The organism is Halorhabdus tiamatea SARL4B, assembly GCF_000470655.1.
GTDB lineage: Archaea > Halobacteriota > Halobacteria > Halobacteriales > Haloarculaceae > Halorhabdus > Halorhabdus tiamatea.
Genome location: NC_021921.1, coordinates 1,119,565 through 1,232,907 on the forward strand (window position 1 = coordinate 1,119,565; position 113,343 = coordinate 1,232,907).

Sequence of the window (113,343 nt, forward strand, 5' to 3'; positions counted from 1 at the left end):
AGGCGACGACAGCAGTGGTACGGCGATCCTGCTGGCCCGCGGGACTGGCCTCGACGACGGGTGGCTCCTCGCCCGGAGTACGGTCGATGTCGTCCTGGCGGACGCCGAGTGTAACGTGTTCGTCGAGAACATCGGCTCGCCCGGCGGGGACAACGCCCTGTACGTGCCGGACGTCTCGGAGCACGTCGTCGCGTCGCTCTCGGAGTCGGACGCGGAGCCGATCGATTCGATCCTCCTGGCGGTCAACGACGGACCACACGCGGCCCTCGCAACAGAAGCGGCACGGGCCGTAGCCAGCGCGGCCGACGCCTCGATCACCGTTCTGCACGTCGTCTCTGACGAGGACGGTCCCCAGGCGACATCCGATGGGTATGACCTGCTGAAGTTCACCGAGAGCATCATCGGCGAGGATGTGCCGGTCGAGACGGAACTCAGAGAAGCGGCCGACGAGACCGAGGAGATCCTCGCGGAAGCGACGGCCCACGACGTCGTCACGATCGGCGCCCCCGAGGAGCAGTCCCGGCTGGAGGGGCTCGTGTTCAACTCCATCCAGCAAACGCTTTCGACACAGAGTGAGGCCACTGTCCTCATGGCCCGAGACACCGATCGAACGATGCGCTCGCTCTATTACCGATGGAAGAACGGTATCGAGTCGGCCGACGAGGAAAGCGAGTCGACTAACTGACTCAAACCGCGGACGGCAGTTCGGTATCTCCAGATCGGCGATCGTCGACTCGACGAGGAGCAGGCCAATCGGGAATTCACCGAGGCGGCGGTGGTCACCATCCTCTGGATTTCGTTTCTCGCGATCGGCGTCGCCGTCCACTTCGCGTGTTGTCCCCCGACCATCCCCTCGAATACGTCATCTTCGACGTGATGAGCGCCCAGAGCAACGTCGGGCTCGACTCCGGGACCACCGGACCGACCATGCCCGCCACCGCCAACAGAATGTTGATCGTCAACATGTGGGTCGGTCGCCTGGAGATCATCCCCATCGCGGTGTTGCTCGGGGCGATCTTCCAGCGCTTGGATCTGTTTCGATAACGAACACGTGGACGACGACTGACCGATACGACTCGGTGAGATAACCGCAATTGGGGCGTGAAAGCGTGCTGTGTGGCCGGGACCGGTGTCGTCGGCAACTTCGTCATCTATTAACCGATCCATCCAGTGCATCCGTCCATGAACGGAGTCGTCGCGACGAACGGACGTTCCGAACGCCTCGAACGCGCGAGGCAGGGGGCTTGATCGCGCATGTACATCGTCATCGTGGGCGCGGGCGACATCGGCACGCCACTCATCGAGATTGCGACGCGATCCGGCAACGAGGTCGTCGTCATCGAGCGCGACACCGAGCGGGCCAATCGGGCCGCGGACCGTTTCGACTGTCTCGTCCTCGAAGCCGACGCCACCACCAACGCGACGCTCGAAGACGCAGGCATCGAGCGGGCCGACGCCGTCGTCTCGACGACCGACCGGGACGCGACCAACGTCATGGTGTGTCTGCTCGCCAAGGAGTACGGCGTGCCGTCGATCCTCTCGGTCGTCCACGATCCCGAGCACATGAACCTCTTCGAGCAGATCGGCGTCAACACGATGGAGAATCCCCAGCAACTCATCGCCGAGTACCTCTATCGGGCGGTCGCACGTCCTGCGATCGTCGACTACATGCGCATCGGCGACCAGGCGGAAGTCTTCGAGATCAGCGTCACGGAGAACGCACCTGTCGCGGGGAAGACCCTCCAGGAGACTGCCGACGAGGATTTACTTTCGGACGACATACTCATCGTCGCGATCGAACGTGACGGTGCGAACGCGCCGATCACACCGCGTGGGAACACGACCATCCATGCGGGCGATGTCCTGACCGTCTACTCGGCCGTGGGAGCCGAACCGGAGATCACGGACATCTTCGGCCATTACGAAGATCGGGTCGACGAGTGAGACAGGATGAGTACAGGATCGAAGCCTAACCGGCGCAATCGGACACTGGCGGCGAACGCCACCGCGGGCACCGCGGGGACACAACCATGAACCGGACGACGGCGACCATCGGACGCGACGTCGGACGGATCCTCGAAGCACTCGGCGGGCTGATGGCCGTCTCGGTGGTCGTCCCGCTCGTCTGGGGCGAGTGGTTCGGGGTACTGGCCTTCGGAGTGGCTGGGATCGTCCCGTTCGCCGTCGGTTACGGACTCCACCATCGGTTCAGGGACGCCGACTCGCCCTCGCGGCTGCACGGCATGATCGTCGCCGCGACGGGGTGGCTGTTCGTGGGCGTCTTCGGGTCGGTTCCCTTCTTGCTGGTCGCCTGGGGCGTCCACCTCGGCCTCCCGACGGGGCTGGAAGGGACGCCGACACTCGCGGCCTTCCGGGACCCGCTGAACGCCATCTTCGAGAGCATGAGCGGCTTCACCGGGACCGGCCTGACGATGACCGACAACGAGGAAGTCCTCCCGCGGACGCTGCAGTGGTGGCGGACGTTCAGTGAGTGGATCGGCGGCGTGGGCGTGATCGTCCTCACGACGGCGATCCTGTCCCGACCCGGATCTGGGTCGCTCACCCTCTACAAAAGTGAGGCGCGATCCGAGAAGATCCACCCGAGCATCGTCTCGACGGTCCGGACGATCTGGTGGATTTTCATCCTCTTTACGTTCGTCTCGATCCTCGCGCTATTCGCGGCCGGCATGCCGCTCTGGGACGCGATCAACCACGCGATGACCGGGCTGGCGACGGGCGGGTTCTCGATCACCGACAACTCGATTGCGACCTACGACAGCGCCGTGATCGACGGCGTGTTGATCCCGATCATGCTGCTCGGCTCGATTGCCTTCCCGGTCCACTACCTCATCCTGCAGGGCGACATCCGGAACCTCTACGAGGATCTCCAGACCCGGTGGGTGTTCATCTACATGAGTCTGGGGTCGGCGTTGCTGGGGGCGTTCCTCTACGTCGGTCCCTACGACACCCCCCTGTCCGCGCTGCGCTACAGCGGCTTTCAGTTCGTCTCGGCGGCGACCTGTACGGGCTTTCAGACCGCCGTCGACACGACGAACGTCGCCCTGGGTTCGTGGCCGGCCCAGGCCCAGCTGCTGGTGGCCTTCGGCATGTTCGTCGGCGGGGCAGCGGGGTCGACCGTCGGCGGGATCAAACTCATCCGTGGATTGACCCTGATCAAGGGGATTCGCTACAAGATCGGTGACGTGTTCTACCCCGACAGCGCCGTCCGTCGGCTCGACATCGACGGGCGTCGGCTCACCGAAGAAGAAGTCAACCGGGAGTTCGTCGAGGCGGCGATCATCGCCGTCCTCTGGACGACGTTTCTCGTCGTCGGCACGTTTCTCTTGCTGGTCGTCTTGCCCGCAGAGGAGTTCTCGCTTTCGAACGCGTTCTTCGAGGTCGCCAGCGCCCAGGGCAACGTCGGCCTCTCCTCGGGTATCACCGGGCCTGAATCGCTCCCGACCCTCGGCAAAATATCCTTCCTCGGACACATGTGGATCGGTCGCCTGGAGATCATCCCCGTCCTGGTCGCGCTTCGGACGCTGTTGCGTCGCGGGGGGATGTATCAATGAAGTTCTCGAAGATGCCGTTCGTCTCGGCCGTCCTCGAGTCCGGGGCCGACGACCACGTCTACGACGGACTGTTGCTGATTGGTCCCGTCGTGATTCTCCTGATCGCGGTCCTCGAACCCATACTCGCCCTCTCCGGGGTCGCCCAAGCGCTCGCGATCGCGTACGTGACGGCGTTCGTCGTCTACGTGCTCTATCGCGGTGTACGTGCGAACTGAGGGCGTCGATCTCGTATGGCCGCCGTTCACCCGAACTGGAACGAATCCGATCGACCCTGAAGGGGACCAGTCAATCGGGCAGTGAATTGCCCTACTTGGTATGTGAACTGAAAGTATGCCAAAGCCTTAAGTGTGATTACACTGCTACTATATAAGTGCGATGACACGGTCTACCCGCCAGCGGGAGCGCGAGCGCGAATCCGAGACCGAAACCGACGAACAAGAGGGGGTGGAGGAGTGTCCGGAGTGCGGATCCGATAGCCTGGTGAAGGACGCGGACCGGGGTGAGTTGATCTGTGAGGACTGTGGGCTGGTCGTCGAGGAGGGCAACATCGACCCCGGCCCCGAGTGGCGGGCGTTCAACCACCAGGAACGCCAGGAGAAGTCCCGCGTGGGTGCGCCGACGACCCAGACGATGCACGACAAGGGGCTGACGACCACTATCGACTGGAAGGACAAGGACGCCTACGGCCGGTCGATCTCGAGCAAGAAGCGCAGCCAGATGCACCGCCTGCGAAAGTGGCAGGAACGCATCCGGACGAAGGACGCCGGCGAGCGCAACCTCCAGTTCGCCCTGAGCGAGATCGACCGGATGGCCTCGGCGCTGGGCGTCCCCCGTTCGGTTCGGGAGGTCGCCTCGGTCATCTATCGCCGGGCGCTGGACGACGACCTCATCCGTGGCCGATCGATCGAGGGCGTCGCCACCTCGGCGCTGTATGCCGCCTGTCGGAAAGAAGGCATCCCCCGCAGCTTAGAGGAGATCAGCGAAGTATCGCGGGTCGAACGCAAGGAGATCGGCCGCACCTATCGGTACATCTCCCAGGAACTCGGCCTCGAGATGGAGCCCGTCGACCCCAAGAAGTACGTCCCCCGGTTCTGTTCGGAACTCGAACTGAGCGAGGAAGTCCAGAGCAAAGCCAACGAGATCATCGAGACCACCGCCGAGAAGGGGCTGCTGTCGGGCAAATCCCCGACGGGCTACGCCGCCGCCGCGATCTACGCCGCCTCGCTCCTGTGCAACGAGAAGAAGACCCAGCGGGAGGTCGCCGACGTCGCCCAGGTGACGGAAGTCACGATCCGCAACCGGTATCAGGAGCAGATCGAGGCGATGGGCATCCACAGCTGAGTTTTCACGCTGCTCGATCGAACCCGTCCCGTCGACGGTTCTCGTCCATCACTCCCGGCCAGCGAACGACGAGCGCGAAAAGAGCAAGTGCCCCGCCCGCTCAGGGACGGCGATACAGCGAGTAGGTGATGAACGCGAGCCCGACGAACTGCGAGACCCGGGCGAGGAGGCGGATCGGGGTTTCGAAGTTCGACGGGAAAACGTCCCATCGAAGCAACAGCGTCCCGAAGGCCGCCACCGAGAACGACACCGCCGTCAACAGGATGAGCCCGATCGAGAGGTATCGCATCGACGTACTCTCGTGGCGGCGAAAACCCCGGTAGGCCTGGTAGCCGATCACCAACCCCAGGACAGCGGAGGCCAGCGGAATCGAGATAGTAGCGACCTCGACGGGGTCGACAGCGCCGACGAGCGGGGACGGAAACGCTGTCGCGGCGATCATAGGTCTTGCCACATCCTGGTGAAGCGATCGGCCGGGTCTTCCTCGGCCGGTTGGCGTCGTTCGAGTTCGACCCGGTACTCACCGTCGTCGAAGGTGACGGTCACCGACTCCAGGCGGGAGACGTAGACGCTGTAGTGGTGGCCGTCCGGATCGAACTGCGTCTGTTCGTCGATCAGATCGTGAGTTTTCAGCCGGTCGACGCGCCGGTAGATCGTCGAGTCCGAGGCGTCACAGTGCTGGCTGAGTCGTTCTGCTGACATGGGTTGGGCACTCGTGGCTGCGAGGATTTCGCGGGCGTAGTCGTCCTCGAGGAGGGCGAGCAATTCGGCGTCGTCGCTGTCGCCGCTCACGACCCAGACTCACTGCGCGGACGCTTAAAAACCCGCCCCCGACTGCCGAGGCTGGGACCGTGGCCCCCTCGATTGGCGACTTCGAGGCGGCATTCGACGCGAGGGCAAGGTTCCTTATCGGCCGGAACCAACGGACTGGCATGGTCAGACGACGCGCACCGCCGACGGTCGAAGGCTGGTACGCACTCCACGAGTTCAGAACGATCGACTGGGACGCCTGGCGCGAGGCCCCCGAGCGAGTTCGCGAGCGTGCGATCACCGAGGGCGAGACGTTCTTCGCGGACGCTATCGGTGTCACCGACGCTGCTGCGGGCGATTCGGCCGTCTACGCGATGCTCGGCCACGAGGCCGACCTCCTGGTGGTCCACCTCCGGCCGACGACGGCCGACGTCGAGCGCCTGACGCGGCGCTTCGAGCACACTGCTTTCGCCGGCTTCACCGAGCCGACCGACTCCTTCGTCTCCGTGACGGAAGCCTCGGGGTACTCAGAGAAGGGCCGGGAGTTCATCGAAGGCGAGGTCGAGGACGACTCCGGACTGGCGCGGTACATGCGCTCGCGCATCGAACCCGAGATCCCCGACGCCGAACACGTCAGCTTCTACCCGATGGACAAGCGCCGGGACCCCGAGTACAACTGGTACGATCTGCCCTTCGAAGAGCGCGCCGAGCACATGGACGCTCACGGCGATATCGGGCGGGAGTACGCCGGGAAGGTGACCCAGATGATCACCGGCGCGATCGGGATGGACGACTGGGAGTGGGGCGTGACGCTGTGGGCCGACGACCTCACCGACGTCAAGGAACTCCTCTACGAGATGCGATTCGACCCCTCCAGTTCGAAGTACGCCGAATTCGGCCCGTTCTGGATCGGCCGAAAGATGGCACCCACCGACCTCGCTGCCTACATGGCCGGCGAGCCGATCGCGGGCGACGGTGACCACTCCGCGGCGGACCACTCGACCGTCCCCGCGACGCCCGAGGACGCTGCCGAGAGTGACAGCGAACACCACGCTGGCGACGACACCCACGGTGACGACGGCCATCCCGCTGCCGACGGCGAGTCCTCCGACGACACAGACGACGGCCATCCCGGCAGCGGCGGGCGACCGTCGGTCGGCGACGTCTCGTATTCGACGGTCGAGGACCTGCCCGAGCGGCTCTTCCAGCTCGGGCTGCGGGCGGGCGACGATTACGAGGGCGGCGAGTACGGGCTGCTGTTCTATGCCGAGGCCGACGCCAAGGAACTCGCCGAGGAGGTCGCGGGGCTCAGGGAGAACTTCGATCACTACGACCGCCACGTCGCCACGCTCGTGCGAGCCTCCGGCGGACGGTCGGCCGTCGTCTCGGTCTGGACCGCCGAGGAGGCCGCCGAGACGGCGGCGGGTTTCCTGGGCGACCTCCCTGGAATCACCGAACAATACGGGGGCGTCCTCGAGGCCGAAAACGAGGCGGACGGCGGCGTCGAAGAAGACCACGGCGCGACCACCGAGGCAGGAACGGACGAGGCCACAGCCGCGTCTGTCCGGGACGAACTTTCCGAGGCCGGCGTCTACGCTGGCCAGCCTCACGGCGAGGACGTCTACGCGATGGTCGTCTACGCCGAAGCCGACGCCGACGAACTCGTCGAACCGGTCAGCGAACTCCGGGACCGTTTCGCCGAGACCGAGGGCCACGTCAGGACCGCGATCTACGAACCCGAAGTGGGGGAGGTGACCACGGTCGGCGACAGCGAAGCGACCGCGGTCGTCAGCCTCTGGGAGGGGGCGGCCGACGCCGAGTCCGCGGCCGACACCCTGGCGGAGTTGCCGGGCGTGCTTGCCCGCGCCGGCGAGGGCGACGGATTTGGCACGATGGGGATGTTCTACCGGGTCAAGCCCGACTACCGCGAGGAGTTCGTCGAGACCTTTGGCGTCGTCGGCGAGAAACTCGCCAAGATGGACGGCCACCGAGGGACGGCGTTGCTAGTCAACGACGACGACGCGACCGACATGTTCATCGCCTCGAACTGGGACGCCCGCGAGGACGCCATGGCCTTCTTCCGCTCGGATGACTTCCGGGAGACCGTCGAATGGGGCAGGGAGGTCCTGGCCGACCAGCCACGCCACGTCTTCCTGGCGTGATCGGCCTACCGACGCCAGCCCTCAAGTGTATCGCTCCCCAGGGCGAGGTATGCCCACCGACAACGACGAGGGGTCAGCAGTCCCTCCCGGTTCCGACGATGTCGACGACGTGCCGATGATCACCTGTGAGCGCTGCGGGCGCGAGTGGAACCTGACCTACGAACTCGACGAGCTGGCCGTCGGCAACCAGGCGCTCGAACAGTTCGCCCTGGATCATCAGCGCCATACCGGGCACTTCCCCGACGGCGTCTCGACCTGGCAGGCCGACTGTCGACAGTGTCCCGAGTCAGTCCAGCGTCTCGACGAGCGCGGGGCGCGACGGTGGGCACAGACCCACGCCAGACACACCGATCATGCGGTCGAGGTCACGCACGCCGACGAGGAGTCGGCGCTGATCGAGCGATCCGAGTGAACGAAAAGACGGCCAGCGTGACCCGGCGAAGCCGACCGATCAGCTACTCCTCGTGGACGTCGTCGTCTTCAGTACTCGTCGCGTCGAGGTCCTTCTCGCCGAAGTAGATCTCCGCGCCGTCCTGGGCGACCTTTTCGGCGAGGACGGCACACTTCACGCGCATCGGCGAGATGTCCACCCCGAGCATGTCGATGACGTCGTCGCGATCTAGTCCTTCCAGCTCCTCGATCGTCATGCCCTGAAGCCGTTCGGAGAGCATCGACGCCGAGGCCTGGGAGATCGCACACCCGTCGCCGCGGAAGGCCACGGCTTCGATAGTCTCCTCGTCGTCGTCGTCGAGGACGACGTCCATCTCGATAGTGTCGCCACACATCGGGTTCTCGCCGACGTGCGTGAACGTCGCGTCCTCGAGCTCCCCGTGATTCCGGGGGTTCTTGTAGTGATCGAGGATCTGCTGTCGGTACATGTCGCTGCCACCGATTCCCATAGTATCCCGCGGTAGGCGATACCGGCCGAAAAACGTTCCGCTGGCGGCGTTGTCACCTGACGTGACGCCGGCGCTGAAAGTGGCCGAAAAGCGTATTATTAATACACTACAACGAGATAACACACAAAAGGGAGTGGTCCCGGCGGGAGCGACACCAATGTTCGACAGAGTGAACGACCTATCCGACTCGTTGATTGGGGGTGGAGACGGCGACGTGGATCTCGACCCGACCGCGTTCGCCGAGTTGCTGGAAAACGGCGAACAGCCCCAGCACGTGCTGGCGAGCGACAGCGTCGAGCACGAAACGGACGGCCGGACGACGACCGTCGAGCCCGAGGGTGACCACGCCGCGTATCTCCTCGTGACCGACGAGCGGGTCGTGATCCTCCTCGGCGATCAACCCGACGAGGCCGAGATCGCCTTCGAGATGGACACGATCACGACCTGCGACGTCGACTCCGGGTTGTTAAACGAGACAGTGGTCGTCGGCCACGACGCGGAGTCAGTCACCTTCTCGCCGACCGCAGGCGACCTCGAAACCACGGCGACGTACGTCGAGACCGTCGCCGAGACCTACCGGACGGTCGAGGGGGCCATCGAGACCGCCATGGAGCGTCTCGAGGCCCTGGAAGAACGTATCCGCGAGGACGAACCGACGGAGAACCGCCTGGTTCGCACCCGCTCGAAACTCTCGGAAGCGCGCCACGAGGCAGCCAACGCCGAGTTGGCCCCGCGCGAGAAGTTGGGTGAGCGCGTGACTGAAGCCGAAGCGGAGTTCGAACGGCGATACGTCACGACCTGGCTCGACCGCGGTGAGGAAGCTCTCGAAACGGCGGAATCGGCGAGCGAGGGCGACTACGAAACCTTCTGTGAGGCCTACACGACCGCGGCCACTGCGGCCGACACGCTCGGGAACGTCGACGAACGCTTCGATCACGTGCCTGAGTCCCTGCTCGATCGCGTCGACGCTCTGGTGGAGGGTGTCAGCGGTCTCGACACCCGCTACGTCGAGGCGACCCGGAACGCAATTGACGCCGCGGAGGACGCCGACGATCCGGAGACGGCAGTGTCTCACTGGCTCGAGGCCTACCGGCGGTACGCAGCCGCTCACGAGGCAGACTGGGAGCGAACGGCCGACCTCCCGGAGCTATCAACCGAGTACGAACTCGAAGACGTCGCCGAACACACCGTCGAAGCGCTCGTCGAACACGCCGAGCAGTTGGAAGACGAGGGGGAGAACCGCGAGGACGAGGACGCCGAGGCGGCCCGCTCGCTGTACGAGGACGCAGCCGAGCGGCTCAAAAGCGCACAGGGAATCGCCGAGGAGTGGACGTCCGTCGACAGTGCGGACGCCTTCGAGACACAACTGGCGACCCTCGAAGAGAAAGTCGACCGCACCAAGTGGGAGTGGGGATCGCCCGGCGACACTGAGTAACGGAAGCCGTGACCGGCGAAACGCGGCCACAGGCCGCGTCTGCTTACCCGAACAGCTCTCGCGCGTCGTCGATCGCCACGCCACCTTTTTCCCGCTCGGGTCGCCTTCGGCGACCACTCGCGGCAAAAATCTGGACCAAAAACCCGGTCCCTCGAAACCGCCTCGGGACCGGCGAAACGCGGCCACAGGCCGCGTATGCTTACCCGAATAGCTCTCGCGCGTCATCGATCGCTTCGATCAGCACGTCGATCTCCTCGCGCGTGTTGTAGAGGTAAAACGACGCTCGGGCAGTCGCAGCCACGCCGAGTTTGTCGTGTAGGGGCTGCGTGCAGTGATCGCCGGCCCGGATTGCGACCGCGTAGTCGTTGAGAATCGAAGAGAGGTCGTGGGCATGGACGGATTCTAGGTTGAACGAGACCAGACCGCCGCGTTCCTCGCCGGCGGGCGGACCGTAGATCTCGATGTCGTCGAACTCGCCCAGCCGGTCGATGGCGTACTGGGCGAGTTCGTTCTCGTGGCGGGCGATTCGGTCCATCCCGATCTCCTCGAGGTAGTCGGCGGCCTCCGCCAGGGCGATTCCCTGGGCGATCTTCGGCGTGCCGGCCTCGAACTTCCAGGGGAGTTCGTTCCAGGTCGCGTCATCGAAAGTTACCTTCGTGATCATGTCGCCGCCGTAGTTGAACGGCTCCATGTCCTCTAAGATGGCCTGCTTGCCGTAGAGACACCCGATCCCGGTCGGGCCAGCCATCTTGTGACCCGAGAACGCGTAGAAGTCGGCGTCGATGGCCGCGACGTCGACCGGCCGGTTGGGCACCGCCTGGGCACCGTCGACGAAGATCAGGGCGTCCTCGGCGTGGGCCATCTCGGCGAGGTCGGCGACGGGGTTGATCGTCCCGAGCGTGTTCGAGACGTGGACCACCGAAACCATCGCCGTCTCGGGGCCGATCAATTCCTTGGCGTGGTCGATGTCGAGATGCCCGTCGTCTGTCACGCGGATGTACCGGACCGTCGCGCCGGTCCGCTTGGCGATCTGTTGCCAGGTCACCAGCGAGGCGTGGTGTTCCATCTCGGTGAGGACGACCTCGTCGCCCGGACCGAGTTCGTTCAGCCCCCAGGCGTAGGCCACCAGGTTCTCGGACTCTGTGGTGTTGCCGGTGAAGACGAGTTCCTCGCGACCGCTCGCGCCGACGAACTCGGCCATTCGGTCGTGGGCCGCCTCGTAGGCCACACTGGCTTCCTGACTGAGGTGGTGGAGTCCGCGGTGGACGTTGGCGTTGTAGTGCTCGTAGTACTCGGAGATGGCGTCGATGACCCGCTGGGGCGTCTGGGTCGTCGCGGCGTTGTCGAGGTAGACCAGCGGCGTCCCGTCGAACTCCCGCTCCAAGACGGGGAAGTCCGTCCGGATGGCCGAGACGTCGAGGTCCCCGGATTCGCGTACCGTCATTGGGGGGACTCGGGGACCGAGACTCAACTTTCCTTCGGTCGACCTAGAAACGGTGGACGGCCGCAAAATGGACCGGCGACGTGACCGTCTGCTTCACGGTGCGGTCGTCGAACGACCGGTCGACTCGCCAACGGCTCGTGTTCGTGTTCAGATACTACGCTGGCCCAGCAGTCCGCGGACGAGGACCACGTAGATGGCGTACAGCATCAGGATCACGCCACCAATGGTGATCAGCAGGGCGCGCCAGTACGGGTCGATCGTGACGCCTGCGGCGACCGATCCGTCGGCGATCGGGCTGTACGGTTTGCCGCTGAAGACCTCGATGAGACCGAGAATGACGACGCCGAGGATCATGAGACCCCCGCCGAGCGCCATCGCGATCTGATCGGCCAGCGTTTCGTCGGTGTTAGTTGTTGTTGACATTTTTTATCACCTCGTTAGCCTAGTAGGTACCGCATCCAGGGGTTATTCTGGACGAATACGGTTCGTTCGAGTATCGCGTCGATCCCCCAGATGCGACCAGCAGCCAGGACGATCATCGTGACGAACAACAACAGTCCCATCATGTCGCTGTTGACGAACCCGTGGCCCCAGCCGCGGTTGGTCGTCACGAAGAAGATCATCAGGAACGCGCCGAAAAAGGACGCGAGCCTGACGAGACACCCGACCAGCAGTCCGAGTCCGATCAGAGTCTCACCGACCGGGATCATGAACTGGACGATTCCGTAGGGAATCCCGGACTGGAAGAGGTTCATGATCGGCGAGAGGACGAGTCCCTTCTGTGCGACGAACCAGCTGGCATTGTAGGAGACGCCACTCTCAAGTATCTTCGTGAAGCCGGCGTGGAAGAACCACCAGCCGACCATCAATCGCAACAGGAACGTCCAGTAGGCCAACCACCGGCCTCCTATTTCGTACGATACGTCCGTCCCGAACAGTGTCGTATCCACCTCAGTGTTTACCATTACTACCTACCTCACACACACACCTTCAACACAATCACGTATTAATGGGAAACGCTATTTTCAGGATCTGGGAACTATCGTCAAATCAGTCCACTAACGAATCAAATATTCGGTAATCCGAATACTGCAATGGAGAAGGGGTTCACGATTCAAAGGGCCCGTTTCGGTTCCTGAATATGGGTTGCATAACAGATATAGGTAATACTTGGGATCGTTATATTATTATCTTTCCTGTGGATTCATGAGCCGCGAAAACACCGCCCTTCACACGGCGGTCCGAGCGTTTATCGCCGGGCCACGCGAATCCTCGGTATGGACGAGAGATTGGCCTGGGAAACGCTGGCGGCTGAGACCGCCTACACCTGCGAGGGCTTCGACGTCATTACCGAGACGGTCCGACTGCCCGACGGCACCGAAACCGAGTTCGACTATCTCTCGGAGGGCGAAAGCGTCGTCATCCTGCCACTGACACCGGACGGCGACGTCGTCGTCATCGAGGAGTGGCGGCAAGCGGTCAGGCGAGTCAACTACAGCCTGCCGGCCGGCAGCGTCGAGTCCGAAGACGACGATCTCCGGACCACAGTCGCGCGTGAACTCGAAGAAGAGACCGGCTACGAACCCGGCGACGTGACCCACCTGACGACCGTCGAGCCCGCAAACGGCTTCTCGGACGCCGTCTTTCAGTATTTCCTCGCCGAGGACTGCATGCCGACCGGCGAGCGTGACCTCGATTACAACGAGTCGATTCAGGTCACGACGACGACCGTTCAATCGCTCCGCGAAGCAGCCAGCAACGACGCGTTACGTGACGGCCGGACGATGCTCGGCGTGCTGTACTACGCGGCCGTCGAACGCTGAGAACGAGCGATGTCAGCCCGCCCAGAGCAGACGACCGGCGGCGCACTCAGAGTGCGTCCTGGACGAGTCCGAGGGCCTGTTCGCGGTCTTCCCAGGGGACGAAGACGGCGATCGACGTCGCGCTGGTGATGACGTCGAGTAAGTTGATGTGGGCCTCCGAGACCGGGTCGATGACCTGCTTGATCGCGCCCGGCTGGTCGGGCAGTTCCCCGCCCGTGACCCGGATGACGGCGACGTCCTGGATGACGGTGATGCTCGAGAGGACGTCGTCGTCGACGACTTCCTCGTGGAGAATCGTCTCGGCGGTCTCTGCCACCTCGGTGTCGAGGTAGAACGTGATCGAGTCCATCCCGCTGGAGACGGCCTCGACGTTGATGTCCTCGGCGGCGAGGGCGTTCGAGAGCTGTGCGAGGATGCCCGACTGGTTGCGGATCGCCCGGCCAGCGACGGTCAGACAGCACAGCCGGTTCTCCTGGAGGTCGATGAGCTTCTGGAACTCGCCCTCGATGGAGGTCCCGCCCTTCAGCAGGTCGTCGTGCTGGTAGTGGACGACGCGGACGTCCATGTTGGTGTCTTTATACGAGAGTGCGCTCGGCGCGATGACCTCAGCGCCGCGAAAGGAGAGGTTCCGGAGTTCGTCGACGGAGATCTCCCCGACGTTGCGGGCCCCCTCGACGACTCGCGGGTCACCGGTCATGACGCCCTCGACGTCGGTGACGATGACGACCTCGTCGGCGTCCATGTACTTGCCAAGCATCACGGCGCTCGTGTCACTGCCACCCCGACCCAGCGTAGTGACGTTCCCGCTGTGGTCTTCGGCCAGGAAGCCGGTCATGACGGGGACAACGTCCTGGAGTTGGCCGGCCAGCGCGTGGGCGCGCTTGGTGGTCTCCCCGACGTCGACCTCGCCGTACTCGTCGGTGATGATCGGCCACTCTTCGCTGCCGGGTTCGAGGAAGTCGGCACTGATGCCGCGGGCCGACAGCGCCCCCTTGAGCATCCGGACGGAGGTCCGCTCGCCCATGCTGACGATCTCGGCCTGATCGGCCTCGTCGGCCTCGAACTCGATCTCCTCGAGGAGATAGTCCGTCGTCGATCCCATCGCGCTGGCGATGACAGCGACCTCGTGACCCTGTTCGACGACGGCCGCGATCGAGTCGGCCGCCCGCTCGATGCGATCGCCGCTGCCCAGACTCGTCCCGCCGAACTTGACTACGACGCGCATACGATCACCGCCCCTGTGAGAGTGTGACTCATCGTGGCTCGTCATTAGCCCCCTGTCGAATAACTGCTTTCATTCGTCTCGACTGGAAGCGCCAGCGAGACCGGGTAACGCCGAATCGGGGATCACCCGAAAACAGCGCAAAAGCAACCCGGAGACACAACACCAAACCGCCGCAATTATGTGCGAAAACAGCGAACTGAACCCACTACCCCGCGCATGACAGCACCGGACTCGGTCCCTACCCTCTCCCGTCGCAAGTTGCTCGGCGGCGTCAGTGCTGGTCTGGCCGCCGGCAGCGCCGGCTGTCTTCAGTACGCTCGGAGCCTGGCCAACCGTGAGTCCCCCGAACAGGTGTCGGTGACGATCAAGACGGTCCCCGCGGACGACGACGAGGCCGCGGTCCAGATCGCGCGGACCCTCCAGAAGAACATGACTGCGGTCGGCATCGACGCCGATATCGAACTCGTAGAGATCACGAGACTGTTCCGGGACGTCCTCTTGAACCAGGCCTTCGACGTCTACGTCGGGCAGTTTCCGCCGTATCACGACCCCGACTTCCTGCGATCCGCGCTCCACTCGACGTTCGTCACCGAGCAGGGGTGGCAAAATCCCTTCGGGGTCTCGGATCTCGGGCTCGACGAGCAGTTGACCGCCCAGCGAACGACCGCCGGGGCCGACCGACAGCGCACCGTCGCCGACGTCGCCAACTCCGTCGCGGAGATACAGCCGTTCGCGACGGTGTGTTTCCCCGAGGAGATCACAGTCGCCCGGACTGACCGCTTCGGGAACTGGGATGGAGGCCGGTTCGCAAAGCCGATCAGTTACCTGACGCTCGACCAAGCCGAAAGCGGGCCCGACGACGCGACCACGCTGGGACTCGTGCTGACGGACGACCGGATCACGAAGAATCTCAACCCGATCGCCGTCGAGTACCGGCGGCCGAACCCGCTGACTGACCTGCTGTACGATCCACTCATGCGCCGCGAAGACGGCGATGTCCGTCCGTGGCTGGCGGGGGACGTGACGTGGCGACGGACCGAGGCGACTGGCGTGACGGCGACGGTCGAACTCCGTGAGGAGACGTCCTTCCACGACGGAGAAGCCCTGACGGCGGCAGACGTCGTCTTCACGTATCGATTTCTCGACGATACGAGCCTGGGGACGGGGGACATGCACGTCCCGTCACCCACGTTTCGGGGCCGGACATCGCTGGTCGAGTCGATCGAACGGCTCGACGATCGGACGGTCCAGATCGGATTCGGCGAGACCACCGAGGAGGTCGCCGTGCGTGCGTTGACGGTACCGATCTTGCCCGCCCACGTCTGGGAGGCGAAGACGGGCAGCGCCAACCTCGCCGGGATCGACATCTCGGAGGGTGTGACCCAGGCACTGGTGTGGGCCAACACCGACCCGGTCGGGAGTGGTCCGTTTCGCCTCGAGTCCAGGACGCCCGCGGAACGACTCGTCCTCTCGCGCTTCGACGATCACCCCCTGATCGGTACCGGTCCGGAACAGTTCGACGTGCCCTTCGAACGCATCGCCGTTCAGGTCGCCCCGTCGGACGGAGCGGCCGCCTCGCTCGTCACCGAGGGAACGGTGGACGCGACGGGCGACCCCGTCCATCCGAAGGTACTCGAAAACGTGACGGGCGAGGAACCGATCGAGCGGTTCGTCGCCGACTCGCGGGCGTTCTATCACGTCGGGTTCAACGCGCGACGCGAGCCCTTCGGGAACGTCCGCTTCCGGCAGGCCCTCGCCCGACTGCTCGATTCCGAACACGTCGCCGAGACGGTCTTCGACGGCTACGCCGCCCCCGCCGCGACGCCGCTTGCCGGCACCTCCTGGGAACCCCCGGAGTTCCGCTGGGACGGGACGGACCCGGTCGTCCCGTTCGCCGGCACGGACGGGGACCTCGACGCCCCGACAGCCAGAGCGACATTCCGTGAGGCGGGGTACGCCTACGACAGTGACGAGGGGCGATTGCTCAAATGACGGTGCCACTCGCCCTCCTGGCGATGATCGTGACCGTCACAGTCGTGCTGACGTGTGTCACCGCTGCGTTCGTCGTCGAATGGCGACTGATCGCGCGACTCCGAACGGAGTATCGCTCGACGATCCGGACGGCGATCCCGTCGCTGTCCGTCCTCGCGGGGGTACTCGCGATCAACAGCGTCGTCCGAGACGTCGGGGTCGAACTCTCCTGGCTCATCGGCTGGAACATCACGGGCGAGATCTACGCGGTCGAGGGCAACCTCGTCCCGGCGATCCAGTCGCTTGCCCATCCGTGGCTGACGACGTACTTCTCGCTCACCTACGTCTACGGCTACGTCTTCCTTTTGGTGTTCCCGCTCGTGGCCTATCTCGTCCTCGAGAACATGGAGTGGTTCCGGACGGCCGCGACGGCCTACGCGCTCAACTACGCCATCGGGCTGGGGCTGTACCTCGTCTTCATCGCCTACGGCCCGCGAAACCTGCTGCCGGACCTCACGGAGCCACTGCTGTACACGAACTGGCCGAGTTCGCAGTTCCTGGTCAGCGAGGTCAACGCCAACACGAACGTCTTCCCGTCGTTACACACGTCGCTGTCGGCGACGGTGATCGTCCTGGCCTATCGGACACGAGACGTCTACCCGCGGTGGCTCCCGATCGCAACACTCGTCGGCGGAAGCGTCATGCTCTCGACGATGTACCTGGCGATCCACTGGGGGACCGACGTCGTCGCGGGCGTCGCCCTCGGCGTCGGGAGCGTCTGGCTCGCGCGTCGACTCCTCGAGTCGGCGGCCGTCGAAACGCTCGCCGATTTCGGTCGCGGATCGCTTCGGACGCTCCGCCGCGAGATATCGAATCGGTGAGGAGAAGCTGTCGAGTCAGTGCCGACCGGACCGCAGCAGCCCCCAAAATCCGTCAAAACCGGATCTCACTCCACAGCGACCGAATCGGCTGACTCGACTTCGACGGCTGTCCCTTCGGGCAACGGCGTCCGTTCGACCACCGTCCCAGTCCCACCTTTTCCTCCTCGGGTAGCCGCGCTTCGCTTGGCTACCTCTCGTCGTAAAAGCTGGGCCAAAACTACCACGGATCTCACGCCGTTCGATCCGGGCGAACCGCCTCACTTCGCTCGGCGGAGACTTCCGGAAGTGGGGTCCGCTCGACCACCGTCCCGTCCACGGTGGGATACTGCTCGACGACTTCGCCCTCCTCGAGATCGCCCTCCTGGATCATCTCCTCTAAGAGCCACCACGCGAGTTCGACGTGCTTGGACTTCTCGACGTAGTACTCCTCGGGGACGCCCAACTCTTCGAGTCGCTCGGCGTCGACCCAGGTCTTGCCGTAGACCAGCGTTCCGTCGTCGGTCGTTTCGTCGAAGGGTCGGCGGACATTCCTGGCCATGCGCTTGAGGCGATTGCGGTGCTGGGCGGCGTCTTTGAACACCGACGTACAGAAGTAGACTTTCGGGTGTTTGGCCATCGAGTCGAGCACGTCGTGACTCCCCTCGACGGCGCTCATGTGGCCGTCCTTCAGGTCGAAGCCCTCCTGTTGCATCCGACGGTAGTTGCCGTCGCTCATCTCGAACTCGTTGACGTTGACGAACTCGGCGGCCCCTTCCTCGACGAACGTGATAAACTCGTCTTCCGGTCGGATGCCGGGGATCTCGAACGCCGGCGTGAGCCCCTCCTCGCGGGCGATGTAAAGGATGTCCTCCCACTCGGTGCCGTGGAGGTCACCCCACATGTCCAGGGGCGGGTGGAACCGAATTTCGTCGAGGCCGGCCTCGGCGAGCCGTCGCATGTTCTCGCGCCCGCCGGTGATGCCCGTGTACAGGTGGATGTGGTGGTCCTCGCCGAACTCGTCTTTGAGCAGGGAGATGTACCGCGTCGTGCGGTCCATGACCTCCTGGGGTTCGCCGCCAGTCAGCGACGACCCCATCGCGTCCATGCGTTTTGCTTCCTCGATGATGTCCTGGTCGTCCTCGACTTTCCGCTCGTTGGCGTAGACGTCGGTGACGTTCTTGCGGTTCTCGCCGAGCGGACAGTAAAAACAGTCACGCTGGTCGCAGTAGCCATACACGAAGATGACCATCTTCCCGCCCTTGGCGCACTGCTCGCAGCCCTCTGAAATCATTGCGTGGAGACGTATACCCGACTCACGACTAAAAGCCGTGCGGCTCACGCAAACCCGGCCGCTTGCCAACCAGAGACACGAGCCTCCCACGGTTCGTCGAGATGGGGACGCGTGAGCAGCACGAATCTAGCCGATGACTCCCTTTCCCCGTGTGATTATATGTCACTATATTCTCCGTACGATTAATACTTAACAATAGCGACCCCATGTACAGGAGTATGCCACACTCCCAGGACGTCGAGAACGACACCGCGAACGTGACCTCGAAGTTCGAATGTATGGGCTGTGGGCGGATCGTCGAGGCCGAGACCCACCCCGGCCAGTGCTCGGAGTGCGGTGGAGAGTTCCAAAACCGAGCGAAGTCCCTCGAGTAGATTCGAACGAGGACTTCGAGTTAGCGCCGACGATCGAGCACGTGGATGAATCGATCGAGCGAGCGGTGGACGCGGCGCTTGAACTGTGCCGAGACGGTCCAGCCAGCCTCGCGGGCGACCCCAGCCCAGGGGCGATCCCCCACGACGACCGCCCGCGGTGCCACCCGGCGGGCTTCCGCAAGCGCGTCTCGTAGGAGCGCGGCCAGCGAGTCCGCCGACACCTTCGTCTGTCGACCGTACGGTGCGTCGACGACGACGGCGTCGAACGCGTCGGCTTCGAGCGGAAGCCGTCTGGCGTCGCCCCGGCAGACATCGAAGGCATCAGCGCGAGCGGCAGCCAGATTCTCGCGCGTCCCCCGAACCATCTTCGCTAAGGCATCGACGCCGACGACTGCCGAGCCGACGCGACTTGCTTCTAACAGGAGACCACCAGTCCCACACATCGGATCGAGGACGCGTGCGTCGGGACGCGCTCCGGCAACGTTGACCAGCGCACGCGCGAGACTCGGGTCCATGCTCCCCGGCTGGAAGAACGGGCGATCGGTGGGCGCTCGATCGGTGAAGTCACGCTCGGGTTCGACCGCGAGCCAGCCGAGCGCGCAGATACCCTCCTCGCCGGCATCGGGCGCGAGTTCGATCCCGTCGCCGTCCCACTCAGTCGTGGATGGCGGGCCGGCGAAGACCGCACGGAGTTCGTGATCGGGATCGTCCAGGTCGACTGTGAACCCCCGATCGACGAGAACTGATCCGAGCGCGCGCTCGACGGCCTGCGTGCTCACGCCAGTCGCGCCGCGAATATCCCGCGCCCGCACGGCGACCGACCCCGAGCGGTCGAAGCTGGCAGCCTCGAGTAGTGCGCGGGCGCTGTCGAGATCCGGGGCGGCCGTGCCGAGCAGTTCACTCACTCGGTGAGTCAGCGCCAGCTGTGACACCCGGTCTGTGATACCCCGAGCGGTCGCGACACCCCCGCCGCGGACGGTGACCCGACTGGCCGCACTCGCGGCCTCGTAGGCGGCGAAGGCGTCGTCGGTGCCGGCGAGTTCCAGCAGGAACACGCCTCTGCAAAGCAAGGCTCGACGCTTGGTTCTGGCGATCGGACGGCGAAGACGAGTCGATCGCAGTGACCCAGGGACAGTTGCCGGGACGACTGTGCGTCCACGGTCGGACGGCTCACCGAACCCCCCGCGTTCACCCCTGAAACCGTCCATACCTCGAATACAGGGGTGCTTATAAACGTTAAATACCAACCTTTATAAACCTTAAATACGACTTATAGTTCGAGTCATGGTTGACCCCAAGGAAACAATCAACATCGAAAACGTCGTCGCCTCGACCGGCATCGGCCAGGAGCTCGATCTCCAGAGCGTGGCGATGGACCTCGAAGGGGCCGATTACGATCCCGAGCAGTTCCCCGGCCTCGTCTATCGGACCCAGGAACCCAAGTCGGCGGCACTGATCTTCCGGTCGGGCAAGATCGTCTGCACCGGCGCAAAGAGCACCGACGACGTCCACGAGAGTCTCCAGATTGTCTTCGGGAAGCTCCGGGACCTGAACATCCAGGTCGACGAGGACCCCGAGATCGTCGTCCAGAACATCGTGACCTCCGCGGACCTCGGTCGGAATCTCAACCTGAACGCGATCGCGATCGGACTGGGTCTGGAGAACATCGAGTACGAACCCGAGCAGTTCCCCGGCCTCGTCTACCGGCTGGACGATCCCGACGTCGTCGCGCTGCTGTTTGGCTCCGGAAAACTCGTCATCACCGGCGGCAAGGAACCCGACGACGCCAAGAAGGCCGTCGACAAGATCGTCTCCCGGCTCGAGGAACTCGGCCTGCTCGAATAACAACCCACAAACGACTGCGACCGGAATCGCGAGTATGTCGCCGCTATCTCCGTCTTTCTCTCTAGGGCTCGACGCGCCAGTGGCGTCACTCACGACGGTCCCACTTCAGCGTGGCTTACCCGGCGGGAGCCTCCTCGCGCTCGTCGTGACGTTTCTGGGCGTCTGGGTGTTCTACGCCGTGACGCTCCACCTCGCGGCGACTTTCTTCATCGGCGAGGTCCGCTCCCAGCGGGCCGCCTACGCCGGTGTCGTCCCGGCGATCGTCTCCTTGCTGCTCCAGCGCTACGGCGTGGCGAGCGTCGGGATCGTGTCCCCCGGGTTGGGCGTCGGAATCGTCGTCGTCGCGACAGTTCTGGCCGACGCCGCCGCGATCGCCCGGGTTTATGATCTCCCGCGCCGGGCGACCGTTGCGCTGACGCTTCTGCACCTCGCCTTCGCAACGGCCCTCGGGATCGCGCTGGCGAACCTCTTTGGCATGCTCTAAACCGAAACGCGTCGGGTACTGTCTTGCAATATTGTTCCAGAACTGTTTGCCGAGATCGACAGTCACAGCCCGCCCAAACATGACTATTCATGCAGAATTCAGCAGTTTCCCTGTCCCGAAGCGAGTCGTTTATACGCGACGGTATTGTACTATAGACACACAATGGCTGACGTAGCGATCATCGGCGGCGGACCGGCCGGGTTGGCCGCAGCCGTCTATACGGCACGCGCAGATCAGGAGACGCTCGTCTTCGATGCGGGCGGCGGCACGACCAGAGACGTCGACTGGATGGAGAACGTCTATGGGTTCCCGGAGGGCGCGAGCGGCCCCGAACTCGTCGACGTGGGCCAGGAACAGGCGACCAAATTCGGCGCGGAGATCGTCGAGGAAGAGGTCGTCCAAGTCGGCGAGGAGGGCAACGGCTACCGCATCGAGACCGAGGTCGACGAGTACGCTGTCAAGGGCGTTATCCTCGCGACCGGCGCGTCCTACGAGACGCCGGCGATCCCTCACGTCGACGACTACGAGGGCGGCGGCGTCTCCTACTGTGTCGAGTGTGACGCCTTCTTCTACCGCGACAAACCGGTCGCGGTCGTCGGCGCGGGCAACTACGCCGCAAAGGAGGCGATGATGCTGCTGGATTACACCGACGACGTCCGCGTGCTCACCAACGGCAACGACCTCGAGGTGGACGACGCGCTGCTCGACCAGCTCGAGGGCGAGGACATTCCGGTCATCGAGGAGCCGGTCGATCACATCGTCGGCGAGGAGGTCGTCGAGGGCGTCGAACTCGACTCCGGCGAACAACTCGACGTCGAAGGCGTCTTCATCGCGCTCGGCGCAGCGGGCGGGACCGACATCGCCGACATGCTGGGCATTCCACGGGACGGCTCGTACCTCGACGTCGACGAAGACCAGTACACGGGCGTCGACCGCGTCTACGCTGCCGGCGACCTGACCGGCGGGCAACGCCAGGTCAACGTCTCCGTCGGCGAGGGGACGACCGCGGCGATCAACCTCCTGGAGGACTTCCGCGGCGGCGAGTACATCGACTACAAGAAGATCGAAGCCTAGGGCGGACGATCAAGAGCGATCAGTCCGGGTGTGACTGCGATCTCAGGGCAGTGACTCCACAGCACTGAGAAGTTCGTCCTCAGTTCGCCAGCGGTACAGGCGTCCCTCACGTTCGAACAAGTCGAAGACGCCATCTTGCATCCAGCCGAACGGATGGTCTTCGTCTTCGTACTCGCGTTTGAGGACGTGACTCCTCGCGAAGTACTCTGTAGTGCCGACAAGCAGCCCCTGCTCGACGAGGAAATCACTGGGTTCCTTCTCGGCGACACCGACGAGATACGTCACGAGATCCGCGATCAGACAGAACTTCTGAATGCTGTTGTCCCACTCTCCCTGAACGTCGACCATCCGGAACGCGTAGGCATCGGTGCGTCGATTGAGGCGGTCGACGACCAGGTTGAGTCGCCGGATCTGCTCTCGATCGTAGTTCCCGAGGACGAAGTACGATCGGTCGTTCTCATAGACGGGCGTTAACTCGCTCAACGCGTGGAGAATCTCCTCGTTGTCGGAAAGCGAGAGTTCCTCCTCGTCAAGTTGCTCGCTCGCACTCCTGAGGACTTCCTCAGGGACAGGCGGCGCGTCCATGCGCCACATTTCAGACACGCTAAAATGTAGTTTACGAAATGGTTGACGAGCATCATTATAGTCCGCTTTACCCTAGGGTAGTTTACCAAAGAGTAAACTACTTGTCGCCGGAGCGCGAACAGTAACTCATGAGCACCGATCTGGAAACCATTGAGGGGACAGAAACACGCGAACTCGTCCACTTCGTCACCCAGCAGACGCGGTTCGCGCTCCTCAACAACATCCTTCAGCATCCCGAACAGCTCCCGTCGATGTACGAACTGGAGGAACTCAACCCCAGCGTGAGCGAGGCCACCGTCTACAAGCATGTCCAGAAGTTGATCGACGCCGGCATCGTCGAGGAAGTCGCCCTCGCGGACGACCGGCGACGGCAGGGCTACCCCTGGAAGTTCTACGGGCTGACCGAGGAGGGGCGGGCGTTCCTCGAATCCCACAATCTGCTCGCGGCCGAGGAGACGCTCCAGCGGATCTACGAGACGATCTCGGACAAACCCGAGAAGATGGTCAAATACGAGAACGCGCCGCGTCCTGAGTCATAGATGCCTGAGACGGCCGATCGAGGCTTCATTCTCCGAGCGGTCTCCAAAGCGTGCATCCCACGCCGGAGACAGCACACTAAAGGCCGTCCCCCTTCGCAGTACCCTCAATGACGAGTTTGGGCACGGCGAGCGCCGATCCCGGCGAGGTCGCCACCGGGCGACTGTACGTCGGCGAGACACGAGACGGGAGTCAGGTCGGCCTACCGGTGGCGGTCGTCAACGGAGCCATCGAGGGCAAGACGCTGTATCTGCAGGCCGCCAGTGACGGCGACGAACTCAACGGCGTCGGCGTGCTCCAGCGGCTGGTCCCGCGACTCGATCCGACTGAGATCAGTGGGACCATTCTGATCGTCGGGATCGTCAACTACCACGCCTTCCAGGTGGCCGAACACCGCAACCCGATCGACGACACGAAGATGAACCGGGCCTACCCCGGCGAGGAAGCGGGGACGACCAGCGAGCGCATCGCCGCAGCCACCTTCGAGGCCGCGATGCGGGCCGACCTCGTCGTCGACCTCCACCAGGGCTCGACCAGCCGGATGATCGACGAGACCCGGGTCCGGTGTGGCACCCGCCATCGCCTCCACGACGAGTGTCTCGAACTCGCGAAGGCCTTCGACTGCGGGACTGTCCTCGACAAAAAGGGACCCGACGGCCAGCTCGCCCGGGCCGCCCCCGACGAGGGCGTGCCGACGATCGACCCGGAACTCGGCGGTGCAGTCGGGTTCGACGAGGAGTCGATCACGATCGGCGTCACGGGCGTCCGGAACGTGCTCAGACACTACGACTTCCTCGAGGGCGAGGCCCCGATGGACCCCCAGACGCGGGCGAGTTCGTTCGACCAGTACGGCGCGCCGGCCGGCGGGCTCGTCGACTTCGAACCCGAGCTGGGCGAGCGGGTTGATCGGGGCGAGACGCTGTTCACTGTCACCGACGTCTTCGGGACGGTCAAAGAGCGGGTGACCGCCGACTCGACGGGCATCTTCTGGCGGACGCGCCGGCTCCCGCAGGTCGCGACCGGCGAATACGTCTGTTCTGTCGGTACCGACATCGACTCGTACTGACGTTCTTGGACGGTCTCAAATTGTGACGGTATCGTACCGGCAAAATGCCAAGGGTTATCTGTCATATACCAGTACGGTATGATGTGAACAGACGCGAATTGGTCCTCGCGAGTGCCGGAGCACTAACAACCTCGCTGGCCGGCTGTGGACAGCTTGACGGCGTCCTCGGCGGAGATTCCGTCGACGGACCGATGGTCGACAACTGGGGCACGTTCAGGGGCGATGTCGCTCGAACGGGCCGGATCGCTGCCGAGGACGGACCGGGCGAATCGGTGTCGGTCGCCTGGCAGGTGACGATCGAGGACGTTGTCGACGCATTCGAAGACGACAGTTCCTGGGACGAGGCGATACTCCAGAGTGATCACACGCAGCCGATCGTCGCCGACGACTACCTCATCCTGATGGTGCAGTACCAGCAATTGCGAGATCAAGACGTTGGAAGTCGACAGCTGCTCGCGATCGATCCGTCCGGCTCGATCGAGTGGACACGGGAGTTTCCGAGGGTAGCAGTCCTCGACGGACTCCGGTTTTTGATGCCGAAACTCGACGACGGGTTACTCTACCTGCCGAACCCGCCCGAAGACTACCTATCGAACGAAGGCGACGAAGACGGTGACTCGAACGGAACCCGGAAGACACTGGGCGTCACCGTGCTCGATCCGGAAACCGGTGACCTCGAGCGCGAACTCGATCTCGGATCGCCCTCGACGGGGAGTCTACTCGTCGAGGACGGAACGATCTTCGCGGCGACGTTCGATCCCGATCACTCCGGCGTGTCCGCGTTCGACGCCGAATCCGGCGCTGAGCAGTGGTCCGTCGATACGTATCCGTACCACGACTCGTCCGTGTTCGGTTCCCTCTTTGCGGACACCATCGTCTACGGCAGACGGACCGGAGACGAGGTCCCCACGGTGCTCGTCGCGCGGAATATCGAGGACGGGAGCCTCAGGTGGGAGACGACGCTCGATTTCTCGGATCCTTATTTCGAGTTCGCGGAGGCCCCACTCGATTTCGTGCCAGTGACGATCGTCGACGATATCTACACCACCGGCAGTGGGTTCTATAGTGGACGTCCGACGCCGCTCGTCGCGCTCGATACCGACGAGGGGACCGAACAGTATCGATATCGGCCACCGGGGATCGAGGGCGAGAACAACCCGCTGGCGGAGTCTTCCGAGATGAGCGGGCAAGACATAGACGAACTGCCGCCGGCCTCGGGCGTCTACGGAATGCCGCTCCCGATGGACGATCTCGTCGTCGCGACGGGATACGGCGCTATCGACGGCAACGACGACCCCGACGTCCGCTATTGCCTGGGGATCGAAGACGAATCGCTCGCCTGGTCGCTCGAAATTGAAGCAAATGATCTCGGTTCTCCCGTGGCCGCCGGTGACGTCATCTATCTCTCGACGGAAACAGGCGTGAAAGCCATCTCGACCGGCGGGGAACGCCTCGACTCGATCGAGTACGAAGACCACGAGAGCGTTACTGGGTCCGGAGGGACGTCAGTGCCGGCCATCGGGAACGGACTGCTGTACGTCCCGACCGAGACGGGTATCGCCGCGATCGAATAGCGACGACGGGCCAGGCACTCATCGGTACACAGTTGCGATCCGGAAGCGCCCCCACTTCGACAGGACTTTCATCGCGATGGGACGAACCACACGAGGAAGCCACATGATCGTACTCCACGCGTCGTTCCCGATCAAGCCCGAGAAACGCGAGCGAGCCATCGAACTCACCGACGACCTGGTCGCGGGTTCGAACCAGGAGGACGGTACCATCGAGTACCGCGCCACCGTCGACCTCCAGGAGGAGAACGTCATCCGGTTCATCGAGCGCTACGAGGACGCCGAAGCCCTGGAGACCCACGCCCAGACCGACCATTACCAGGCCTTCGGCGAGCACCTCCCGGACCTGCTGGACGGCGAGCCAGAAGTGCTTCGATTCGACGTCGAGTCGATGGAAGAACTCGAACTCTGAGAGCACCCACTCTGAATACCCAATGCAACGCGTCTGCACTGACTGCGGAGGGACCTACCCGAGCGACGGCCCCTGGCGGTGTGCGTGCGGGAGTCCCCTCGACCTGCAGGGACTCCCCGAATTGCCCGCGGAACCGCCGGCACTCGACCGGGACGCCGGACTCTGGGCTTGCGAGGACTTCCTCCCCGTCGAGCCCCATGTGACGCTCGGCGAAGGGTGGACGCCGCTGATCGATGCCAAGGAAGACGGCGTTACGTACAAACTCGAACACCTGTTTCCGACGGGGAGCTTCAAGGATCGCGGCGCGGCGGTCGTGATCTCTCACGCCCTCGAGCGCGGGGCCGACCGGGTGCTCGAAGATTCCTCGGGCAACGCGGGGCTGGCGATCGCGACCTACGCTGCCTGTACCGGCATCGACGCCGAGATCTTCGTCCCTGCCGACGCCAAGCCGGGGAAACTTCGGGCGATCGAACGGACGGGAGCCGCCCTGCGGCAGGTCGACGGTGACCGTGAAGCTGTGACCCAGGCCTGCACCGAGGTGGTCGAGGCCGGCGAGGGCTACTACGCCAGCCACGCCTGGGAGCCCCTGTTTCTGGCCGGGACGGCGACGTTCGCACTGGAGGTCGCGGCTCAGCGCGACTGGGAAGCCCCTGACGCCGTGGTGACGCCGCTCGGTCACGGGACGCTGTTCCTGGGGGCTGCCTGGGGATTCGACCGCCTCCAGCGTGCGGGATGGATCGACGACGTTCCCCGACTCTTCGGCGTCCAGGCGAGTGGCGTCGCACCGATCGCTGCCGCCCGCGGGAACGACCGCGACGCCGGCCGGAACGACCTCGCCGACGGCATTCAGATCGCCGAGCCGGTCCGGCGAGAGGGGATCCTCGACGCAATCGAGAGGAGTGACGGCGACGCGATCGCCGTCACGGCCGGAGAGACCGAGCAGGCCCACGATCGACTCGCCGCGCGTGGGCTGGCCGTCGAGCCCACCAGCGCGACGGCGGTCGCCGGGCTGAACCGGCTTCGCGAGCGGGGCGTGGTCGACGAGAGTGACGAGGTCGTCGTCCCACTCACCGGACAGAATTGAGCGCGGGCGGCGTCAGCGAAATCGAACGGCAGCCCGAGCACGGCCGACAAAAAGGCTTTACCGCCGTCATCGCCTATCAGTCCGTAAATGGTACTCGACGATCTGGGATCGTCTCTACGGGGGGCCCTCGACGGCCTCCGGGGGAAGTCCCGCATCAGTGAGGAGGACGTCCAGGCGGTCGTCAAGGAGATCCAGCGATCGCTGCTCCAGGCCGACGTCGACGTCGATCTGGTGATGGACCTCTCCGACAGCATCGAGACCCGGGCCTTAGAGGAGGAGCCGCCGGCCGGCACCTCCGCGCGGGACTGGGTGCTGCGCATCGTCTACGAGGAACTCGTCGAGCTGGTCGGCGAGTCGACCGAACTCCCCCTGGAACCCCAGACGATCGTGCTGGCGGGCCTCCAGGGATCGGGGAAGACCACCTCCGCGGCGAAGATCGCGTGGTGGTTCTCGAAGAAGGGGCTCCGGCCGGCGGTCATCCAGACCGACACCTGGCGACCCGGAGCGTACGAACAGGCCGAGGAGATGGCCGAGCGAGCGGAAGTCGACTTCTACGGCGATCCCGACGAGGACGACGCCGTCAAGATCGCCCGAGAGGGGCTCGAAGCGACCGCGGACGCCGACGTCCAGATCGTCGACACCGCCGGTCGACACGCCCTCGAGGACGGGCTGATCGACGAACTCGAAGACATCGAATCGGTCGCCGATCCCGACCACAACCTGCTGGTGCTCGACGCCGCGATCGGTCAGGAGGCCAAAGAGCAGGCCAGCCGCTTCGAGGGCGCGGTCGGCATCGACGGCGTCGTGATCACCAAACTCGACGGGACGGCGAAGGGTGGCGGCGCACTCGCGGCCGTCAACGAGACCGACTCCACCATCGCGTTCCTCGGCACCGGCGAGACGGTCAAGGACGTCGAGCGCTTCGAGCCCTCGGGGTTCATCTCCCGGCTGCTCGGGATGGGCGACCTCAAGCAACTCACTGAGCGCGTCGAGCGCGCCATGGAGGAGACCCAGGAGGAAGAAGGTGACTGGGGCCCGGAGGACATGCTCGATGGCGAGTTCACCCTCAAGGACATGCGCAAGCAGATGGAGGCGATGAACAAGATGGGCCCCCTCGACCAGGTCATGGACATGATCCCCGGCCTCGGCGGCGGGATGATGGATCAGCTCCCCGACGACGCCATGGACGTCACCCAGGAGCGCATGCGCGACTTCGAGGTCATCATGGACTCGATGACCGACGACGAACTCGAGAACCCCCGCCAGATCGGTCGCAGCCGAACCGAACGCATCGCCCGTGGCTCGGGCAAACCCGAGGAGCGGATCCGGGAACTCTTAGAACAGCACAAGATGATGGACCGCACCCTCAACCAGTTCCAGGGCATGGGCGACGCCGACATGGAGCGTATGATGAAGCAGATGGATCAAGGCGACATGGGGGACATGGGAGATATGGGCGGCATGGGCGGCGGCAACCCGTTCTGAGCGTCGCTGTTGACGGGTCGTTCCCCGCCCCTGATCGAAGCACGGAAGTAATTCATCACCATTTATTCGATGGTCTTTTCTCCGGGCAAGCCTTCGAGCCAGGCGAATGAGCATCGATCTCGACGACGACGAGGTGTTCGAGGACGTCCGCGACCGTGCGGATCGCCCGATGCGCCGGCTGTTTGCCGAATACGGGGGCCGATATTCGTTCCCGTTCGTAATCGGATTCGTCAGTAGCGTCGCCGCCCGGATCCTCGACCTCCTCCCGCCCCTCCTGCTGGCCGTTGCGATCGACGCCATCTTCGGCGAGCAGCAGTACACCCTCTGGCTGGTTCCCCAGTCACTGATCCCCGAGGCCCAGGGCGCACAACTCTGGCTGACTGTCGGTATCATCGCCGCCGCGTTCCTGATCGGGGCCGCCTTCCACTGGACGCGCAACTGGGGCTGGAACACCTTCGCCCAGAACATCCAGCACGACGTCCGGACGGACACCTACGACAAGATGCAGCGCCTGAACATGGACTTCTTCGCCGACAAGCAGACCGGCGAACTCATGTCGATTCTCTCGAACGACGTCAACCGATTGGAGCGGTTCCTCAACGAGGGGATGAACGCCTTCTTTCGGCTGTCGATCATGGTGCTCGGCATTTCGGTCATCCTCTTCACGATGAACTGGAAGCTCGCGCTGATCGCGCTGGTTCCCGTCCCCGTGATCGCCTTCTTCACGAAGAAGTTCATCGAGACCATCCAGCCGAAGTACGCCGACGTCCGCTCCTCGGTCGGTCAGCTCAACTCCCGGCTGGAGAACAACCTCGGCGGCATCCAGGTGATCAAGGCCGCAAACACCGAGACCTTCGAGTCCGACCGCGTCGACGACGTCTCCGAGGACTACTTCGACGCCAACTGGGACGCCATCGACACCCGGATCAAGTTCTTCCCCGGCCTCCGGCTGATCGCCGGGTTCGGGTTCGTCCTGACGTTCATCGTCGGTGGGCTGTGGGTGATCGGGGAACCACTTGGCCCGCTCTCGGGCTCGCTCCGTCCCGGCCAGTTCGTCGCGTTCATCCTCTACACCCAGCGGTTCATCTGGCCGATGGCCCAGTTCGGGCAGATCATCAACATGTACCAGCGGGCCCACGCCTCCAGCGAACGCATCTTCGGGCTGATGGACACGCCCAGCCGGATCGTCGAGGACCCCGACGCCGAGCCTCTCGAGGTCACCGAGGGCCACGTCGAATTCGACGACGTCTCCTTTGGCTACGACGACGAGGAAACCATCGTCGAGGACATCGCCTTCGACGTCGAGGGCGGCGACACCGTCGCCCTGGTCGGCCCGACGGGGGCCGGCAAGTCCACCGTGATGAAGCTCCTGCTGCGGATGTACGACGTCGACGAGGGGGCGATTACAATCGACGGGACGGACCTCCGGGACGCCACGATCCCGAGCCTCCGACAGACCCTGGGATACGTCAGCCAGGAGACGTTCCTGTTCTATGGGACCGTCCGTGAGAACATCGAGTACGGCACGTTCGACGCCCAGAAGGAACAAGTAGTCGAGGCGGCGAAGATGGCCGAAGCCCACCGCTTCATCCAGAACCTTCCCGACGGCTACGACACGAAAGTCGGCGAGCGCGGCGTGAAACTGTCGGGTGGCCAGCGCCAGCGCATCGCCCTCGCCCGGGCCATCCTCAAGGATCCCGAGATCCTCGTCCTTGACGAGGCGACCTCCGACGTCGACACCGAGACGGAGATGCTGATCCAGCGCTCGCTCGACAAACTGACCGAAGACCGGACGACCTTCGCGATCGCCCACCGACTCTCGACGATCAAGGACGCCGAGCACATCGTCGTCATCGAGGACGGCCGGATCGTCGAACGCGGCACCCACGAGGACCTGCTCGTCGAGGACGGGCTTTACGCCAAGCTCTGGGCCGTCCAGGCCGGCGAGATCGACGAGCTCCCCCAGGAGTTCATCGAGCGGGCCGCCGAACGCCGCGCTCAGACGGAGTCGGAAGCCGACGACTGAACAGATCGCAGCGAGAACACAACTCCCAACGATGACCGAACATGCTATCGACCACCTCCGACAGCTCGATCACTGGGCCTTCCTCGTCGCGCTCGCGCTGGCGGCGATCGACGCCGTCCGGACGCGCCGTCGCCGTCCTGCAGTCGTGACCGGTTTTCTCACCGTTGCGCTGGTCTACGACGCCTACGAGTTCATGCAAAAAGACGGCTGAAACGCCGACGAGGACAGCGTGGGAACTCGAATGCAAAGCCGCTACTCGACGACGTGGCGCGTATCGTAGGAGCCGAGTCGTTTGATCCAGCCATCGCTGGCCAGTGCCTCGATGTCGTCGAGGGCGTCCTGGAGGCGCTGTTCGTAGAGGCCGGCCTCGACGTCGATGTGGAAGACGTAATCCCCGAGTCGTTCACCGCTTGGCCGCGATTCCAGTCGCGAGAGGTTGACGTCCCGGTCGGCGAACGGTTCGAGGAGTTCGAGCAGGAGGCCGGGATAGTCGACGTTCGGGTAGACGATCAGTGACGTGTTCCCGCCCTCGATCGAGCGCTCCTCCGGGCCCGCGATGGCGAAGAAGCGCGTCGCGTTCGAGGACCGGTCCTGGATGTCCTCGGCGAGGACGGACAGTTCTTCGCCCGCGTTGTCCGGATGGGCGATAGCAGCGACCGTGGCGTCTTCACGAGCACGTTCGACGCCGCGGGCCGTGCTCGCGACGGCCTCTAACTCGGCGTCGGGATAGTGGTCTTCGAGGTAGCTCCGACACTGGGCCAGCGCCTGGGCGTGGCTCGCGACGAGGTCGAACGCCTCGTCCTGGGCGATGAGGCCGTGCCGGACCGGCGTGATGATCTCCGCGACGACGGCGACATCGGAATCCGCCAGCGCGTCCAGCGATTCGGTGACGCTGCCCTCGATGCTGTTCTCGATGGGGATGACCCCGCGCTCGTACTCGCCGTCGGCGACCGCCTCGACGATTGCCGTGACGGACTCGGTGAACTCAACAGATTCCGAGAGTGCTGAGGCGGCCCGGTGAGAGTAGGTGCCCGACGGGCCGAGCGTGATCGTTCGCATACAGGTCGATTCGGCGCAGTGGCTCAAAAACGCCCCGGTCACGCCAGGACCACCGAGGGGCGTGTGACGACCGTCTGACTGAGGTTCTTGGTGACTGGGACAGATAGCTTTCCCCAATGGGAACCGAGACCGGCAGCGGGGACGAGGCCACCCGTCGTGCGGCCGAGCCCGATCCGGCGGACGTCCTCTCGCTGGTCCTCCCGTCGGTACTCGACGGCCTGGCCGCCGAGGCCCGCCGGGCGCGCGTCAGCGCCGCCTGGACGGCCTGCCGGCTGGCCGACGAACGCCCCGACCTCGGGGCCGAACTCGCCACCCGTCTCGTTCGATCCGCCGGGGAGGCCAACCGGGAAGCCCTGGTCCGGACGCTCGCGAGCCTCCACGAGCGCCACCCCGAGCAGGTGGGGGACGCCCTCCGCGCGTTCGACGGCACGGTCGTCCGGGCCGTCCGGAAAGCCGGCAGCTGGGACTTCGACGCGGAGTTGCGTGCCGACGGCGGGGCGACGACGGCCTCCGGGAGCCAACAGATCGTCGAGACGTCCCAGCAGGGCGTCTCCGTCTACCAACGATCGCTGCCCGACGAGCCGGTCGAACCCGAACCACCGGACCGGATCGTCGACGATGACGTCGAATCGGAATCCGAACCGTCGCCGGACGTCGACGGGAGCGTCCCCGACGAACCGGGGACGCCGGAGCACGTCGAGGAGCGACGCCGGCGCATCCAGGCCGCCGAGAACTCGGAGGCTTTCGCCGCCGTCCAGCTGGTGAGCGCCTTCGACGAGATCAGCGTGATCGACCCACCCGAGCGCGGTCGCTACGGCCACATCCTGCCCTCACGGGCACGCATGGACCAGGCCGAGTACGGCGTCGACCTCCTGTTTTTCGACGAACCCGGCGAGGACGCTCGTGAGTTCGGGTCGGCCGTCCACGAGCGCCTCCACCAGTGGTACTGCGCCGACGAGGCGACGGGGATCGTCGCCGTCGCGGACTACGGCGACCACCCCCGGCCGTGGGTCGCGACGCCGCGGGCCGAACACACACTCGCCGATCGGCGACCCGCCGACCTCGACGTGGCGCTGCGGGACGCCCGGGACCTCGCCGCCGGCCTCGCGGCCGTCAACGAACGCGGGCTTGTCCACGGCGGGATCGACCCCCACGACGTGGTCTACCCCTCGGTCGGCTTCAAGGAAAATCCCGCGCCCAGCCTCGCCAACCTCGGCGTCATGACCGTCTTCCGGCGGCACTTCCAGCCCGCCGAGTACGTCGACCCCCGCTACGCCGCTCCGGAGTACTTCGACGACCGCTACGGCTCAGTCGACCACGCGACCGACGTGTATCACTTCGGGACCGTCCTGTTCCGGCTCCTCACCGGCGAGGCTCCGTACCGCGGCGACTACGACGACGTCCGGGCGGCCATCCTCGCCGAGGAGACACCCGTCCCCAGCGACGTCCGCCCGGATGTGCCCGAGCCCGTCGACGAGATCGTCGCCAAAGCGATGGCCCCCCGAAAGCTGACCCGTTTCGAGACGGCAGCCCAGCTGCATCGACAGCTCGATCAACTCGTTTGAGTGGGATTGGACGGTCGATGAGATCGTCGGGTAGGTGCGTCACGTTGTCAGCGGCCGGAAACGTTCTAATCGTCGCCTGGCTTGTAGGCCCCGCCACGCCGTTCGATCGTGTAGATGTCGAGAACCTGCTCGTCGTGGTCACACTCGGCACCGAGCCGAAATTGGCCGATCCGGAGCTTCGAATGTGGTGCCCCGGTCAGCGGTTCGAGGTAGTCGTCGGGCTCGCGCCACCGATCGGTGACGATGTCGTCGAGCTTGTCTGTGATCCGCGATCGTGCGTGTTCGTCGAGATCGTCGTACGTCCGCTTGGCTGGTGCTCGAAGCTGTCACGTCCACTCTTCACTCATCGTCGTTCAGCAACTCGTCGCGGGAGAACGTCTCGCTGTCGCCCGTGCGGCGTGCGTGCTCGACCGCCGCGATCTCCTTCCAGCTCTCGCGGGTAAGTCCCGGATGCCGGACGGCATCGCGAAGGGTTTCCCGAATGAACTCGCTTCGGCTATTGTACCCCTCCTCGCCCCACGTCGCGTCGATATCTTCGAGTAACGTCTCCGTGAGACGGACGTTGATATTCGTCTTCTCCGGCCCACCACCGCTATTTGTATCTGCATCAGATATACAAGCGTGTTACGTTCAGGGCCGAATAAGTGTTCGGGGTCAACGGCTGTCCTCTCGGGGAATGGACGAGTCCCTCGATATTTCGATCGAAACTCGCCTGAACGAGTCGGACGCCGGTGAGAGATCTGACAGGCGGTATTGCAGAAAATGAACGTATAGAAATAATCCCATCTGCGATATGAACGAATATTCCACTCAGTAAGTTTGTTCACCGACCGATTTACTGAGGTGCTTAGTTGCAAACAGGCTTCCAGCCGGACTTAGTCGCTACATAACGAGGCTTCTGGCTCTGGTTCCCAGTTCTCTACGTCAAGTTCAGCCGATGTTTGGACCAAGACGCGAACTCTCGTACAGTTCGGGTTCTCGACAGTATGTTGGTGGCTCCACTGGATGCCTGCCGTAGATGTGGTTTGGTCCGTCTCTGCTCCATCCAGTCGCGCGAGAACAGTGTACTCGACAGGTTTCGATGGGAGGGACAGGTCGAGCGTGCCATTCGTGTGTTCTGATTCCGGTTGTTCGGCGGAGGCTAGTTCAAGTGTCTCCCAATATTCAACTTCTCCTTGAATCGAAACGACAAGGTCGAGGGTATGTGGAGAGTTATCGAAATTCGCGTATCCGATCACACCCGGTTGAAGCAAACTCTTCTCTCTCGCCTCCTCGTTGTGACCGCTTATCGCTGAACACCCTCCTACGACCGAAGCTGTTGCGGCAGACACCAGACCAATTGTTTGGCGGCGGGTGGGGGCCATTGTGCCAACCTTTTCAGAATGCACCGATAATTCTTATGATTGGAGTGGTACGAAGTAGACATTCCCAGAACGTTACAGCTATATTCTGTATTGAAGAGTGTTATAAAAACGAAAAACTTCGTCGAATCTGGTAGTTCGCGTCCGCGAGCCAAGCGGACGGCAAGCGATGGCGTCAAGCAGTAGCCGTGGGGGCTGATGTGATGTTGACCGACTTCGCCTCGCGGGTCATGTTAAACGAGGCCTCGCTTCGCTCGGCCTCGCATTCCCCGCTCGGCATTTCGAGGGCCGTACTTCGTACGCCCCTCGCTTACATCGCGCCGCCCATGCCACCCATACCGCCCATGCCGCCCATGCCGCCGCCCATACCGCCAGGGCCGCCGGCGGGCGGGCCGCCGTCGTCGCCGTCGTCACTGCCGCCGCCCTTGAGGTCGCCGGCGGCGATCACGTCGTCAATCCGGAGGATCATCACGGCGGCCTCCGTCGCACTCTCGACAGCCTGAGTCTTGACGCGCAGCGGCTCGTAGACGCCGTCCTCGGTCATGTCGACGATGTCACCGGAGTAGGCGTCGAGCCCGACGCCGATGTCGCCGGCGTCGTGCTGACTGCGGAGGTCCACGAGGGAGTCGATCGGGTCGTGACCCGCGTTCTCGGCGAGGGTTCGCGGGACGACGTCGATCGCGTCGGCGAACGCCTCGACGGCGAGCTGCTCGCGGCCGCCGACGGAGTCGGCGTGGTCACGCAGTCCCAGCGCGAGTTCGGCCTCGGGGGCCCCGCCACCGGGCAGGACCTTGCCGTCCTCGAGGGTGACGCGAACGACGCCAAGGGAGTCCTCGATGGCGCGTTCGACCTCGTCGACGACGTGCTCGGTGCCACCGCGGAGGATGAGGGTGACGGCTTTGGCGTCCTCGACGTCCTCGACGAAGACGCGCTGGTCGCCCGCGACGTCGCGCTGGGCGACGCTGCCGGCGAAGCCGAGATCGTCCTCGGTGATGTCGTCGATGTTCGAGACGACGCGTGCGCCCGTGGCTCGCGAGAGCGCCTTGATGTCGGACTTCTTCGCCCGGCGGACCGCGAGGATGCCCTCCTGGGCGAGGTAGTGCTGGGCCATGTCGTCGATGCCCTTCTGACAGAAGACGGCGTCGGCTCCCGCGTCGGCGAGCTGATCGACCATCTCCTGGAGCTGGGCCTCTTCCTGGTCGAGGAACTCCTGGAGCTGGTCCGGGTCCGAAACGTTGACCTCGGCGTCGATCTCGGTCTCCTGGACCTCGATCGCAGTGTCCAGCAGCGCGACGTTGGCGTCCTCGACGGCGTAGGGCATGTTGTCGTGGACGCGCTCCTTGTCGATGATGACGCCCTCGACGAGTTCGGACTCGTCGGTCGAGCCGCCGACGACGGTCTCGATCTTGACGTTGTCCGTGTCGATGTCCTCACCGTTGGCAACGGACTGCACGGCGCTGACGACGAGTTCGGCGAGCGTCTCCTTTGAGTTCTCCGCGCCCTTGCCGGTCATCGCGGTCGCCGCGATCTGCTCTAAGATCTCGTCGTCCTCGGGGGTGACCTCGATGGCGTTGTCCTCTAAGATCTCCTTTGCCTGCTCGGCGGCCCGGCGATACCCCTGGGCGAGGATCGTGGCGTGGATGTCCTGCTCTAGGAGGTCCTCGGCCTTGCTCAGAAGTTCACCGGCGATGATGACGGCTGTGGTCGTGCCGTCGCCGACCTCGTCTTCCTGGGTCTCGGCGACCTCGACGATCATGTTCGCCGCGGGATGTTCGATGTCCATCTCGTCTAAGATGGTGACGCCGTCGTTCGTGACGACGACGTTGCCCGTCGAGTCGACGAGCATCTTGTCCATCCCTTTCGGACCCAGCGTCGTCCGAACGGCCTCGGCGACGGCGGTCCCGGCGGTGATGTTCATCGATTGGGCGTCCTTTCCGGAGGTTCGCTGGCTGTCCTCGGAAAGTACGATGAGGGGCTGGTTACCCATCTGTTGAGCCATAGTCAGGCAAGGATTGAATGTCCTTCTATATAAGTATAACGGACCAGGGTGAGACGGGCGGCCGAGACCGACGCGTCACGAACTATGCGACATGTTCACAGACGAATTTAAAAGGCGATAGGGCAAACAGAGGGACCAACGCACACGCACACGCATAGCCGGAGTGACACCGTCTATTGCAGCGGGAGAACTCACCCGGTAAACTGGTGGTACTCCAGACCCTGGTTTTTCATCTCGTTATGGCGGCGTTCAAGGAACGAGTACACGGAGCCGTGAGGTGCGCCGTCGAGGATCATCTCAGCGGCCTCCCGGACGGCCTCGACCTGCTCGGGGCCGCCGATGATCGACAGCGTCGAGCCGTAGATGGCGACGTCCGCACCCGTCAGGTCCTCCATCAGCTCGCGAGTTCGGCCGTCTTCACCGATGAGTCGGCCTTTCAGACGCTTGCGATCGTTCGGATTGCGCGCGACCGCGTCGATGTCGATGACGTCGAACAGCATCATGTCGTTTTCGAGCAGCCGGAGGGCGTCCTCGGGAGCGAATCCGCGGCCGATGGCCTTGACGATGTCCGGCCCTTTCAGCGCCGTGACGGGGTCGCCGACCGACTCGACGGCGACCGCACCGGTCTCGCTATCGATGTCGAGGCGGACTTCAGCTTCCTGTTCGATCTCCCGCATCGTCTCACCACCCTCGCCGATCACCACGCCGATCCGGTCCTGCGGAATCTTCACGTGTTGCATATAGCAGGCGTAGCGGCCGCGTTCAGTTAAGTATCTCGCACTGCCGATTCGGCGGGGACGCCCCCTCTACCGCCTGAAACCTCACTCGGCCATCAGGCCGCCCTCTTCGACGCGCATGACGCCCTCGCCGTCGGGCAGGTTGGGAGCGTCGACGAGGCGGACGATCCGCTTGTCGCCCTTGGATTTCCGGAGGTACAGCCGGAACGTCGAGGTGTGGCCCAGGATGTTCCCGCCGATGGGCTGGGTCGGGTCACCGAAGAAGGAGTCGGGGTTGGCGGCGACCTGGTTGGTGACGACGACGGCCGTGTTGTTGAGGTCGCCGACCCGCATGAGGTCGTGGAGGTGCTTGTTGAGCTTCTGCTGGCGGTCGGCGAGTTCACCACGGCCGACGTACTCCGCCCGGAAGTGTGCGGTCAGCGAGTCGACGGCGAGCAGCCGGACGGGGAACGCCTCGTCCTGGCCCTCACTGGCGAGTTCCTGGGCCTTCTCGGCGAGCAGGATCTGGTGGTTGGAGTTGAACGCCTTCGCGACGTGGATCTTGTCGAGGATCGACTCGACGAGGTCGTCGAAGAGAGCGTCGTCACCGGGATCGGCCTCCCCCTCCTCGGCGACGTCGTGGAGGACCATCGTGTCGGCGATCACGTCGTCTTCGAGGCCTTCGACCATCTGCTCGATACGCTCGGGGCGGAACGTGTCCTCGCTGTCGATGAAGATCGAACTCCCCTCGAGGCCGCCGTGCTCGGCCGGGAGCTGGACGTTGACCGCGAGCTGGTGGGTGACCTGGGACTTGCCCGCGCCGAACTCGCCGTAGACCTCGGTGATCGACTGGGTCTCGACGCCGCCGCCGAGCAACTCGTCGACCTCCTCGACGCCCCACGAGAGCTTGCCGATCTGTTCGCGGCGTTCGAGCACCTCGGCCCCGCTCTCGAACCCGCCGATGTCGGCGGCCTCGCGGGCGGCCTGGATGATGTCTGCCGCGCTGGATTCGCCGACGTCGGCGGTGTTGCTCAACTCGCCAGGACTCGCGACGGCGATGCCCTGATAGGAGTCGTAGCCGTTTTCGGTGAGCTTCTCTGCGGTCGCCGGACCCACGCCCGGCAGGTCTTCGAGGTCTTCGGATGCTGCCATATCAATCGCTTTGCCCGCCCTGCCATATAAAGCCTCGTTAACACCGGGGTGAAAGTGAAATCAGTAGGTCGGAAATTGGAGGGCACACGGTGAGGCGGCACTCAACCGATAGCCACCACAACGGTTCCGAAACGGTCGATCAGGATCGATCAGCAGGTTCGGGCAGTTCGACGTCGGCCGGATCAGGCATCCAGAAGTAGTCGATCGTCACCCCGATCGTGAGCGGGCCGACGACGGTCACGCCGAGGACGGCCGCGCGACTGTCGAGGTTCGGGCCGAGGCCGAGAAAGCCGGCCAGCACCAGCGTCGTGACGACTAACGCGAGTGATCCGAACACCACAGCGTAGAACAGGCTGCCCCAGCGGGTGTGCAACCGGACGCGGAAAAAGCGAGTCGAGAGTGCCACGATCGCGGTGTTGACCAGGACGATCACCGCGAGCCCGACGGCATCTGTCACGGCTGACATACCTGCGATCAGGCGAGCCAGCCTCTTTGGCGTGTCGCTGCCGGCAGCCCGCCGCGGCCACGACGACTCGGGTGTTTCACTCGAGACAGATGTACGATCGGGTGTCGGTGACGTCTTCGAGGTCACGAATACCGCTGGCGACGGACTCCATGATCTCGTAGACGGAGTCCCGTTCGGCCTCGACGACGAGATCGTACTGTCCGGCCACGACGTGAGCCTCTTCAACGCCGATCGCCGTCCGAGCCTCCCCGAGCAGTCGTTCCGCCGTGCCTGCGGCCGCCTTCACCAGAATGAACGCTTTGACCATCGCAAACTATGGTACGATGTGACATGACATGAACGTTTCCCTCCCGAAGTCGATCGGAGTCCCGCCGGTTTCGCCGGCGAAGATACCTTTATTCGTCCGCACGTGAATGACACACATATGCGATTCGTTATCGTGGGATCCGGACGGGTCGGCCTCCGGACGGCCCGGGCGCTTGGGGAGAGCGGACACGACGTCGTCCTCGTCGAGGCCGATCCGAAGACGGCCGACCGGGGGCGTGAGGCGGGCTTCGAGGTGATCGTGGGCGACGGGTCCGTCGAATCTGTCCTCGAGCAGGCAGACCTCGAATCGGCAGACGCCGTGGGCGCGCTCACCGGCGACCTCAACGCCAACTTCGCGACGTGTCTGATCGCCAGCGAACACGGGTGTCGAACGGTGTTACGCATCGACGAGGACTACCGCGAGGACGTCTACCGGCAGTACGCCGACGCCGTCGACGAGGTGATCTACCCCGAGCGACTCGGCGCAATCGCGACGAAGAACGCGCTGCTCGGAGGAAGTAGCGTCGCCATCGCCGACATCGCCCAGCATCTCCAGTTGATCGAGTTCACCGTCACCGCCGACGCACCAGTGAACGGCTACAGCCTGAGCGAACTCGAACTCCCGGCCAAATCGCGACTCCTCGCCTTCGGCAAGCGCGACGGGTCGGTCGGCGTCCCGAACGTCGACGCGTCGCTGGAGGTCGGCGATCGACTGGTCGTCCTGGCCGATTTCACTGTCCTCGGCGACGTCCGGCAATTGATCGTCGGCAACACGACGGCGGAAACAGCACTCGGAGGGGCCTAACATGGTCACAGCATACGTCATGGTCAAAGCACACACGGGCGAGGCGGACCGACTCAAGAACAGTATCGAAGCGATCGACGGCGTGGCGAGCGCCCACGTCGTGGCCGGTGACGTCGACCTCATCGCGAAAGTCGACGTTCCAGCGCCGGCGGACGTCAAGGAGATCGCCGCCGGCGAGATCCAGGAGATCGACGGAATCGAGGACACCCAGACGTACGTCGCGATGGAGTGATCCCCTACAGCGGGGTCCCGCTGCGCTCGTTGTCGCCAGCCGTCTTCGAGGCCTGGAGTAGATCGGATACCGGCGGCTGGTAGTCGTACCCGGGCACGACCCCCTCGACGTAGGTTCCTTCGACGTACTCGACGAACGTCTTGGCGATCTCGGCGGCCCGCCCCGGATCACCGTACGAGAAGACGAGCGTCGCGACTGCCTGGCTGTCGTCGACACGAAGCCGGTGCTCGTCGAGGTCGACTCGCGCCCGCGTGGCTCCAGCCGCGTCTTCGAGTCGGCGTTCGAAAGTCTCGAACCAGCCGTCCTCGACGGCCGGCCCCACGACTTCGCCCTCGACGGCCGCGTCGAGCATCGGCGTCCGGACGGTCACCGTGTACTCGTGGCCGACGCCGTCGGTGTCGGTCGCCGTCACCGTCGCGTCGAAGACGGTCGTCGTCACGCGATACCCCTCCTCGCTCGCTTCGAACGGGTCGTGGTCGTCGAAGGCATCGGCGACAGCCGGCGGCAGCGTGTCAGTCATCGATCGCTCGTTGGGCCGGGATATAAAAAAGCACGTCGCGTGAGTCGTTCACATCACGGTACCCCGGCGAATGTCTCATCGAGCGTCGGCCTAGATTTAACAATTGTGGCTGTCACGCTCCGGTGTGCCGCTGACGCCCTTCCACCTTGGTCCCGCACTCTTGGTCGGCAGTCTGGCCAACCGACGGCTCGACCTGCCGGCGCTCTGTCTCGGAAGCGTCGTCATCGACGTCCGCGCCGCGCTGGTCATCTTCGGCCCGCTGGAGCCGCCGATACACGGCCCGCTCACGACGTTGCTTGGCGGCGCTCTCGTCGCTGTCGCCGTCGCGATCGCCGTCCTCGCTGGGTACGAACTCGCGAGCCCCTCGATCGAGCGATACGGCCTCGACCTCCGCTGGTCTCGTTCGAGTATCGCTGCTGGTGCGCTCGTCGGCACCTGGTCGCACGTCGTCCTGGACGCGATCCTGTACATTGACGCCCGACCGCTGGCTCCGCTGTCCGCGAACCCGCTGCTCGGCCTGCTCTCTCCCGCGATCGTCTACGCGGGGTGTGTTCTCGCCGGCGCAGCAGGGGCTGGCCTCCTCTGGCTTCGGGCCACTGGAGCGTGGAAGAGCGTGCGGACCTGAAACAGGGGTCTCGAACCCGTCGCTGTTGGGATCAATCGACCCAGTGTGGCGCGACTTTGCGCCGCGCACTGATTCACGGTTCGCTCACCGTTCGTACTTTCGGAGACACTCACTCCGTTCGTGTCTCCCTGCTCGCGGCTCACTACGTTCACCGCTCGCGATAATCGAGACGTTCGCTTCGCTCACGTCTCGCTATGCGAGGGAGGGGATTCGAACCAGAGGAAGACGTTCCGGGGTGCTCGCTTCGCTGCGCTCCCGGGACTGCGACTTCCAGGGTTCGAATCCCGCTCGCATCGCTCCTCACTTCCGTTCGTCGCAGATGCGAGGGAGGGGATTCGAACCCCTGGACCCCTTCGGGAGCGGGTCTTAAGCCCGCCGCCTTTGGCCGCTCAGCCACCCTCGCGCATCCATCCCTCAGCCCGACAGCGGAAAATCGGTTTCGGTCACGACCGACGACCGACCCTCGTCCCGACATGCTTAAGTTGTTGTACGAAGTTGTACATTACAACCCGAATGAGTACAACAATGTCTACACTACAGTCACACATCGAACGCGTCACCGACGGTGAGGATTTGACCGTCGAGGAGGCAAAGCGAGCGTCGAGCGCCGTCTTCGAGGACGCCACGGAGGCCCAGATCGGCGCGCTCCTGAGCGCGCTCCGGGCGAAAGGCGAGACCGAGGCCGAGATCGCTGGCTTCGCCCAGGGGATGCGCGAGGCCGCCCGGACGATCGAACCCGATCGCGACCCGCTGGTCGATATCGTCGGGACTGGCGGTGACGACTACGACACGATCAACGTCTCGACGACGAGTTCGATCGTCGCCGCTGGCGCGGGCGTCCCGATCGCCAAGCACGGCAACTACTCCGTCTCGTCGTCGTCCGGGAGCGCCGACGTCCTGGAGGAAGTCGGCGTCACTGTCGACGCCGAACCGCCCGCCGTCGAGGATGCCATCGAGAACAGGGGGGTCGGATTCATGCTCGCGCCGGTCTTCCATCCAGCGATGAAGGCCGTCATCGGCCCGCGGAAGGAGCTCGGGATGCGGACTATCTTCAACATCCTCGGCCCGCTCACGAACCCCGCCGGTGCTGACGCACAGGTTCTGGGCGTCTACGACCCCGAACTGGTCCCGCTCATCGCGCGCTCGCTCGCGCACATGCCCGTCGAACACGCCCTGGTCGTCCACGGCGGCGGCCTCGACGAGATCGCCGTCCACGACGAGACGACCGTCGCCGAGGTCACGGGCGAGTCCGTCGAGGAGTACACGCTGGCCCCCGAAGACATGGGTCTCGATCGCCACGACATCGCCGACGTCGCGGGTGGATCGCCCGAAGAGAACGCCGACGCCCTCCGCGGGATCGTCCACGGCGAGGAAAACGGCGCGAAGCGGGACATCATCCTGGCGAACGCCGGCGCGGCGATCTACGTCGCGGGCGAGGCCGACTCGATCGAAAACGGCGTCGAAGTCGCCCGCCAGGCGATCGACTCGGGGGCGGCCGGCGAGAAACTCGCCGGGCTTCGCGGCGTGGTCGCATGACGCGCGTGAAGGTCTGTGGACACACCCGCGAAGCGGACGTCCGAGCGAGCGTCGACGCTGGCGTCGACGCGATCGGCGTGATCAGCGACGTTCCAGTCGAGACGCCACGGGAGGTGTCCCGAGAACGTGCCACCGAACTGCTTGAGGCGGTACCGCCACTCGTCTCGGGCGTGCTCGTGACGATGTCCGAGACCGTCGAAGCGGCCCGGGAACTCGCCGCGGAAACCCAGCCGGACGCCGTCCAGATTCACGGGACGCTCGATCCCGACGAAGTGGCGGCACTCGCGGCGGCGATCCCCCAGTCAGTCCTGGTCGCGCTCGATCACGACGCCGATCTGGACGCCTACGCCGCGGCCGCCGACGGACTCGTCGTCGACTCACTCGGCGAGGCCGGCGGCGGGGGGACCGGCCGAACCCACGACTGGGATCGAACCGCCGAGGTTGTCGAGACCCTCGACGTCCCGATCCTGCTGGCTGGCGGCCTCACCCCAGAGAACGTCGCCGAGGCCGTCGAGACCATCCAGCCGTTCGGTGTCGATACCGCAAGCGGCGTCGAGCTCGAAGGAGGGGTCAAAGATCACGACGCCGTCGAGCGGTTCGTCGACCGGGTCGAAAGTGATCAGGTGGTCGCATGACTGGCGAGCCATCGCTGTCCCGCGAGGAATTTGTAGCATTCGCCGACGCCGACGAGCCGGGCGTGATCCGGGTCGCCGTCGAACTCGACGCCGACGTGGATCCGCTCGCGGCTTACGCGGCGGTGACCGGCCGGGAGGGCGACGCTGGTACCGTCGATTCCGACGCGGGCGAGTACGCTTTCCTGCTGGAAAGCGCCGAGAAAGTCGCCTCCAGCGATCCCAACGGCGCGTTCGCGCCAACGACCGACGACCGTCACGCTCGCTATTCCTTCGTGGGCTACGATCCTGTCGCGGTCGCGACCGTCGAGCCCGACGGGACGGATCTTGACATCCTCGACGACCGCTATGGTGCCCTGCTCGAAACCAACGGCGGTGACGTCCTCGATGACCTCCGGGCCGTCCTGCCCGACGTCGAGCGGCGTGGGTTCCCCGAACACGATCGCCAGACGCTCTCGGGCGGGCTCGTCGGGTTTCTGGCCTACGAGGCCGTCTACGACCTCTGGCTCGACGAGGTGGGGGTCGATCGGCCGGACTCGCGGTTCCCGGACGCCCAGTTCGTGCTCGCGACGAAGACGCTCGTGTTCGATCACGCCGAGGGGACCGTCTCGTTGGTGTTTACGCCGGTCGTCAGGCCGATCGAGGACGCCGACGCGCGGTACGACGAACTACTCGACGAGGCCGCGCGCGTCGAGACCGCGCTGGCAGCGGCCGGCGAGCCAGAGACTGGCGGCTTCGACCGCGTTCGAGAGGACGCCGGGCCACAGGACGACTACGAGGACGCCGTCGAGCGGGCCAAGGACCACGTCCTGGACGGCGACATCTACCAGGGCGTGATCTCCCGGAAACGAGAGCTGTACGGCGACGTCGACCCCCTCGCGCTGTACGACTCGCTGCGCTCGATCAACCCCTCGCCGTACATGTACCTGCTGGGCTACGACGACCGCACGATCGTCGGCGCGAGTCCCGAGACGCTGGTCTCAGTGGGGGGAGACCTTATTACGTCGAATCCGATCGCGGGGACGTCAACGCGCGGAAACAGTCCCGTCGAGGATCGCCGGCTGGCGGGCGAGATGCTCGCCGACGAAAAAGAGCGGGCCGAACACACGATGCTCGTCGATCTCGCGCGCAACGACGTCCGCCGCGTGGGCGAGCCGGGCAGCGTCCGGGTCGAGGAGTTCATGAACGTCCTGAAGTATAGCCACGTCCAGCACATCGAGTCGACGGTGACGGGGACGCTCGCCGAGAGCGCGGACGCTTTCGACGCGACGCGGGCGGCCTTTCCGGCGGGGACGCTTTCGGGTGCGCCGAAGATTCGCGCGATGGAGATAATCGACGACCTCGAACCCGACCCACGCGGGATCTACGGCGGCGGCGTCGGGTATTTCTCCTGGAACGGCGACGCCGACTTCGCGATCGTCATCCGGTCGGCAGCGATCGAACACGGGATCGACGCCGTCGACGGAAGTGGCGAGAAGCGAACGCAGGACCGCATCACCGTCCAGGCCGGGGCGGGCATCGTCGCTGACTCCGATCCGGCAAGCGAATACGAGGAGACCGAACAGAAGATGGGCGGCGTGATCGACGCGCTCGAACGGATCGAGTCGGAACCGAACGTCGAGGTCGACACCGAGGCTCCGATCGAGGAGGTGTCTCGATGAGCGAGTCCGCAGCGACCGTCGACGGTGACGCGACGACCGAGACGCCCACCGACGACCTCGAGGTGCTGTTCGTGGACAACTTCGACTCGTTCACGTACAACCTGGTGGAGTACACGTCCGAACACGCGGACACGACCGTCGTGAAGAACACGGCCTCGCTGTCGGACGTCCGGGCAGCCGACCCGGACGCCATCATCATTTCGCCGGGCCCGGGCCATCCGAGAAACGACCGCGACGTCGGGGTATCGACCGACGTCCTCCGGAAGATCAGTCCGGACGTGCCGACGCTGGGCGTCTGTCTGGGTCTCGAGGCTGCAGTCTACGAATACGGTGGGACCGTCGGCCACGCACCCGAACCGATCCACGGCAAGGCCGCCGCCATCGATCACGACAGTGAGGGCGTCTTTGCCGGTCTCGACCAGGGGTTCCAGGGTGGGCGCTATCACTCTTTGATCGCCAGCGATGTCCCCAACTGCTTCGAGATCACGGCGACGACCGAGGCCGACGATGGAACGGAACTCGTCATGGGCATCCGCCATCGCAAGCATCCAATCGAAGCCGTCCAGTTCCATCCCGAGTCCGTCCTGACCGCGGTGGGCCACGACGTGATCCGGAACTTCCTGGCGAGTGTCTGAAACAGCATCGGCCGTGGACCAACCCCCGCTTTTCGGGTCCGATCCGCCGGATCGGAGTCGGTTCGGACCGCGATCGAATCACTTTCACTCCGGTCTACGAACCCTTATGTATCCCCATCTCGTTGGGTGAGAGCGTGTGAGCCAACCCTCTGAGCCTCGGGCTTGAGCGATAAACATACGAAATATGACAGCGGCTCGAACAGCAAATAATCACGCAAGCCAAAGCGTTATGAGGCATCCAGTCTAACAGAAGTTCCCCTATATATGATACAAACGAGAGCGAAGATGACGGGACACGGCGACGAGTGGACCATCGCGCGGAGGGCCGAACAGTGAGCGACGCCGAACTGAGCGTCGACGAGGTGACCCTGCCGATCAAGCGCACAGAGGGAGAGACCCTCGCCGACCGACTAACCGACAACGCCTACCAGAATATTCTCCCGGCGCGGTACCTCCGGAAGGACGCCGACGGCGAACTCGTCGAAGGCCAGGAGGACCTCTTCGAGCGCGTCGCGAAGAACATCGCGCTGGCCGAGGCCGTCTACGAAGCACGAAACCAGGACGTCGAGATCACCGTCACGCCGGACCAGCTCAAACCCGACCACCCCCGGCGGGACGAACTCGCCGAGGAGGTCTTCGGGAAAGGGACGTCCCTCAGCGACGACGCTGAAACGACGCTGTCGGTCTACAACGTCAACAAGTTCGCCTACGAGACGGTCGTCCCCGAACTCCCCGCGGACGTTCGCGAGCACGTCGAGGAGACCGCCACGGCGTTCCAGGACCTGATGGAGGACCTCTCTTTCATGCCGAACTGCGTTCCACCCGCGTCGCGGGTCGCAGCCCAGGGAGGGCTCAAACCCCTCGGGGATATCGAACCAGGGGAACGTGTCTATGACGACCAGGACGGGACCGCCCGTGTCGACTCGAAGTTCGAGAACGGTGAGAAACTGGTCACGGAGATCGAGACAGAGTCAGGATATACAGTCCAGGCCACGCCCGAGCATTATTTCCGAGTTATCTCAGCGAGCGGCGAATACGAATGGCGGCAGGTCAAAGACCTCCAACCGGACGACGTGATCGCGCTCCAGAAGAACTTCCTCGACGACGAAGGGACGACAGCCAGTCTGCTCCCGCCGATGGCAGCTGATGGGGGGACAGTCGCCGCGGAAACGACTGACTTCGGCAGGCCGCGAGGGGACATCGATATGCCCGCCTCCATGACGCCTGCACTCGCGGAATGGCTAGGTCTCTACGTCGGTGATGGGACCGCACGGGAGAGTGGGGTCAGAGTTGCGTTCGACGAACAGGACGACGACCTCGTCGAGTACTGGGGAGAACTGACTGAGTCAGTGTTCGGGTTCGAACCGACGACACGACATCGAAACGATGCCGCGTGCGTGGTCGGTCAGGCCGGGAGACGTGATCTATACGATCATCTCGACCAAAACGATCTCTTGAAAGACGCCTCGAAGACTGCCGCGGTTCCGGACGCAGTGCTCGAATCAGGTCGGACCTGTATCGAAACGTTCCTCAGCGGGCTATTCGAGGCAGACGGGACCGTCGGTGAACGGGCGATCGAGCTGTACACGCACAGTGAACTGCTCGCCGATCAGGTACAGAAGCTACTGCTCGGTCTCGGCATTCGTTCGTCCGTGAGCGAAAAGCGGGACGGGTACCGGGTAACGATCCGCAAGAACGTCTGTGGCAAACGGTTCGTCGAGCGGGTCGGGTTCCTGAGCGAACGAAAGCAGACGGACGCGAAACGCTTCGAGAACGTCGCCGAGAACGCTACCTCGATAGAGATCCCGAACCAGACCGACCGTCTCCACGAGTGGTTCCAGCAGAGCGATCTCGGCCACGACGCCTACCGTGATCTCTCGCAGTTCCTGATCGATCCGGACTCGGAACACCATCAGGAGATCGGCGTCGGAATATTCCGCCGCTACGCGGAGAAATATCCCGAACTGTGGAACTCCCCGGTCGCCGAGTTCGTCGAGCGAGACCAATTCTACGAGCGGGTTTCGACGGTCGACGACGTCGGTCGAATGGCCGTCGAAGACATGCAGGTTCCGCGTCGGAACACCTACGTCGTCGAAGGGTTCGTCAGTCACAACAGCCCGACGCTGATGAACGCCGGCGACGAACTCCAGCAACTCTCGGCGTGTTTCGTCGATAGTCCCGAAGACGACATTGATGACATTCATCAGACAGCGAAAGAAGCCGCACAGGTTTTTCAGTGTCTGACTGACGACACGAATGTCTACGTCGAGGGCAAAGGCGTTGTTTCCATTGCCGATGTCGAACCCGGAGATAGGATCGTACAGCGGAACGGTGACGACCACCAGGTACGGAACGTCGACGAAACCCACGCCTACGACGATTCACCGGTCAATCGAGTTGAAACGGAGGCTGGCGTGGAACTGACGGGAACGCCGAATCACAAGCTGCTCGTCGACGGGGACTGGACGCGTATCGACGAGATCGAACCCGGAGACACGCTCTCGCTTCGACTCGATTGGATCGACGACGTGGACGCGACCACCGAACTCACGACCGTCGCCGGCGGTGCACAGTGGGTGGAGAACCGCACGGTTTCGAACGACGATATCCTCGAACTCTACGCCGATGGGCACAGCGACTACGAAATTGCCGACCGACTCGACAGTTCGGCCTCGACGATCCAGCGCCGCCGATCGCTCGAACTCGGACTGGATCCCAACGGCAGCGGTGGACGCCCCGGCGGAAACGTGAGTTTCGACGAGAGCGAGTTCGAAGCGCTCTACGACGGCGGCCACTCCGACGGCGAGATCGCAAAGGAACTTGGCGTCTCGACCCGAAGTGTGGCCCGATACCGCCAGAACAACTCGCTCGACGCCAACGGCGAGGCCGTCAAGGTCGTCGACCAACCGACCGAACTCACGCCGGCCCTGGCTGAGTTGGTGGGAATGTGGGTCGGCGACGGTTCGAAACACGAGGACGGGATTCGATTCCATCTCAACCGCGAGGAGACGCTCGAACACGCCGACCGACTGGCCCGCGATCTCTTCGACGTCGGTCTCGACTGGCGCTGGGACGAGGGCTGTTACGAGGCTGTCGTCCACAGCCACGAGGTCAAACGCTGGTGGCTCGCTAACTTCGGGGATGCAAAGCCCGATGCGACGTCGGCGTCCGTGCCCGAGTCCGTTCAACAAGCGGATCGCGAGACGATCGGCGCGTTCCTCCGGGGACTGTACTCGACCGACGGCAGCCTCCAGAAGGACGTCTATCCGCGACTGTGGAGCTCTTCCGCGGAGCTGATCGACGACGTCCAGCAGTTGCTCCTCGGACTCGGCGTTCCCGCGATCAAGTGGGAGTACGACACCGAAGATCGCGACTACTTCAACGTCGGACCGACCGGCGGGCAAGGCCTCGAACAGTTCCAGGATCTGATCGGCTTCGTCGACTCCCGCTCGGAGACGATGGCCGAGACGCTCGCATCAATCGACTCGGAGGGCCCGAGCGTCGGCACGCGCGACGGTTCGACGTGGCACGTCCCTGTCGAGGCCGTCGAAGATGCTGGAACAGCCACCGTCTACGATGTGACCGTCGCCGACAATCACGAGTACGTGGCGAGTTCGGTCGTCTCGCACAACAGCGGCGGCGGAATGGGGTACGCTTTCTGGCGATTGCGTCCCTACGGAGATGCTGTCGGTTCGACAGGAGGTATCGCGTCTGGTCCGATTACGTTCATGCGGACTTACGACCAGATGTGCGAGACGATCGCTCAGGGCGGCGCGCGCCGCGGTGCCCAGATGGGCGTCATGCGCGTCTCCCATCCGGATGTCATCCAGTTCATCCACGCCAAGAACAAGGACGTCTCCCTGGCGCGGACCCTGCGGCTGAACGACCCCGACGACTTCACGCACAACTCCTTCGCCGACGCCCTCGAAGAGGCGCGAGAACTGATCGACGACGAGGGTCGGGTTCCCGAACACCTCCGCAACGCCGTCGAGGGCCACCTCTCGAACTTCAACATCTCGGTGGGCATCACCGACGACTTCATGGAGGCCCTCCAGAACGACGAAGAGTTCACGTTCACTAACCCACGGACTGGCGACCCCCACATTGTCACTGAGGAGACCAAAGAGCTGTACGACATGTTCGGCCTCGGCGAGTACGTCGAGGTCGGCGAGGAACTGTCGATCCCGGCCGCCGAACTCTGGGACGACATCGTCGAGGGCGCTCACGAGAACGGCGAACCCGGCGTGATCTACCTCGAACGCGCAAACAAGGAACATTCCTTCGACGTGGAGGAACATCCTGATCACCGCATCCTCGCGACAAACCCCTGTGTCACGGGTGACACACTCATCAGTACCGACAACGGACTCGTCCCGGCCGAGGACCTGTACGAACAGGGTGTCGCACAGGACGTCGTCGTCGACGGCCGTCTCAGCGAAGACAGCGTCAAGGAGGCCAGCAGTGTCTTCAAGACCGGTGAAAAGGACGTCTACGAACTCACGACCGAGGAAGGCTACGAACTCCGCTTGACGGCAGACCACCGTATGATGACCGACGACGGCTGGGTCGAGGCCCAGAACCTCGAACCCGGGGATACTGTGCACGTTCAAAACCGGAAGGGTGAGTTCGGTCAACACGGATCGGTTGAGGAGGGGCGTGTCCTCGGGTGGCTCGTCGGCGACGGCCATCTCAAGCACGGTGAAGAGCGTGCAGTGCTGAACTTCTACGACGAAGACACGACCATCTCAGAGCGGTTCGCCGACGACGTCAACGAGATCGTTCGCGAACCGTTCGGAAACGCCGACTACGAGGTCGGCGTCAGCGACATCAGCCGCGGTGACGACTATCGCGGCGCGCAGGCACTCGAACAGCGTATCCGGTCTGCCCGTCTCTACGAGTACGCCGAGGAGACTGGCCTTGCCGAGGAGAAACTCCAGGTTCCCGACGCAGTCATGCGCGGCAGCGAGGAGATGGCGAGGGGATTCCTGCGGGCGCTGTTCAGTGCCGACGGGAGCGTACAGGGTAACGTCGAGAAGGGCGTCTCCGTGCGACTGGCGAGCGTCGACGCCGACTTCCTCAAGGAAGTCCAGCAGTTGCTTCTCAACTTCGGCATCGCCAGCAAAGTCTACGAGGACCGGAAAGAGCCCGGGACGGTCGAACTTCCCGATGGGACCGGCGACACGGCCGAGTACGAGACGGAAGGCTTTCACGAACTCGTCGTCGTCAAGGACAACCTCGTCCGCTTCGGCGAGGAAGTCGGATTCCTGCTCGACACCAAGGACGTGGCCCTCGACGAGCGTCTCGCAGAGTACGATCGTGGCCCGTACAGTGAGTCCTTCGAGGCGACGGTCGAATCAGTCGAGTACGACGGGCACGAAGCCGTCTACGACCTGACGGAGCCGGATACGCACTCGTTCGTCGCGAACGGGCTCGTCTGCCACAACTGCGGCGAGCAGCCGCTCGAGGAGTACGAGGCCTGCAACCTCGGACACATCAACCTCTCGACGCTGGCGGCCGGGGACGCCCCGGACTGGCGAGTCTGGTCGACGCGCCACGCTGAAGAGTACGAGAACTTCGAGGCGGCGGTCGAAGCGTACCTCGAGGAAGCCATCGACGTCGAGGAACTCGAATATCGGATCGAGACGGCCACCCGGTTCCTCGAGAACGTCGTCACGATGTCGGACTTCCCGGTCGAGAAGATCGAGGAGAAAGTCCGGAACATGCGCAAGATCGGGCTGGGCATCATGGGACTGGCCCAACTGTTCATCCAGCTCGGCGTGAAGTACGGCAGCGACGAGGGCGACGCGATCGCCGGCCAGCTCATGCAGAAGATCAACCACGACTCCAAGTGGGCGAGCCACGAACTCGCCGAGGAACGTGGCGTCTTCAACGACTGGGAGGATTCGAAGTACGCCGACCCGACCGAGTACCGCGAGTGGTTCGAACACTACGTCGGCGAGGACGCCGACGACTTCGAAGACGGGTTCGCCATCCGCAACCACAACACGACGACTATCGCGCCGACCGGGACGACCAGCATGGTCGGCAACACGACCGGTGGGTGTGAACCGGTCTACAACGTCGCCTACTACAAGAACGTCTCCGACGACGTCCAGGGCGACGAAATGCTCGTGGAGTTCGACGACTACTTCCTGCGGGTCCTCGAGGAGAACGGCATCGACGTCGACGCCGTCAAACAGGAGGCTCAGGAGCAGATGGCCGCAAACGAGTTCGACGGCGTCGAGGGGCTCTCGACGGTCCCCGACGCCATCGGCGAGCTGTTCGTCACGACGGGCGATCTCTCGCCCAACCAGCACGCCTCGATTCAATGTACACTCCAGGACGGCGTGGACTCGGCCATCAGCAAGTGTCTCGAGGAGGGAACGCTCGTCCAGACGGACTCCGGCGTCCGTCCGATCGAGTCCTTCGTCGACGAAGATCCCGAGCCGGGTGAGTTCACCGATGTCGACGAAGACGTGACGATCGATGGCGTTCAGGTCGAGTCACAGTACTATGCCGGTGAGAAAGATGCGACACGGGTGCGAGTCGACAACGGCACGGAGATCGTTGGCGCGACAGACTCCCATAAAGTATTGACACCCAGCGGATGGACGGTACTCGGAGATCTGCAGCCGGGCGATCACGTGGTCGGCCGACACGTAGAGTCTCACGGCGAGGGCGGGGCATCGATCGACGCCGGTCCAGTATGCGATGTGGCCTTCGATGGAGGCACGGCGACCGTAGTCGGGAACAGCAGCCGCTCACCCCACGAGAAAGACGTCACACTCCCCGACAGGATGTCACCACGTCTCGCGAAGTTCCTCGGGATGTACGCAGCTGACGGGAGTGCGATCGATTCCCGGTATGGAATCGAGATAAGCACCGCATCAAAGGCGGTTCGCGACGAAGCACGCGAGTTGTTCGAGGAGTTGTTCGACCGTGAGCCAACCGTGGAGGAGGACACGCGTCGTGGCGACGAGCGCAAGACTGTCTACGGAGTGCAGCTAAACTCGAAGCCGGTCTGGGAGTTCGTGACAGAACTGTGTGGCTCCGGCGCGTACGAAAAGCGGGTACCGCGTACCGTCCTCAGGGGCGGTCCGGACGAGAAACTGGCCTTCGTTAACGGCGTTACTCTCGACGGGTATGTGTCCTCGCAGTCCCTCGTCGTCTACGGCGGGATGTCCGAGCGACTCGCCGACGGCGTTGCAGAATTGCTGCGGAGCTTCGGAGTTCCCAAGGTGTACGTTGGCACCAAATGGGTCAAGGAGTCCAGCGCATATGCGTATCAGGTCCACGTGACCAACGAGGCCCAGGAGCTGGTGACGCCGATCGAGCAACACAAGCGTGTCGATCGGTTCGACCAGCGGTATCGCGTCTACGTCTCACCGGATCGAGTCGACAAGACGGAATTCAACTCCCGCTCACCGGAATATTACGCGGCACGGAACTTCGAGTACCGTGGCCGGAATTACATGTTCAACACAACGGCCGAGCAGCTCGGTATCACCGATGCACCACCGCTGTACGAGGTAACGGATGTCGAAGACGCCGGGACGCGCGAGATGTACGACATCGAACTTGCTGGACCTCACGAGTACGTTGTCGGTGGTCTTGTCTCACATAACACCGTCAACGCGCCCAACGACTCCACGATCGAGGACGCCAAGGACGTCTTCGAGTACATCTACGAACACGGCGGCAAGGGCGTCACCTACTACCGCGACGGCACCCGGAGCAAGCAGGTGCTGACGACGCGGGCCGACAACACCGACTTCGCCGACATGGACGTCGAGGAGGTCATCGCCCAGATCGAGGCGGTCTTCGGCGGCATCGAGGCCTTCCTCGAAGACGACGACGTCCAGGCAGTCGTCGACGACGAGATCGAGGCCCTCGTCGAGCTCGCCGACGGCGACTACGAGGAGTTCGCCAAGAAGCGTCCGCGTCCGGACGTCCTTCACGGCGTGACCCAGCGCATCGACACCGGCTACGGGAAGCTCTACGTCAACATCAACGAGGACCCCGAGGCCGAGCGCCCCTTCGAGCTGTTCGCCAACATCGGCAACTCCGGCGGCTTCACGGCGTCGTTCACCGAGGCGCTGGCGAAGACCATCTCGACGGCGATGCGGGCGGGTGTCGACCCCGGCGAGATCGCCGACGAACTCCAGGGCATCCGCTCGCCGAAGGTCGCCTGGGACAAGGGCGAGCAGATCCAGTCGATCCCGGACGCCATCGGCACCGCGATGCGTCGGTACCTCGACGGCGACATCGAGCGCGCCTACCCACAGCAACAGACGCTCGAGGAGACTGCCGACGAGGACCGCGAGACGGCTGAAGCAGAGATGCGTTCGACCGACAGCGATACGACAGCCGCTCCGAGCGAACCAACCGAGCCGACCGGTGACCAGCAGGAACTCATCGAGAACGGCGAGAGCCCCGAGTGTCCCGAGTGTGGCTCGATGTCACTGTATTACTCCGAAGGCTGCAAGACCTGCGAGTCCTGTGGCTGGTCGGAGTGTTGATTGCCCGCTGAACTGACCCGTTCTCTGCAGCGATCTGTCGATTTTCCGCCTTCCGAACTGTCAAGCAGCGCGCTCCCAACAACAGCACATGGACGAGACCGGCGGGCGACCCTGTCCACGCTGTGGTCGCCCGCTGTTCGAACGTCACTGCAAGTACGTCTGTCCCGCCCACGGCGTCGTCTACGACTGTGCGGACACCTTCTACTGACGAGAACCGGCCATCGGAGAGGACGGATCCGATCACTGCGAGCCGAAGGGATCGGGAAACGGCACGCGATCGTATTCGGCGAGATGACGAATCGCAGGACCGGCGAGGACGAGCACGCCGACCGCAGCTGCCCCGACGACCAGGGGGAGGCCACCGGCGCTGCCCTCGACGGCGAGCGTCCGCATCGAACTCCCGGCGACGACGCCCGCGAGCACCCAGGGGACCTGGCCCACGAGCGTCCCGGCGACGAACGATCGCGTCGAGACCGACGAGAGGCCGGCCCCATAGGAGATCGCGTCCGCCGGGAGCGGGAGAAGTCGAGCGGCCGCCACACCGCGGAACGCGCCGGTCGTCTCGACGACACGCCTGCCGCGTTCGTGTAATCGGCCGAAAATGCCCTGCTCGCGCGGGGCGTGTCGGGCGAGGAGGTACGCCGGCAGCGAGGTACAGACGGCTCCGATGAGGCCGACAGGAACGCCAAGCGGGACGCCGAGACCGTAGCCGACGAAGATCGAGACTGCAGATATCGGCCACAGCACCAGCGGTCGAACGGTGTAGACAGCGAGCACCACGGCAGCGAACGCGAGCGGCGACCCGACCGCCGTCTCGACGACCGAGCGCAGCGCGTCGGGCGAGCCAAAGACGGCGACTGCACCAGCGACGACGGCGACGCCAGCGATCGCGGCGAGTTGGCGTCTGACTGCCGGTTGCATTACCGAAAAACGGTGCGGGAGTCGACAAACCTCTTGTGGTCATAGGCTGCTCAACCAGCGCTGAGAATCCGTCGCCAACGGAGGCCAACGATTCTTGGCGGCGGAGCACGAACGAGCGGTGTGGACGAGACGACCGACCCGGTGGAACTCGGCGTGACACTGCTCGCCCATTGGGAGGACGCCGAACTGTCGATGGCCGAAGCGGTCGACCGGATCGAGACGGTCACGACCGACCCGCACGTGACCCGTGAGATTCTCGATACCGCCGAACGCCGCGGGATCATCGAGCGCGAGGATGGATTCGTCCGCCCCACGACCGGACAGTACGTCTCTTTCGAGAGTCAGGTCGTCACTCGCGAGGGCGAGTTCTCGTGTCGACGCTGTGGCGCGGAGCTCTCGACGGGCCATTTCATCCGATTCGAGGACGACCGCGAACTGGGGCCGTTCGGGTCGTCGTGCATCCGAAAAGTGACCGGCAGGGAGTGAGAGACAGTCGGGAAACTACTGGTCGCGAAGCTCACCGAGCAGCTGTTTGATCGCGTTGTGTTGCTTCTTGAGCAACTGGTTTTGCTGTTGGACGGCCGCAGACAGCTCCGAGACCTGTTCGCGAAGCGCTTCGACGTCGTCGGCAGTGGCTACGTCTGTGTCGGCTGCCGACGGATCGGCAGTCGTGCGATCGGATGGGGCGGTCGCTGTGGCTTCCGATTCCGTGGCGATTCGATCGTCGTGTGAGCGGGCCCCCTCACGTTGCTCACTCGTCGAAGGTTCGGCGGCAGATTCTCGTCGTTCACGACCGCCAGTAGCGGAACTGTCCTGGGGCTCCCAGTCCGCGGTTTCGTCTGTCTGAGAGCCGGCGGCAGGATTCGACGTCGCTTCTCGCTCGACCGTCGAGTCACCCCCACGTTCGCTCCCGCTTTCAGCCCGATCTGGCGAGTCGCGTTCGGTCCCAGAAACGAGCGGGTCGATGTCCGAGCCGAGCGTAAGATCGTCCACCTCGTCGTCGGCCGGAGCCTCCTCGTCGGTCGGTTCCACGACCTGTCGGAGTTCCGCCATCGTGGCCACGTCGTAGAACTCGAAGACGGCCTTCTTGATCGTCTCCTCGACGAGGCGAGCGTCGTCCCGCGGGGTCTTGATCCGCTGTGGGCGGCCGTCGATCGAGACGACGATCTCCGTCGCGACGCTACCCTCCTCGAAGTCCAGTCCGGTGAGATCGGCGTACTCGTACTGGGTGAAATCGTCGTCCCAGGCGGTCTCGCCGATGTGTCTGACGAGACGGTTCTCGGCAATGACGAGCGTGAGTTCGCTGAATCGGAACGCACCGACGACGGATTCGCCCTCGTCGAGGACGCCGTCGACGCCCAGGATCCCTTCGAGCAGGAGCGTCAGGACCTCCCGACCGTGGCTTGCCGGGACAGAAAACGAGCGCGTGCCGTCGACATACGTGAGCTTGAACGTCGTCTTGCGTCGGCCCTCCGAGAGCATCAACCGGTCGGCGTCGTGTGGATACTCCTCGATACGTTCGTCGCTCAGGATACCTTCAGACCGATAGACGAGCGTCCGCGAGGGCGTCGCACAGACGACTTCCTCGTCACCGATCGCGACCCCCGAGCGGATCTCTTCGCCCCCCAGTTCCTCGTGAACGAGGTCTGGAATCTCCATGTCCAAGGTGTACCGGTCCGGTATGATAAATCCGCGGGTGCGCCGCGTCGAGCACCCACTCGCGAGACCGGCACGATGCCGGGCAGGGCGTCGCCGGTCGATCGACAGATGAGAAGCTTAAAGAAGACCCTCACGCAATCTCGGGGTGAGCCCGGGTGGCTTAGCTGGACATAGCGCCGCACTCATAGGGTCTTTCCAATGTGTGCGCCATCGGCATGGCCACGGGGTTCGTCACCCCGGACCTGGGTCATGCGGAGATCGAGGGTTCGGAGCCCTCCCCGGGCACTTCTCAACGCGCCACTCACTCCGTTGAGTGGCAACTCCAGAGTGTGCCGGTGGAGGGCGGAGAGCCCTGAAAGGTCTCGCGCGAACGCCAGTGAGCGCGAGGGAGGGAAATATCTGATTTCCCGTCGTTCGGAGCCCTCCCCGGGCATTTCCAAAAAAAAAAAATACAACGCACAGAAGTGGTGACGCTGGAAAGCGCCAAATAGCAGGTCGGGGCCTGGACAGAGCCGGGCCGGCTACAGTGTTCCTCAGGATAACGAGTTTTGCCAACTATGAGACCGGAAGACAGCCATAAAAAGCCACCAGGAGCACGGAACAGACTACTTGTCCGTCTCGAGTTCTTTGACGACGGTCGCGGGGTTCCCCTGGACGACGACGTCGGCGGGAACGTCCTCGGTGACGACAGCACCGGAGGCGACGACAGCGTTGTCGCCGACCGTGACACCGGGATTGAGGACCGCCTGGCCGCCGATCCAGACGTTGTCGCCGATCGTCACGGGCTTGCCGTACTCCGGGCCCTTGATGCGCTCGTCCGCGTCGAGTGGGTGGGTCGCGGTGTAGATGTGGACGCCGGGACCAAGTTGGCAGTTCCGACCGATCTCCACCCGGCAGACGTCTAAGACGACACAGTCGAAGTTCGCGTAGAAGTTCTCGCCGACGTGGATGTTCTCGCCGTAATCACACCGGAACGGCGGCTCGATGTGACATTCGTCGCCGAGCGACCCGAGCAAGTCCTCCAGCACGTCCCGGCGTTTCCCGTGTTCGCCCGGTTCGGTTCGATTGTACCGCTGGGTCAATCGACGGGCACGCTCCCGGTCGGCGACGAGTTCGGGATCGGACGCGTCGTAGAGCTCCCCGTTCAGCATCTTCTCTCTTTCACTGTCCATGCGTTACCTGATTCGGCGAACCAGATATGTACACCGGACGCCCTGGCACGCGAGGGACGGACCGACCCATCGAACGACCAACGAGTCGACCGGAGCGATTTGGAGTCACTCCTCGACGAGTTCATCGAGGAGCGTGTTGAGTTCGTAGGCCTCTAGGGCCCGCTGGCTGTCCTTGAGTGTCGAGATCACGAACGTCGAGTTCGTCCGCTCGACCTCTTCGAGAGCCTCGAAGTCGCTGACGAGTCGTTCGACCATGTCCGAGTCGGTCAGGTGGGCGATGACGATGAAGTCAGTCTCGCCCATCGTGAGGTAGACCTGCGTGACCCCCTCGATCGCGCCGAACTTCTCGGCGACGTCGTCGTAGGTCCCGCTGTATTCGGCGAGCACTTCGACGATGACCGTCACGCCCAGACCGACCGCGTCCAGGTCGATGTCGTTGAGATCGTTCTCGATGACGCCGTCCTCCCGGAGGTTGTTGAGTCGGTAGTGGATCGTCGAGATCGGGATATCCGTCTCCTCGTGGAGGCGCTCGGGGCTGTCCGTCCCGAGGTCGGCGATCGCCTTGAGTATCCTGACGTCGCGCTCGTCCATGCGTGACACCCTCGGCGGTGACCGGTAAGTATGCTCCGCTCGCCGCTCTCGGCGTGATGACCGACGAGAGACAGAATTATCGAACTAGCGCCCACTGAAGATAGGATTATTGAATCAGATTTAGGTTATCGACAGATTGTTATAGCTACCTATGGAATAGTCGCGTGATGCGATCGAAAACGCTCGTGCTCTCGCTGCTCGTCGGCGTCCTCTGGGGGAGTTCGTTCCTCGCGATCGACGTCGGGCTGGCGTATTTCCCGCCGCTTCTGTTCGCCGGATTACGGTACGCGATCGTCGGCGTGGTCGTGCTCGCGGTCGCCGCGGTGATGGTACAGCGGTGGTATCCCCAGTCGCAGGCTGACGTGGGGACCGTTCTCATCGCCGGCGTGTTCATGATCGCCGGCCACCACGCTTTCCTCTATCTCGGCCTCGAAGAGGTCCCCTCGGCCGTCGCAGCCATCGTCGTGAGTCTCTCGCCGGCGCTGACGGCCGTCTTCGCAAGCGCGTTGCTACCCGACAGCGACCTCACTGGGCTGCAGGTCGTGGGACTGCTCGTCGGTCTCGGCGGCGTCGTCGTCATTTCCGACATCGGCGTGGGGACGGTCGCGGACGTGAACCTCTTCGGCGTTGGGCTGGTCGTCCTCGCCACGGTGAGTTTCGCCTTTGGTTCGGTCGCGACGCGACCCCTGCGGACGGACCTCTCGGCAGTCGCACTCCAGGGCTGGGCGATGGTCCTCGGCGCTGGATTGCTCGGTGTGACGGGGTACGCGACCGGCGAGTCCGCAGCCACCATCGTCTGGACGCCGCTGTCGATTGTCTCGCTGGCCTTCCTCGTCGTTGGGCCGGGCATCGTCGCGTTCTCGATCTACTTCAGCCTCCTCGATCGGGTCGGCCCGACCGAGAGCAACCTCATCGTCTACCTGGAACCGGTCGTCGCGACCGCGCTGGGCTGGGCGGTACTCGGCGAAGTGATCGACTCGACGACCGTGGCCGGCTTCGTCGCCATCTTCGTCGGGTTCCTGCTGGTGAAACACCGGTCGCTGTTGCCGTCGTGGGAGCGGCTCCTCGGTCGGGAGCCGAATGCCCATCCCGAAGCTGACGGGACGACGTTCAGCAGGTCGGACTGACTCTCGTGGGACCCGTCCCCGTCGCGTGCGACGGACGATGGCCCCGATACTGTCCCCAGCGATCATCAGCGCGACGACTAAGTGTGTACCGCGGAAACAACCGGTATGGGACTGCTTGAGGGCATCAAATCAGCGTTGGGGCTCAAAGCCGAGGCCGACGCGACTCGGGACGCCGACCCCGAGGACCTCTTCGGGATGAGCACCGCCTACGTCACGATGGAGGCCGATCTGAGCTACGAGCCGGCAGGCGAGGCGGCGCTGTGTTTCTCCGACGTCGACAGCACGGACTTCCAGGACGCGATCGCGGAAGTCCGCGAGATCCTGGCCGCCGGGGAGATCGAGACGGGGACCACCGCGGAGTTCGTCGAGGACGCCCACGGCTACACCTGGGTCGTCCTCGAGGACGACGACGTCGAGGATCTCGTCACGAGCGTCCACTTCGCCGCGGACACGCTCGTCGAGAACGGCTACGGCTCGCGACTGCTCGCGGCCGTCTTCGCCTTCCGCGATCCCGAGGCTGACACCGGCTGGGACGAGAGCGATCGCTTCGTCTACTGGGTCTACTCGTTCCGTCGCGGGTCGTACTACCCCTTCGCACCCAAGCCAGGCGAGCGCGAGCGCGACGCCACCGCGGAGTTCAAACTCCAGAGCGTGCTGGACGGTGAACTCGACCTCGAGGACGACGAGGCCTACTGGTACCCCCTCTGGCCCGAGGACGCGGGCCACCCCTGGGAGTGAGCAAACCCGACGGGGTTGGGATATTCGCCGAGGGAATGACTGAGCGGAGGGAACCGAAGCGACGGAAGTGGACCCGGCGAGAGTCAGCTACCCACCGCTGAAGCGCTGTCTCTTACCCACAAGTCCTAATCGAGGAGCTGACGAACCAAGACTGGTAGATGGGACGCCGCTCACGGAGTTGGAAGCCAGAACTCGATGAGGATGGACAGCTGTGTGACATGGATGTTTCCGGGTGGATTCGAGCGGAGTTTCGGTCAGCTGAGTTTGGAGACAAGCGCCTGACTGACCGATTGGTTCAACTTGGGGATGAACTCGGCAGCTCACCTGCCGAGTCCATCCCCGCTGCCTGCGGAGACTGGGCCTCCACAAAAGCTACATACCGATTTTGCGATAATGACAGTGTGGACCCCAACGAGGTTCTCTCTGCTCACAAGCAGCAACAGCAATCAAGAGTGAGTCGGTCAGACGAACTCTTGATTGTCTCCGATACCACCGAACTCGTGTTTCCGAGACATCCCTCCAAAGAGGGCCTCGGCGACATTGGCAATTCTGAAATGGATCTCGAAGGCGTCAAGCTACACTCCACGATCGGAATCAATCCACGCACCCATCGGATGACTGGAGTCATCGATCAGCAGGCGCTGATCGAGGACCAGCAGGCTGGTGAGAAGTACGATGCCAACGGCAAAGCAGAGCCGATTCAACTTGACAATGAGCATGAGAAGTGGAGCCGTGGCGACAGGCAAGCCAGAGACTGGCTTGCCGACGATATCCGCCCGCTGTTCATTCATGACCGAGGCGCAGATTCATTCGCGTTCTACGAAGAAGTCACCGGAGAGATGGAAAGTGCTGGCTTTATCGTCCGAGCGAATCAAAACCGGCGGATTTGGACTGATGATGGTGAACCTGAAAAACTCTTTGACTGGAGCAGCGACCTTGCCGAGCAAGGTCGCAAAACAATCGAGATTCAACAGGGAGGTGGGCGCGAAGCGAGAACGGTGGAGTTGTCGATAGCCACTGGAACGTGTGAGTTGCGCGCACCAAGGAATAATCCTGAGCAAGAGGGTTCAATCGAGGCGAATGTCGTGAGAGTCGACGAGGTCGGTGAAAATGACGACCCGATTCAGTGGGTGTTGCTCACCACTGAATCGGTCGAAGAGTTTGAAGAGACACTGACACTCATCGACTATTACGGCCTCCGCTGGCGAATTGAAGACTGGCATAAAGTGCTCAAGAGTGGCTGTAACATCGAAGAACGGCAACTGCAGACTTGGGAGCGGATGGAAGTTCTGTTGAGCATGTATTCAGTAATCGCGTGGAAAGTTCTGGAGTTACGAGAACTTGCCCGTGGTGATAGTTCAGTATCTCCGGCGGTCCTGCTGAGTGAGGCAGAGTGCACAATTCTGGAAACGAAATTTCCAGAATTGAGCGACCAAGATGGAAAATCATACGCAGTGAGCGTCGCTAAACTCGGCGGTTATCTTGATCGTGGTTCAGATCCGCCACCAGGGTGGGAGACGATGTGGAAAGGACTCCAGAAGCTACGCATGTGGGCTGAAGGATACGAACTCGGTGCTGAATGAGCGCGCTTCGCGGCTCATTCAGCGGAACCCGTCGAAATAACGAGTTCAACTGAGCTTTTCACGCGGCTTCATCGAGACCTCTCTAATCTTGGGCAGATACTGATAGAGATTTGATTGATTTCTTCTTCTCATGCCTGATCTGGTTGAACTTACGCTATAGTATCGAGTTATGGGTAAGAGACAGGGCTGAAGCCGTGGGCTTCCGCGCTGTTACCGCTGTGACCAGGCCGCTTGTCCGATCTAGCCGATCACTGCTCGTCCAGTAGCGTCTCGACTGCCTCCAAAACGTCCGCCCGCACCGCTTCAGCCGCTCGCGTCGCGTCGATCCGGACGAACCGCTCCGGGTCGTCGTCGATCAGTCGCTCGTAGTTCTCCCGGACGGCCCGGAGCTGTTCGATCCGTTCGAACTTGTTGGTCCCGCCGCTGCGCTCGGCCCCCGTCTCGGCGTCGACGTCGAGGTAGATCGTCGCGTCCGGCGGTCGCGTCCAGGGCTCGTGGATCTCCCGGACGAAAGCGAGAGGATCGTCCAGCCGATCGGCGAGCGTCGCGCCCTGGTAGGCGTAGCGGGAGTCCGAGTAGCGATCCGAGATAACGACCTCGCCGCGGTCGAGGGCTGGTTGGACCGTATTCGCGAGGTGAGCGGCGTGATCAGCCGTATAGAGGAACAACTCGGCGAGAGAGTCGGCGTCGTCTTCCTGGATCGAGCGCCGGACGGCCTCGCCGTACCACGACTCGGTCGGCTCCCGGGTGAAGGTGAACTCGGGGTCGAGGTCGGCGGCGTGTCCCTGCAGAAATTCCCAGGCGGAGGACTTCCCGCTGCCGTCGATCCCCTCGAGCGTGATGAGCATAGCGAGCGATCGAACGCGGGATACGTAAGCCCGCCGGCTCGTCGCGGCGGCAGTGACCGTCATCTCGCTCGGTTTGCCGGCCTCCGTGGGTTTAGAAGGCGTGAGCCCAAATACCGTGGTATGAACGTTCTTGTCACTGGCGGCGACGGCTTCGTCGGTCGACACCTCTGTCGCGAACTCGACGAGCGGGGCCACGACGTGGCGGCGCTCTCACGCGATCCCGACCCGACAGCACTGCCCGACGGCGTCGAGACAGTGGCGGGCGACGTCACGGACCGATCGTCGATCGACCCCGCCCTCGAGGGCGTCGACGTCCTCGTGAACCTGGTCGCACTCTCGCCGCTATTCATCCCGACGGGCGGCAACGAGATGCACGAACGTATCCACCTCGGCGGCACCGAGAACCTGGTCGCAGCCGCCGAGGACGAAGGCGTCGAGCGGTTCGTCCAGATGAGCGCGCTGGGGGCCGATCCCGACGGGTCGACCCACTACATCCGCGCGAAAGGGCGGGCCGAAGAGGTTGTCCGCGAGTCCGCCCTGGAGTGGGTGATCGTCCGCCCGTCGGTGATCTTCGGCGACGGCGGGGAGTTCGTCGGCTTCACGAAGAAGCTCACGCCGCCAGTGGTCGCACCGCTGCCGGGCGGCGGGAAGACGCGCTTCCAGCCGATCTGGGTCGAGGACCTCGCGCCGATGCTGGCCGACTGCGTCGAGGACGACGATCGAGCGGGCGAGGTCTACGAACTCGGCGGCCCGGAACAGCTCACGCTCAAACAGATCGCCAAGCTCGTTCGCGGCCGGGTCGCGGTCGTCCCCGTCCCGATGGCGCTGGCGGGCGTCGGGCTCTCGATCGGCGGCGCAGTTCCGGGCTTCCCGATGGGATCCGATCAGTACCGCTCACTGCGGTTCGACAACACGACTGCCGAGAACGACGTCACAGCCTTCGGGACCGAACCGGACGTCCTGCTCACACTCGAGGAGTATCTCCACGGGATCTGATTCGCCAATCGAAGCCCGGCGACGCATTCACGTGGCCCACTATCAGACGCGGGAACGGGGCAAAAAGCTTATACGCGCTTTCCGACTGTTTCGAGCCAAGAGATACACTTATGAAACTCGCCATGATCGGCTTCGGGCAGGCCGGCGGGAAGATCGTCGACAAGTTCCTGGAGTACGACGAACGGACGGGCAGCGGCATCGTCCGGTCGGCGGTCGCGGTCAACACCGCCAAGGCCGACCTGCTCGGCCTCGAGCGCGTCCCCGAGGAGAACCGTGTCCTGATCGGCCAGGCGCGGGTCAAGGGACACGGCGTCGGTGCGGACAACGAACTCGGCGCGGAGATCGCCGAGGAGGACATCGACGAGGTTCAGGGGGCCATCGACAACATCCCCGTCCACGAGGTCGACGCGTTCCTCATCATCGCCGGCCTCGGCGGCGGGACCGGGTCGGGCGGGTCGCCGGTCCTCGCCAAGCATCTGAAGCGGATCTACACCGAACCGGTCTACGGCCTGGGCATCCTGCCCGGCAGCGACGAGGGCGGCATCTACACGCTCAACGCCGCCCGGTCGTTCCAGACGTTCGTCCGGGAGGTCGACAACCTGCTGGTCTTCGACAACGACGCCTGGCGGAAAACAGGCGAGTCCATGGAGGCGGGCTACGAGGAGATCAACGACGAGATCGTCAAGCGCTTTGGCATCCTCTTCGGTGCGGGCGAGGTCGAACAGGGTGGCGAAGTCGCCGAGAGCGTCGTCGACTCCAGCGAGATCATCAACACGCTGGCGGGCGGCGGCGTCTCGACGGTCGGCTACGCGGCCGAAGAGGTCAACCTGGACGACGACGGGGGGCTCCTCTCGCGGTTCCGTGGCGACGACTCCACGAACTCGATGGAGTCGGCAAACACGACCAACCGGATCACCTCGCTGGTCCGGAAGGCCGCGCTGGGCCGGTTGACTCTGCCTTGCGAGATCGAAGGGTCCGAGCGCGCGCTGCTCGTGCTGTCGGGTCCCTCGAGGCATCTCAACCGGAAGGGCATCGAACGCGGGCGCAAGTGGCTCGAAGAGCAGACCGGGAGCATGGAGGTCCGGGGTGGGGACTACCCCGTCGCCGATTCGGGATACGTCGCCTCGGTCATCCTGCTCTCCGGCGTTCACAACGTCCCGCGGATCAAGGAACTCCAGCAGGTGGCCATCGAGGCCCAGGACAACATCGACGACATTCGAGACGAAAGCGAAGAGAACTTAGAGGCGTTAGTAGAAGATGACGAAGATGAGTTGGATCCGCTCTTCTAAGGGGATCACCCTACTGGCGGTGCTGGTGTTCGCGTTCGCCACAGTCGGCGTCGTTACGGCGGCGTCGGTCTCGGCGGACGCCCCAGCAGAGGCACAGGTCGGCGAGGAGATTACCGTCTCGGCTACCATCTCGGACGTCTACGAGACCTCCGAGGAGTGGACGCTCAACGGGACGACCGAACTGCAGAACGTGACCGGCTGGGAGGTCACGAAAGTCACGCCAAGCGGTGACGAGAACACGACCCGCTTTGGCGGCTCGACGACGTTCGACGTCCCGATCACCGGCGCGGAGAACCTCAAGTACGTCGAGGTCTCGATCACGGGGACAGTCCCACCGGTCGAGCAGTTCTCCTACGACCCACCACAGTCTTTCGTCGGGGCTGACTTCAACCGGGTTCAGGGCAACAACGAAAACGACATCGAGACGATCACCGTCCATCACTACACCGCAGACAGTAGCGACGCGCGGGCGCTGATCGACGAGGCAGACGCGGCTGTCAACGATACCAGCAGCGACGAGGCACAGAGCGACCTCTCCGGAGCGATCTCGTCGTTCGAGAACGGCAATTTCCCGAACGCGAAGAACCTCTCTGAGAGCGCGATCGACGCGGCCGAATCCGCCAAACAGTCCGCCCAGACGACCCGGCTGGTCCTGTACGGCGTCGGCGCGCTCGTCGTGATCGCACTGATCGGCGGCGGGATCTACTACTGGCGCTCCCAGCAGGACGACTACGACAAACTCCGGTAGATGCACGTCGTCGTTCCGTTCGACGGCCGCGAGCCGAAAACCCGTCTGTCTCCCGTTCTCGACATCGAGGAGCGCCGCGAGTTCGCACGCGCGATGCTCGAAGATGTCGCGAGCACGATCGAATCCGTCGGGTTCGAACCGACGATTCTCGCGACGAGCGACGTCGACTGCGAGTGGCCCGTCGTCGTCGACGAGCGAACGCTGGACGCGGCCGTGAACGACCGGCTGGCCGAGATTGACGGACCGGTAGCGATCGTCATGGCCGACCTCGCGCTCGCGACGCCCGACGCACTGGGTCGACTGTTCGCGGCCGGCGGCGATGTCGTGCTCGCGCCTGGACGGGGCGGGGGAACCAACGCAATCGTCGCTCGCCACCCCGACTTCCGGGTCGATTATCACGACGCCTCGATCACGGACCACCGGGAAATCGCCCATGATATTGGGGCGGAAATGGCCGAGGTCGACTCTTTCCGGCTGGCAAGCGACGTCGACGACCCGGCCGACCTCGCGGAGGTCCTGCTCCACGGCGAGGGACGGGCGGCCGCGTGGCTTCGCGAACACGGGTTCGAGCTTGCGAGCGAGGCGGGCCGCGTGAGCATCGAGCGGTAGTCTCAGAGGAACGTCCGGGGACACGCTGCCGTCGACAGAACGTTTTTGGCTGCCGTGTTCCGAACTCCGAACGTGATTCCCGGGGCCGAGGCATACGACGTCGACGTCACGATCGATCCCGCCGAGCGCGAGCGACTGCTGTCGGTCGGCCCCGAAGACGTGGCCGGCCCAGGCGAGGACGGCGGGCCGGCGGCACTTACCTTCGCCCGGAACGTCTTCGTCCCGCTGACGACCGCCTGCCGGTACACCTGCACGTACTGCACCTACTACGATCCGCCGGGCCAGGCCTCGTTGCTCTCGCCCGAGGAAGTCCGTGAGATCTGTCGAGAAGGAGCTGACGCCGGCTGTACGGAAGCACTCTTTACCTTCGGCGACGATCCCGACGACCGCTACGACGCAATCCACGACCAACTCGCCGAGTGGGGCCACGACTCGATTCACTCCTATCTCCGGGAGGCCTGCGAGATTGCCCTCGACGAGGGGTTGCTCCCGCACGCGAACCCGGGTGATCAGACCCGCGAGCAGATGGCCCAGGTCGCCGACGTCAACGCCAGCATGGGCGTGATGCTCGAGACGACAGCCGACGTCGACGCCCACGCGGGCTCGCGCCGAAAGGAGCCGGGCCAGCGACTCGCGACCATCCGGACCGCGGGCGAACTCGGCGTCCCCTTCACGACCGGGATGCTGGTCGGCATCGGCGAGGACTGGACGGATCGCGCCGAGAGCATCCTGGCGATCGCCGAGCTGCACGAACGGTACGGCCACGTCCAGGAGGTGATCGTCCAGCCCGTCTCGCCGAACGAGCGCTGGGACCGCGAGCCGCCGAGCCTGGAGACGATGGGCCGGACGGTCGCGATGGCACGGGCCGGATTGCCCGAGGCGATCAGCGTCCAGGTCCCGCCGAACCTGGCCCGGACGCGCGAGCTCCTCGACTGTGGGGTCGACGACCTCGGGGGTGTCTCGCCGGTCACCGACGACCACGTCAACCCGGACTACGCCTGGCCGGCCCTCGAGGAACTCCGGGCGATCGCCGACAGTGCGGGCGTCCCACTGCGCGAGCGGTTGCCCGTCTACGACCGCTACGTCGACGAGGCGTGGCTCGGCGACCCGATTCTCGACGCGATCCGGGCCGAGGACGCGGCCGGCGAGCGATACCGGGCGGTACTCGAGTCGACCGGCCAGTTCTGACGGTACTTTGATACGCTCCCGGCCCGTCAACACAGGTATGCGCGAGTCACTTCGATCGGCGCTCGCCTGGCAGGCGCTCGCGCTCGTCTGTTACTTCGCCGGCGTCACCCTCTTCGTCCTCGGGGCTGTCGGGCCGTTTCTCGCCCCGCCGGAGCGGTCGCTCGCGAACCTGACGACCGTCGACCTCCTGCTCGTCGTCGCCAGCCTCGTGCTGTTCGCTACCGGCGGCACGGCAAGCGCAAAGAGCGGGTGGCGAAACTCGTTGCCCGCTGGCTCGCCGTGGGGAACCCAGCCCGAGCGATCGAGCCGCGGGGAACCCAGCTACGGGGCCGATCGCGAAGCCGACCGCGAGCCACCCACGGCGTACGAAGACGGCGAACTGTACGTTCGATGTCCGGAATGTGGCGCGAAAAACGAGACGACCTACTCGTATTGCGGGGAGTGTTCGAGCGAGTTACCACGGCTGTGAGACGTAGTTTCGTCCGATCGCCCAAACCGAAGCGGCGCAGTCACTCGATCAGTGGTGTCCCATCGGCCTGTGGCCCGAGTCGCGGGCCCGGCGGATCGCCGCGGATCGGTTCCCGCTGTCGGTAATCGGTCGACCGTTCGACGGGGATCCGGCCGATCGACCGAACGAGTTCGTCGTAGTCCGCGAACGAGCGGTACTGGCCGAACTCCCCGCCTGCACGGGCCGTGATCTCCTCGGAGAGGATGGTCCCCATGAAGTCGTCCGCGCCACAGGATAACAGCTTCAGCCCGAACTCGTCGCCGTACTTGACCCACGACGACTGAATGTGCTCGACGTTGTCGAGGAACAGCCGCGAGACGGCGATCATGAGCTCGTCCTCGGATTGCGAGGGACCGCTCTCGACCATCCCGTTCTCGGCGAGGGGCGTGTTCGGGTGGACGAAAGAGAGCGGCACGAACTCCGTGATCGCGCCCGTCCGGTCCTGAAGATCGCGGACCCGTTTCAGGTGTCGCGCCCGGTGGGCCTCGTTCTCGACGTGGCCGTACATGATCGTCGAGGTGACGTCGAGGCCCACGTCGGCAGCGGCTTCCATCGCTTCGAGCCAGCCATCCGTGTCGATCTTGGCCGGACAGATCACGTCCCGGACTTCCTCGACGAGGATCTCCGCGGCGGTGCCCGGCACGCTGTCGAGGCCGGCGTCGGCGAGTCGACGATAGACCTCGCGGTAGTCCCAGTCGGTTCCCCGCCGGGCGTGGGCGGCCTCCTCGGGCGTCATCGAGTGAACGTGGACGCCGTCGACGGACATCGCCTCGATCTGTTCGGCGTACGTGCCGGGATCGGTGGTGTAGGCCTCCGGCGAGCGGTAATTCAGTGCGCCTCTGTCCTCGGGACCGACAGCCTCCAGGATCTCGCGGTGCTCGTCGTCGAGGGCCAAGGCGGGGTGCAATCCCGAGACGGAGGTCACCTCGTAGATACCGCGTTCGACGGCGTCTGCGACGATCTCACGGGACTCGGCGGGCGTCTTGGTGAATCCCGGGTGATCGTCGGGGCGGTCGGCCCGGAACTGCTCGGCGCTGTCCTTGAAGTTACAGAACAGACACCCGGTGTCACACGCGGTCGTGACGTTGTTGTTGAGGTTGGCGACGACGGTGACTTCCTCGCCGACGACCGCGGCCCGGCGGCGATCGGCGGCCTCGAGGACGGCCTCCTTGCGCTCGCGGTCGATCCCGCCGCGGTCCGAACCCGTCGTCAGTAACTCGATCGCGTCCTCGACGGTCAGGCGTTCGCCTGCGCGGGCTTTCGCGAGTGCGTTCTCGAAGGACTGCTCGCTCGCGGGCCGATACTCGAAGTCGAAGTGCTCCCGGGGGACGTTCGTCCCCGCGTCGAACGCAGCCATCCCTCGATAGGTCGGGATCGAGCGTCATAACGTCAGGGGTCGCGTCGAAGCGCGCCGGCGTCGAAACGGGCAGACCGTCAAGCGGATCTGTTGACCCCGAACACAACGTTGATTCGACGGACCCCCCTCTGGGTGCCCAGTGAACGACCGCTCTCCCGACGACGAGTCGGACCCGTCTGCGGACGACCGACTCGAGTCCCCACCCACGACGTCTCCCCCTCCAGACCCCGACGGAGACCAGACGGAGGACGACCCAGCCGGCGACGACGGGTCGGCGAACTCCATCACCGAAGGGAGTCTCATCCGGCCGCTGATCGGACTCGCGTGGCCGATCGTCGTCATCCAGCTGTTGCAGGTCACCTACAACATCGCCGACACGCTGTGGCTCGGCCGGCTGTCGGCCGACGCCGTCGGCGCGATCAGCCTCGCCTTCCCGCTGATCTTCCTGTTGATCGCCGTCGCCGGCGGCTTTACGACCGCTGGAGCTATTCTCGTTGCCCAGTACACCGGCGCGAAAGGCGACCGGTCGGCTGGCCTCGTGACCGGCCAGACGGTCAGCTTTGTCGGACTGCTGTCGGTCGTGATCGGGGTCGTCGGGTACTTCTACACCCGTCCTGCGCTCGAACTCCTGCCGAGCGACCCGGAGACGTCGGCGTCGGTCATCCCGCTTGCGGCCGACTACATGGAAGTCATCTTCATGGGGATCCCGCTGATGTTCGGCTTTTTCATCTTCTCGGCGCTCATGCGGGGCTACGGCGACACGCGGACCCCGATGTTCGTGATGGTCGTATCCGTGGCGTTGAACGTCTTCGCCGACCCCTTCTTCATCTTCGGGTTCGCCGACAATCCGCTGTTTTCGTGGCTCGGCCTCGGTGGGCTGGAAGCCACCCTGCACGCGGCGACCGGCTTCACTGGGCTCGGTATCGAAGGTGCGGCGCTGGCGACGATCCTCTCGCGTGGGGTCGGGACCGCGATCGGCCTCTGGCTGTTGTTCGGGACGGGAATCGGCCCCGCCGTCACGTTCGAGCACCTGCGGCCCGACTTCGAGGTCATCGAGGATATCGTTCGACTGGGGACCCCGAGCATGGTCGAGCAATCGACCAGCGCGCTGGCGATGATCACACTGACGGCCATGATCGTCACGTTCACGCCGCCGGTCGTGGCGGCCTACGGCCTGGGCAATCGCCTCATCTCGCTGGTCTTTCTGCCGGCGATGGGGTTGGGCCGGGCGATCGACACGATGGTCGGCCAGAATCTGGGGGCCGATCGGGCCGATCGGGCCTCGCGGGCGACCTGGCTGGCCGCCGGGACCGGCGCGGGCGTGATGGCGGTCGTGGCTGTCATCGCGGTGGTGTTCACCGAACCCATCGTCGCCGTGTTCATGGGCGACGTGCCCGATGCCGCCGCGACCATCGCTAACGGGGTCGAATACGTCCGGATCCGGTCGGTCGAGTTCGCCTTCATCGGCGTGACGCAGGTTATCCTCGGAGCTTTCCGGGGGGCCGGAAACACCCGCACGGCGATGGTCATCTCGATTCTGACGCTGTGGATCGGCCGGGTCGGGAGCGTCTACGTCCTCGTGTTCGCTCTCGGGTGGGGCGCGACCGGCGTCTGGGTCGGGATGGCGCTCGGCAACATCGTCGGTGCAGTCATCGGCGTCGCGTGGTTCCTCCGGGGCACCTGGACGGAGCGATACATCGACGAACCCGCCGTCGACGCCGAGGAGACAATCTCGTGAGTCACGAACGTCGATCCGTTTACGTTCAGGAAAACAGCAGTCCGAGATTGATCCCGGTGATGACGGTGCCGACGATCGCCAGGAGAATCGGCGGGCCGTAAAACAGCAAGTAATCGTCTTCGAGGCGACCGGCCCAGATGCTGATCCCGAGACAGGCATACAGCACGAGCAACTTCATCGCCAGGAAGCCGCCGCCACCGAAGAGATCGATCGCGAGGTTGACGATCGGGTTCGCCTCGACGTGGACCCGGCTGAAATAGGCGATCGTAATCGTCGTGACGATGTCGCCGACGCCGTAGGTCGCCAGCGCGAGCAACCACACGTTCCGGAAGGAGTCCTCTTCGAAGGGCGAGCCTTCGAGGTGGAGCCAGTCAGGGCGGGCCGTTGCCATCGATCAACATAAGCACCCCAACCGACAAATATCACATCCCCCGGTTATCAAATCCGATGTTGGAGGGTGAGGCGAACAGGGCAATTGTCATCACTCGTAGAGTAGCTACGAACTGGCAATGTTCGTCATGAGCGCTCAATATCGGTGAGAAGAGCAAAGATGTCCTGCGGGGACTTGGATACTGGTTTTCGAACAGAGATGGGGAGAATAGACGCTACATCTGCTGATGGTATTTAGCCACATCGGACGGTGTTTCCGTCGGAGTGTTCAACACATCCCTTCGTTGGAGTCCCGGACAATGTTATGTCTGGTTCGTAGATCAGTCTATCATCAGAATCTCGAATGTCAGTGTTATCGACGAACAATGTCCCAGTTTTCGTCGTAAGATTGGCCGTGATCATGCCACCTTGTTTGGTTTTGAGTGTGGCAGAAGCAAGGCTCATGTCGCCATTTGATTCGAATTCAATATTGCCTGTTGGGCCTTCGACAGTGGCCGAGTCGAGCAAAAGATCCCCATCAGTGGCTGACAGAATCACATTGCCGTTCTTGGATTTGATGTCCGATCGTTGAGCGGAGATCTGATCGGCCGATAAGTCGATCGCGTCATTTGCATCGATCGTTGTATCGGCGATGTTGAGCGTTTCGTTGGCGATAACGGTGACAGCACTGTTCTTCGATTTGACCTTCGAACCCGTGACTGTGACGTCACCCTGTGTGGCGGTAAGACTGACAGGGCCAGTACCCGATTCTATCGTAACTTTCGAATTGATATCCCCTGCAGTTATTGAAACGCCGTCATTCTTCGCTTTGACTTTACCCATACCATCAGGAATAACGAGGTTCGCAGATGGATCATTAAATTCGTAGAGTTGTTCTTCAGAGTATGTTGACTCATCCGAATCGTAGAATCCATCCCCATCTTTGTCGTCCCACGCGTCCCCTCCTGGAGGAGACCCGTCGAACGTGTCCGCTGCCTGGATCGACCCGCTGCCGGTCGCTGAATCGCTGAACATCCCGTAGGTCGTCGCGCCGGCACTGAATCCGACACCGGCGACGAACACGCCCGCGATCACGGCAACGGCGAGAAGTCGGCGCGAACTCACGACGTCTCCCCCTCCTCCGACTCCGTTACGTCCGTGTACAGCGACCACATTTCCGAGACGACCAACAGAGTCGCTGGCACGACGACGAGGGTGACGAGTCCCGTCGTCGATCCCGCAAAGGCGATCAGATAGCCGATCAACGGGACGTGAAACTGCACGACGCCGACGACGTTCGAAGCTGCGACGAGTTGCTCGTCGGGGTTGTCGTTCGCATCGCCCTTGGTACGGAACTGCAGTTGGTCATCAGCCGTTTCGATATCGACGACGCGGTGTGTGACCCGGGTTGTACTCCCAGCATTCTCAGATTCTACGTAGGTGATCACGTCCTCTCGTTCGATGCGATCCGCGGGGACGTCACTGACGAGAACGACGGCTCCGGCGTCGATACTAGGCGACATACTGTCAGAACGGACGACGAAACTGTGGTCAGCACCCGCGAGTTGTGGGACTGTCGTGACGAGTACCGCGCCCAAAACGAACAGGAAAACGAGGACTACTGCGATGGTTCCGAGTCGTCTCCAGTCGAAGTCTGTCGGATTCATTACGTCGGGAGATTACCGAGCTGTCGAACGATCACGCGGATTCCAAGAGACGGTCCGCGTTACGTCTGTTGGGTGGCGTTGAACGTCACCGTGATACCGACACTATCGCCCTGGTAGTCGTTGCCAGTATCTTCCCCGAGAGTAAAGTTAGCATTTACCGTGATCGTGTCGCCCCCGCCGAGCGTTGCAACGTTTTCGTAGGTGCCAGTAAGGTCGGCAAGGGTTCCACCCGAGAAGGAGCCAATGTCTGTTCCACCTGCGTTGAGTTCAGCGGTGTTGACGTCTAACTGCTGGGAGAAATTAGAATTGTCGTCGACCGATACGTCAACAGTCAGGTTAGCGGCGACGCCCGCCTCGTACGTCGTGCTGATCGACTGCATGCCTGTACTTTCCGTGGGATAGAGGCCAGTAACGGAGAAATTGCTACTAACGGGATCCAGAGTCAAATCGCCTGCCTGGATACTGTTATCGGATGTCGTCTCGTCGCTGAACAGTGCGAACGTCCCCACACCGGCCGCTGCCGCCGCGAGTCCGATGACTAGTATGCTTGCCAGTACGCGCCGTCTCGTGAGCTTGATATCGAAGTCAATCATGGGTGAAACCCTGGTTCTCGCCTTCGAAGAGGCGTTTCTATGTAAGTGAACACACTACACCCACTTAAATCACCGTACGTCTATTCTTCGTGTGAAAAACCAAACGAACATTTGATAACTGGAGCGATAGTATTGAATATGCCAGTAATTGCATAAAAAACAGATCGTATCGATATCAATCCGGCTGAAATCGTGAAAGACCCATATGCACAGTCGTGATAATCGAGCGTTAGAAGCCGTCTATATCCACATTTCGGCCGTTTAAGCCATCCTTTCGAATAGACGAACAGTATCACCTGTGATATCAGAGGTTTCAGCCCCGAAAGCGGTGGTTTTCATCGATGTGGCTGTCAGCCATCACGAAGACTCCACCGATATATTCGCCACAAAGACAATACAGGCCGACAGAGCGGTCGTTGAGGACTTGACGCCCAGGTATCGAGATTGAAACAGTCACTATCGACGGCAGGAAGATCGTAACTGAACGCAGCCGACAGGTATTCACTCCACACGTTCCGTCGGCGAGACGTCGTCCCGCTTGGGAGAACTGCTGGATCGATTCATGGGAATGGAAGAACGAAGCCGAACGTCTCGCCGATCACGCGTTGGGCAGCAGATCAACGAGTACCCCGAGCGTCTCGAGGATCACCCAGCCCACGAAAGCCCCGTAGATCACGAGCAGTCCGAACGCTTCCCGATCCGAGAGTCGGAGGTCCGTCCGGAGGACTGTAAAGAGCGCGATTGTCGCCGCCGTCAGCACGCCGAACATCGGGACGGCCATCGCAAAGTCGACCGTCTCGGCACCCACGATGAGGACGCCGACGGGGATTGCTACCAGCAAGTCGAACGTGTTCGAGCCGAGGACGTTCGCCAACGACGTGACGCCGCGCTGTTCGCGGGCTGCCCGGACGCTAACGAGTGCGTCCGGCGCACTGGTCGCTGCCGCGATGATCGTCACGCCGAGAAGGAACGCGGGGACACCGAAGGCTTCGCCAAGGGCGGACACCGACTCGACGAGGAAGTGGACCGCGACGACGATCACGAGCAGCCCAGCTGCGAGCAAGCCCCACTGTCGACCCGGCTCGATGTCGTTTTCCGCCGCCGGAGGGACGGTGCTCGCCCGGTGGTCGGCGGTATCCTGGTACTGGATGAAGACGTAGAGCCCGTAGAGGCCAAAGGGGAGGAGTGCGAGCGGGCGGGTGATCGTCCCCTCCAGACTGACGCCTCCGACGGGATAGTAGATGACACCCAGTGCGAAGGTGATCAACAGGACCGAGACCGCGAGCATGTAGAACTGGGCTTCCTTGTAGACGAGGGTGCGGTTGGACTCGAGTGGCTCGTCGGTCAGGAGGCTGGCGAGAGCGGGGATGACGAGGACGTTGAAGATCGCCGAGCCGACGATCCCGCCGACGCCGAGCGCGAGCGAGCCGGCCAATCCCGCGATCACGACGGTCGCGAGTTCGGGCATGCTCGAGCCGACGGCCGCGATCACGGCCCCCTGAACGACCTGCGGAAGGCCGTAGTGGGTTGCCAGTCGGTCGCTGGCCCCTTCGAGCCAGCCACTACCGAGCCAGATTGCGCCTGACGCGAGGGCGATAATCGCGACGTCGAACACGTGGGCAGTCGTGGTCATATGGGGGAGTGGCAGTCAGAAACTCCACAGGTTGCAGGGAGGATCACTCCTGGCAGAAGGCCATACCCTTCCGGACGGCGTCGCTCTCGCCCAGGAGCGTCACCTTGTCGCCGGCCTCGATCGTGTAGTCGGCGCTCGGAACGATGGTTTCGCCGTCACGGTTGACCAGGGCGATCAGACACGAATCGGGCAGATCCGGCCCGATATCCTTGATCTGTCGCCCGATCAGGTTCTCGCTGGTGACTTCGACCTCCTGGACGTCGCCGACGCGGTCGATGTCCGTCATCCAGCCCGCGAGTGCGGGGCGCTCGATCTGGTTGTCCATAGCCCACGCGACCGCCATCGAGGAGGAGATCGTCCGCACACCCAGATCCTCGAAGGCCTCGACGTTGTCGGGGTTGTTCGCCCGAGCGATGACGTCCTCGATTTCGAAGTTCGTGCTCGCGAGTTGGGCGACCAGCAGGTTGGTGTCGTCGTCGCCAGTCGCGGCGACGACCGTCTTGGCGTTGTTCGCGCCGGCCTCCCGCAAGACATCGGTATCCGTGCCGTCCCCGATGATAGCGGTGAAGCCGTCGTTGCGGATGGCTTCGACCTGTGTTTCGTCGTCTTCGACGATGACGACGTTCTCTCCACGCGCTTCGAGACGGTCGGCGAGCGCGCGGCCGACGCGGCCGCCGCCCACGATGATGACTCGCATTGGTATCACGTCAAAGTATTGTGCGACGTAGCGTGCCAGACCGCCCTCGACGACGGCCGTGGCGAGGATGACGAGGAAGACCGTACCGATGAGGATGTTGGCCTCCGCCGCCATCCCCTGTGACTGCAGTTCGATGGCGAACAGCGTCGCGACGGACGCGGGGATGATCCCACGCGGGCCGACGAAGCTCATGAACGCCCGTTCGCCGAACGTAAACCGACCGCCAACCGTCGAGACGTACATCAACAGCGGCCGGATGAAGACCGCGACCGCCACGGCCACGAGCAGTCCGGGGACCAGAACGTCAAAGAGGACGCCCAGTTCGAGGATCGCCGCCAGCGTAATGAAGACGAACGAGAGCACCAGCAGCGTCACGTCGCCTTTGAAGGCCGTGATCTCCTCCTCGTAGGGGATGTCCAGATTGCCCAGGACGATCCCCGCCGTCGCGGCGGCGGCGACCCCGGCTTCGCCCGAGAGGTAGTTCGCGCCGGCGTACGCGACGATCGCGCCCGCCAGGACCAACAGCCGGGCGTTCCGGGGAGCGTCCCCCGGTGAGAGATCGACGTACCGCAACAGGTAGTAGATCGTGCCGGCGACGATCCCGCCGACGAGGACGCCCTGGCCGAGACGCTCGGCGAACGCGCTGAGTAACTCGACAGGCGGCGCACCGCTGAGGACAATCACCTCGAAGACCACGACCGCCGTGATCGCCGCGGTCACGTCGTTGACGATCCCCTCCGTTTCGAGTGCGGCGGCGACGCGGTCCCGGACTGGAACGACCTGCAGGATCGGGGCGATGACGGTCGGCCCCGTCGCGACGAGCAACGCACCGATCAGAAAGGACAGTCCCCAGGTGGTCTCGGCGAAAGCGAGCTTGACGGCGACGGCCGTCCCGACAAGCGCGATGCCAGCACCGAGGGTGACCAGCCGGAACGTCGCCGCCGGGGCCTCGCGTAACCGATCGAGGTGGAGGTGAAAGGCCCCCTCGAAGACGATGATCGCCACCGAGAGCCCGACGATCGCCGAGAGGGGTGCCGCACCGAACGTCGAAAGCGAGAACAGCCGCTCCGGTAGTACGAGCCCGGACAGCGGGCCGATCGCCAGCCCGGCCGCGATGTAGAAGATGATACTCGGGAGTCGCCAGCGCGCGGCCAGCAACTGTGCGCCGACACCCAGCGCGAAGATCATCGCCACGAGCAGGACGATTACGTCCGCGCCACCGGCGCTCACGAGGAAACCTCCATACGTACACCCTTTCGCCCGACGGCCATAAATTGGACGATCCCAGCGGTCATCGTGTGCTATAATCCAGATACTGGAGGACGCCCCGAACGTTCATAGCTGTCTCTCCTCGTCCCTTCTCGGCCCCCCAGACCTCGCCGGCCGCCGTCTCGCCGGCGAAGTGCTCGATTACGGCGTCGTCGTCTTCGAGTTCGTTGCGGGCCGCGGCGACCGCCTGAACCCAGTCGCTCAGAGTCCGGGCGTACCGTTCCAGCTGATCGGTCGCCATCGCCGGGCCGAAATGGGAGTAAAGCAGCGTCTCGGGCGCGAGTTCCTGCAGCAACTCGACGTCCCGCAGGGCCTGCTCTAAGTCGAAGTCCGGCGGCGGCGAGGTCGGAAGCACGTCGTCACGCGTGGGGACGTACAACCCGGCCGCGTCGCCGGTGAAGACGGCGTCGTTTGCGGGGTCCTCGTAGACGACCTGGTGTGGGGCGTGACCGGGCGCGTGGTGGGCGATCAGCGAGTGATCACCCAGATCGACGCGATCGCCGTCCTCGACTGCCCGAATTCGCGCGTCGGGGACGGGGTCCGGTTCGACGTAGTGCGTGATCTGCTCGCCGACGGCCTGTTTGGTTCCCGCCCAGAGTCGTTCGGGATCGGCCAGATGGGGTGCACCGATCTCCTGGACGACGATCGTGGCGTTCGGACACGCCTCGGCGAGAAAGCCAGCCCCACCTGCGTGATCGAGATGGACGTGCGTGACGGCGATGACCTCGATGTCTTCGGGAGCCAGACCGACTGTCTCGATCGCGTCGAGGATCCGATCGGAGTGGGTGCCGATGCCAGTCTCGACGATCGCCGGTCGCTCGGCGTCGAGAACGTACACCGAGCCGTACTCGATCACCTCGTACATGCCAGTGTCGACGAACCAGAGGTCCGAACACGAGCCAGTCGCGACCTGCCGAACGTCACCGAATCCCATGGGAGAACCTGAGGACTACGGAACAAAAAGCGCTTCCAACCGAGCGGCCAGCCGACACATCCGCGGCCAGCCGACCGGAAATCGGCGATCCGTCGAAGCGTCAGGCGTTACGGGGTTCCTTGGCCTTCGGGCGAAGCTTGCCGTACCCACACTTCCGGCAGCGGTCGGCACGCTCGGGGTTGCGAGCGTTACACCGCATACAGATCTGCTTGTCGAGGATTCGCCCTGCCGCCTTGTCGAATTGAGCCATATTGGTTTGCTTGCCGACGCGGGCGTTTAACGGTTGCGAGACGGATCTCGCTGCCTCGACGCACCGTTTATCCCGCTTGGCTCACAGGCAGTGGTATGGACTACGGGCGCGTCGCCGATCTCCCGATCGCGATCGAGGCCGTCGAACTGACCCAGCGCGAGCAGGAGACCTCGAGCGGGTTCGCCCGGACGACGACGGTCGTCACCCTCAGAGGCGAGGGCCACGTCGGCCGCGGCGAGGACGTCACCTACGACGCCGAGGACCATCGCGCACTCGCCGAGTCGGGACCGTTTCCCCTCGAGGGGACGTACACGCTCGATTCGTTTGCCGAGACCGTCGCGTCGACCGATCTCTTCCCGGACGGCCCACAGCGGCCCCCGTCGCGACGATACCGGCGATGGGGTCTCGAGAGTGCGGCGCTCGACCTGGGCCTTCGACAGGCTGGTCTCGATTTCGGTGAGGTGTTCGAGCGAACGTACGATCCGACCCGATTCGTCGTCAGCACCGCTCTCGGCGAGTCGCCGTCCTTCGATCGGATCGCCCGGCTCCGGGAGGTCTATCCGGACGTCGAACTCAAGCTCGACCCCGTCCCGGCGTGGACGGCCAAGTTGATCGACCGCCTCGCGGCGACCGACGCCGTCCGGATCCTCGACCTAAAGGGCCAGTACGCTCACGCCGACGTCCACCAGCCGGCGACCCCGTCACTGTATAAGCGAGTGTTCGGCGCGTTCCCGGCGGCGATCGTCGAAGACCCGGCCACCAGCGAGGAGACGCGACCCTTGCTTGCCGAGCACGCAGACCGACTCTCGTGGGACGTCCCGGTCACCGACGTCGACGCACTCGAATCGCTCCCCCACGAGCCCCAGTGGGTGAACGTCAAACCGTCCCGGATCGGCAGCGTCGAAGATCTGTGTGCGGTCGTCTCGTACTGCCAGGACAACGACATCGCGATGTACGGCGGCGGCCAGTTCGAACTCGACGTCGGTCGCTCCCAGATTCAGGCGCTCGCGTCGTTGTTCTACCCCGACGGCCCCAACGACGTCGCGCCGAGCGCGTTCAACGACCCCGAAATCGAGGGCGGTCTTCCCGAGAGTCCCCTCGACCCGCCGGAGGCGACCCCCGGTTTCGGGACACACTGAACTCGGACATCGGCCCCCGATCCGGCTACTCGGACTCCTCGACGAGATACTCCTCCTGGACCGCGACGACCTCGCTCGAATCGTCGCAAGCGGCGTAGCGTTCGAGCGGTTCGTCGTTGAGTTCCAGGAACGTGTGGCCCCACCGGAACTTCGAGAGGATGCGCTCGGCGTGGTCGCGTTCCCCGAGGATGACCAGCCCGCCGGCCAGCGCCTCGACCGTGTTCAGCTGGAACGGCGTCCCGTAGTTGACGGGGTTGGCGGCGACCAGAAAGGGCAGCGACCGCTGGACGCCCGCAAAGTCGAAGGCCTCCCGTTCGGCGGTCTCCCACGAGCAATCGAGGGCGATCAGCCGGTCGTGGTCGGCGTCGGCCGGCGAGAGCGCACGGTCGGCGAAAGGGTTGAGGACGACCCCGGCCGGCGTCGCCCGGGCCGACCGATGGAGGGTCACCATGTCCATGCGGTCGAGCTTCCGGGCCGTACACTTCTCCGGGTCGTCGTCACCCTCGTAGCGGACGTGTAACTCCACGGGCGAGGTAGCGGCCAGCGAGACAAAAGTGCCCCGGAGCGTGTCTGGCACCGCCGTCGAAACACGCTTCTCTGGGCGTCTTCAGGCGACGAAAGCGCGGAATACCCTTATGACGACCCGGCCGCTACGTCCGGCAATGCTGTCACCGGGTGAACAGCCGCCAGCCTTTACGCTGCCCGCCGTCGTCGAGGGCGACGTCGAGACGCTGTCGCTCGCCGAGTATCTCGGCGACCGGATCGTGATTTTGGCGTTCTACCCAGGGGACTTCAACCCGGCCTGTGGCGAGGAGAGTGACCTCGAGGAACTCGACCTCTTCACGATGCAACCCGACGTCGCCGTGATCGGAGTCGCTCCCGATACAGTCTTCAGCCACCGGGCGTTCGCCGAGGAGTACGATCTGGCGATTCCCCTCGCCGCGGACACCCGCGGCGAGGTGGCCGAGGCCTACGGCGTCGCCTTCGAGGACGACCACGGCCAGCACCTCGCCGAACGGGCAGTGTTCGTCGTCGACCTCGACGGCGTCGTCCAGTACGCCTGGTCGAGCCAGGATCTACAGCAGGTGCCGCCGGCCGAGCCGATCCAGCGAGCGGTCGGCGAGATCGGTGGGGACAGGGCGGCCGTCTCGCGGTACCGCGTCGCCCACGCCCACTACGTCGAAGGGCGGCGGACGTTCACGAGCGCGATGGGCGAGTTCGAGGACCACGACTGGATGGTCTCGCGGTCGGACTTCCAACGAGCACGCGAAGAGTTCACGACCGCCACCGATCAGTTCGCCACGGCCGGGCGGTTCGTCGACGACGATCGGCTCTCGGATCACTTCGAACGCGCGAGACGGAAGGCCAACGCGCTCTGGGGGGCCGCCGACTGGCTCGCCGACGCGGCCGACGCCTTCTCGAGTGGCGACGGCGAGGAGGGCACTGCCTACCGCAACGACGCCGAGTCCCCCCTGGAGACGGCCCGTGATCTCGCCGAGCCGCTGGATCCCGACGACATCACCGTCGAGGACGACGCCGTGAACATCGACCCGGATGCGCTCGCGGACGACGCCACGACCTCGGCGATGGAGGCGATCCGATCCGAACTCGACGGCGAGGTGGCCGGCGGCGTCGACCTCGAACTCGGGGAAGAAACCATCGAAACCGAGGACAACAGCGACGACGATCCGGCACCGGAGGGGCCGGACACCGAGGCTGCTAGACGAATGCGCGAGTACGCCGGCGTCGGAATGGATATCGACGACCCCGACGGGGCCGAAGACGATCAGATCGCCGACGCCCTCGCCGCGGCCGACGACGGAGCCGGGACGGACACTGAAGCCAACCCCGAGAACGCGGGGGGTAACCACGACGACGGCGAAGAGACGACAGCGGGCCCGAACCGGTCGCCAACACCCGATAACGCGGCCGAGGAGTGCGCCCCATCCAACGAGGGCGAGGCGGACGACGCCGAAACGGACGTGACCGAGGAGGAGATCGAGGAGATCGCCGAGGAGTTGCAGTCCCAGAACGGCGAGGACGGACAGTCCTGAGCTGCCGCCGCTTCCCGAGTGGGTCCCGGACGGTCGGAGCCGATTCGAGAAACCCTTCTGTCCGGTCGTCGTGGATCGACCATGCCCGCAGCCAATCAATCAGACTGCGTGCGATCGTTCTACGCCGCGCTCGACGACCACGACTACGACAGTCTGGCTGGCCTACTTGCGCCCGGATTCGTCCACGACCGTCCGGGGCTGACCCTCGAAGGCCGCGACCGGTTCATCCGATTCATGCGCGAGGAGCGACCGAACAGGCAGACGAGCCATCCGATCGACGCGATCTATCGCGACGGCGAGAGCGAACTCGCGGCCCGTGGCCGGCTGCTGGACGACGACGGCAGGGAAATCGCTGCCTTCGTGGACGTCTTCGGATTCGACGATGACGGGATCGAATCCGTGCGGACGTACACCCGGTGAGCCTACAGGGGGCGCTCACTCGCCGAGCGTCAGTTGATCGACGACTTCCTTGGGATCGAACGGGTCGAGGTGCTCGTAGCCCTGCCCGGTGCCCAGAAAGAGGATCGGCTTGCCCGTGACGTGAGCGATCGAGATCGCCGCGCCGCCCTGCGGGTCGGCGTCGGCCTTCGTGAGAATCGCCCCGTCGACCTCGGCGGCGTTGTTGAACTCGGTCGCCCGAGTAACGGCGTCCTGGCCGGCGACGGCCTCGTCGACGAACAGCGTCATGTCCGGCTCGATGATGCGCTCGATCTTCGAGAGCTGGTCCATCAACCCCTCGCTTGTATGGAGTCGCCCGGCCGTGTCGCCCAGCACGACGTCGACGTCGTTGGCCTCGGCGTACTCGACGGCGTCGTAGATGACCGCCGTCGGGTCGCCGCCCTGTTCGTGGGAGATGTAGGGGACGTCGAGGGCCTCGGCGTGCTCGCCGAGTTGCTGGTTCGCGCCGGCCCGGTAGGTGTCGCCGTTGGCCAGCACCGACGAGTAGCCCCGATCTTCGAGGTAGCTCGCGAGTTTGGCGATCGTCGTGGTCTTGCCGACGCCGTTGACGCCCGTGAAGATGATGACGACCGGCTTCTCGGCCTCGGCGATGCGGTCCTCGAAGTCGAACTGGCCGACGCTGATGACGTCGAACAGCGCCTCCCTGAGGGCGTCCTGGACGAGGTTGCCCGTGCTCTGGAGGCGACGACGTGTCTCGCCGACGAGGTTCGACTCGACGCCCGCCAAGATCTCGTCGGCGACGCTCATCTCGACGTCGCTGCTCAACAGCGCGAGTTCGAGGTCGTCGAGGTGATCGGCGAGGTCGTCCTCGTCGATGACGGTCTTGCCGGTCGCAAAGAGCTTCGCCCGCTCGGCGACGCCGCGGTCGGCGTCCGACGCGTCCTCGGAAGACGTATCCGACTCGCCGGCTGCTGTGGCGTCATCGGCAGTCGCCGTGGCGTCTTCGGCAGTTGCCGTGGCGTCCTCGGCAGTCGCCGTGGCGTCTTCGGCAGTCGCCGCGGCGTCTTCGGCGGCCGTCCCATCGGCCGATTCTGCGGCGACCTCCGTGTCGTCGATCGCGTCGCTGTCCGTCGGTTGGGTGTCCGCTGCGGTATCGTCCACTTCTCCCGTGTCAGCGTCCGCCTCGCCTTCGTCGGTCGCCTCCGCGTCGACGTCTTCCTCGACGTCGTCGCTGAAGCGTCCTAACTTCTCGCGGAGTCCGTCGAACATCGCCTACTCGTCGGCTTCTTCCTGCTGTTGCATCGCCTGCATCTGCTGTTGCATCTGCTGCTGTTGCATCTGCTGGGCCTGCTGTTCGAGCTGCTGGCTCTCGTCTTCGAGTTCGGAGATCTCCTCTGAGAGCTGCTCGATCTGGTCGTCGATAGCGTCTTTCTTGCGGTCGAGGGTATCGGCTGCGGCCTCCTGGTCCTGTTCGGCCGCGTAGTCGGCCCCGAGACTCACGGTGATCTCGTCGATGTCGAGGACTTCCGCGCGGACGTAGGCATCGCCGCCGAGCGGAACCTGGACGGTCGAGCCCGTCTCGAGAGTCTCGATGGCGTCGACGGCCTCGTCGATCTCGGTCTTCTTGTTGCGGAGATCTTGGACCTCGGCTTCGAGTTCCTCTCGCTCCTCTTCGATCTCCTCGATCGCCTGGGCGATCTGCTGGAGTTGCTGCTGACCGCCACCGCCACCACCGAGACTCATGCGTCTACCCCCTCGATCTCGATCTGAGAGCGTTTGAGCCCGTGCTGGGAGCCGAACTCGGCGAGCGTGTGCTCCTCGGCGACGTTTTCGTTCGGTGCCTCGATCTCCGTCTCGAACGATTGCCAGCCGTCACGGGCCTGAAAGGTCCCGGTGACTGTGTATTCGCTCATGTTCGGTGAAAGGGAGGGCGACGGGGAAGTATCTTCCCATCGAGTATGCTCAGCAGCCACGACGGCTCACGCACCCACGGCGGTTCGGCGCGGTCGCCTCATTCGCGTGCGTCCGCGACCGCCGCGACGAACTCGGCGGCGTGTGCCTCGACGGCGTCGAAATCGCCACGCTCGATCGCGTCGTAGTCGATGATCGCGCTGCCCGCACCCACGACGGTCGCACCAGCGTCGAAGAACGCAGCGACGTTGTCCGGGCCGACGCCGCCGGTCGGCATCAGCGGCAGGTCCCCGAGCGGGGCCTGGATCGCGCTGAGATGGCCCGGGCCGACCGTCGAGGCGGGGAAGACTTTGATCAGGTCCGCCCCGGCCTCGGCCGCCCGAAGCGCCTCGGTCGGTGTCATCACACCCGGTGCGACGAGCGTGTCGTAGCGGTTGGCGGTCTCGATGACGTCTTCCTCGAGCGTCGGACCGACGACGAATTCCGCGCCGGCCTCGATGGCAGCACGGGCCGCCGCGGCGTCGATCACCGAGCCGGCCCCGACGACTGCGTCCTCGCCGTCGAACGTCTCGACGACGTCGCCGACCAGGTCGCTCGCGTTGCGGGCGTCGACGGTGACCTCGAAGGCGGTCACGCCGCCCGCATGGAGTGCTTCGACGGTGTCGATCATCGCGTCGGCGTCGATGTTTCGCAGCACCGCGACGACGCCGCTGTCGACGAGTTGTTCGGTTTCGTCCATGCTGGCGAGTGCGAATCCCGCCGTGAAAAGCGTCCCGACTGGGCGAGGCCGGCGTGGCGCTGGCGGCCGCGTCGACGCCGCACAGCCCTGCCGGCCGGCGTCGCGTCGACACCAACCATTAGGATGGCCGGCGTCGTACGTTGTCACATGGCACTCCAGGATATCTTCGAGAGCATCCCCGATCCAGGATCGTACTCCTTCCCGGACTACGCGATCCCGCAGGGTGACCCCGTGATGCCGGTCGCACTCACCGACGAGGAACTTCACGCGTTGCTCGATCTCTACGAGACCTTCGCCGCCGTGGATCCGACGGGGATTGGTGAGAACCCGTTCCTGGCGAACACGACGGAGTTCCTCCAGCAGACCTTCGGGATGCCCTCCTACCGCCCGGACGAACAACTCAACGACGACATCGCCGGGATGCTCAACGACTTCGCCGAGGACCTCGGCGGCGGGGAGTTGGGCGTCGTCGACGCCAGTCCGAAACACCACCAGACGCTGTACTTCTTCCTGGTGAGCGCAAAGGGATATCACATGGCCCCCCACATCCAGTTCGATCCCGATCCGGCCGCCGTCGAGACGCTGTATGACCTCTATCAGCGCGTCACCGAACAGGACTACTATCTGAAGCGACCCTCGACGATCCTGGAGTGAGCTGGGTCGCCGTCGTGTCGATCGAGACCGAGACAGCGAAGCAGGCGATTACGTGTGGTCCCACGGTCTCGTATCGATATTATTACGAGTATTTAACATAGAGGCGTTACAATCGAGGATCAATGCACGAGGTTTCCCGTCGTGACCTCCTCCAGGCTGCCGCCGTCGGCGGCCTTTCCGGCATGGCCGGGTGCCAACATCCGTTCGGCGACTCCGTCCGCACGCCCGAGGTTACGGTCGTCTCGACGACCGTCCCCACTGCACTGCAAGGCCCCTTCGATTTGACCGTCGAGGTTGTCGAATCGTTTTCGGCCGACCACCCCGGTCAGATTCGAGTCGAATTGGCGCATACAGCGTCGACAGACGCGCCGCGACAGATCGCGTTCGGAGCGACGCCCCCGTTCAGCAACTACGTCGGAAGTCGAGTCGACACGTACGACATGTTGCTGGCGATCCCCGAGCACACCGACCGCATCGAGAAGATCGGACGGCCAGCCCCTGTCGAAGAGTGGGTACCCGAGGAGCCGACCGACGGATGCTGGCGCGGGCCGACGGTCCCACGGGACGACGAAACAGATTTGGCCGTCATCCAGCTTTCGCCCGGCGAAACGATCGCCGAGAGCTACACGCTTCTGGGCTTCGGCCAGGAGGCGTGTCTTCCGTCAGGAACCTACGAGTTCGTGAGTGACGAACCGTACCGGGTCGTACAGGTCGACCAGGCCGACGAAGAATGGGAAAACATCGACAAGGAGAGATCGGGTTTCGGATTCACGCTCGAACTCGCAGACTCCTAACTCGAAGGCCCGTCACGGTGACTTATGGTCCTCACGCGAGTACGGACACGTATGCAAACCCGTCCGCTCGGCACGACCGGTCAGGAGAGTACCGTCGTCACCTTCGGCGCGATCGCGCTGAACTGGCTCGAACAGGAGGGTGCCGACCAGCTGGTCGAACTCGTCCTCGACCACGGCGTGAACCACTTCGACGTCGCGCCGACCTACGGCGACGCCGAACTCAAACTCGGCCCGAAGCTCCGCGAGCACCGCGAGGAGATCTTCCTCGGGTGCAAAACACAGGAGCGCTCTTACGAGGGAGCCTGGGAGAAACTCGAACGGTCGCTCGATCGACTCGGCGTCGAGACGATCGACCTCTATCAGGTCCACGGCCTCGAATACGACCACGAACTCGACGAGATTACCGCAGACGACGGCGCGTTGCGGGCGTTCCGGGAGGCCAAAGACGAGGGACTCATCGAAAACATCGGCCTGACGAGTCACGGCGATCCGGCTCTCATTCTCGACGCACTCGATCGGATCGACGACCTCGAGTCGGTGATGTTCCCGCTGAATCCCGTCGTCGACGCGAAAGGTGACGACGAACACGACTACCAGGCGGTCCTCGACCGCGCCGACCGACAGGACGTCGGAACGCTCGCGATCAAGGCCTTCGCCGGCGGCTCGTGGCCGTCGACCGAGGAGTTGCCCGAACATCGCCGGCCCTACGCCAACTGGTACGAGCCGGTCGACGACCCCGAGACGATCCGCGATCGGCTGAACTACACGCTCTCGCAAGGCGTCACCAGCGTGGTCAGCCCCGGCGATCCCAAGCTGGTGAAGATGGTGCTCGACGCGGGCGATCGCTTCGAGGAACTCGACGACGCGGCCCAGCGCGCCGTCCGCGAGGAGGCCCGCCACGACGAGAGCCCGGTCCCGGAGCAACTCCACCACTGATGAACGGCCCGGAGCAGCCTCAGCACTGACCCATGGACGTTCCCGAGACCGTCACCGCGGCACTCGCCGATTGCCCCGTCGAGGGCGCGCGCTGTCTGGAAGCCGGAGCCGGGGCGGGCAACGCGACCGCCGGGCTCCTCGAGGCGGGCGCGGATCACGTCGTCGCGGTGACCAACGAACGCGAGCACGCCCAGACAGTCCGTGAGCGGGTCGGCCGGGAGTACCGAGACGCAGTCCGCGTCCTGGAGGCCGATCTTCGCGAGATTCCACTCCCCGACGACGCGGTCGAAATCGTCACTGCCCACGCGTTGTTCAACGTCGTCCCGCCGGCCGCGCTCGACGCGATCGCTGCCGAGGTGACCCGTGTCGCGTCTCCGGGCGCACACCTGATCGTCGACGACTACGCGCCGTTGCCGGGCGAAGCAGCCATGCGCGACCTCTTCGCCGTCGAGAACGCGGCCGCGGAACTCGCCGTCGGCCGGTCGGCGCTGACCTTCTACCCGGCTCGAGTCCTTCGCGGCGTCTTCGAGTCCTACGGGTGGGTCCACGACCGAACGAAGTCCGTCCTCGATCCGGTCCCCTGGACCGAATCACACGTCGCCGCCCACGCCGACGTTGCCAAGGAGTTCGCCGACGACGCCGGGCGAGCCGGCAATCTGCTGGCGGAGAGAGCCGACGAAGTGGCGACGAACATCGGGTCGGAGTCCACCGGCGAAATGTACAGCCTGGCGATGGAGCTGCCAGCGTAACGCTGTCTCCGGTGGGAGCTCACGCCGTATCGGTCGCGACGCGATCGAGATACGCGAGTTGGTCCTCGAGTTCCTGGGTCCGCTTGCGCTTGATCAGCGTCGCATCGAGCACCGCGCCGACGACTCCACCGAGTTCGAACTCCGTCTGTGCGGTGACGGTCGTCCCGTCCTCGCCGCCCTCGAACCGATAGGTCGTGCGCATCTCTTCGAACATGCCCTCGACCTGCTCGCAGGCAAATTCGGCGTCGGTCTCGACGGCCTCGAGGGTCAACGAGAGCTCCGCGAGCCCGATCGCCCGGCTGACGGCCATCCGATCGCCCTCGATATCGACCTCGTCGAACCCCGCGGCACGCATGAACGCCGCCACGTCCTCGAAGCCCGCCCGGATAGCGCCGGGTTCGGCCGCCACGTCTCGGGAGACAGTGACCTCCTCCATACCAGCCCCGAGCAGCCCCGTCGGGGTCAATCTGTCGTCGAACACGTTCGTTCGCCGTGCGAAGGGACGGTCGGCGCACTCCAGCCCGCTCGAACATGTTCGGAACAACTACCCCGGACCAGGCCGAACACGTTCAGAACATGGTACACGCGACGCTTTCGCTGTCGATCCCCCGGCGAATCTGGATCGGCGCGCTCTCCCAGGACCACCCGGACTCGTGCATTCGCGTCCTCTCAGCGTTCCCGAAGGGCGAGGAGTCGGGCGTCGGGTTGATCGAAGTCGACGGCCCGGACGCCTCGGCGGTCGTCGACGCGATCGAGGCGGAGGAGACCGTCACCGACCTCGCCGTCCTGAATCGACACGACGAGACGGCCCTGATCCAGTTCGAGACGACCGACCCACTCCTGCTGTTTCCGATCGTCGGGTCGGGCATCCCGCTGGAACTCCCCTTCGACATTCGCGACGGTGAGGCCCGATGGGAACTCACGGCCTCCCAGGACCGGCTCTCGGAACTCGGCGAGCAACTCGAGACGCTGGGGATTGCCTTCACCGTCGAGCAACTCCGCCAGCACGTCGAACCCGAGCAGGTGCTGACCGACCGCCAGACCACGCTGGTTCAGGCGGCGATCGAGCGCGGGTACTACGACACGCCACGGGAATGTACGCTGACCGAACTCGCCGAGGCGCTGGACATGGCCAAATCCACCTGCAGCGAAACCCTTCACCGTGCCGAAGAGCAGATAATAAAGGGCTTCTTCGAGGACGAACCGACTGCAAGTGCCCGACGGCGGCTCTGATCAGTCCCAGTCGAGACGGTCCCGAAGCGCCGACAAGACGTCCTCGTGGATCTCGCCGTTCGTGGCGACCAGCGAGTCGCTGTCGTGTCGCCAGCGGTCGCCCGCGAGATCGGTCACGCGGCCGCCACCGGCCCGGACCATGTGCGCGCCGGCGACGGTGTCCCAGGCGGTCATGTGGACCGTCGAGATCGCGGCGTCGATCTCGCCACAGGCGACCATCGCCATGGAAGTCTGGCCGCTGCCCAGCCGCCGGAGGTCGCCGAGCTCCTCGTGAATATAGCTCGTTACGACGTTGTAGTCGTCGCGATCACGCTGCTTGAGGCCGAAGATCGGTGCGACGATCAGCGACGAGGGGACCGTCCGCTCGCTGACCGAACACTCGACGCCGTTCCGTTCGACGACGCCGGGACCCGCCGTGTAGGTGTCGCCGATCGCCGGCAACACCGTCGCGGCGGCGACCGGTTCGCCGTCGACCGTTCGGGCCAGGCTGACGCCCCAGAGGCGGTTTCCCCGCACGAAATTGTTCGTCCCGTCGATCGGGTCGATGATCCAGGCCGGCCCCGAGTCGGGCACGGTCTTCTCGGCGTCGTTCTCCTCGCCGACGATCGCCGCCGCCGGGTCGCGTTCGGCGAGTATCTCGACGATCCGATCTTGGGCTTCCCGGTCCGCTCGCGAGACCGGGTCCATCTGATCGCGCTTGAAGTCGTTACCGATACCTTCCCGGAAGTCCGTACAGGCGATCTCGGCCCCGGATTCGGCTGCCTCCCGGGCGATCGAACGCAATCCGGCGGCCGTCTCCTCGTCGATCTCGTTCACAGTATCACTCGATGGATGCGAACGGAGGGGCCGCCGAAACTTGAGTGGTGGGGCTCCGCGGTCGGGCGGGTTTCGAGACCGGACAGCGACGTGACAGAATTGCCGGGCCACCACGCGCTGCTGGCACGGGCCAGTAGTCGGATGGCGATAGCCCCGACGATGACGTTGCGGACGCGAAGGCTGGCGACAGCGGGGACGGCCGTGTCGGCGATGCCACCGAACCAGGGGGCCGACACCACCGGCAGTGTGTCGTACCGAGGACGGGCGCTCGTCCCGCCTCGACGTCGGCAGTGATGAGCCTGCTCCAGCCGGCCCGCCTCCGGGTCCCTGCTGTGCGGTATGAGGGGGAGCAAGTGTCGAAGACAGGTTTTTGCCCCCGGCTCGGGACTGTACGTCCAATGAGGTGGATCGGGTCGAGTCGCGGGGTCGTGATTGTGGCGCTCGTGGGAATTATCGTCGGCGGGGGATTCCTCATCGGCGGTGCGGACGTGGCGGTCGCCGACACCGAGAACGGCGACCCACCCACACTCGAGATCGGACAGACCACGACGGGGAACGTCTTCCTGGCTGACGAACAGCCACGGGTGACCGTCGAGTCGGACGCACCGAGCGTTGAGTGGACTGTCCAGGACCACCGAGGACGGCTGATCGACGACGGAACGACGCCGGTCGACGGTGAGCGGACGCTGGAACCATCCCTGCACGAGGTGGGTCACTACACGCTGGAAGTGGAAACGACCGGCGAGGAACAGTCGGCCACGGCCCGGACGACACTGGCGGTCCTGCCGGCCGACGGCTTCGACAACGACGATCCGTTCTTCGGGATGTCCACGCAGTTCAACGCCGGCTGGGACCATGAACTGATGGACGTGATGGCGAGAGCGGGCGTCACGACCGTCCGCGAGGACTCGGGCTGGAGTCGGATCGAACGCGCCGGGGGTGCCTACGACTTCTCGCCCGCTGACGAGTACATGACCGCGCTTCAGGAACACGGCTTCGACCGGCTCTACATCCTGGCCTACGGGAACGACCGCTACGACCCCGAGAACAGCGGCTACTTCACGATCCCCTACACTGACGCCTATCGTCGGGCGTTCGCGAACTTCTCGGCAGCGTCGGTCGATCACTACGCGGACGTCGATGTCGTCGAGGTGTGGAACGAGCCGAACCTCGATACGTTTGCCCGGGGGCCGACCGGGACCGATCCGGGTGCCTACGCCGCACTGCTGGCGGCGACCTATCCCGCCGTCCACGACCGGGATAGGAACGTGACGGTCCTCGGCGGGGCGGCGGCGGCCAACTACACCGGTGAGGGAGTACGACCCTTCGATGCGACGTGGTGGCGCGGCCTGCTGGAAGCCGGCGGTGGCGAGTACATGGACGCCATGTCGATCCACCTTTATCGGGACGAACCGACGGGCTTCGCGCGGGACCTCTCGGAGCTCCGGGAGATGACGCGCGAGCATAACGATGGCGACGCGCTGCCGATCTGGGTGACTGAACTCGGGTGGCCGGCGACGCCGACGTCGCCCGGTGGCGAACAGTCGGCCGACCAGGCCCGCCACCTCGTCCAGAGTTACGCCCGACTGAGTGCCGCCGGCGTCGAACGGTTTTACTGGTATACGTTCCGGGACACCACGCTCGACCGCGGCACGACCCCACAGACGGCCGAAGCCAATGCCTTGGGTGGTCTCCTCAGAGCGCCGGACAACCCACGCGGGGCGCACACGCCGCGTCCAGGACTGGTCGCCTACGCCACGGTGACTCGCCAGCTATCGGGTGCCGAGTTCGTCGAGAACGCCTCGAGACCCGTCCAGCAGTACGTCTTTGCCGACGGCGGCGAGCGGACCCGCGTGCTCTGGGCCGACGAGCGGACCGACGTGACCGTTCACACGGACGAACCAGTGAGTGTCACCGGGATGCTCGGCGACCGAACCCGGCTGGAACCACGCGACGGCGAGGTCTATCTGACGGTCGGGCGGGACCCGATATACCTCGGCGGTACTGTCTCGGAGATCACGGCAGGCGCGCCCGTCTCGGTCGCCGGGCCTGTCACGTCAGCGAGCGAGGAGTCGACGATCACCGTCAATGCCGACCTTGACGGGCCCGTCACCCACCGGATCGCCGGCGAGACGACGACCGTCGACGGGGGGACGACGGGCTCGATACCCGTTCCGTCGAGCCACCGCGACCGGGCTGGCACCGCCGTCGATGTCGTGTCAGTGGACGGCGCGCCGATCGCCCGGCTGGAGACGCCAGTCGGGGCACCCACAGCCCGCCTGGGCGAACCGAGCGAACTCTCCGGGCTGACCCTCGAAACGGCCAATCCGGGCGGGGGCTGGTTCTCCGAAGCCAACGACGTCGGCACAGCCCACAGCGCGTTCACCGCAACCATCCGGGACGGCCGACAGTGCTGGCGCAGCGACATCACCGCCGGCAGGCCGGGCAATAGCCTCCACCTCGACATCCCGAATGGCCATCTCGACGCCGGGGCCGATCGGCAGGTGTCGGTGGCCTACTACGACGGGACGGGCGGGGAGATCGGCCTGCAGTACGACGGAGTCGAGAACAACGCGTCGTGGGGTGGCTCCGTCTCCCTCACGGGAACCGAGCAGTGGCGGACCCACACCTTCGACCTGCCGTCCGCAGCGCTTCGCGACGGACTCGGTGCCGGTCACGACATCCGGTTGGTCTTTGACGGTGGCGACGGCGACGCCTGCGTTGGATCCATTACGGTCGGGAGCGAGGGGGCTCCGCCGTTGCCGGCATCCGCCGACAGTTCGAGCCCAGGAGATCGCCCGCCGTCAAGTACGGCCACCGCGACACCGACGGGGAATCCGGCCGACAACGACACCACGACGACCACGTCGGCGACGGTTGCGACCGGCCCATTCTCACCGACGGGATCGGACGTGACCACGACAGCCGGCCCTGGATTCAGTCTCATCAGTGCGTTCGTGGCGGTACTCGCCACTGGTCACGTCGTCCGGCGGTCCGAGTAGGCACGATCGAATGTAGCGGTGTCGCTTCGAGCCCCACCATTTCCGGCCGCTCGGCGACCCCCACGAGGACGTGGCCGCGGGGGTGTTCGCCCCAGACGGCGAGCTCCGGAAGGCCGAGGCAAGGCTGGTGGCGGGTACTCTATGACGGCGAATCCGGTGGCGATGAACGGCGGGCCCGGAGTGGTTTTAAATACGATGTATGGTTAAATATTGCCGCGATCGGCGTCAGTTCGAACCGCGGCCGGGGTTGTCCTCGATCGACGACAGCAGCGATCGCAGCAGCGAGCGGAGTTCGGCACCCGAAGCGCCTCCCGTGTCACTCTCGAGGTTGACGTCGGCCCAGACCATCCGGTGGTCGGAGGCCTCGGCGACGGCCGTGGCCATCTCGCTCTGGGCGCGACCGCGGACCGGCCAGACGACGCCGCCGTCCTCGTAGGCGAACTCGGGGGCGGGGAGCACGTAGTCGACCTGCTCGACGACGCCCTCGAAGTCGCCGTCGATACGGGTGGCGTACTCGTTGCCGTTGACGCGGCCGCCGGTGCTGGTCGGCAACTCCTCGGTGTAGAAGTCCTCGTTCTCGAAGAAGAACGGCTGGGACGGATCCATGACCCGATCGGCGGTCGGCCCGGCGTTCATGTCGCCCATCAGCACGTACGGTTCGTCCTCGGCGAGGCCGCCCTCGTTGCCGTCGTCGTCGTAGATGTACTCGGCTCCGGCGACGTAGTCGGCCCAGAAGCGGTTCTCGTCGTGATTCCACCGGTCGTTGAAGTTGTTCGACCCGTCGAAGCCCGGCGGCGTCGGGTGAGAGACCAGGCCGTGGACGACCTCGCCGTCGACCCGGATCGGCACGTCGACGTGGTTCTTCGAGGACAGCCGGAAGACATCGGCCTCCTCCTCGGTCAGCCAGATGTCCCCGTCGCCCTTGCTGAGGGCCATCGAGCCGTCGTCGACGGGCGCGAGGTTGTTCGGCATGTCCGTCCAGACGAACTCCTGGAACGTCCGGACGTCGTCCTCGAGGATCGGGTACTGGCTCGCGATAGCGAACCCGTAGTGGCCCGGGTACATGCCGAACCCGTAGGCGTCGCCCGGCCGCGCGCCCGCCTCGCCGTCCTTGTTGAAGTCGTAGTCCTCCTCCGGCAGCAGGCCGGTGTTGCTGTCCGGCTGAAGGGTATAGGGAAAGCTGATGGGCTCGAGGTGTTCGGCCTGGGGCTCCATCAGGTAGTTGTCGATGAACGCCCGAACGTTGGACGTGTCCGTGGGGATGTCCTCGACGGTCGCCTTCTGGAAGTTGTTGTCGATCTCCTTGATCGCGATGACGTCCGGATTGGCTTCCTGAATGATCCGGGCGGCGTATTCGGCTTGCTCGTCGCCCTTCTCCTGGACTTGCTCGGTCTGGAGTTCGACGATGTTGAACGCCGAGAAGCGCGTCGACTCCCGGTAGGAGTACGCGCTCGCGGTCCCAACCATGCCTGCAGTCGCTGCTGTGGCGCCGATACCTTTCAGGAACGTCCGCCTGGTCGTGTTCCGAGGCATCGTTTATTTATATACTATCCACATATATAAATGTGTATGATAAACCATCGCTGATTCTGAATAGGTGGACGAAAAGACGTCTCGAACCGATTTGTCCGTCAAAACGTATACAGCACGGATATATTTATATCTAGAGATTGCTTATAAATAGAGCGGGGTGCACGCAGTCGATCGGCGGTGTCGGGCCGCAATAGCGTCCAGAAACACCCCTGACACCGGGCGTCGAGAGATCGACTCGAACGGTGAAATTTTTCACCGCGTATTCCGACAGAGAGATGTGAACAACCGGAGGCGCTGGACGGCCGCGATCTTCACGTTCGTTCTCGGGGACGCTATCGCGCTCCAGATGCGCGGGGCAGTCCTCCCGCGGGTCGCGGCGGACTTCGAGATTCCGGAGGCGCTGCTGGGACTGGTCGCGCCGGCGGGGACGCTGGGCTTTCTGCTGGCCGTGCTTGCGGTCGGGCTGGTCGCGGGTCACCTCCCGATCAGGCGGACGATGCTCGCCGGGTTGGGGGTGGCCATCTTCGCGTTGCTTGCGATGGCACTCGCACCAGTCTACGTCCTCTTTCTGGGCTTTCTGTTGATCCAGGGGACGGCCGACGGCGTCGGGCGCGCGCTGGATCGACCCGTGCTCAGTCACCTCTACCCCGACCAGCGGGGCCGCACCTTCAATCTCTATGCGATGGCGTGGGCGGTCGGCGGCGCGAGCGCACCGCTGCTTGCGAACGCCGTGATCGCCGTCGCGGACTGGCGGTTGGTCTTTTCCCTCGTGGCCGCGCTGTTCGTCGTCCCGGTCGCCTTGCTCGCCCGCGCGACTGACCTGGAATCGGTCGCCGGCGAACGACAGCTAACGGTCGCACGGTTGCGAGAGGTTATGAGCGATCCGGCCGTCCTCGGGATGGCCGCCGCGCTGGTGTTCAGCGGCGGCATCGAGGGGAGCCTCTTCACCTGGCTGCCCTATTTCGCCAGCCAGCGCGTGACCGAGTCACAGGCCAACCTCGTGCTCTCGGGCGTGCTCGTCTCCTACATTCCGGCCCGGGCCGCCTACGGACTCGTCATCGAGCGCTTCGAGTACCTCGCGGTGACGTTCGTGCTGGCTGTCGTCGCGACGCCGCTGGTCTATCTGGCGTTCACCACGGAGTCCATCGCAGTGTTCGTCGCCGCGATCGTCGCGACAGGGGTAGCGGTGAGCAGCTTCTTCCCGACGCTTTCGGCCTTCGGCGTCGACGAACACCCGGCATACAGCGGCCCGATCAGTGCGATCGCGACCGGCGCGAACTACCTCGGCATGTCGCTGTTCCCGCCGCTGGTCGGCCTGGCCAGCAGCTACGTCGGACTCGGGACGGCGCTGTCCCTGTTGGCCGGCGCGTTCGTCTGTCTCGGGGCGATCATCGCAGCGACGGCCTGGCAGCGACGCGCCAGCCCGTCCAGCTGAGGTGACCACTCACGGCAGGGGAATCGGTTGTGCGGACTTCGAGAGGTCGTCGTCGATCCCCGACAGCGTAATGTCGTCGATCTCGATGCGATAGACCTCCATATCCTCGTAGACAGCCCCCCAACTCCCAAGTTCGTACGTTTCAGTGCCGAGGTCGAGCAGCACGGTGAGCGACCCCGAGAGTTGTTCGATCGTCGGCGGTCCGCTCTTGCGGAAGTCATTGGGGTAGGAGATATCGCTGACGAGACCGGAGATCGTCCGAATTTCCCCCTGGCCGTTGTCGTAGCCGGTCACTGTGAGCGAGACATCGACGCCGCCGTCAAGCAGGACAGCGAAGTCACGGACGAACTCCTCTAAGGTGACGTAGGTCCATCCGCTGGTGGTATCGACGTAGGCTCGGTCGTTGAGCGCCCAGTTGCAGGTATAGAAGTACCAGTGGAAGATAAACGAGAGCATCTCGTCCTCGACGAGGAGGCCGTGCTGATCAGAGACACTGGCGTCCGGCGTGAAGAAACAACGGTCACGGTCGACGACGGCGAGGAACGGACCGGGGATGTACGACAGGCGGAGTTCCGAGACGGCGGCCTCGACGTCGATATCGGTCGCGATCTCGACAGACTCCTGTTCGTCGTACAGCGTTACCCGCACAATGACACCGTTCTCCCGTGCACGCACCAGCGCAGGATGTAGCGTTTCGAACTGGGCGGGTGTCAGCACTATCTCGATGAGCATTTCACTCCCCTCGATGGCCTCCTTCGCTCGCTCTAAGAGAGTCTCCTGATGTTTGACGACACCCCCGTCATCGTCGTACAGTTGCGGTTGCTCCCAGCGGTCCTCGATGTCGTCGGCGGCCTGCTGGAGGAGTTGGCCAGTCGAGCGGAGTTCTTCGAGGACGACGTCCGGATCTCGCGGGCGCACGTGGAGTTGGTCGCGTTCGATCGTCTCGACGAACCCCTTCTCCTCGAGGTCCCGCAGCACTTTGTAGATCTGTGAGACGGGCACCGAGCAGTTCCGGGCGACTTTTACCGCAGCCGCGACCCCGAGTTCGAGAACCGCGAGGTAGGCGTCGGACTGATACGACGTCAACCCCGTGTTCTCTAAGGCGTCCCGAAGTTCTTCTTCATCCATACGAGTACGATTCAAAATCGGTCATTATAACGCTTGTTCTCTGCACACATGGACCACTGAATCGCCAGCCGCGTAGCACACAGTCCAGACAGAGAAGACATACCGTCCGACTGTGCCTCGGGGGTGCCGGAAGACGACTGATCGACCCGTACCGTTATTGGGACGGGCGACGCCACCCGATGCATGGGCGAGACAATCCTGCTCCCGGTCGACGAGTCACCGCTGTCGGCTCGGGCGATCGAATTCGCCGGCCGAGAGCATCCCGAAGCGACGGTCCACCTGTTGCACGCCCTCGATCAGGTCGAATCGAACTACGACTTCGACGGGACGTCGCTCTCTGCAAGTCCGGACGGTCAGTCCGGACGCATCATCGAGAACGGTCGGCGCGTCCTCGCGGACGCCCGCGAGTCGGCGGCAGCGACGGGGCTCGACGTCGCGGCGACCGAACTCGCGAGTGGCCGGCCAGCCAGTCAGATCACGACCTACGCCGCCGAACACGGCGTCGATCACATCGTGATGGGAAGCCACGGGCGGACGGGACTGTCGCGCATCCTGCTGGGTAGCGTCACGGAGCGCGTCCTCCGAAACTCGACCGTCCCGGTGACTGTGGTTCGGTGACGGCCGGATCGACGCCCCAGCGGCGGGCTGATTCGTCGCCCAAAATAGCTCTCGCCCTACTGAATTGCCAGTGCCGTGTCGATGTCCGCCCCGTCGACGAGATCGACCGCCAGCTCGGCGTCACCCGTCATCTCGGCTTCGTTCTCCAGAAGGACTGTTTCGCTCGGAAACAGCCGGTCACCGACGAGGAGGCCGTGATCGCGCGCCGTCGACCCCGAGACCGTGATGTAGACGCCCAGGCCGACCTCGGCGATGAGGTCCTCCTCCGTCCGGTCGCGGTCGGGATGCCGGAAGTCGATCCCCTCGACAGCGCCGGTCCCGAGGACGGCCGTCACGAGACGCTCATAGCGCGGCGAGATGGCGAGTTCCCCTGCGTAGTCAGCGACGAACTCGCGCGTGAGATCCCCCTCCAGCGTGTCGGCAACGGAGGGGGTCGCGAGCAGCGTGTGATAGACAGTGTCACCGAGGCCGGTGTGGACGCGGACGTCGGTATCGAGCGGATCGATCCGCGCGTTGAGCGCCGCCAGATCGGTGAGCGGTTCGGGTTCGAGTCCGACGACTTCCTCGAGGACGAGGTCGGCGCTGTCGAATCCAAGCGCGAACTCGTGTTTCCGGAGCGCGCGGAAGGGTTCCTCGCGGCCGACCAGTTCCAGATCCACCGACTCGGTCGGGATCGTCACGCTGTCGAAGACGATCCGGCGGGGCATCCCCTGTCGGTCGTCCCGCATCAGCGTGTATTCGGGGGCAGTCGGGTCCCCGGCGTCGCTGTAGCTCGAAAGGCGATCGTAGACCGGCGCGTCGGGCTTTTGGTCGCCCTTGGCGATGGCCTTCTCGTAGCGCAGCGTCGAGATGATCCCGTCGGCCAGGCCCGTCCGGCCGGTCCGGCTCGCGATCCGTTCGAGGACCGCCTCCAGGGGCCGACCTTTACGGGGCACGGCCATCCGCACGCTCGTCATTACCGGAAGATGGGCGAGTGTGCCTAAAACCGGCGCGGTTCGCGATCGGCAGCCTCCGTGGTCACCCAAGTCAGAGAACGAACTCTAAAAGGTTAATGTGCTGGGGGGATTCCCTCCAGGCATGAAGGTACTGGTCACGGACCCGATCGACGACGCCGGGCTGGCACGCCTCCGGAGTGCCGGCCTCGACGTCGAGACCGACTTCGACATCGACACTGCCGGCGTCCTCGAGAAGATCGGGGACGTCGACGCCATGCTCATCCGCGGGACGGAGATCACCCGCGAGGTATTCGAGAACGCACCCAACCTCAAGATCGTCTCGCGAGCGGGCATCGGCGTCGACAACATCGACATCCCCGCGGCGACCGACCACGGCGTCATCGTCGCCAACGCCCCCCGCGGGAACGTCTACGCCGCCGCCGAACACACGATCGGGCTGGCATTCAACGCCGCCAAGCAGATCCCACAGGCCCACATGCAGGTCGCCGCAGGTGGGTGGGACGGCGAGGCGTTTGACGCGCTCGAACTCGGCGACATGACCGCCGGGATCGTCGGCCTCGGCCGACTCGGCCAAGAGGTTGCCTGGCGGCTGGACAACCTCGGCATGGATCTGGTCGCCTACGACCCCTATCTCGGGGAAGCCCGAGCGCGCCAAATGGGGATCGAACTCCTCGAACTCGACGAACTGCTCGAACGCGTCGACATGCTCTCGGTCCAGGCCCGACTCACCGACGAGACACGCGGGCTGATCGGCCCCGAGGAGATCGATCGCTTCGGCGGCGATCTGGTCGTGTTGACCTCGCGTGGCGGTATCGTCGACGAACCAGCCCTCGCCGACGCCGTCGAGTCCGGCGAGATTGCGGCCGCCGGCGTGGACGTCTTCTCGACGGAGCCACCCGAGGACAACCCGCTGCTCGACGTCGATAACGTCGTCGTGACGCCCCATCTCGGCGCGAAGACCCACAACGCCCAGGTCAACGTCGCCGTCACGGCCGCCGACAGCATCATCTCGGCGCTCGAAGGTGACCTGGTTCAGAACGCCCTCAATCTCTCCTCGACGGACGCGAGTTCGGATCCCCGGACCCGCGGGTTCGTCGACGTCGCCGAGACCGCGAGCAAGATCGCCCTCCGGCTGTTCGACGGTCGCGTCGAGTCCATCGAGATCGAGTACGCCGGCGAGCTAGCCGACGAGGATACCGACCTCGTCACCGCAGCCGTGTTCAACCCCTTCGGCTGGCAGGACGTCGTCGTCGACGCGCCGACCCGGATCGCCGAACAGCGCGGCATCCAGGTCGTCGAGAGCAAGCGCCGTGAGACCGAGGACTACCAGAGCCTGGTCTCGATCACCGTCAGCGACGGGGGGAGCGAACTCACCGTCAGCGGGACGCTGTTTGGCGACAACGAGCCCCGGCTTGTCGAGATCGACGGCTTCCGGGTCGACGCAACGCCCTACGGTCACATGCTGATCTCGCGCAACCGCGACGAACCGGGCGTCATCGGCGCGCTCGGAGGCATCTTCGGCGAGCACGGCATCAACATCGCCGGGATGGCCAACGCCCGCGAGTCCATCGACGGTGAAGCGATGTCGGTCTACAACCTCGACGAACCCGTCACACCCGAGTTGCTCGACGAACTCGAATCAGATTCCCGTGTCACGGGCGTGACGGCGATCGACCTGGACTAGGCCGCCGTCTCTTCGGATTCGTCGGCTACCGTTCGGATGTGTTGCAGCCGTTTTGGGACGGGTGGGTGATCGTAGTGGAACGTCTCGTAGAGGGGATGGGGAAACGGGTTCGAGAGGTTCTCGCCCGTCAGATCGGCGAGCGCGTCGGCCATCGGTTCGGCACCCATGACCTCGACCGCGAAGGCGTCGGCCTCGCGCTCGTGTGCGAGCGACAGCCGGTTGGTGAGCGGCGCGGAAAGCTGGGAAACAGGCGTGAGCCACAGCACGGCCAGGAGTAATCCGGCGTAGACCGGCTGGCCAGCAATCTCGAACATCTCGTAGAGCCACGTCGCTTCGACCAGCAGCGACGCGCCGAGCAGCAACGCCCCCATCCAGAGGACGCTCGCGCCGAGTTGCGTCCAGATGTGGCCGCGATCGTAATGGGCGAGTTCGTGGGCGAGGACAGCCTGCACCGAGGAGATTGACAGTTGCTCGAGCAGGGTGTCGAACAGCACGACCCGCTTGGTCCGGCCGAAGCCTATGAAGTAGGCGTTGGCATGAGACGACCGCCGACTGGCGTCCATCTCGTAGATCGCGTCGGTGTCGAAGCCCGCACGGTCGAAGACGTCAGTCACTGCATCGTGGAGATCGCCGGACTCGATCGGGTCGAAGTCGTTGAACAGCGGCGCGATCACGCGCGGGTACAGCACCTGCATGAGCAACGAAAAGCCGACGAACAACGCCCAGGCGCCGACCCACCACAGCCCGCCCAGCGCGTCGATGGCGAGGAAGACCGCCGCGGCGAGGACGCCGACCAGCACGACCGTCACGACCAGCGAGACGAGTTGATCCCGGACGTAGAGGCGTAGCGTCTGCTGATTGAACTCGAAGAGGTCCTCGACGACGAACGTCTCGACGACATCGAACGGGAGGGTGAACGCCTGGAGTGCGAGAACGGTCCCGACGACGAGGGCAGTCCCGCGAACGAAGGGTGGCCAACCTGTCGCCTCCAGGGCCGCGACGGCGTCGGCGTAGACGCCCGCGTAAAGGGCCACCAGGACGAAGACGAGCGTCATCCAGGTCTGGAGTTGTCCCAGGGCCGTGCCGAGTCGGTTGTACGCGAGTAACTCCTCGGGATCGTCGATCCCGAGACGATCAGTCACGAGATCCGCTTCCTCGGCGACGGTCCGTTCGGCGTGGCGGACGTTCAACGCGGCGAGCGCGGTGAAAAAGCCGGTCGTCCCGACCAGCAACGTGACGAAAAGGGCGTGATAGACGAGCATACCCGTGGTTGGACATGCCGGACAATAAGCCACCGGACACACCAGCGGCAGTAATCACACCGGTCCAGGTGACCCGGGCGTGTGACCCCACCCCACGCAATTTGCCGGGGAACGAGAACCTTACCTCGGGACAGCCGAACGTAGAATCGTGCACCGTTCGCGGTTCATCGTCGCCCTCGCCGCGGCGTTCGGCGCGATGACGGTCGCTCTCGCTCTCGCGGGAGTCCTGTATAATCTCGCGATCCTGGCACCAGCCGCGGTGTTCGGTGCGGTGACGTCCCTCCTCTGGATGCACGGGACCGGCCGACTGGCCGCCCGCGTCTACCGTCGCGTCGAACGACAGGCGGCGACCAACGGCGGTCCGTCAGGGTCGCGGAGCGCGGAGCAACGGGAGCGAGCCGGTCGCCGTCGACGGTCACGACGTGCCGAGAACCGGCGAACGGCCGGCCGCGAGCGGCGCGCGAACGCGACGCGTCCGAATCGCTCGGAACCGGAGGAGATGTCTCGACGGGAAGCCTCCCGCGTGCTCGGCGTCGAGGCCGGGGCCGACCAGGAGACGATCAAGCGAGCGTACCGCGAGCGCGTCAAGGACGTCCACCCCGACGCTGCCGACGGCGACACCCAGGCGTTCAAGCGCGTCCGGACCGCCTACGAGCGTCTCGAAGAATGAGTGGAGCCACACAGATTCAATTCCCTCTTTTGCGATTTCACTGCTCACTGTCGTTCGCAGATGAAATGCGCCGGCCGGGAATTGAACCCGGGCTATGAGCTTGGGAAGCTCATGTCCTACCACTAGACCACCGGCGCGCTCGTCACTGCGTTCCTCGCGCGCCGAGGCTCGCAAATCCTCCGGATTTGCTCACCACCGGCGCACACCGAGGATCGCAGGTCCATCTGACCTGCTCACCACCGGAACGCTCGTTACCTCGCGTTCCGAGCCTTGCCTCACTTCGTTCGGCAAGACTCCGGCGCTCGGTTACTGCCGTCGGTTTCCAATATCCCCGTGATCACACTTGAACATAGCGCTTCGTCGTCGTGTCGCGACCCATCGCCGAAGACACCACGCGCGTCCAGCAATATCGCGTCGGAAGGTGACTATTAGTTCCTGGAACGCCAACAGCTCCCTATATGTCAGAAACCGAGGCGATCACGCAAGGAGACTCGCCACTGGATCTGTCGCTATCAGCGACGGAACTCGAGGGGCGGCGCGAACACATCACGGACTTCATCGCGGACCAGCTCGATACCGCCGGGGTCGAGCGGGCGGTGTTGGGCCTCTCCGGTGGCGTCGACAGCTCGCTGGTCGCCCATCTCGCCGTCGAGGCTATCGGGGCCGAAAACCTCCACGGGCTCGTGATGCCGAGTTCGGTCAACGACGAGGCGACGATGAGCGACGCCGAACGCGTGGCGATGGATCTGGGCATCGAGTACGACGTCATCGAGATCAACCCCATCGTCGATTCGTTCCTCGATGTCTATCCGGAAGCAGAAGGCGAGAAGATGGCGGTCGGGAACGTTCGCGTCCGTGCGCGCGCAGTGCTCAACTACCTCGTCGCCAACACCGAGAACGCGCTGGTTCTGGGGACGGGCAATCGCACCGAGTCGTTGACGGGCTACTTCACGAAGTACGGCGACGGGGCCGTCGACTGCCATCCGATCGCGAACCTCTACAAACAGCAGGTCCGCCAGCTGGCGCGCCACGTCGGCGTCCCCCAGGGGATCGCCGAGCGCACGCCGACCGCCGGTATGTGGGTCGACCAGACCGACGAAGCGGAACTCGGTGTCGAGTACGACACGCTCGATTCGATCCTCGCACTGGCAATCGAGGGCAAAGTCGGAACGAGTGCGACAGCCAGGATCGTCGGCGTGGATAGAGAGATTGTCGAGCGCGTGCGTTCCCTTTACGAGCAAAGTGGTCACAAGCGCTCTCTGCCCCCGACCCCAGAGCCGCTGTGACGACCCTCGAAGCGACACACGGACGAATCTGGGGCGCACAACCCGGGTTTATGTAGGGGGGCTTTCCAAAGGTCTTTGACTTTCCCTCTACTAGGTGCCCTTAATGCAGGAAGCCGCGGTGGTCCGCCGGACCGCGAAGGACGTCCTCGAGGACGTCGAGCCCGAGCGGCTGCACGATCGGATCGTGTCCAGGCTCGACGAGAGTCCGATGAGGGCCGGTGTTCTCACGGTACAGTGTGCGCGTGCCGTTCTCGAACGTCGCGGGACCGGTGGGACTCGACCCGTCTTCGAGCGACCCGACGATCCGCTGGCGGATGAGATCGCCCGACGCGCTGTCGGCGCTCAACTCATCTACGAGGGACTGAGACTGACTCGATCGCTCTCTCAGGACCCGCCGTGGCTCTCGGGTCGAAAGGAAGCCGGTGATCTGGACGTACTGATCGCCGACATCCTGGTCGCCAGGGGCTTTCACCTTCTGGCGCGGACGGAGGCCGCTGACGAGGCCGTCGCGACGGTCCAGGCGTTTGGCCGTGACCAGACCGTCAGGCGGGAGACCGACGACCCATTGCTGGATCACAACCTCGAGGCCGACGTCTACGAACTGGCAACCGTCGCTGGAACGACCGCCGTCGGCGGGCAGCCATCGCCGTCGCTGCGGGAATACGCAGGCTCGCTCGCCCGAAAGGCCCGAACCAACGGTGGCACGGCCGAACCCGAGACGGATCAGCTGGCGAGACTCGTCTCCGTCGATTCGGCCCCCGGCGACGGGGTTCGGACCTCGGCCGACCACTGAAAATCGAAACGCCTAAAGTCAACTCGGGGTAAGCAGTTAATGCGTGCCTGGGTAGCTTAGCGGTAAAGCGCGTCCTTGGTAAGGACGAGACCCCGGATTCAAATTCCGGCCTAGGCTTTTTCCGAGCGACTGACCCCTGAGCGTCAGCGATGGGGTCCTGAGCGAGTGAAAACGCCGAATGCGGAATTTGAATCCCTGGAAGACGAACGCAGTGAGTCTTCCTCCGGTTCAAATCCCGGCCGGCGGCTCTTTTCGAAGCGGTTCATTCACGAACGGAGTCGGCCGCCAGAGCCCCCCGAATTTACCTCGCGTGGCACCCACCCTCACCGCATGCACGACCTTACACAACCGATCGAGACGGGGATGCAGACCTATCCCGGCGATCCGGCCGTCAGCGTCGAGTCGGTCGCGACCCACGACTCGGCTGGCTACCGGGAATCCAAACTCACCTGCGGAACTCACACTGGAACCCACGTCGATGCCCCCGCCCACACTGAAGCAGATGGGAAAACCCTCGACGAGTTCGACGTGGCGGCCTTCGAGCGACTTTGCCGTCGCGTGGACTGCCGCGACCTCGACGCCCGCGAGCCGATCCCCATCGACCGCGTGCCGACGGTCGCCGCCGACGTGGACTGTCTCGTCTTCTGGACTGGCTGGGACGAACACTGGGACACGGACCAGTATCTCGATCACCCGTATCTCTCGCCGGCGGCCGCCGAACGCTGTGCCGAACAGGGGCTGGCCGTCGGCGTCGACACGCTGAATCCCGATCCGACGCCGAGCGAGCGGGCGGCGAGGGACGAGCCAGACGGGTTTCCCGCCCATCACGCGATTCTGGGGTCAGGACTGCTGATATTCGAGAACCTGCGGAACCTCGGGGCAGTCGGGGAACGCTTCGAACTCCGGGCGTATCCACTCAGACTGGACGGCGACGGTGCGCCGGTCCGGGCGGTCGGCGTCGATCGACGCTGATCGGTCCGCAACGTGGATCGTCGTCCCAGGGTTTCGAGAACCGGTTCACTGACGTTCGGTGGTGCCCAGCAGCCAGCCGCCAAAGAGGATCGTAAAGCACTGAATCGGGAGACTCACCAGCCGTTCGAGCCCGCCGATGCCGAGGGGTGTGTCACCGCCAAGCGCCAGAAACGCCACGAGCGCGAGTAGCGTGCTTGCGCCGAGTCCAGCCGACAGCCAACGGATCGTGCCACGTGTTTCAACGGCGGCGAGCAGCGCCGTGACACCGCCGCCGGCGAACGCCACGAGTGCGGCGATCGCGTGGGGAGCGCCGACGTGGACTGGGAACGCGGCGACGCCGAGAACGCCCACCCCGGTCGCGGTGAACGCGCCGGCCAGTCGTGGGCCGAGGGCGGACCGGGCCGCCAGACCCGCCAGGATCACGAGACCGCCCCCAGTCCCCATCGAGAGCGCGAACACCGTCGCGGCGGGCTGGACGAGCTGGCCCGAGGCGTCCGTCGCACCGAGTTCGCTGATCGTCTGGGCGTGGATCGAATACCCGGGGTAGAGCGACCCGGCGACGGTGATCCCGATCGTGATGAGCGTGCCGGCGACGACGAGGGCCCCGCCGGCCAGTCGCCGGCGGTCGAATTCACGCAGCCCGCCGATCGGCTGGTCCCACCAGCTGGCCAGGTCCATACCCACACTGTGGTATCGAGTGGCAAAAACGGCGTCGGTGGGAGACGATGAAAATCGGCATTTCGGAGTCTATTCGGCCGGTTTTCTCGGCGAGAGCGGTTCGCAGGCCCGGATGGTGTCGACGACCACGTCGGCGGTGACCGACCGGACCGTCGCTTCCGTGAGCAGTTCGGCGACGTGCTGGTGCATGTCGTCGGTGTCACGGAACCGCCCGACCAGGAGGAAGTCGTCCTCCCCAGTCACCTCGTAGGCCGATCGCACCCAGGGGTACTCGCCGAGTGCCTCTCTGATACCCTGGGTCGCACCGCCCGTTCGAACGCGAATGACGGCCGTCACGTCGTAGCCGAGTTCGTCGTCGTCGATCGTCGCGGCGTACCCCGTGAGGACGCCGGCGTCCTCCAGGCCCTCGATCCGGCGTTCGACGGTTTCCGTGGCGACTCCGACGTCTGCAGCGAGGTCCTCGATCGACGCACGACCGTCTTCGAGGAGGGCGTCGACGAGCGCGCGGTCGATATCATTTAATTCCATGCCGAGTGTGGGTCTCAGACTGCCTCGGGGCCGCTCTCGCCGGTGCGGACCTGGACGGCGTCCTCGACCGGCAGGACGAAGATTTTCCCGTCGCCCTTCTCGCCGGTGTGAGCCGCCTCGCGGATCGCCTCGACGACGTCCTCCGCAGGGACTTCGGCGACGACACACTCGATTTTGACCTTCTGGAGGAGGTCGACGACGTACTCCTCGCCGCGCCATTGGCCCTTCTTTGCGGCCTGTGAGCCCCGACCGGAGACCTGCGTCACCGTCAGCGACGGTGCGCCGACTTCCGCGAGTGCCTGCTTGACCGCACCCAGCCGATCGGGTCGGATCATCGCCATGACGAGTTTGATCTCGCCGTCGGGGTCGTCCATAGTTTCGTCAGTCTCGGTTTCACTCATCGGAACCACCCCGCGAGCGGACGGCACTGACACCGCCGTCGGCGACGAGCGGCTCTTCGTCGCCGAACTCGGGGTAGGTCTCGACGCCGTGCTCGCTCAGATCGAGGCCCTCACGCTCGTGTTCGGGCGTGACGCGAGCCTGGCCGAGCGCCTTGAGGACCCCCCAGACGGCCCCGGTTGCCAGGATCGTCCACACTGCGATGACGACGACGCCCGCCAGTTGCGTGAGGAAGGCGTCGATCACTGGGACGCCGAGATCGGCGGCGACGAACGGGAACGCAAGCGTCCCGAGCACGCCGGCGCTGCCGTGGACCGGGAACACCGCACAGACGTCGTCGATCCCCAGGCGGTTCTCGACGAAGCCGAAGACGATCGGGAGCTGTGCGCCGGCGAGCCCGCCGACCGCGAACGCGCCCCACCACACCGTCGTGTCCGGGATCGCCGTGATCCCGACGAGCCCGGCCAGCAGCCCGTTGGCGACGTACAGCGTGTCGACCTTGCCGGTCTTGAGCCACGCGACCAGCCCGGCACCCATCGCGCCGGCGGCCATCGCGATCGTCGTTCCCATCGCGACGCGACCCAGGACGGCACCGTTGAACGCCAGCAGTTCGCCGTTCGGGCCTGCCTCGGCGAAGACGGCCGCGGTGCCGACGTTGAACCCGTACCAGCCGAAGGCGAGCATCAGCGTCCCCAGCACGGCGAAGGTCATCGAGTGACCGGGGATGACGTTCGCCGAGCCGTCCTCGGCGTAGCGGTCCATCCGCGGGCCGAGCATGTAGGCGGCGGTCAGCCCGGCGATCCCGCCGAGCCCGTGAACGATCATGCCGCCGGCGAAGTCGTGGAACACGGCGTCACCGAACTGGATGTACTCACCGGCCCACGTGATCCCGGTGACGACGGGGTAGATCACCGCGGCGAGCAGGAACGTGTAGGTGACGTACGCCCGGAGCCTCGCGCGGCCGGCGACGGCTCCCGAGACGATGGTGGCCGCCGTCATCGCGAAGACGGCCCCGTAGAGCCAGCCGATGTAGCCGCTTGCGTCGTCAGCCAGGTACGGCAGCGAGTCGGTGAACGGACTCCCGCCGACGAGCCCGGAGATCCCGGCCCCGATCAGGAAGAACACCGACACGCCGACGCTCCAGGTCAGGAGGTTCTTCGTCAACTGGTTGGCGACGTTCTTCGCCCTGACTTGCCCGGCCTCGAGCATCGCGAAGCCGGCGTGCATGAAGAAGATCAGGAACGTGACGGTGAGTACCCAGACGTTGCTAATCCCATCGGTCAACGCACTCGGTTCGACCTGCAACGGGAGAGCTTCGATCATATCTCACACGCCCCTGACTTCCGCAAGCTTTTGTCCAACTTTACACCGAATCCGACTGCGATTGTGATCTTATTCACGTTTGAACCTGATTGGGAGACCCATACATAAGGATTTGCTTCAGATTCGAAAATATTTGCATGAGTAGGCATACATTTGTCCGAAATGCCATAGTATATTAACAGTATAAGGTCGTTATCTGTAAATATTCATGCGACCGTCAAGGGAGCAATGTGGACGTTCGTGCACCGCGATCGTGGCGAAATGTCCGGAAGCAGGGTCGAAACGGTCGCACGCGCATCAGGTATAGCGACGGCTGGTCGGCCTGGCTTTGTCACTCCTGCAAGCGGCGGCTTTTCAGATCGCGTCGGTCCCGCGATCGCCGGTGCGGACCTGGACGGCGTCGGACACGGGCAGGACGAAGATCTTCCCGTCGCCTTTCTCGCCAGTGGTTGCCCCCTCGCGGAGTGCGTCGACGACGGTCTCAGTCTCGTCGCTCTCGACGACGCACTCGATTTTGATCTTCTGGTGGAGGTCGATGACGTACTCCTCGCCGCGCCACTGGCCGGTTTTGGCCGGCTGTGAACCTCGTCCGGAGACCTGTGTGACCGTCAGCGAGGGTGCGCCCGCTTCGGCGAGAGAAGCCTTGACGTCGCTGAGTTTCTCCGGGCGGACGATCGCCATCACGAGTTCGAGATCGGTGTCGTCAGTGGCTGGTGACATACGACCGAACACCGGCCGGGTTGAGGATAAAACCCCGCCAAGCCGGCAGGGTGCTTCGGGACTACAACCGCTCGGCCAGGTCCTCGGCGAAGTAGGTCAGGATCAGGTCCGCGCCCGCGCGCTTGATCGACAGCAGCGACTCGTAGGCCGTCGCCTCCAGGTCGAGCCACCCCTGTTCGCTTGCCGCGTGCAACATCGCGTACTCGCCGCTGACGTTGTAGGCAGCCACGGGGTGATCGAAGCGCTCGCGCACGTCACGGACGACATCGAGATACGGCAACGCGGGTTTGACCATCAGGACGTCGGCCCCTTCCTCGACGTCCAGTTCGACCTCGCGCATGGCCTCGCGGGCGTTGGCAGGATCCATCTGGTAGTGTCGACGATCGCCGAAGGCGGGTGCACCGTCGGCGGCGTCCCGGAACGGGCCGTAGAAGGCCGACTCGTACTTCGCGGCGTAGCTCATGATCGGAACCCCGGTGTGACCGGCGTCGTCGAGGCCTTCCCGGATCGCCCCGACCATCCCGTCCATCATCGCGGAGGGCGCGACCATGTCCGCCCCCGCCTCGGCGTGGGAGACGGCCGTCCGGGCCAGAGCCTCCAGGGTCGGATCGTTCTCGACGGTCAACGTCGGGTCTTCGCGAGCGTCGGGTTCCAGCAGGCCACAGTGGCCGTGGTCGGTGTACTCACACAGACAGACGTCGGTGATGACGTAGGCGTCTGTCTCGGCGGTGATCCGCCGGACGGCCGCCTGGACGACGCCGTCGGCAGCCCAGGCTCCGGATCCTTCACCGTCCTTGGACTCGGGCACGCCGAAGACGATGATCGCCTCGACGCCGGTCTCGCGAATTTCCTCGACGCGGTCGACCGCGCCGTCGACGGGGACGCGCTCGTGGCCCGGCATCGTCTCGATCGGAACCCGCTCGTCAGTCGTCGCGTCGACGAAGACGGGCGCGATCAGATCGGTCGCCTCCAGCGTGGTTTCGCTGACCAGCGGTCTGATACCGTCGATCCGGAGACGGCGGGGGCGGTCGGGAGTATCCATGTACGGGCCTTGTTGTGTCGGGGGGAAAGCCGTGACGCTCTCTCGGCCGCTGGCAGGCGACATGGCGCGTGTCGCAACATTCTTTAGGTTCCTACTTGATTCTACACTGAGAGATGAAGTACGGGCATTTCGACGACGAAGCGCGTGAGTACGTAATCACGGAGCCACAGACGCCCCGGCCCTGGATCAACTACATCGGCCGCCAGGATTACGTCGGGATGATTTCCAACACGGGCGGTGGGTACAGTTTCTACCAGGATCCACGCTATCGGCGGCTTATCCGGTATCGCTACAACAACGCCCCCCGGAACGTCGGCGGCCGGGGCCTATATGTGCGTGACGCCGAGAGCGGCGAGTACTTTTCGCCGACATTCCAGCCCGCTCGCGAACCGCTGGACGACTACGAAGCCCGCCACGGCCTCGGGTACACCACGATCCGGGGCGAGAAGGACGACGTGGCTGGGGAAGTGACCTATTTCGTGCCCCCCGGCGAGGACCTGGAAGCCTGGCGCGTCACCGTCGAAAACAACAGCGACGAGTCCCGCAACCTGCAACTGTTCTCTCTCGTCGAGTTCTGCCTGTGGGACGCCGTCGACGACAGTTCGAACTACCAGCGCAACTACAACACCGGCGAGGTCGAAGTCGAGGATTCAGTTATCTACCAGAAGACCGAGTATCGCGAGCGGCGCAACCACTTCGCCTACTTCGCCTGTTCGGCCGACATCGACGGCTTCGACACCCAACGGGACGCCTTCGTCGGCCAGTACAACGGCTTCGACGAGCCGGCGGTGCTTGAGGACGGCGAGGCCACCGATTCTATCGCCCACGGGTGGTCGCCGATCGGCTCCCACCAGGTCGATGTGGAACTCGAACCGGGCGAGAGCGAGGAGGTCGTCTTCCTGCTGGGCTATCACGAGAACCCCCAGGACGACAAATGGGCGGAGCCAGGCGTCATCAACAAGGAGTACGTCGAGGAGACCATCGAGGAGTATCTCGATCCCGCCGCCCTCGACGAATCCTTCACCGAACTCGAGGAGTTCTGGGCGGACCAGCTCTCGGCGCTGCAAGTCGAGACGCCCGATCCCGAGACCGACCGGATGGTCAACACCTGGAATCCCTACCAGAACACCGTGACGATGAACCTCGCACGGTCGGCTTCGCTGTACGAGACCGGGCTCACGCGGGGCATCGGCTTCCGTGACTCCCTGCAGGACCAACTTGCGGTCCTCCACCAGTTCCCCGATCGCGCTCGAAAGCGCATCCTAAATCTCGCGAAGATCCAACTGAAAGACGGCGGCGCGTACCACCAGTACACCCCCCTCACCGGCGAGGGCAACGCCGACATCGGTGGCGGGTTCAACGACGACCCGATGTGGCTGGTCATGTCCACCGCCGCCTACGTCAAGGAGACCGGCGACACCTCCATTCTGGCGGAAGAGGTCGTCTACGAGAACGAACCCGGGACCGAGGAACCCCTCGCGGAGCACCTCCAGCGCGCCGTCGAATACGTCCGGGAACGCCGCGGCCCTCACGACCTGCCGCTGATCGGCCACGCCGACTGGAACGACTGTCTCAACCTCAACTGCTTCTCCGAGAACCCGGACGAGTCCTTCCAGACGGCCGAACACGACGTCGAGGAGGAGCGCGCCGAGTCGGTGTTCATCGGCGGCCAGTTCGTCTACGCCGTCGAGGAACTCGCCGAGTTGGCCGACCAGACCGACCTCCTGCCCGAGTCCGCCGAGGAGTACCAGCGATACGCCGACGAGATGGCCGACGCTGTCGCCGACGCCGGCTGGGACGGCGCGTGGTTCCGGCGGGCCTACGACCACTTCGAGGACCCGATCGGATCGAGCGAGAACGACGAGGGGCAGATCTTCGTCGAGTCCAACGGCATGTGCGGGATGGCCGGGATCGGCCGCGAGGACGGCAAGGTCCAGGACGCGATGGACTCGGTCCGGGAGCGACTGGCGACCGAACACGGCATCGTGCTCCACCAGCCCGCCTTCACCGAATACGACGAGCGCTACGGCGAGATCACCTCCTACCCGCCGGGCTACAAGGAGAACGGGAGCGTCTTCTGTCACACGAACCCCTGGATCATGATCACCGAGGCGAAACTCGGCAACGGCGAGCGGGCCTTCGACTATTACAAGCGCATTTGCCCGGCCGCCCGTGAGGACATCAGCGACGTCCACACCACCGAACCCTACGTCTACGCCCAGACCATCGCCGGTCCGGACGCCCCGACCACCGGCGAGGCCAAGAACTCCTGGCTGACCGGAACGGCGGCCTGGAACTACG

110 protein-coding genes, 4 tRNA genes and 1 pseudogene (2 of these 115 cut by a window edge) are annotated in these 113,343 nt (G+C 64.4%); 64 read left to right on the top strand and 51 right to left on the bottom strand.

From position 1 onward, the window contains the following. From HTIA_RS05595 to HTIA_RS05620, 6 genes and pseudogenes are all read left to right on the top strand, one after another. A protein-coding gene (locus HTIA_RS05595) for a universal stress protein (protein WP_008528362.1) crosses the window boundary here: on the top strand, window positions 1–685 show its 3' portion. The gene continues 449 nt to the left of window position 1, outside the view; the window shows 685 of its 1,134 coding nt (coding positions 450–1,134); its start codon lies beyond the left edge, outside the window; the stop codon is at window positions 683–685. Between the two features lie 3 nt (window positions 686–688). Further along, a pseudogene (locus HTIA_RS17405) lies at window positions 689–1,044 on the top strand (potassium transporter TrkG); the annotation flags it as partial. Window positions 1,045–1,254: 210 nt separating this feature from the next. Continuing rightward, window positions 1,255–1,944: a potassium channel family protein gene (locus HTIA_RS05605; RefSeq protein WP_008528367.1), complete on the top strand. Its 690-nt coding sequence runs from the start codon at window positions 1,255–1,257 to the stop codon at window positions 1,942–1,944. 86 nt (window positions 1,945–2,030) lie between these two features. Then, window positions 2,031–3,572, top strand: coding sequence for a TrkH family potassium uptake protein (locus tag HTIA_RS05610; RefSeq protein ID WP_008528368.1), 1,542 nt, complete (start codon window positions 2,031–2,033; stop codon window positions 3,570–3,572). Beyond that, on the top strand, window positions 3,569–3,787 hold the full coding sequence (locus HTIA_RS05615) for a hypothetical protein (RefSeq protein ID WP_008528370.1): 219 nt from the start codon (window positions 3,569–3,571) through the stop codon (window positions 3,785–3,787). Before HTIA_RS05610 ends, HTIA_RS05615 begins: the two co-directional genes overlap by 4 nt. A 160-nt stretch (window positions 3,788–3,947) precedes the next feature. Beyond that, complete coding sequence (locus tag HTIA_RS05620) at window positions 3,948–4,913, top strand: transcription initiation factor IIB (protein WP_008528372.1); 966 nt, start codon at window positions 3,948–3,950, stop codon at window positions 4,911–4,913. Window positions 4,914–5,013: 100 nt separating this feature from the next. On the opposite strand, the gene HTIA_RS05625 is transcribed toward HTIA_RS05620, so the two are convergent. Beyond that, window positions 5,014–5,355: a DUF7521 family protein gene (locus HTIA_RS05625; RefSeq protein WP_008528373.1), complete on the bottom strand. Its 342-nt coding sequence runs from the start codon at window positions 5,353–5,355 to the stop codon at window positions 5,014–5,016. Next, window positions 5,352–5,705, bottom strand: coding sequence for a helix-turn-helix domain-containing protein (locus tag HTIA_RS05630; RefSeq protein WP_008528374.1), 354 nt, complete (start codon window positions 5,703–5,705; stop codon window positions 5,352–5,354). The genes HTIA_RS05625 and HTIA_RS05630 overlap by 4 nt, the downstream gene beginning before the upstream one ends. Before the next feature lie 140 nt (window positions 5,706–5,845). Here HTIA_RS05630 and HTIA_RS05635 point away from each other — a divergent pair, with 140 nt between their 5' ends. Next, window positions 5,846–7,825: a heme-binding protein gene (locus HTIA_RS05635; RefSeq protein WP_020936125.1), complete on the top strand. Its 1,980-nt coding sequence runs from the start codon at window positions 5,846–5,848 to the stop codon at window positions 7,823–7,825. 49 nt (window positions 7,826–7,874) lie between these two features. Then, complete coding sequence (locus HTIA_RS05640) at window positions 7,875–8,237, top strand: hypothetical protein (protein WP_008528375.1); 363 nt, start codon at window positions 7,875–7,877, stop codon at window positions 8,235–8,237. A 43-nt stretch (window positions 8,238–8,280) separates the two neighbouring features. Here HTIA_RS05640 and sufU read toward each other — a convergent pair whose 3' ends face one another. Beyond that, complete coding sequence (sufU, locus tag HTIA_RS05645) at window positions 8,281–8,724, bottom strand: Fe-S cluster assembly sulfur transfer protein SufU (protein ID WP_008528376.1); 444 nt, start codon at window positions 8,722–8,724, stop codon at window positions 8,281–8,283. Window positions 8,725–8,938: 214 nt separating this feature from the next. Here sufU and HTIA_RS05650 point away from each other — a divergent pair, with 214 nt between their 5' ends. Next, window positions 8,939–10,159 (top strand): hypothetical protein, encoded by a 1,221-nt coding sequence (locus tag HTIA_RS05650; RefSeq protein WP_020936126.1) that lies wholly within the window; start codon window positions 8,939–8,941, stop codon window positions 10,157–10,159. A 199-nt stretch (window positions 10,160–10,358) separates the two neighbouring features. Here the strand turns inward: HTIA_RS05650 and HTIA_RS05655 are convergent, their stop codons facing one another. The 3 genes from HTIA_RS05655 to HTIA_RS05665 form a co-directional block, all read right to left on the bottom strand. Continuing rightward, window positions 10,359–11,603, bottom strand: coding sequence for an aminotransferase class V-fold PLP-dependent enzyme (locus HTIA_RS05655; RefSeq protein WP_008528379.1), 1,245 nt, complete (start codon window positions 11,601–11,603; stop codon window positions 10,359–10,361). 147 nt (window positions 11,604–11,750) lie between these two features. After that, window positions 11,751–12,026 (bottom strand): hypothetical protein, encoded by a 276-nt coding sequence (locus HTIA_RS05660; RefSeq protein WP_008528380.1) that lies wholly within the window; start codon window positions 12,024–12,026, stop codon window positions 11,751–11,753. A 14-nt stretch (window positions 12,027–12,040) separates the two neighbouring features. Continuing rightward, window positions 12,041–12,568, bottom strand: coding sequence for a TQO small subunit DoxD (locus HTIA_RS05665; protein WP_008528382.1), 528 nt, complete (start codon window positions 12,566–12,568; stop codon window positions 12,041–12,043). 312 nt (window positions 12,569–12,880) lie between these two features. Between HTIA_RS05665 and HTIA_RS05670 the strand changes: the two genes are divergently transcribed. After that, the gene (locus HTIA_RS05670) at window positions 12,881–13,426 is read left to right on the top strand and encodes an NUDIX hydrolase (protein ID WP_008528384.1); all 546 of its coding nucleotides are present in this window, start codon (window positions 12,881–12,883) and stop codon (window positions 13,424–13,426) included. 46 nt (window positions 13,427–13,472) lie between these two features. Here the strand turns inward: HTIA_RS05670 and HTIA_RS05675 are convergent, their stop codons facing one another. Continuing rightward, the gene (locus HTIA_RS05675; protein WP_008528385.1) at window positions 13,473–14,651 is read right to left on the bottom strand and encodes an aspartate kinase; all 1,179 of its coding nucleotides are present in this window, start codon (window positions 14,649–14,651) and stop codon (window positions 13,473–13,475) included. Between the two features lie 216 nt (window positions 14,652–14,867). On the opposite strand from HTIA_RS05675, the gene HTIA_RS05680 reads away from it, so the two are divergent. Together HTIA_RS05680 and HTIA_RS05685 are read left to right on the top strand one after the other, a co-directional pair. Next, the gene (locus tag HTIA_RS05680) at window positions 14,868–16,643 is read left to right on the top strand and encodes an ABC transporter substrate-binding protein (RefSeq protein WP_008528386.1); all 1,776 of its coding nucleotides are present in this window, start codon (window positions 14,868–14,870) and stop codon (window positions 16,641–16,643) included. Continuing rightward, window positions 16,640–17,503, top strand: a complete 864-nt coding sequence (locus HTIA_RS05685) for a phosphatase PAP2 family protein (protein WP_008528387.1) — start codon at window positions 16,640–16,642, stop codon at window positions 17,501–17,503. Before HTIA_RS05680 ends, HTIA_RS05685 begins: the two co-directional genes overlap by 4 nt. A gap of 229 nt (window positions 17,504–17,732) precedes the next feature. On the opposite strand, the gene HTIA_RS05690 is transcribed toward HTIA_RS05685, so the two are convergent. Further along, window positions 17,733–18,773, bottom strand: a complete 1,041-nt coding sequence (locus HTIA_RS05690) for a radical SAM protein (RefSeq protein ID WP_021029544.1) — start codon at window positions 18,771–18,773, stop codon at window positions 17,733–17,735. 218 nt (window positions 18,774–18,991) lie between these two features. On the opposite strand from HTIA_RS05690, the gene HTIA_RS16290 reads away from it, so the two are divergent. Further along, on the top strand, window positions 18,992–19,147 hold the full coding sequence (locus HTIA_RS16290; RefSeq protein ID WP_008528389.1) for a rubrerythrin-like domain-containing protein: 156 nt from the start codon (window positions 18,992–18,994) through the stop codon (window positions 19,145–19,147). A 20-nt stretch (window positions 19,148–19,167) separates the two neighbouring features. Here the strand turns inward: HTIA_RS16290 and HTIA_RS05695 are convergent, their stop codons facing one another. Further along, complete coding sequence (locus HTIA_RS05695; RefSeq protein WP_008528390.1) at window positions 19,168–20,202, bottom strand: methyltransferase domain-containing protein; 1,035 nt, start codon at window positions 20,200–20,202, stop codon at window positions 19,168–19,170. A gap of 229 nt (window positions 20,203–20,431) precedes the next feature. On the opposite strand from HTIA_RS05695, the gene HTIA_RS05700 reads away from it, so the two are divergent. From HTIA_RS05700 to HTIA_RS05710, 3 genes are all read left to right on the top strand, one after another. After that, window positions 20,432–20,992 (top strand): TATA-box-binding protein, encoded by a 561-nt coding sequence (locus tag HTIA_RS05700; RefSeq protein ID WP_008528391.1) that lies wholly within the window; start codon window positions 20,432–20,434, stop codon window positions 20,990–20,992. A gap of 79 nt (window positions 20,993–21,071) precedes the next feature. Beyond that, window positions 21,072–21,476, top strand: a complete 405-nt coding sequence (locus HTIA_RS05705) for a DUF7473 family protein (protein ID WP_008528392.1) — start codon at window positions 21,072–21,074, stop codon at window positions 21,474–21,476. A 162-nt stretch (window positions 21,477–21,638) separates the two neighbouring features. After that, a complete protein-coding gene (locus HTIA_RS05710; RefSeq protein ID WP_008528393.1) occupies window positions 21,639–22,550 on the top strand; it encodes an NAD(P)/FAD-dependent oxidoreductase in 912 nt (303 codons plus the stop codon). A gap of 42 nt (window positions 22,551–22,592) precedes the next feature. Here HTIA_RS05710 and HTIA_RS05715 read toward each other — a convergent pair whose 3' ends face one another. Further along, window positions 22,593–23,135, bottom strand: coding sequence for a hypothetical protein (locus HTIA_RS05715; protein ID WP_008528394.1), 543 nt, complete (start codon window positions 23,133–23,135; stop codon window positions 22,593–22,595). A 128-nt stretch (window positions 23,136–23,263) separates the two neighbouring features. On the opposite strand from HTIA_RS05715, the gene HTIA_RS05720 reads away from it, so the two are divergent. The 8 genes from HTIA_RS05720 (at window position 23,264) to HTIA_RS05755 (ending at window position 31,527) form a co-directional block, all read left to right on the top strand. Then, complete coding sequence (locus HTIA_RS05720) at window positions 23,264–23,674, top strand: MarR family winged helix-turn-helix transcriptional regulator (RefSeq protein WP_008528396.1); 411 nt, start codon at window positions 23,264–23,266, stop codon at window positions 23,672–23,674. A gap of 107 nt (window positions 23,675–23,781) precedes the next feature. Continuing rightward, a complete protein-coding gene (locus HTIA_RS05725; protein ID WP_008528397.1) occupies window positions 23,782–24,738 on the top strand; it encodes a succinylglutamate desuccinylase/aspartoacylase family protein in 957 nt (318 codons plus the stop codon). An 83-nt stretch (window positions 24,739–24,821) separates the two neighbouring features. Further along, a complete protein-coding gene (locus HTIA_RS05730; RefSeq protein WP_008528398.1) occupies window positions 24,822–26,312 on the top strand; it encodes an outer membrane protein assembly factor BamB family protein in 1,491 nt (496 codons plus the stop codon). Window positions 26,313–26,415: 103 nt separating this feature from the next. After that, window positions 26,416–26,721, top strand: a complete 306-nt coding sequence (locus HTIA_RS05735; protein WP_008528399.1) for a putative quinol monooxygenase — start codon at window positions 26,416–26,418, stop codon at window positions 26,719–26,721. A gap of 22 nt (window positions 26,722–26,743) precedes the next feature. After that, window positions 26,744–27,805: a pyridoxal-phosphate dependent enzyme gene (locus HTIA_RS05740; RefSeq protein ID WP_008528400.1), complete on the top strand. Its 1,062-nt coding sequence runs from the start codon at window positions 26,744–26,746 to the stop codon at window positions 27,803–27,805. An 87-nt stretch (window positions 27,806–27,892) separates the two neighbouring features. Next, window positions 27,893–29,290: a signal recognition particle protein Srp54 gene (locus tag HTIA_RS05745; RefSeq protein ID WP_008528401.1), complete on the top strand. Its 1,398-nt coding sequence runs from the start codon at window positions 27,893–27,895 to the stop codon at window positions 29,288–29,290. Window positions 29,291–29,396: 106 nt separating this feature from the next. Next, window positions 29,397–31,316 carry an ABC transporter ATP-binding protein gene (locus HTIA_RS05750; RefSeq protein WP_008528402.1) on the top strand — a complete coding sequence of 640 codons (1,920 nt, stop codon included), beginning with the start codon at window positions 29,397–29,399 and terminating at the stop codon, window positions 31,314–31,316. 31 nt (window positions 31,317–31,347) lie between these two features. Next, a complete protein-coding gene (locus tag HTIA_RS05755; RefSeq protein WP_008528403.1) occupies window positions 31,348–31,527 on the top strand; it encodes a hypothetical protein in 180 nt (59 codons plus the stop codon). Window positions 31,528–31,568: 41 nt separating this feature from the next. On the opposite strand, the gene pheA is transcribed toward HTIA_RS05755, so the two are convergent. After that, complete coding sequence (gene pheA, locus HTIA_RS05760) at window positions 31,569–32,375, bottom strand: prephenate dehydratase (RefSeq protein ID WP_008528405.1); 807 nt, start codon at window positions 32,373–32,375, stop codon at window positions 31,569–31,571. Window positions 32,376–32,491: 116 nt separating this feature from the next. On the opposite strand from pheA, the gene HTIA_RS05765 reads away from it, so the two are divergent. Continuing rightward, window positions 32,492–33,940 carry a protein kinase gene (locus tag HTIA_RS05765; protein ID WP_008528406.1) on the top strand — a complete coding sequence of 483 codons (1,449 nt, stop codon included), beginning with the start codon at window positions 32,492–32,494 and terminating at the stop codon, window positions 33,938–33,940. Window positions 33,941–34,279: 339 nt separating this feature from the next. Here HTIA_RS05765 and HTIA_RS15760 read toward each other — a convergent pair whose 3' ends face one another. The 6 genes from HTIA_RS15760 to HTIA_RS05795 form a co-directional block, all read right to left on the bottom strand. Continuing rightward, window positions 34,280–34,555, bottom strand: coding sequence for a ribbon-helix-helix domain-containing protein (locus HTIA_RS15760; protein ID WP_079980334.1), 276 nt, complete (start codon window positions 34,553–34,555; stop codon window positions 34,280–34,282). 1,056 nt (window positions 34,556–35,611) lie between these two features. Next, window positions 35,612–37,288 (bottom strand): thermosome subunit alpha, encoded by a 1,677-nt coding sequence (gene thsA / locus HTIA_RS05775; protein ID WP_044950962.1) that lies wholly within the window; start codon window positions 37,286–37,288, stop codon window positions 35,612–35,614. 203 nt (window positions 37,289–37,491) lie between these two features. After that, window positions 37,492–38,040, bottom strand: a complete 549-nt coding sequence (locus HTIA_RS05780; RefSeq protein ID WP_008528412.1) for a KH domain-containing protein — start codon at window positions 38,038–38,040, stop codon at window positions 37,492–37,494. An 81-nt stretch (window positions 38,041–38,121) separates the two neighbouring features. Then, a complete protein-coding gene (radA, locus tag HTIA_RS05785) occupies window positions 38,122–39,168 on the bottom strand; it encodes a DNA repair and recombination protein RadA (RefSeq protein WP_008528413.1) in 1,047 nt (348 codons plus the stop codon). Between the two features lie 139 nt (window positions 39,169–39,307). Next, window positions 39,308–39,634: a hypothetical protein gene (locus HTIA_RS05790; RefSeq protein WP_008528414.1), complete on the bottom strand. Its 327-nt coding sequence runs from the start codon at window positions 39,632–39,634 to the stop codon at window positions 39,308–39,310. A gap of 76 nt (window positions 39,635–39,710) precedes the next feature. Next, window positions 39,711–39,941 carry an Lrp/AsnC ligand binding domain-containing protein gene (locus HTIA_RS05795; protein ID WP_008528415.1) on the bottom strand — a complete coding sequence of 77 codons (231 nt, stop codon included), beginning with the start codon at window positions 39,939–39,941 and terminating at the stop codon, window positions 39,711–39,713. A 117-nt stretch (window positions 39,942–40,058) separates the two neighbouring features. On the opposite strand from HTIA_RS05795, the gene HTIA_RS05800 reads away from it, so the two are divergent. Both HTIA_RS05800 and HTIA_RS05805 read left to right on the top strand, forming a co-directional pair. After that, a complete protein-coding gene (locus HTIA_RS05800) occupies window positions 40,059–40,745 on the top strand; it encodes a potassium channel family protein (protein WP_008528416.1) in 687 nt (228 codons plus the stop codon). 1 nt (window position 40,746) lies between these two features. Continuing rightward, window positions 40,747–40,977, top strand: coding sequence for an Lrp/AsnC family transcriptional regulator (locus HTIA_RS05805; protein ID WP_008528417.1), 231 nt, complete (start codon window positions 40,747–40,749; stop codon window positions 40,975–40,977). A gap of 4 nt (window positions 40,978–40,981) precedes the next feature. Here HTIA_RS05805 and HTIA_RS05810 read toward each other — a convergent pair whose 3' ends face one another. Further along, a complete protein-coding gene (locus tag HTIA_RS05810; RefSeq protein WP_008528418.1) occupies window positions 40,982–41,497 on the bottom strand; it encodes a DUF5813 family protein in 516 nt (171 codons plus the stop codon). A 124-nt stretch (window positions 41,498–41,621) separates the two neighbouring features. Here HTIA_RS05810 and HTIA_RS05815 point away from each other — a divergent pair, with 124 nt between their 5' ends. Next, the gene (locus HTIA_RS05815) at window positions 41,622–42,122 is read left to right on the top strand and encodes a hypothetical protein (RefSeq protein WP_008528419.1); all 501 of its coding nucleotides are present in this window, start codon (window positions 41,622–41,624) and stop codon (window positions 42,120–42,122) included. A 320-nt stretch (window positions 42,123–42,442) separates the two neighbouring features. On the opposite strand, the gene HTIA_RS05820 is transcribed toward HTIA_RS05815, so the two are convergent. Next, a tRNA-Leu gene (locus tag HTIA_RS05820) sits at window positions 42,443–42,525 on the bottom strand. 122 nt (window positions 42,526–42,647) lie between these two features. On the opposite strand from HTIA_RS05820, the gene trpD reads away from it, so the two are divergent. The 6 genes from trpD (at window position 42,648) to HTIA_RS17345 (ending at window position 55,313) form a co-directional block, all read left to right on the top strand. Further along, a complete protein-coding gene (gene trpD, locus HTIA_RS05825; RefSeq protein ID WP_008528420.1) occupies window positions 42,648–43,658 on the top strand; it encodes an anthranilate phosphoribosyltransferase in 1,011 nt (336 codons plus the stop codon). Next, window positions 43,655–44,293: a phosphoribosylanthranilate isomerase gene (locus HTIA_RS05830; RefSeq protein WP_008528421.1), complete on the top strand. Its 639-nt coding sequence runs from the start codon at window positions 43,655–43,657 to the stop codon at window positions 44,291–44,293. Before trpD ends, HTIA_RS05830 begins: the two co-directional genes overlap by 4 nt. Further along, on the top strand, window positions 44,290–45,951 hold the full coding sequence (trpE, locus tag HTIA_RS05835) for an anthranilate synthase component I (protein ID WP_008528422.1): 1,662 nt from the start codon (window positions 44,290–44,292) through the stop codon (window positions 45,949–45,951). Before HTIA_RS05830 ends, trpE begins: the two co-directional genes overlap by 4 nt. After that, complete coding sequence (gene trpG / locus HTIA_RS05840; protein ID WP_008528423.1) at window positions 45,948–46,586, top strand: anthranilate synthase component II; 639 nt, start codon at window positions 45,948–45,950, stop codon at window positions 46,584–46,586. Before trpE ends, trpG begins: the two co-directional genes overlap by 4 nt. 332 nt (window positions 46,587–46,918) lie before the next feature. Further along, on the top strand, window positions 46,919–55,105 hold the full coding sequence (locus tag HTIA_RS17115; protein WP_008528424.1) for an intein-containing adenosylcobalamin-dependent ribonucleoside-diphosphate reductase: 8,187 nt from the start codon (window positions 46,919–46,921) through the stop codon (window positions 55,103–55,105). Between the two features lie 88 nt (window positions 55,106–55,193). Next, a complete protein-coding gene (locus HTIA_RS17345; protein WP_008528425.1) occupies window positions 55,194–55,313 on the top strand; it encodes an HVO_2523 family zinc finger protein in 120 nt (39 codons plus the stop codon). Between the two features lie 32 nt (window positions 55,314–55,345). On the opposite strand, the gene HTIA_RS05850 is transcribed toward HTIA_RS17345, so the two are convergent. Next, complete coding sequence (locus HTIA_RS05850; RefSeq protein WP_008528426.1) at window positions 55,346–56,026, bottom strand: TVP38/TMEM64 family protein; 681 nt, start codon at window positions 56,024–56,026, stop codon at window positions 55,346–55,348. A 120-nt stretch (window positions 56,027–56,146) separates the two neighbouring features. On the opposite strand from HTIA_RS05850, the gene HTIA_RS05855 reads away from it, so the two are divergent. Further along, window positions 56,147–56,512 (top strand): DUF5830 family protein, encoded by a 366-nt coding sequence (locus tag HTIA_RS05855; protein WP_008528427.1) that lies wholly within the window; start codon window positions 56,147–56,149, stop codon window positions 56,510–56,512. A 15-nt stretch (window positions 56,513–56,527) separates the two neighbouring features. Here HTIA_RS05855 and HTIA_RS05860 read toward each other — a convergent pair whose 3' ends face one another. After that, window positions 56,528–57,685, bottom strand: coding sequence for a DUF7115 domain-containing protein (locus HTIA_RS05860; protein WP_008528428.1), 1,158 nt, complete (start codon window positions 57,683–57,685; stop codon window positions 56,528–56,530). Window positions 57,686–57,834: 149 nt separating this feature from the next. On the opposite strand from HTIA_RS05860, the gene HTIA_RS05865 reads away from it, so the two are divergent. Further along, a tRNA-Met gene (locus tag HTIA_RS05865) sits at window positions 57,835–57,970 on the top strand. Between the two features lie 320 nt (window positions 57,971–58,290). Here the strand turns inward: HTIA_RS05865 and HTIA_RS05870 are convergent. Then, complete coding sequence (locus HTIA_RS05870; protein ID WP_008528429.1) at window positions 58,291–58,857, bottom strand: sugar O-acetyltransferase; 567 nt, start codon at window positions 58,855–58,857, stop codon at window positions 58,291–58,293. A 105-nt stretch (window positions 58,858–58,962) separates the two neighbouring features. After that, window positions 58,963–59,448 (bottom strand): Lrp/AsnC family transcriptional regulator, encoded by a 486-nt coding sequence (locus HTIA_RS05875; RefSeq protein ID WP_008528430.1) that lies wholly within the window; start codon window positions 59,446–59,448, stop codon window positions 58,963–58,965. 167 nt (window positions 59,449–59,615) lie between these two features. Here HTIA_RS05875 and HTIA_RS05880 point away from each other — a divergent pair, with 167 nt between their 5' ends. The 3 genes from HTIA_RS05880 to HTIA_RS05890 all read left to right on the top strand — a co-directional run bounded on the left by HTIA_RS05880 (window position 59,616) and on the right by HTIA_RS05890 (window position 62,896). Further along, a complete protein-coding gene (locus HTIA_RS05880; RefSeq protein WP_008528431.1) occupies window positions 59,616–60,575 on the top strand; it encodes a DMT family transporter in 960 nt (319 codons plus the stop codon). Window positions 60,576–60,680: 105 nt separating this feature from the next. Continuing rightward, a complete protein-coding gene (gene pspAB / locus HTIA_RS05885; RefSeq protein WP_008528432.1) occupies window positions 60,681–61,313 on the top strand; it encodes a PspA-associated protein PspAB in 633 nt (210 codons plus the stop codon). A gap of 158 nt (window positions 61,314–61,471) precedes the next feature. After that, a complete protein-coding gene (locus HTIA_RS05890; protein ID WP_020935938.1) occupies window positions 61,472–62,896 on the top strand; it encodes an IS4-like element ISHti4 family transposase in 1,425 nt (474 codons plus the stop codon). A gap of 248 nt (window positions 62,897–63,144) precedes the next feature. Here the strand turns inward: HTIA_RS05890 and tmk are convergent, their stop codons facing one another. After that, window positions 63,145–63,744: a dTMP kinase gene (gene tmk / locus HTIA_RS05895; RefSeq protein WP_008525612.1), complete on the bottom strand. Its 600-nt coding sequence runs from the start codon at window positions 63,742–63,744 to the stop codon at window positions 63,145–63,147. Window positions 63,745–63,864: 120 nt separating this feature from the next. Between tmk and HTIA_RS05900 the strand changes: the two genes are divergently transcribed. The 6 genes from HTIA_RS05900 (at window position 63,865) to HTIA_RS05925 (ending at window position 69,043) form a co-directional block, all read left to right on the top strand. Then, window positions 63,865–64,740, top strand: coding sequence for a complex I NDUFA9 subunit family protein (locus tag HTIA_RS05900; protein WP_008525610.1), 876 nt, complete (start codon window positions 63,865–63,867; stop codon window positions 64,738–64,740). Window positions 64,741–64,850: 110 nt separating this feature from the next. Next, the gene (locus HTIA_RS05905; RefSeq protein WP_008525609.1) at window positions 64,851–66,029 is read left to right on the top strand and encodes a tubulin/FtsZ family protein; all 1,179 of its coding nucleotides are present in this window, start codon (window positions 64,851–64,853) and stop codon (window positions 66,027–66,029) included. After that, complete coding sequence (locus HTIA_RS05910) at window positions 66,007–66,777, top strand: flagellar basal body-associated FliL family protein (RefSeq protein ID WP_021029631.1); 771 nt, start codon at window positions 66,007–66,009, stop codon at window positions 66,775–66,777. The genes HTIA_RS05905 and HTIA_RS05910 overlap by 23 nt, the downstream gene beginning before the upstream one ends. Then, window positions 66,778–67,386 carry a 2-phospho-L-lactate guanylyltransferase gene (gene cofC / locus HTIA_RS05915; RefSeq protein ID WP_008525606.1) on the top strand — a complete coding sequence of 203 codons (609 nt, stop codon included), beginning with the start codon at window positions 66,778–66,780 and terminating at the stop codon, window positions 67,384–67,386. Between the two features lie 72 nt (window positions 67,387–67,458). Further along, complete coding sequence (cofG, locus tag HTIA_RS05920) at window positions 67,459–68,574, top strand: 7,8-didemethyl-8-hydroxy-5-deazariboflavin synthase subunit CofG (RefSeq protein WP_021029630.1); 1,116 nt, start codon at window positions 67,459–67,461, stop codon at window positions 68,572–68,574. Between the two features lie 37 nt (window positions 68,575–68,611). Further along, entirely contained in the window at window positions 68,612–69,043 is a 432-nt protein-coding gene (locus HTIA_RS05925) for a DUF7577 domain-containing protein (RefSeq protein ID WP_008525601.1), read from the top strand. A gap of 40 nt (window positions 69,044–69,083) precedes the next feature. On the opposite strand, the gene cofH is transcribed toward HTIA_RS05925, so the two are convergent. Continuing rightward, a complete protein-coding gene (cofH, locus tag HTIA_RS05930; protein ID WP_008525599.1) occupies window positions 69,084–70,439 on the bottom strand; it encodes a 7,8-didemethyl-8-hydroxy-5-deazariboflavin synthase subunit CofH in 1,356 nt (451 codons plus the stop codon). A 139-nt stretch (window positions 70,440–70,578) separates the two neighbouring features. On the opposite strand from cofH, the gene HTIA_RS05935 reads away from it, so the two are divergent. Next, window positions 70,579–72,177, top strand: coding sequence for an MATE family efflux transporter (locus HTIA_RS05935; RefSeq protein ID WP_008525596.1), 1,599 nt, complete (start codon window positions 70,579–70,581; stop codon window positions 72,175–72,177). 25 nt (window positions 72,178–72,202) lie between these two features. Here the strand turns inward: HTIA_RS05935 and HTIA_RS05940 are convergent, their stop codons facing one another. The 8 genes from HTIA_RS05940 to HTIA_RS05975 form a co-directional block, all read right to left on the bottom strand. Next, the gene (locus HTIA_RS05940) at window positions 72,203–72,568 is read right to left on the bottom strand and encodes a hypothetical protein (protein WP_008525594.1); all 366 of its coding nucleotides are present in this window, start codon (window positions 72,566–72,568) and stop codon (window positions 72,203–72,205) included. A 233-nt stretch (window positions 72,569–72,801) separates the two neighbouring features. Further along, entirely contained in the window at window positions 72,802–73,671 is an 870-nt protein-coding gene (locus HTIA_RS05945) for a hemagglutinin repeat-containing protein (protein ID WP_044950720.1), read from the bottom strand. Beyond that, entirely contained in the window at window positions 73,668–74,213 is a 546-nt protein-coding gene (locus HTIA_RS05950; protein ID WP_008525590.1) for a signal peptidase I, read from the bottom strand. Before HTIA_RS05950 ends, HTIA_RS05945 begins: the two co-directional genes overlap by 4 nt. Before the next feature lie 59 nt (window positions 74,214–74,272). After that, entirely contained in the window at window positions 74,273–74,806 is a 534-nt protein-coding gene (locus HTIA_RS05955; RefSeq protein ID WP_008525589.1) for a TasA family protein, read from the bottom strand. A 598-nt stretch (window positions 74,807–75,404) separates the two neighbouring features. Continuing rightward, window positions 75,405–76,439, bottom strand: coding sequence for a sodium:calcium antiporter (locus tag HTIA_RS05960; RefSeq protein WP_008525588.1), 1,035 nt, complete (start codon window positions 76,437–76,439; stop codon window positions 75,405–75,407). A 43-nt stretch (window positions 76,440–76,482) separates the two neighbouring features. Beyond that, window positions 76,483–78,324 (bottom strand): NAD-binding protein, encoded by a 1,842-nt coding sequence (locus HTIA_RS05965; RefSeq protein ID WP_044950967.1) that lies wholly within the window; start codon window positions 78,322–78,324, stop codon window positions 76,483–76,485. A 103-nt stretch (window positions 78,325–78,427) separates the two neighbouring features. Further along, complete coding sequence (locus HTIA_RS05970; protein ID WP_008525586.1) at window positions 78,428–79,339, bottom strand: MBL fold metallo-hydrolase; 912 nt, start codon at window positions 79,337–79,339, stop codon at window positions 78,428–78,430. Window positions 79,340–79,439: 100 nt separating this feature from the next. Further along, window positions 79,440–79,589, bottom strand: a complete 150-nt coding sequence (locus tag HTIA_RS05975; protein ID WP_008525585.1) for a 50S ribosomal protein L40e — start codon at window positions 79,587–79,589, stop codon at window positions 79,440–79,442. Window positions 79,590–79,684: 95 nt separating this feature from the next. Between HTIA_RS05975 and HTIA_RS05980 the strand changes: the two genes are divergently transcribed. After that, window positions 79,685–80,728, top strand: coding sequence for an enolase-like domain-containing protein (locus tag HTIA_RS05980; RefSeq protein ID WP_008525584.1), 1,044 nt, complete (start codon window positions 79,685–79,687; stop codon window positions 80,726–80,728). A 25-nt stretch (window positions 80,729–80,753) separates the two neighbouring features. Here HTIA_RS05980 and HTIA_RS05985 read toward each other — a convergent pair whose 3' ends face one another. Then, window positions 80,754–81,254, bottom strand: a complete 501-nt coding sequence (locus HTIA_RS05985) for a DUF367 family protein (protein WP_020936139.1) — start codon at window positions 81,252–81,254, stop codon at window positions 80,754–80,756. A 136-nt stretch (window positions 81,255–81,390) separates the two neighbouring features. Here HTIA_RS05985 and HTIA_RS05990 point away from each other — a divergent pair, with 136 nt between their 5' ends. Both HTIA_RS05990 and HTIA_RS05995 read left to right on the top strand, forming a co-directional pair. Further along, window positions 81,391–82,782, top strand: coding sequence for a redoxin domain-containing protein (locus HTIA_RS05990; RefSeq protein ID WP_008525582.1), 1,392 nt, complete (start codon window positions 81,391–81,393; stop codon window positions 82,780–82,782). A gap of 81 nt (window positions 82,783–82,863) precedes the next feature. After that, window positions 82,864–83,202, top strand: coding sequence for a nuclear transport factor 2 family protein (locus tag HTIA_RS05995; protein ID WP_008525581.1), 339 nt, complete (start codon window positions 82,864–82,866; stop codon window positions 83,200–83,202). A gap of 15 nt (window positions 83,203–83,217) precedes the next feature. On the opposite strand, the gene ftsY is transcribed toward HTIA_RS05995, so the two are convergent. From ftsY to HTIA_RS06015, 4 genes are all read right to left on the bottom strand, one after another. Then, a complete protein-coding gene (ftsY, locus tag HTIA_RS06000; protein ID WP_008525579.1) occupies window positions 83,218–84,450 on the bottom strand; it encodes a signal recognition particle-docking protein FtsY in 1,233 nt (410 codons plus the stop codon). A gap of 3 nt (window positions 84,451–84,453) precedes the next feature. Then, the gene (pfdA, locus tag HTIA_RS06005; RefSeq protein WP_008525577.1) at window positions 84,454–84,924 is read right to left on the bottom strand and encodes a prefoldin subunit alpha; all 471 of its coding nucleotides are present in this window, start codon (window positions 84,922–84,924) and stop codon (window positions 84,454–84,456) included. Further along, complete coding sequence (gene rpl18a / locus HTIA_RS06010; protein ID WP_008525576.1) at window positions 84,921–85,094, bottom strand: 50S ribosomal protein L18Ae; 174 nt, start codon at window positions 85,092–85,094, stop codon at window positions 84,921–84,923. Before rpl18a ends, pfdA begins: the two co-directional genes overlap by 4 nt. 98 nt (window positions 85,095–85,192) lie before the next feature. After that, window positions 85,193–85,831, bottom strand: a complete 639-nt coding sequence (locus tag HTIA_RS06015) for a bifunctional 4-hydroxy-2-oxoglutarate aldolase/2-dehydro-3-deoxy-phosphogluconate aldolase (RefSeq protein ID WP_008525575.1) — start codon at window positions 85,829–85,831, stop codon at window positions 85,193–85,195. Window positions 85,832–85,978: 147 nt separating this feature from the next. On the opposite strand from HTIA_RS06015, the gene HTIA_RS06020 reads away from it, so the two are divergent. The 4 genes from HTIA_RS06020 (at window position 85,979) to HTIA_RS06035 (ending at window position 88,964) form a co-directional block, all read left to right on the top strand. Then, complete coding sequence (locus tag HTIA_RS06020) at window positions 85,979–86,485, top strand: hypothetical protein (RefSeq protein WP_020936141.1); 507 nt, start codon at window positions 85,979–85,981, stop codon at window positions 86,483–86,485. 122 nt (window positions 86,486–86,607) lie between these two features. Then, entirely contained in the window at window positions 86,608–87,279 is a 672-nt protein-coding gene (locus HTIA_RS06025; protein WP_008525572.1) for a twin-arginine translocation signal domain-containing protein, read from the top strand. Window positions 87,280–87,330: 51 nt separating this feature from the next. Continuing rightward, the gene (locus HTIA_RS06030; RefSeq protein ID WP_008525571.1) at window positions 87,331–88,215 is read left to right on the top strand and encodes an aldo/keto reductase; all 885 of its coding nucleotides are present in this window, start codon (window positions 87,331–87,333) and stop codon (window positions 88,213–88,215) included. A 32-nt stretch (window positions 88,216–88,247) separates the two neighbouring features. Continuing rightward, a complete protein-coding gene (locus tag HTIA_RS06035; RefSeq protein WP_008525570.1) occupies window positions 88,248–88,964 on the top strand; it encodes a class I SAM-dependent methyltransferase in 717 nt (238 codons plus the stop codon). Between the two features lie 19 nt (window positions 88,965–88,983). On the opposite strand, the gene HTIA_RS06040 is transcribed toward HTIA_RS06035, so the two are convergent. Next, window positions 88,984–89,400 (bottom strand): SRPBCC family protein, encoded by a 417-nt coding sequence (locus tag HTIA_RS06040; RefSeq protein ID WP_020936142.1) that lies wholly within the window; start codon window positions 89,398–89,400, stop codon window positions 88,984–88,986. 140 nt (window positions 89,401–89,540) lie between these two features. Between HTIA_RS06040 and HTIA_RS06045 the strand changes: the two genes are divergently transcribed. Then, entirely contained in the window at window positions 89,541–90,197 is a 657-nt protein-coding gene (locus HTIA_RS06045; RefSeq protein WP_020936143.1) for a helix-turn-helix domain-containing protein, read from the top strand. Here HTIA_RS06045 and HTIA_RS06050 read toward each other — a convergent pair whose 3' ends face one another. After that, the gene (locus tag HTIA_RS06050; RefSeq protein WP_008525564.1) at window positions 90,198–91,013 is read right to left on the bottom strand and encodes an inositol monophosphatase family protein; all 816 of its coding nucleotides are present in this window, start codon (window positions 91,011–91,013) and stop codon (window positions 90,198–90,200) included. A gap of 398 nt (window positions 91,014–91,411) precedes the next feature. Here HTIA_RS06050 and HTIA_RS06060 point away from each other — a divergent pair, with 398 nt between their 5' ends. Next, window positions 91,412–94,015, top strand: coding sequence for a glycosyl hydrolase (locus HTIA_RS06060; RefSeq protein WP_008525561.1), 2,604 nt, complete (start codon window positions 91,412–91,414; stop codon window positions 94,013–94,015). 225 nt (window positions 94,016–94,240) lie between these two features. Here the strand turns inward: HTIA_RS06060 and HTIA_RS06065 are convergent, their stop codons facing one another. Continuing rightward, on the bottom strand, window positions 94,241–95,548 hold the full coding sequence (locus HTIA_RS06065) for an endonuclease/exonuclease/phosphatase family protein (protein ID WP_021029629.1): 1,308 nt from the start codon (window positions 95,546–95,548) through the stop codon (window positions 94,241–94,243). 277 nt (window positions 95,549–95,825) lie between these two features. Here HTIA_RS06065 and HTIA_RS06070 point away from each other — a divergent pair, with 277 nt between their 5' ends. Further along, the gene (locus HTIA_RS06070) at window positions 95,826–96,983 is read left to right on the top strand and encodes an MFS transporter (protein ID WP_008525558.1); all 1,158 of its coding nucleotides are present in this window, start codon (window positions 95,826–95,828) and stop codon (window positions 96,981–96,983) included. Window positions 96,984–96,992: 9 nt separating this feature from the next. Here the strand turns inward: HTIA_RS06070 and HTIA_RS06075 are convergent, their stop codons facing one another. Further along, entirely contained in the window at window positions 96,993–98,111 is a 1,119-nt protein-coding gene (locus HTIA_RS06075; RefSeq protein ID WP_008525556.1) for a TrmB family transcriptional regulator, read from the bottom strand. Between the two features lie 183 nt (window positions 98,112–98,294). Between HTIA_RS06075 and HTIA_RS06080 the strand changes: the two genes are divergently transcribed. Next, the gene (locus HTIA_RS06080) at window positions 98,295–98,729 is read left to right on the top strand and encodes a universal stress protein (RefSeq protein ID WP_008525554.1); all 435 of its coding nucleotides are present in this window, start codon (window positions 98,295–98,297) and stop codon (window positions 98,727–98,729) included. Between the two features lie 56 nt (window positions 98,730–98,785). Here the strand turns inward: HTIA_RS06080 and HTIA_RS06085 are convergent, their stop codons facing one another. Next, window positions 98,786–99,685 carry a hypothetical protein gene (locus HTIA_RS06085; RefSeq protein ID WP_021029628.1) on the bottom strand — a complete coding sequence of 300 codons (900 nt, stop codon included), beginning with the start codon at window positions 99,683–99,685 and terminating at the stop codon, window positions 98,786–98,788. A 121-nt stretch (window positions 99,686–99,806) separates the two neighbouring features. On the opposite strand from HTIA_RS06085, the gene serA reads away from it, so the two are divergent. Next, window positions 99,807–101,369, top strand: a complete 1,563-nt coding sequence (gene serA, locus HTIA_RS06090) for a phosphoglycerate dehydrogenase (protein WP_008525551.1) — start codon at window positions 99,807–99,809, stop codon at window positions 101,367–101,369. Here the strand turns inward: serA and HTIA_RS06095 are convergent. Next, window positions 101,366–102,631 (bottom strand): M48 family metallopeptidase, encoded by a 1,266-nt coding sequence (locus tag HTIA_RS06095; protein WP_008525549.1) that lies wholly within the window; start codon window positions 102,629–102,631, stop codon window positions 101,366–101,368. The genes serA and HTIA_RS06095 overlap by 4 nt on opposite strands. Before the next feature lie 148 nt (window positions 102,632–102,779). Between HTIA_RS06095 and HTIA_RS06100 the strand changes: the two genes are divergently transcribed. Next, window positions 102,780–103,301 (top strand): J domain-containing protein, encoded by a 522-nt coding sequence (locus HTIA_RS06100; RefSeq protein ID WP_008525546.1) that lies wholly within the window; start codon window positions 102,780–102,782, stop codon window positions 103,299–103,301. 66 nt (window positions 103,302–103,367) lie between these two features. Here HTIA_RS06100 and HTIA_RS06105 read toward each other — a convergent pair. Next, window positions 103,368–103,438 (bottom strand) — tRNA-Gly (locus HTIA_RS06105). Window positions 103,439–103,759: 321 nt separating this feature from the next. Between HTIA_RS06105 and HTIA_RS06110 the strand changes: the two genes are divergently transcribed. The 4 genes from HTIA_RS06110 (at window position 103,760) to HTIA_RS06125 (ending at window position 106,352) form a co-directional block, all read left to right on the top strand. Then, on the top strand, window positions 103,760–104,587 hold the full coding sequence (locus tag HTIA_RS06110) for an NAD+ synthase (RefSeq protein WP_008525540.1): 828 nt from the start codon (window positions 103,760–103,762) through the stop codon (window positions 104,585–104,587). Between the two features lie 103 nt (window positions 104,588–104,690). Then, window positions 104,691–105,380 carry a DUF7114 family protein gene (locus HTIA_RS06115; RefSeq protein WP_008525539.1) on the top strand — a complete coding sequence of 230 codons (690 nt, stop codon included), beginning with the start codon at window positions 104,691–104,693 and terminating at the stop codon, window positions 105,378–105,380. A 45-nt stretch (window positions 105,381–105,425) separates the two neighbouring features. Beyond that, window positions 105,426–105,497 (top strand) — tRNA-Thr (locus HTIA_RS06120). Between the two features lie 213 nt (window positions 105,498–105,710). Further along, complete coding sequence (locus tag HTIA_RS06125) at window positions 105,711–106,352, top strand: cyclase family protein (RefSeq protein ID WP_008525538.1); 642 nt, start codon at window positions 105,711–105,713, stop codon at window positions 106,350–106,352. A gap of 45 nt (window positions 106,353–106,397) precedes the next feature. Here HTIA_RS06125 and HTIA_RS06130 read toward each other — a convergent pair whose 3' ends face one another. From HTIA_RS06130 to hemB, 6 genes are all read right to left on the bottom strand, one after another. Further along, window positions 106,398–107,030 (bottom strand): DUF998 domain-containing protein, encoded by a 633-nt coding sequence (locus HTIA_RS06130; protein ID WP_020936146.1) that lies wholly within the window; start codon window positions 107,028–107,030, stop codon window positions 106,398–106,400. Window positions 107,031–107,099: 69 nt separating this feature from the next. Further along, window positions 107,100–107,558: an Lrp/AsnC family transcriptional regulator gene (locus HTIA_RS06135; protein ID WP_008525536.1), complete on the bottom strand. Its 459-nt coding sequence runs from the start codon at window positions 107,556–107,558 to the stop codon at window positions 107,100–107,102. 14 nt (window positions 107,559–107,572) lie between these two features. After that, window positions 107,573–107,959, bottom strand: coding sequence for a P-II family nitrogen regulator (locus HTIA_RS06140; RefSeq protein ID WP_008525535.1), 387 nt, complete (start codon window positions 107,957–107,959; stop codon window positions 107,573–107,575). Continuing rightward, window positions 107,952–109,280 (bottom strand): ammonium transporter, encoded by a 1,329-nt coding sequence (locus tag HTIA_RS06145; protein WP_008525534.1) that lies wholly within the window; start codon window positions 109,278–109,280, stop codon window positions 107,952–107,954. Before HTIA_RS06145 ends, HTIA_RS06140 begins: the two co-directional genes overlap by 8 nt. 354 nt (window positions 109,281–109,634) lie before the next feature. Further along, entirely contained in the window at window positions 109,635–110,000 is a 366-nt protein-coding gene (locus tag HTIA_RS06150) for a P-II family nitrogen regulator (protein ID WP_008525533.1), read from the bottom strand. A 61-nt stretch (window positions 110,001–110,061) separates the two neighbouring features. Continuing rightward, on the bottom strand, window positions 110,062–111,042 hold the full coding sequence (hemB, locus tag HTIA_RS06155) for a porphobilinogen synthase (RefSeq protein ID WP_008525531.1): 981 nt from the start codon (window positions 111,040–111,042) through the stop codon (window positions 110,062–110,064). A 113-nt stretch (window positions 111,043–111,155) separates the two neighbouring features. Here hemB and HTIA_RS06160 point away from each other — a divergent pair, with 113 nt between their 5' ends. Then, a protein-coding gene (locus HTIA_RS06160; protein WP_008525529.1) for a GH36-type glycosyl hydrolase domain-containing protein crosses the window boundary here: on the top strand, window positions 111,156–113,343 show its 5' portion. It continues 260 nt past the right edge of the window; 2,188 of the gene's 2,448 nt are visible here — the first part of the coding sequence; it begins with the start codon at window positions 111,156–111,158; its stop codon lies off the right edge, out of view.

Excerpts from the sequence above, each read along its gene's own strand:
- HTIA_RS06080 (WP_008525554.1), top strand. The coding sequence starts at position 98,295 with ATGGGCGAGACAATCCTGCTCCCGGTCGACGAGTCACCGCTGTCGGCT.
- HTIA_RS06095 (WP_008525549.1), bottom strand. The coding sequence starts at position 102,631 with ATGCTCGTCTATCACGCCCTTTTCGTCACGTTGCTGGTCGGGACGACC.
- HTIA_RS05880 (WP_008528431.1), top strand. The coding sequence starts at position 59,616 with ATGCGATCGAAAACGCTCGTGCTCTCGCTGCTCGTCGGCGTCCTCTGG.
- HTIA_RS05665 (WP_008528382.1), bottom strand. The coding sequence starts at position 12,568 with ATGGTAAACACTGAGGTGGATACGACACTGTTCGGGACGGACGTATCG.
- HTIA_RS05680 (WP_008528386.1), top strand. The coding sequence starts at position 14,868 with ATGACAGCACCGGACTCGGTCCCTACCCTCTCCCGTCGCAAGTTGCTC.
- serA (WP_008525551.1), top strand. The coding sequence starts at position 99,807 with ATGAAGGTACTGGTCACGGACCCGATCGACGACGCCGGGCTGGCACGC.
- rpl18a (WP_008525576.1), bottom strand. The coding sequence starts at position 85,094 with ATGAGCGAATACACAGTCACCGGGACCTTTCAGGCCCGTGACGGCTGG.
- HTIA_RS05860 (WP_008528428.1), bottom strand. The coding sequence starts at position 57,685 with ATGGAGATTCCAGACCTCGTTCACGAGGAACTGGGGGGCGAAGAGATC.
- HTIA_RS05910 (WP_021029631.1), top strand. The coding sequence starts at position 66,007 with ATGAGTTGGATCCGCTCTTCTAAGGGGATCACCCTACTGGCGGTGCTG.
- HTIA_RS05605 (WP_008528367.1), top strand. The coding sequence starts at position 1,255 with ATGTACATCGTCATCGTGGGCGCGGGCGACATCGGCACGCCACTCATC.
- HTIA_RS05700 (WP_008528391.1), top strand. The coding sequence starts at position 20,432 with ATGGTTGACCCCAAGGAAACAATCAACATCGAAAACGTCGTCGCCTCG.
- HTIA_RS05675 (WP_008528385.1), bottom strand. The coding sequence starts at position 14,651 with ATGCGCGTCGTAGTCAAGTTCGGCGGGACGAGTCTGGGCAGCGGCGAT.
- HTIA_RS05975 (WP_008525585.1), bottom strand. The coding sequence starts at position 79,589 with ATGGCTCAATTCGACAAGGCGGCAGGGCGAATCCTCGACAAGCAGATC.
- HTIA_RS05960 (WP_008525588.1), bottom strand. The coding sequence starts at position 76,439 with ATGACCACGACTGCCCACGTGTTCGACGTCGCGATTATCGCCCTCGCG.
- ftsY (WP_008525579.1), bottom strand. The coding sequence starts at position 84,450 with ATGTTCGACGGACTCCGCGAGAAGTTAGGACGCTTCAGCGACGACGTC.
- HTIA_RS05635 (WP_020936125.1), top strand. The coding sequence starts at position 5,846 with ATGGTCAGACGACGCGCACCGCCGACGGTCGAAGGCTGGTACGCACTC.
- HTIA_RS06135 (WP_008525536.1), bottom strand. The coding sequence starts at position 107,558 with ATGGAATTAAATGATATCGACCGCGCGCTCGTCGACGCCCTCCTCGAA.
- HTIA_RS05795 (WP_008528415.1), bottom strand. The coding sequence starts at position 39,941 with ATGGTCAAAGCGTTCATTCTGGTGAAGGCGGCCGCAGGCACGGCGGAA.
- HTIA_RS05805 (WP_008528417.1), top strand. The coding sequence starts at position 40,747 with ATGGTCACAGCATACGTCATGGTCAAAGCACACACGGGCGAGGCGGAC.
- trpD (WP_008528420.1), top strand. The coding sequence starts at position 42,648 with ATGTCTACACTACAGTCACACATCGAACGCGTCACCGACGGTGAGGAT.
- HTIA_RS05970 (WP_008525586.1), bottom strand. The coding sequence starts at position 79,339 with ATGGGATTCGGTGACGTTCGGCAGGTCGCGACTGGCTCGTGTTCGGAC.
- HTIA_RS05965 (WP_044950967.1), bottom strand. The coding sequence starts at position 78,324 with ATGATCTTCGCGCTGGGTGTCGGCGCACAGTTGCTGGCCGCGCGCTGG.
- HTIA_RS05715 (WP_008528394.1), bottom strand. The coding sequence starts at position 23,135 with ATGGACGCGCCGCCTGTCCCTGAGGAAGTCCTCAGGAGTGCGAGCGAG.
- HTIA_RS06045 (WP_020936143.1), top strand. The coding sequence starts at position 89,541 with ATGGTACACGCGACGCTTTCGCTGTCGATCCCCCGGCGAATCTGGATC.
- HTIA_RS05790 (WP_008528414.1), bottom strand. The coding sequence starts at position 39,634 with ATGTCAGCCGTGACAGATGCCGTCGGGCTCGCGGTGATCGTCCTGGTC.
- HTIA_RS06110 (WP_008525540.1), top strand. The coding sequence starts at position 103,760 with ATGTCAGAAACCGAGGCGATCACGCAAGGAGACTCGCCACTGGATCTG.
- HTIA_RS06015 (WP_008525575.1), bottom strand. The coding sequence starts at position 85,831 with ATGGACGAAACCGAACAACTCGTCGACAGCGGCGTCGTCGCGGTGCTG.
- HTIA_RS16290 (WP_008528389.1), top strand. The coding sequence starts at position 18,992 with ATGCCACACTCCCAGGACGTCGAGAACGACACCGCGAACGTGACCTCG.
- pfdA (WP_008525577.1), bottom strand. The coding sequence starts at position 84,924 with ATGAGTCTCGGTGGTGGCGGTGGCGGTCAGCAGCAACTCCAGCAGATC.
- HTIA_RS05620 (WP_008528372.1), top strand. The coding sequence starts at position 3,948 with ATGACACGGTCTACCCGCCAGCGGGAGCGCGAGCGCGAATCCGAGACC.
- cofC (WP_008525606.1), top strand. The coding sequence starts at position 66,778 with ATGCACGTCGTCGTTCCGTTCGACGGCCGCGAGCCGAAAACCCGTCTG.
- HTIA_RS05745 (WP_008528401.1), top strand. The coding sequence starts at position 27,893 with ATGGTACTCGACGATCTGGGATCGTCTCTACGGGGGGCCCTCGACGGC.
- HTIA_RS06115 (WP_008525539.1), top strand. The coding sequence starts at position 104,691 with ATGCAGGAAGCCGCGGTGGTCCGCCGGACCGCGAAGGACGTCCTCGAG.
- HTIA_RS05990 (WP_008525582.1), top strand. The coding sequence starts at position 81,391 with ATGCTGTCACCGGGTGAACAGCCGCCAGCCTTTACGCTGCCCGCCGTC.
- HTIA_RS05890 (WP_020935938.1), top strand. The coding sequence starts at position 61,472 with ATGGGACGCCGCTCACGGAGTTGGAAGCCAGAACTCGATGAGGATGGA.
- sufU (WP_008528376.1), bottom strand. The coding sequence starts at position 8,724 with ATGGGAATCGGTGGCAGCGACATGTACCGACAGCAGATCCTCGATCAC.
- HTIA_RS05740 (WP_008528400.1), top strand. The coding sequence starts at position 26,744 with ATGCAACGCGTCTGCACTGACTGCGGAGGGACCTACCCGAGCGACGGC.
- HTIA_RS05670 (WP_008528384.1), top strand. The coding sequence starts at position 12,881 with ATGGACGAGAGATTGGCCTGGGAAACGCTGGCGGCTGAGACCGCCTAC.
- HTIA_RS05810 (WP_008528418.1), bottom strand. The coding sequence starts at position 41,497 with ATGACTGACACGCTGCCGCCGGCTGTCGCCGATGCCTTCGACGACCAC.
- HTIA_RS17345 (WP_008528425.1), top strand. The coding sequence starts at position 55,194 with ATGGACGAGACCGGCGGGCGACCCTGTCCACGCTGTGGTCGCCCGCTG.
- HTIA_RS06125 (WP_008525538.1), top strand. The coding sequence starts at position 105,711 with ATGCACGACCTTACACAACCGATCGAGACGGGGATGCAGACCTATCCC.
- HTIA_RS06030 (WP_008525571.1), top strand. The coding sequence starts at position 87,331 with ATGCAAACCCGTCCGCTCGGCACGACCGGTCAGGAGAGTACCGTCGTC.
- HTIA_RS05905 (WP_008525609.1), top strand. The coding sequence starts at position 64,851 with ATGAAACTCGCCATGATCGGCTTCGGGCAGGCCGGCGGGAAGATCGTC.
- HTIA_RS05685 (WP_008528387.1), top strand. The coding sequence starts at position 16,640 with ATGACGGTGCCACTCGCCCTCCTGGCGATGATCGTGACCGTCACAGTC.
- thsA (WP_044950962.1), bottom strand. The coding sequence starts at position 37,288 with ATGGGTAACCAGCCCCTCATCGTACTTTCCGAGGACAGCCAGCGAACC.
- HTIA_RS05755 (WP_008528403.1), top strand. The coding sequence starts at position 31,348 with ATGACCGAACATGCTATCGACCACCTCCGACAGCTCGATCACTGGGCC.
- HTIA_RS05875 (WP_008528430.1), bottom strand. The coding sequence starts at position 59,448 with ATGGACGAGCGCGACGTCAGGATACTCAAGGCGATCGCCGACCTCGGG.
- HTIA_RS06040 (WP_020936142.1), bottom strand. The coding sequence starts at position 89,400 with ATGGAGGAGGTCACTGTCTCCCGAGACGTGGCGGCCGAACCCGGCGCT.
- HTIA_RS05800 (WP_008528416.1), top strand. The coding sequence starts at position 40,059 with ATGCGATTCGTTATCGTGGGATCCGGACGGGTCGGCCTCCGGACGGCC.
- trpG (WP_008528423.1), top strand. The coding sequence starts at position 45,948 with ATGAGCGAGTCCGCAGCGACCGTCGACGGTGACGCGACGACCGAGACG.
- HTIA_RS06060 (WP_008525561.1), top strand. The coding sequence starts at position 91,412 with ATGAGGTGGATCGGGTCGAGTCGCGGGGTCGTGATTGTGGCGCTCGTG.
- hemB (WP_008525531.1), bottom strand. The coding sequence starts at position 111,042 with ATGGATACTCCCGACCGCCCCCGCCGTCTCCGGATCGACGGTATCAGA.
- HTIA_RS06140 (WP_008525535.1), bottom strand. The coding sequence starts at position 107,959 with ATGAGTGAAACCGAGACTGACGAAACTATGGACGACCCCGACGGCGAG.
- pheA (WP_008528405.1), bottom strand. The coding sequence starts at position 32,375 with ATGCGAACGATCACGCTCGGCCCGTCGGGCACCTACTCTCACCGGGCC.
- HTIA_RS05710 (WP_008528393.1), top strand. The coding sequence starts at position 21,639 with ATGGCTGACGTAGCGATCATCGGCGGCGGACCGGCCGGGTTGGCCGCA.
- cofH (WP_008525599.1), bottom strand. The coding sequence starts at position 70,439 with ATGGCTGCGTTCGACGCGGGGACGAACGTCCCCCGGGAGCACTTCGAC.
- HTIA_RS06085 (WP_021029628.1), bottom strand. The coding sequence starts at position 99,685 with ATGACGAGCGTGCGGATGGCCGTGCCCCGTAAAGGTCGGCCCCTGGAG.
- HTIA_RS05655 (WP_008528379.1), bottom strand. The coding sequence starts at position 11,603 with ATGACGGTACGCGAATCCGGGGACCTCGACGTCTCGGCCATCCGGACG.
- HTIA_RS06075 (WP_008525556.1), bottom strand. The coding sequence starts at position 98,111 with ATGGATGAAGAAGAACTTCGGGACGCCTTAGAGAACACGGGGTTGACG.
- pspAB (WP_008528432.1), top strand. The coding sequence starts at position 60,681 with ATGGGACTGCTTGAGGGCATCAAATCAGCGTTGGGGCTCAAAGCCGAG.
- trpE (WP_008528422.1), top strand. The coding sequence starts at position 44,290 with ATGACTGGCGAGCCATCGCTGTCCCGCGAGGAATTTGTAGCATTCGCC.
- tmk (WP_008525612.1), bottom strand. The coding sequence starts at position 63,744 with ATGCTCATCACGCTCGAGGGGATCGACGGCAGCGGGAAGTCCTCCGCC.
- HTIA_RS05610 (WP_008528368.1), top strand. The coding sequence starts at position 2,031 with ATGAACCGGACGACGGCGACCATCGGACGCGACGTCGGACGGATCCTC.
- HTIA_RS06035 (WP_008525570.1), top strand. The coding sequence starts at position 88,248 with ATGGACGTTCCCGAGACCGTCACCGCGGCACTCGCCGATTGCCCCGTC.
- HTIA_RS06130 (WP_020936146.1), bottom strand. The coding sequence starts at position 107,030 with ATGGACCTGGCCAGCTGGTGGGACCAGCCGATCGGCGGGCTGCGTGAA.
- HTIA_RS05980 (WP_008525584.1), top strand. The coding sequence starts at position 79,685 with ATGGACTACGGGCGCGTCGCCGATCTCCCGATCGCGATCGAGGCCGTC.
- HTIA_RS06150 (WP_008525533.1), bottom strand. The coding sequence starts at position 110,000 with ATGTCACCAGCCACTGACGACACCGATCTCGAACTCGTGATGGCGATC.
- HTIA_RS06020 (WP_020936141.1), top strand. The coding sequence starts at position 85,979 with ATGGCACTCCAGGATATCTTCGAGAGCATCCCCGATCCAGGATCGTAC.
- HTIA_RS05765 (WP_008528406.1), top strand. The coding sequence starts at position 32,492 with ATGGGAACCGAGACCGGCAGCGGGGACGAGGCCACCCGTCGTGCGGCC.
- HTIA_RS06065 (WP_021029629.1), bottom strand. The coding sequence starts at position 95,548 with ATGCCTCGGAACACGACCAGGCGGACGTTCCTGAAAGGTATCGGCGCC.
- HTIA_RS05925 (WP_008525601.1), top strand. The coding sequence starts at position 68,612 with ATGCGCGAGTCACTTCGATCGGCGCTCGCCTGGCAGGCGCTCGCGCTC.
- HTIA_RS05640 (WP_008528375.1), top strand. The coding sequence starts at position 7,875 with ATGCCCACCGACAACGACGAGGGGTCAGCAGTCCCTCCCGGTTCCGAC.
- HTIA_RS05830 (WP_008528421.1), top strand. The coding sequence starts at position 43,655 with ATGACGCGCGTGAAGGTCTGTGGACACACCCGCGAAGCGGACGTCCGA.
- HTIA_RS05720 (WP_008528396.1), top strand. The coding sequence starts at position 23,264 with ATGAGCACCGATCTGGAAACCATTGAGGGGACAGAAACACGCGAACTC.
- HTIA_RS05955 (WP_008525589.1), bottom strand. The coding sequence starts at position 74,806 with ATGATTGACTTCGATATCAAGCTCACGAGACGGCGCGTACTGGCAAGC.
- HTIA_RS05940 (WP_008525594.1), bottom strand. The coding sequence starts at position 72,568 with ATGGCAACGGCCCGCCCTGACTGGCTCCACCTCGAAGGCTCGCCCTTC.
- HTIA_RS05850 (WP_008528426.1), bottom strand. The coding sequence starts at position 56,026 with ATGCAACCGGCAGTCAGACGCCAACTCGCCGCGATCGCTGGCGTCGCC.
- HTIA_RS05690 (WP_021029544.1), bottom strand. The coding sequence starts at position 18,773 with ATGATTTCAGAGGGCTGCGAGCAGTGCGCCAAGGGCGGGAAGATGGTC.
- HTIA_RS06145 (WP_008525534.1), bottom strand. The coding sequence starts at position 109,280 with ATGATCGAAGCTCTCCCGTTGCAGGTCGAACCGAGTGCGTTGACCGAT.
- HTIA_RS05900 (WP_008525610.1), top strand. The coding sequence starts at position 63,865 with ATGAACGTTCTTGTCACTGGCGGCGACGGCTTCGTCGGTCGACACCTC.
- radA (WP_008528413.1), bottom strand. The coding sequence starts at position 39,168 with ATGGCAGCATCCGAAGACCTCGAAGACCTGCCGGGCGTGGGTCCGGCG.
- HTIA_RS05615 (WP_008528370.1), top strand. The coding sequence starts at position 3,569 with ATGAAGTTCTCGAAGATGCCGTTCGTCTCGGCCGTCCTCGAGTCCGGG.
- HTIA_RS05660 (WP_008528380.1), bottom strand. The coding sequence starts at position 12,026 with ATGTCAACAACAACTAACACCGACGAAACGCTGGCCGATCAGATCGCG.
- HTIA_RS05995 (WP_008525581.1), top strand. The coding sequence starts at position 82,864 with ATGCCCGCAGCCAATCAATCAGACTGCGTGCGATCGTTCTACGCCGCG.
- HTIA_RS05750 (WP_008528402.1), top strand. The coding sequence starts at position 29,397 with ATGAGCATCGATCTCGACGACGACGAGGTGTTCGAGGACGTCCGCGAC.
- HTIA_RS05735 (WP_008528399.1), top strand. The coding sequence starts at position 26,416 with ATGATCGTACTCCACGCGTCGTTCCCGATCAAGCCCGAGAAACGCGAG.
- HTIA_RS05950 (WP_008525590.1), bottom strand. The coding sequence starts at position 74,213 with ATGAATCCGACAGACTTCGACTGGAGACGACTCGGAACCATCGCAGTA.
- HTIA_RS05870 (WP_008528429.1), bottom strand. The coding sequence starts at position 58,857 with ATGGACAGTGAAAGAGAGAAGATGCTGAACGGGGAGCTCTACGACGCG.
- HTIA_RS05625 (WP_008528373.1), bottom strand. The coding sequence starts at position 5,355 with ATGATCGCCGCGACAGCGTTTCCGTCCCCGCTCGTCGGCGCTGTCGAC.
- HTIA_RS05725 (WP_008528397.1), top strand. The coding sequence starts at position 23,782 with ATGACGAGTTTGGGCACGGCGAGCGCCGATCCCGGCGAGGTCGCCACC.
- HTIA_RS06025 (WP_008525572.1), top strand. The coding sequence starts at position 86,608 with ATGCACGAGGTTTCCCGTCGTGACCTCCTCCAGGCTGCCGCCGTCGGC.
- HTIA_RS05780 (WP_008528412.1), bottom strand. The coding sequence starts at position 38,040 with ATGCAACACGTGAAGATTCCGCAGGACCGGATCGGCGTGGTGATCGGC.